The organism is Acetobacter sacchari (assembly GCF_017377715.1).
Classification (GTDB): domain Bacteria; phylum Pseudomonadota; class Alphaproteobacteria; order Acetobacterales; family Acetobacteraceae; genus Acetobacter; species Acetobacter sacchari.
Genome location: NZ_JAFVMF010000007.1, coordinates 57,672 through 173,014, shown reverse-complemented (window position 1 = coordinate 173,014; position 115,343 = coordinate 57,672). Strand labels below are relative to the sequence as shown.

General features: G+C 60.7%; 98 protein-coding genes, 1 tRNA gene and 2 pseudogenes (2 of these 101 cut by a window edge). 57 read left to right on the top strand and 44 right to left on the bottom strand.

What is annotated here, in order from left to right; genetic code table 11:
- From J2D73_RS08125 to J2D73_RS08105, 5 genes are all read left to right on the top strand, one after another.
- Positions 1–276 carry the 3' end of a class I SAM-dependent methyltransferase gene (locus J2D73_RS08125; protein WP_207881143.1) on the top strand. Its footprint begins 543 nt before the window's first position, so the window shows 276 of its 819 coding nt (coding positions 544–819); its start codon lies off the left edge, out of view; its stop codon occupies positions 274–276.
- A gap of 51 nt (positions 277–327) precedes the next feature.
- A complete protein-coding gene (coaBC, locus tag J2D73_RS08120) occupies positions 328–1,602 on the top strand; it encodes a bifunctional phosphopantothenoylcysteine decarboxylase/phosphopantothenate--cysteine ligase CoaBC (protein WP_243429768.1) in 1,275 nt (424 codons plus the stop codon).
- A 64-nt stretch (positions 1,603–1,666) separates the two neighbouring features.
- Positions 1,667–2,122, top strand: coding sequence for a dUTP diphosphatase (dut, locus tag J2D73_RS08115; protein WP_207881090.1), 456 nt, complete (start codon positions 1,667–1,669; stop codon positions 2,120–2,122).
- A gap of 17 nt (positions 2,123–2,139) precedes the next feature.
- Positions 2,140–3,897, top strand: a complete 1,758-nt coding sequence (locus J2D73_RS08110; protein ID WP_207881089.1) for an ABC transporter permease subunit — start codon at positions 2,140–2,142, stop codon at positions 3,895–3,897.
- A 130-nt stretch (positions 3,898–4,027) separates the two neighbouring features.
- Positions 4,028–4,207: a CsbD family protein gene (locus J2D73_RS08105; protein ID WP_207881088.1), complete on the top strand. Its 180-nt coding sequence runs from the start codon at positions 4,028–4,030 to the stop codon at positions 4,205–4,207.
- Positions 4,208–4,688: 481 nt separating this feature from the next.
- On the opposite strand, the gene J2D73_RS08100 is transcribed toward J2D73_RS08105, so the two are convergent.
- The gene (locus tag J2D73_RS08100) at positions 4,689–6,080 is read right to left on the bottom strand and encodes a M20/M25/M40 family metallo-hydrolase (RefSeq protein ID WP_207881087.1); all 1,392 of its coding nucleotides are present in this window, start codon (positions 6,078–6,080) and stop codon (positions 4,689–4,691) included.
- A gap of 351 nt (positions 6,081–6,431) precedes the next feature.
- On the opposite strand from J2D73_RS08100, the gene J2D73_RS08095 reads away from it, so the two are divergent.
- Together J2D73_RS08095 and J2D73_RS08090 are read left to right on the top strand one after the other, a co-directional pair.
- Positions 6,432–7,814 carry an ABC transporter ATP-binding protein gene (locus J2D73_RS08095; RefSeq protein WP_207881086.1) on the top strand — a complete coding sequence of 461 codons (1,383 nt, stop codon included), beginning with the start codon at positions 6,432–6,434 and terminating at the stop codon, positions 7,812–7,814.
- A gap of 158 nt (positions 7,815–7,972) precedes the next feature.
- Positions 7,973–9,136 (top strand): MFS transporter, encoded by a 1,164-nt coding sequence (locus J2D73_RS08090; protein WP_243429787.1) that lies wholly within the window; start codon positions 7,973–7,975, stop codon positions 9,134–9,136.
- A 371-nt stretch (positions 9,137–9,507) separates the two neighbouring features.
- Here J2D73_RS08090 and J2D73_RS08085 read toward each other — a convergent pair whose 3' ends face one another.
- The 3 genes from J2D73_RS08085 to J2D73_RS08075 form a co-directional block, all read right to left on the bottom strand.
- A complete protein-coding gene (locus J2D73_RS08085; protein ID WP_207881085.1) occupies positions 9,508–9,879 on the bottom strand; it encodes a hypothetical protein in 372 nt (123 codons plus the stop codon).
- Positions 9,876–10,817 (bottom strand): VOC family protein, encoded by a 942-nt coding sequence (locus tag J2D73_RS08080; RefSeq protein WP_341535052.1) that lies wholly within the window; start codon positions 10,815–10,817, stop codon positions 9,876–9,878. Before J2D73_RS08080 ends, J2D73_RS08085 begins: the two co-directional genes overlap by 4 nt.
- Positions 10,818–11,062: 245 nt before the next feature.
- Positions 11,063–11,569 carry a hypothetical protein gene (locus J2D73_RS08075; protein ID WP_207881084.1) on the bottom strand — a complete coding sequence of 169 codons (507 nt, stop codon included), beginning with the start codon at positions 11,567–11,569 and terminating at the stop codon, positions 11,063–11,065.
- A gap of 185 nt (positions 11,570–11,754) precedes the next feature.
- Between J2D73_RS08075 and J2D73_RS08070 the strand changes: the two are divergent.
- Positions 11,755–12,173 (top strand): annotated as a pseudogene (locus J2D73_RS08070) (IS5 family transposase); the annotation flags it as partial.
- 231 nt (positions 12,174–12,404) lie between these two features.
- Here the strand turns inward: J2D73_RS08070 and J2D73_RS08065 are convergent.
- The 4 genes from J2D73_RS08065 to J2D73_RS08050 all read right to left on the bottom strand — a co-directional run bounded on the left by J2D73_RS08065 (position 12,405) and on the right by J2D73_RS08050 (position 18,839).
- Positions 12,405–12,626 carry a hypothetical protein gene (locus J2D73_RS08065; RefSeq protein WP_207881083.1) on the bottom strand — a complete coding sequence of 74 codons (222 nt, stop codon included), beginning with the start codon at positions 12,624–12,626 and terminating at the stop codon, positions 12,405–12,407.
- Positions 12,627–12,701: 75 nt separating this feature from the next.
- Positions 12,702–15,326, bottom strand: coding sequence for a M16 family metallopeptidase (locus J2D73_RS08060; protein ID WP_243429785.1), 2,625 nt, complete (start codon positions 15,324–15,326; stop codon positions 12,702–12,704).
- 171 nt (positions 15,327–15,497) lie between these two features.
- Positions 15,498–16,319, bottom strand: coding sequence for an SDR family NAD(P)-dependent oxidoreductase (locus J2D73_RS08055; RefSeq protein WP_207881081.1), 822 nt, complete (start codon positions 16,317–16,319; stop codon positions 15,498–15,500).
- 123 nt (positions 16,320–16,442) lie between these two features.
- Positions 16,443–18,839 (bottom strand): mechanosensitive ion channel family protein, encoded by a 2,397-nt coding sequence (locus J2D73_RS08050; RefSeq protein ID WP_207881080.1) that lies wholly within the window; start codon positions 18,837–18,839, stop codon positions 16,443–16,445.
- 461 nt (positions 18,840–19,300) lie between these two features.
- Here J2D73_RS08050 and J2D73_RS08045 point away from each other — a divergent pair, with 461 nt between their 5' ends.
- Positions 19,301–21,259 (top strand): OPT family oligopeptide transporter, encoded by a 1,959-nt coding sequence (locus tag J2D73_RS08045; protein ID WP_207881079.1) that lies wholly within the window; start codon positions 19,301–19,303, stop codon positions 21,257–21,259.
- Between the two features lie 67 nt (positions 21,260–21,326).
- Here the strand turns inward: J2D73_RS08045 and J2D73_RS08040 are convergent, their stop codons facing one another.
- The 3 genes from J2D73_RS08040 to J2D73_RS08030 all read right to left on the bottom strand — a co-directional run bounded on the left by J2D73_RS08040 (position 21,327) and on the right by J2D73_RS08030 (position 23,080).
- On the bottom strand, positions 21,327–21,806 hold the full coding sequence (locus tag J2D73_RS08040; protein ID WP_207881078.1) for a GNAT family N-acetyltransferase: 480 nt from the start codon (positions 21,804–21,806) through the stop codon (positions 21,327–21,329).
- A 144-nt stretch (positions 21,807–21,950) separates the two neighbouring features.
- Complete coding sequence (locus tag J2D73_RS08035; RefSeq protein WP_207881077.1) at positions 21,951–22,487, bottom strand: TadE/TadG family type IV pilus assembly protein; 537 nt, start codon at positions 22,485–22,487, stop codon at positions 21,951–21,953.
- Positions 22,484–23,080, bottom strand: a complete 597-nt coding sequence (locus tag J2D73_RS08030) for a TadE/TadG family type IV pilus assembly protein (protein WP_207881076.1) — start codon at positions 23,078–23,080, stop codon at positions 22,484–22,486. The genes J2D73_RS08035 and J2D73_RS08030 overlap by 4 nt, the downstream gene beginning before the upstream one ends.
- 292 nt (positions 23,081–23,372) lie before the next feature.
- Here J2D73_RS08030 and J2D73_RS08025 point away from each other — a divergent pair, with 292 nt between their 5' ends.
- The 3 genes from J2D73_RS08025 (at position 23,373) to J2D73_RS08015 (ending at position 26,531) form a co-directional block, all read left to right on the top strand.
- Positions 23,373–25,748, top strand: a complete 2,376-nt coding sequence (locus J2D73_RS08025) for a heavy metal translocating P-type ATPase (protein ID WP_207881075.1) — start codon at positions 23,373–23,375, stop codon at positions 25,746–25,748.
- Positions 25,749–25,886: 138 nt separating this feature from the next.
- The gene (locus J2D73_RS08020; RefSeq protein ID WP_026396628.1) at positions 25,887–26,093 is read left to right on the top strand and encodes a heavy-metal-associated domain-containing protein; all 207 of its coding nucleotides are present in this window, start codon (positions 25,887–25,889) and stop codon (positions 26,091–26,093) included.
- Between the two features lie 216 nt (positions 26,094–26,309).
- Entirely contained in the window at positions 26,310–26,531 is a 222-nt protein-coding gene (locus tag J2D73_RS08015) for a hypothetical protein (RefSeq protein WP_233140310.1), read from the top strand.
- Positions 26,532–26,802: 271 nt separating this feature from the next.
- Here the strand turns inward: J2D73_RS08015 and J2D73_RS08010 are convergent, their stop codons facing one another.
- Positions 26,803–27,363, bottom strand: a complete 561-nt coding sequence (locus J2D73_RS08010) for an HNH endonuclease (protein WP_207881074.1) — start codon at positions 27,361–27,363, stop codon at positions 26,803–26,805.
- A gap of 159 nt (positions 27,364–27,522) precedes the next feature.
- Here J2D73_RS08010 and gluQRS point away from each other — a divergent pair, with 159 nt between their 5' ends.
- Positions 27,523–28,422 (top strand): tRNA glutamyl-Q(34) synthetase GluQRS, encoded by a 900-nt coding sequence (gene gluQRS / locus J2D73_RS08005; RefSeq protein WP_207881073.1) that lies wholly within the window; start codon positions 27,523–27,525, stop codon positions 28,420–28,422.
- Between the two features lie 51 nt (positions 28,423–28,473).
- On the opposite strand, the gene J2D73_RS08000 is transcribed toward gluQRS, so the two are convergent.
- The gene (locus J2D73_RS08000; RefSeq protein ID WP_207881072.1) at positions 28,474–29,745 is read right to left on the bottom strand and encodes a cation:proton antiporter; all 1,272 of its coding nucleotides are present in this window, start codon (positions 29,743–29,745) and stop codon (positions 28,474–28,476) included.
- 1,055 nt (positions 29,746–30,800) lie between these two features.
- Complete coding sequence (locus J2D73_RS07995; protein ID WP_207881071.1) at positions 30,801–31,514, bottom strand: SDR family oxidoreductase; 714 nt, start codon at positions 31,512–31,514, stop codon at positions 30,801–30,803.
- 127 nt (positions 31,515–31,641) lie between these two features.
- On the opposite strand from J2D73_RS07995, the gene J2D73_RS07990 reads away from it, so the two are divergent.
- Together J2D73_RS07990 and J2D73_RS07985 are read left to right on the top strand one after the other, a co-directional pair.
- Complete coding sequence (locus J2D73_RS07990) at positions 31,642–32,541, top strand: LysR family transcriptional regulator (RefSeq protein ID WP_207881070.1); 900 nt, start codon at positions 31,642–31,644, stop codon at positions 32,539–32,541.
- Between the two features lie 384 nt (positions 32,542–32,925).
- Positions 32,926–33,771: a 2OG-Fe(II) oxygenase gene (locus tag J2D73_RS07985; RefSeq protein ID WP_207881069.1), complete on the top strand. Its 846-nt coding sequence runs from the start codon at positions 32,926–32,928 to the stop codon at positions 33,769–33,771.
- A gap of 173 nt (positions 33,772–33,944) precedes the next feature.
- Here J2D73_RS07985 and J2D73_RS07980 read toward each other — a convergent pair whose 3' ends face one another.
- Positions 33,945–34,541 (bottom strand): TetR/AcrR family transcriptional regulator, encoded by a 597-nt coding sequence (locus tag J2D73_RS07980; protein WP_207881068.1) that lies wholly within the window; start codon positions 34,539–34,541, stop codon positions 33,945–33,947.
- A gap of 50 nt (positions 34,542–34,591) precedes the next feature.
- On the opposite strand from J2D73_RS07980, the gene J2D73_RS07975 reads away from it, so the two are divergent.
- Entirely contained in the window at positions 34,592–35,437 is an 846-nt protein-coding gene (locus tag J2D73_RS07975) for an oxidoreductase (RefSeq protein WP_207881067.1), read from the top strand.
- Between the two features lie 556 nt (positions 35,438–35,993).
- Here J2D73_RS07975 and J2D73_RS07970 read toward each other — a convergent pair.
- Both J2D73_RS07970 and J2D73_RS07965 read right to left on the bottom strand, forming a co-directional pair.
- On the bottom strand, positions 35,994–37,241 hold the full coding sequence (locus tag J2D73_RS07970; protein ID WP_279380908.1) for a 2-hydroxycarboxylate transporter family protein: 1,248 nt from the start codon (positions 37,239–37,241) through the stop codon (positions 35,994–35,996).
- Between the two features lie 133 nt (positions 37,242–37,374).
- Complete coding sequence (locus J2D73_RS07965; RefSeq protein WP_207881065.1) at positions 37,375–38,085, bottom strand: RraA family protein; 711 nt, start codon at positions 38,083–38,085, stop codon at positions 37,375–37,377.
- Positions 38,086–38,190: 105 nt separating this feature from the next.
- Here J2D73_RS07965 and J2D73_RS07960 point away from each other — a divergent pair, with 105 nt between their 5' ends.
- Positions 38,191–39,099, top strand: coding sequence for a LysR family transcriptional regulator (locus J2D73_RS07960; RefSeq protein ID WP_207881064.1), 909 nt, complete (start codon positions 38,191–38,193; stop codon positions 39,097–39,099).
- 99 nt (positions 39,100–39,198) lie between these two features.
- Here the strand turns inward: J2D73_RS07960 and J2D73_RS07955 are convergent.
- Positions 39,199–39,287 (bottom strand) — tRNA-Ser (locus J2D73_RS07955).
- A gap of 237 nt (positions 39,288–39,524) precedes the next feature.
- On the opposite strand from J2D73_RS07955, the gene rplU reads away from it, so the two are divergent.
- From rplU to proB, 4 genes are all read left to right on the top strand, one after another.
- Positions 39,525–39,839 (top strand): 50S ribosomal protein L21, encoded by a 315-nt coding sequence (gene rplU, locus J2D73_RS07950; RefSeq protein WP_026396639.1) that lies wholly within the window; start codon positions 39,525–39,527, stop codon positions 39,837–39,839.
- Between the two features lie 52 nt (positions 39,840–39,891).
- Complete coding sequence (gene rpmA, locus J2D73_RS07945) at positions 39,892–40,161, top strand: 50S ribosomal protein L27 (protein ID WP_026396640.1); 270 nt, start codon at positions 39,892–39,894, stop codon at positions 40,159–40,161.
- A 122-nt stretch (positions 40,162–40,283) separates the two neighbouring features.
- A complete protein-coding gene (gene obgE / locus J2D73_RS07940; RefSeq protein WP_086644449.1) occupies positions 40,284–41,306 on the top strand; it encodes a GTPase ObgE in 1,023 nt (340 codons plus the stop codon).
- Entirely contained in the window at positions 41,303–42,445 is a 1,143-nt protein-coding gene (proB, locus tag J2D73_RS07935) for a glutamate 5-kinase (RefSeq protein WP_207881063.1), read from the top strand. The genes obgE and proB overlap by 4 nt, the downstream gene beginning before the upstream one ends.
- Positions 42,446–42,495: 50 nt before the next feature.
- Here proB and J2D73_RS07930 read toward each other — a convergent pair whose 3' ends face one another.
- From J2D73_RS07930 to J2D73_RS07920, 3 genes are all read right to left on the bottom strand, one after another.
- Complete coding sequence (locus tag J2D73_RS07930) at positions 42,496–43,686, bottom strand: acyltransferase family protein (RefSeq protein WP_207881062.1); 1,191 nt, start codon at positions 43,684–43,686, stop codon at positions 42,496–42,498.
- A 349-nt stretch (positions 43,687–44,035) separates the two neighbouring features.
- Positions 44,036–44,902 (bottom strand): hypothetical protein, encoded by an 867-nt coding sequence (locus J2D73_RS07925; protein ID WP_207881061.1) that lies wholly within the window; start codon positions 44,900–44,902, stop codon positions 44,036–44,038.
- Positions 44,903–45,097: 195 nt separating this feature from the next.
- Complete coding sequence (locus tag J2D73_RS07920; RefSeq protein ID WP_026396645.1) at positions 45,098–45,370, bottom strand: DUF2312 domain-containing protein; 273 nt, start codon at positions 45,368–45,370, stop codon at positions 45,098–45,100.
- A 463-nt stretch (positions 45,371–45,833) separates the two neighbouring features.
- Between J2D73_RS07920 and zwf the strand changes: the two genes are divergently transcribed.
- The 7 genes from zwf to J2D73_RS07885 all read left to right on the top strand — a co-directional run bounded on the left by zwf (position 45,834) and on the right by J2D73_RS07885 (position 51,444).
- Positions 45,834–47,291 carry a glucose-6-phosphate dehydrogenase gene (gene zwf, locus J2D73_RS07915; RefSeq protein ID WP_207881139.1) on the top strand — a complete coding sequence of 486 codons (1,458 nt, stop codon included), beginning with the start codon at positions 45,834–45,836 and terminating at the stop codon, positions 47,289–47,291.
- A complete protein-coding gene (locus tag J2D73_RS07910) occupies positions 47,291–47,782 on the top strand; it encodes a hypothetical protein (RefSeq protein ID WP_243429767.1) in 492 nt (163 codons plus the stop codon). Before zwf ends, J2D73_RS07910 begins: the two co-directional genes overlap by 1 nt.
- A gap of 51 nt (positions 47,783–47,833) precedes the next feature.
- Positions 47,834–48,472, top strand: a complete 639-nt coding sequence (gene petA, locus J2D73_RS07905) for a ubiquinol-cytochrome c reductase iron-sulfur subunit (RefSeq protein ID WP_207881060.1) — start codon at positions 47,834–47,836, stop codon at positions 48,470–48,472.
- A gap of 90 nt (positions 48,473–48,562) precedes the next feature.
- Complete coding sequence (locus J2D73_RS07900) at positions 48,563–48,955, top strand: hypothetical protein (RefSeq protein ID WP_207881059.1); 393 nt, start codon at positions 48,563–48,565, stop codon at positions 48,953–48,955.
- Positions 48,956–49,168: 213 nt separating this feature from the next.
- Entirely contained in the window at positions 49,169–49,375 is a 207-nt protein-coding gene (locus J2D73_RS07895; protein ID WP_207881058.1) for a hypothetical protein, read from the top strand.
- Positions 49,376–49,429: 54 nt separating this feature from the next.
- Positions 49,430–51,028, top strand: coding sequence for a flavin monoamine oxidase family protein (locus tag J2D73_RS07890; protein ID WP_243429766.1), 1,599 nt, complete (start codon positions 49,430–49,432; stop codon positions 51,026–51,028).
- Entirely contained in the window at positions 51,028–51,444 is a 417-nt protein-coding gene (locus J2D73_RS07885; RefSeq protein WP_207881057.1) for a c-type cytochrome, read from the top strand. The genes J2D73_RS07890 and J2D73_RS07885 overlap by 1 nt, the downstream gene beginning before the upstream one ends.
- A 229-nt stretch (positions 51,445–51,673) precedes the next feature.
- Here the strand turns inward: J2D73_RS07885 and J2D73_RS07880 are convergent, their stop codons facing one another.
- The 6 genes from J2D73_RS07880 to aspS form a co-directional block, all read right to left on the bottom strand.
- Positions 51,674–52,927 carry a sensor histidine kinase gene (locus J2D73_RS07880; protein WP_243429781.1) on the bottom strand — a complete coding sequence of 418 codons (1,254 nt, stop codon included), beginning with the start codon at positions 52,925–52,927 and terminating at the stop codon, positions 51,674–51,676.
- A gap of 88 nt (positions 52,928–53,015) precedes the next feature.
- On the bottom strand, positions 53,016–53,372 hold the full coding sequence (locus tag J2D73_RS07875) for a chaperone modulator CbpM (RefSeq protein WP_207881055.1): 357 nt from the start codon (positions 53,370–53,372) through the stop codon (positions 53,016–53,018).
- The gene (locus J2D73_RS07870; RefSeq protein WP_207881054.1) at positions 53,369–54,310 is read right to left on the bottom strand and encodes a DnaJ C-terminal domain-containing protein; all 942 of its coding nucleotides are present in this window, start codon (positions 54,308–54,310) and stop codon (positions 53,369–53,371) included. Before J2D73_RS07870 ends, J2D73_RS07875 begins: the two co-directional genes overlap by 4 nt.
- Positions 54,307–54,471: a hypothetical protein gene (locus tag J2D73_RS07865; RefSeq protein WP_207881053.1), complete on the bottom strand. Its 165-nt coding sequence runs from the start codon at positions 54,469–54,471 to the stop codon at positions 54,307–54,309. The genes J2D73_RS07870 and J2D73_RS07865 overlap by 4 nt, the downstream gene beginning before the upstream one ends.
- 133 nt (positions 54,472–54,604) lie before the next feature.
- Positions 54,605–55,531: an EipB family protein gene (locus J2D73_RS07860; protein ID WP_207881052.1), complete on the bottom strand. Its 927-nt coding sequence runs from the start codon at positions 55,529–55,531 to the stop codon at positions 54,605–54,607.
- Between the two features lie 122 nt (positions 55,532–55,653).
- On the bottom strand, positions 55,654–57,465 hold the full coding sequence (gene aspS, locus J2D73_RS07855; RefSeq protein WP_207881051.1) for an aspartate--tRNA ligase: 1,812 nt from the start codon (positions 57,463–57,465) through the stop codon (positions 55,654–55,656).
- A 195-nt stretch (positions 57,466–57,660) separates the two neighbouring features.
- On the opposite strand from aspS, the gene J2D73_RS07850 reads away from it, so the two are divergent.
- The 4 genes from J2D73_RS07850 (at position 57,661) to J2D73_RS07835 (ending at position 64,115) form a co-directional block, all read left to right on the top strand.
- Positions 57,661–59,064, top strand: coding sequence for an efflux RND transporter periplasmic adaptor subunit (locus J2D73_RS07850; RefSeq protein WP_207881050.1), 1,404 nt, complete (start codon positions 57,661–57,663; stop codon positions 59,062–59,064).
- 4 nt (positions 59,065–59,068) lie between these two features.
- The gene (locus J2D73_RS07845) at positions 59,069–62,161 is read left to right on the top strand and encodes an efflux RND transporter permease subunit (protein ID WP_207881136.1); all 3,093 of its coding nucleotides are present in this window, start codon (positions 59,069–59,071) and stop codon (positions 62,159–62,161) included.
- A 147-nt stretch (positions 62,162–62,308) separates the two neighbouring features.
- Entirely contained in the window at positions 62,309–62,533 is a 225-nt protein-coding gene (locus tag J2D73_RS07840; RefSeq protein WP_207881049.1) for a hypothetical protein, read from the top strand.
- A 139-nt stretch (positions 62,534–62,672) separates the two neighbouring features.
- Entirely contained in the window at positions 62,673–64,115 is a 1,443-nt protein-coding gene (locus J2D73_RS07835; RefSeq protein WP_207881048.1) for an FAD-binding oxidoreductase, read from the top strand.
- Here the strand turns inward: J2D73_RS07835 and J2D73_RS07830 are convergent.
- Positions 64,110–65,630 (bottom strand): FAD-binding protein, encoded by a 1,521-nt coding sequence (locus J2D73_RS07830; protein WP_207881047.1) that lies wholly within the window; start codon positions 65,628–65,630, stop codon positions 64,110–64,112. The genes J2D73_RS07835 and J2D73_RS07830 overlap by 6 nt on opposite strands.
- 169 nt (positions 65,631–65,799) lie before the next feature.
- A complete protein-coding gene (locus tag J2D73_RS07825) occupies positions 65,800–66,768 on the bottom strand; it encodes an NrtR DNA-binding winged helix domain-containing protein (protein WP_207881046.1) in 969 nt (322 codons plus the stop codon).
- A 387-nt stretch (positions 66,769–67,155) separates the two neighbouring features.
- Here J2D73_RS07825 and J2D73_RS07820 point away from each other — a divergent pair, with 387 nt between their 5' ends.
- Together J2D73_RS07820 and J2D73_RS07815 are read left to right on the top strand one after the other, a co-directional pair.
- Entirely contained in the window at positions 67,156–67,839 is a 684-nt protein-coding gene (locus J2D73_RS07820; RefSeq protein ID WP_207881045.1) for a carbonic anhydrase, read from the top strand.
- 205 nt (positions 67,840–68,044) lie between these two features.
- Complete coding sequence (locus J2D73_RS07815) at positions 68,045–68,953, top strand: endonuclease/exonuclease/phosphatase family protein (RefSeq protein ID WP_207881044.1); 909 nt, start codon at positions 68,045–68,047, stop codon at positions 68,951–68,953.
- Between the two features lie 138 nt (positions 68,954–69,091).
- Here J2D73_RS07815 and J2D73_RS07810 read toward each other — a convergent pair whose 3' ends face one another.
- The 5 genes from J2D73_RS07810 to J2D73_RS07790 form a co-directional block, all read right to left on the bottom strand.
- Positions 69,092–70,018 (bottom strand): transglutaminase family protein, encoded by a 927-nt coding sequence (locus J2D73_RS07810; protein ID WP_207881043.1) that lies wholly within the window; start codon positions 70,016–70,018, stop codon positions 69,092–69,094.
- The gene (locus J2D73_RS07805; RefSeq protein ID WP_207881042.1) at positions 70,015–72,660 is read right to left on the bottom strand and encodes a circularly permuted type 2 ATP-grasp protein; all 2,646 of its coding nucleotides are present in this window, start codon (positions 72,658–72,660) and stop codon (positions 70,015–70,017) included. The genes J2D73_RS07810 and J2D73_RS07805 overlap by 4 nt, the downstream gene beginning before the upstream one ends.
- Before the next feature lie 429 nt (positions 72,661–73,089).
- Positions 73,090–73,617, bottom strand: coding sequence for a hypothetical protein (locus J2D73_RS07800; RefSeq protein ID WP_207881041.1), 528 nt, complete (start codon positions 73,615–73,617; stop codon positions 73,090–73,092).
- Positions 73,618–73,697: 80 nt separating this feature from the next.
- Complete coding sequence (locus J2D73_RS07795; protein WP_207881040.1) at positions 73,698–74,837, bottom strand: zinc-binding metallopeptidase family protein; 1,140 nt, start codon at positions 74,835–74,837, stop codon at positions 73,698–73,700.
- Between the two features lie 101 nt (positions 74,838–74,938).
- Positions 74,939–78,355 (bottom strand): transglutaminase family protein, encoded by a 3,417-nt coding sequence (locus J2D73_RS07790; RefSeq protein WP_207881039.1) that lies wholly within the window; start codon positions 78,353–78,355, stop codon positions 74,939–74,941.
- Between the two features lie 189 nt (positions 78,356–78,544).
- Here J2D73_RS07790 and J2D73_RS07785 point away from each other — a divergent pair, with 189 nt between their 5' ends.
- The gene (locus J2D73_RS07785) at positions 78,545–79,297 is read left to right on the top strand and encodes a phosphohydrolase (protein ID WP_207881038.1); all 753 of its coding nucleotides are present in this window, start codon (positions 78,545–78,547) and stop codon (positions 79,295–79,297) included.
- A 388-nt stretch (positions 79,298–79,685) separates the two neighbouring features.
- Here J2D73_RS07785 and J2D73_RS07780 read toward each other — a convergent pair whose 3' ends face one another.
- Positions 79,686–79,889, bottom strand: a complete 204-nt coding sequence (locus J2D73_RS07780) for a hypothetical protein (protein ID WP_207881037.1) — start codon at positions 79,887–79,889, stop codon at positions 79,686–79,688.
- Positions 79,890–80,078: 189 nt separating this feature from the next.
- On the opposite strand from J2D73_RS07780, the gene murJ reads away from it, so the two are divergent.
- On the top strand, positions 80,079–81,644 hold the full coding sequence (murJ, locus tag J2D73_RS07775; protein ID WP_207881036.1) for a murein biosynthesis integral membrane protein MurJ: 1,566 nt from the start codon (positions 80,079–80,081) through the stop codon (positions 81,642–81,644).
- Positions 81,641–82,876: an MFS transporter gene (locus J2D73_RS07770; protein ID WP_207881035.1), complete on the top strand. Its 1,236-nt coding sequence runs from the start codon at positions 81,641–81,643 to the stop codon at positions 82,874–82,876. The genes murJ and J2D73_RS07770 overlap by 4 nt, the downstream gene beginning before the upstream one ends.
- A 280-nt stretch (positions 82,877–83,156) precedes the next feature.
- Here the strand turns inward: J2D73_RS07770 and J2D73_RS07765 are convergent, their stop codons facing one another.
- The gene (locus tag J2D73_RS07765) at positions 83,157–84,794 is read right to left on the bottom strand and encodes a dihydroxyacetone kinase subunit DhaK (protein WP_207881034.1); all 1,638 of its coding nucleotides are present in this window, start codon (positions 84,792–84,794) and stop codon (positions 83,157–83,159) included.
- 170 nt (positions 84,795–84,964) lie between these two features.
- The gene (locus tag J2D73_RS07760) at positions 84,965–85,315 is read right to left on the bottom strand and encodes a hypothetical protein (protein ID WP_207881033.1); all 351 of its coding nucleotides are present in this window, start codon (positions 85,313–85,315) and stop codon (positions 84,965–84,967) included.
- Positions 85,316–85,543: 228 nt separating this feature from the next.
- Here J2D73_RS07760 and J2D73_RS07755 point away from each other — a divergent pair, with 228 nt between their 5' ends.
- The 4 genes from J2D73_RS07755 (at position 85,544) to nadC (ending at position 90,497) form a co-directional block, all read left to right on the top strand.
- Positions 85,544–87,169 (top strand): inorganic phosphate transporter, encoded by a 1,626-nt coding sequence (locus J2D73_RS07755; protein ID WP_207881032.1) that lies wholly within the window; start codon positions 85,544–85,546, stop codon positions 87,167–87,169.
- Positions 87,170–87,281: 112 nt separating this feature from the next.
- On the top strand, positions 87,282–88,223 hold the full coding sequence (locus J2D73_RS07750; RefSeq protein ID WP_207881031.1) for an NUDIX hydrolase: 942 nt from the start codon (positions 87,282–87,284) through the stop codon (positions 88,221–88,223).
- A 405-nt stretch (positions 88,224–88,628) separates the two neighbouring features.
- Positions 88,629–89,621 (top strand): quinolinate synthase NadA, encoded by a 993-nt coding sequence (gene nadA / locus J2D73_RS07745; protein WP_086644417.1) that lies wholly within the window; start codon positions 88,629–88,631, stop codon positions 89,619–89,621.
- A gap of 24 nt (positions 89,622–89,645) precedes the next feature.
- Positions 89,646–90,497: a carboxylating nicotinate-nucleotide diphosphorylase gene (nadC, locus tag J2D73_RS07740; protein ID WP_207881030.1), complete on the top strand. Its 852-nt coding sequence runs from the start codon at positions 89,646–89,648 to the stop codon at positions 90,495–90,497.
- Between the two features lie 65 nt (positions 90,498–90,562).
- Here nadC and J2D73_RS07735 read toward each other — a convergent pair whose 3' ends face one another.
- Both J2D73_RS07735 and J2D73_RS07730 read right to left on the bottom strand, forming a co-directional pair.
- Positions 90,563–91,675 (bottom strand): glycerophosphodiester phosphodiesterase family protein, encoded by a 1,113-nt coding sequence (locus tag J2D73_RS07735; RefSeq protein ID WP_207881029.1) that lies wholly within the window; start codon positions 91,673–91,675, stop codon positions 90,563–90,565.
- Between the two features lie 111 nt (positions 91,676–91,786).
- Positions 91,787–94,054, bottom strand: coding sequence for a TonB-dependent receptor (locus J2D73_RS07730; protein WP_341535051.1), 2,268 nt, complete (start codon positions 94,052–94,054; stop codon positions 91,787–91,789).
- Between J2D73_RS07730 and J2D73_RS21160 the strand changes: the two genes are divergently transcribed.
- The 4 genes from J2D73_RS21160 (at position 94,041) to J2D73_RS07715 (ending at position 96,788) form a co-directional block, all read left to right on the top strand.
- Positions 94,041–94,325 (top strand): hypothetical protein, encoded by a 285-nt coding sequence (locus J2D73_RS21160; RefSeq protein ID WP_341535050.1) that lies wholly within the window; start codon positions 94,041–94,043, stop codon positions 94,323–94,325. The two genes, J2D73_RS07730 and J2D73_RS21160, sit on opposite strands and share 14 nt — an antisense overlap.
- Positions 94,326–94,504: 179 nt before the next feature.
- A complete protein-coding gene (locus tag J2D73_RS07725; protein WP_051291823.1) occupies positions 94,505–94,813 on the top strand; it encodes a hypothetical protein in 309 nt (102 codons plus the stop codon).
- Positions 94,810–96,492, top strand: a complete 1,683-nt coding sequence (locus J2D73_RS07720; protein ID WP_207881027.1) for a PepSY-associated TM helix domain-containing protein — start codon at positions 94,810–94,812, stop codon at positions 96,490–96,492. The genes J2D73_RS07725 and J2D73_RS07720 overlap by 4 nt, the downstream gene beginning before the upstream one ends.
- Entirely contained in the window at positions 96,489–96,788 is a 300-nt protein-coding gene (locus tag J2D73_RS07715; protein ID WP_207881026.1) for a hypothetical protein, read from the top strand. Before J2D73_RS07720 ends, J2D73_RS07715 begins: the two co-directional genes overlap by 4 nt.
- A 171-nt stretch (positions 96,789–96,959) precedes the next feature.
- Here the strand turns inward: J2D73_RS07715 and yajC are convergent, their stop codons facing one another.
- Entirely contained in the window at positions 96,960–97,334 is a 375-nt protein-coding gene (yajC, locus tag J2D73_RS07710) for a preprotein translocase subunit YajC (protein ID WP_207881025.1), read from the bottom strand.
- Between the two features lie 168 nt (positions 97,335–97,502).
- Between yajC and J2D73_RS07705 the strand changes: the two genes are divergently transcribed.
- The 7 genes and pseudogenes from J2D73_RS07705 to J2D73_RS07675 all read left to right on the top strand — a co-directional run bounded on the left by J2D73_RS07705 (position 97,503) and on the right by J2D73_RS07675 (position 104,765).
- Positions 97,503–98,369: an ATP-binding protein gene (locus J2D73_RS07705; protein ID WP_207881024.1), complete on the top strand. Its 867-nt coding sequence runs from the start codon at positions 97,503–97,505 to the stop codon at positions 98,367–98,369.
- A gap of 316 nt (positions 98,370–98,685) precedes the next feature.
- Positions 98,686–100,287 (top strand): flavin monoamine oxidase family protein, encoded by a 1,602-nt coding sequence (locus tag J2D73_RS07700; RefSeq protein WP_026396677.1) that lies wholly within the window; start codon positions 98,686–98,688, stop codon positions 100,285–100,287.
- Positions 100,287–100,715: a c-type cytochrome gene (locus J2D73_RS07695; protein ID WP_207881023.1), complete on the top strand. Its 429-nt coding sequence runs from the start codon at positions 100,287–100,289 to the stop codon at positions 100,713–100,715. The genes J2D73_RS07700 and J2D73_RS07695 overlap by 1 nt, the downstream gene beginning before the upstream one ends.
- 3 nt (positions 100,716–100,718) lie before the next feature.
- Positions 100,719–101,234, top strand: coding sequence for a RidA family protein (locus tag J2D73_RS07690; RefSeq protein ID WP_207881022.1), 516 nt, complete (start codon positions 100,719–100,721; stop codon positions 101,232–101,234).
- A gap of 203 nt (positions 101,235–101,437) precedes the next feature.
- Positions 101,438–102,556: pseudogene (locus J2D73_RS07685) on the top strand (Rieske 2Fe-2S domain-containing protein); the annotation flags it as partial.
- Positions 102,557–102,778: 222 nt separating this feature from the next.
- The gene (locus J2D73_RS21020; RefSeq protein ID WP_341535049.1) at positions 102,779–103,783 is read left to right on the top strand and encodes a bifunctional GNAT family N-acetyltransferase/(deoxy)nucleoside triphosphate pyrophosphohydrolase; all 1,005 of its coding nucleotides are present in this window, start codon (positions 102,779–102,781) and stop codon (positions 103,781–103,783) included.
- A 226-nt stretch (positions 103,784–104,009) separates the two neighbouring features.
- Entirely contained in the window at positions 104,010–104,765 is a 756-nt protein-coding gene (locus tag J2D73_RS07675; RefSeq protein ID WP_207881020.1) for a competence/damage-inducible protein A, read from the top strand.
- Positions 104,766–104,902: 137 nt separating this feature from the next.
- Here J2D73_RS07675 and J2D73_RS07670 read toward each other — a convergent pair whose 3' ends face one another.
- From J2D73_RS07670 to J2D73_RS07660, 3 genes are all read right to left on the bottom strand, one after another.
- Positions 104,903–105,874, bottom strand: coding sequence for an acetyl-CoA carboxylase carboxyltransferase subunit alpha (locus tag J2D73_RS07670; protein WP_207881019.1), 972 nt, complete (start codon positions 105,872–105,874; stop codon positions 104,903–104,905).
- Between the two features lie 239 nt (positions 105,875–106,113).
- On the bottom strand, positions 106,114–107,061 hold the full coding sequence (locus J2D73_RS07665) for a tyrosine recombinase (RefSeq protein WP_207881018.1): 948 nt from the start codon (positions 107,059–107,061) through the stop codon (positions 106,114–106,116).
- Between the two features lie 82 nt (positions 107,062–107,143).
- Entirely contained in the window at positions 107,144–107,422 is a 279-nt protein-coding gene (locus J2D73_RS07660) for a hypothetical protein (protein WP_207881017.1), read from the bottom strand.
- Between the two features lie 89 nt (positions 107,423–107,511).
- On the opposite strand from J2D73_RS07660, the gene aroB reads away from it, so the two are divergent.
- From aroB to J2D73_RS07635, 5 genes are all read left to right on the top strand, one after another.
- Entirely contained in the window at positions 107,512–109,305 is a 1,794-nt protein-coding gene (aroB, locus tag J2D73_RS07655) for a 3-dehydroquinate synthase (RefSeq protein ID WP_207881016.1), read from the top strand.
- Between the two features lie 325 nt (positions 109,306–109,630).
- Positions 109,631–110,770 carry an OmpA family protein gene (locus J2D73_RS07650; RefSeq protein WP_207881015.1) on the top strand — a complete coding sequence of 380 codons (1,140 nt, stop codon included), beginning with the start codon at positions 109,631–109,633 and terminating at the stop codon, positions 110,768–110,770.
- 141 nt (positions 110,771–110,911) lie between these two features.
- Positions 110,912–111,427: a GtrA family protein gene (locus tag J2D73_RS07645; protein ID WP_207881014.1), complete on the top strand. Its 516-nt coding sequence runs from the start codon at positions 110,912–110,914 to the stop codon at positions 111,425–111,427.
- Positions 111,428–111,581: 154 nt separating this feature from the next.
- Positions 111,582–114,227, top strand: coding sequence for an alanine--tRNA ligase (alaS, locus tag J2D73_RS07640; protein WP_207881013.1), 2,646 nt, complete (start codon positions 111,582–111,584; stop codon positions 114,225–114,227).
- A gap of 220 nt (positions 114,228–114,447) precedes the next feature.
- The gene (locus J2D73_RS07635) at positions 114,448–115,029 is read left to right on the top strand and encodes a hypothetical protein (protein ID WP_207881012.1); all 582 of its coding nucleotides are present in this window, start codon (positions 114,448–114,450) and stop codon (positions 115,027–115,029) included.
- 233 nt (positions 115,030–115,262) lie between these two features.
- Here J2D73_RS07635 and J2D73_RS07630 read toward each other — a convergent pair whose 3' ends face one another.
- Positions 115,263–115,343: the final stretch of an 8-oxoguanine deaminase gene (locus J2D73_RS07630; protein ID WP_207881011.1), read on the bottom strand. 1,278 nt of this gene lie beyond the right edge of the window; 81 of the gene's 1,359 nt are visible here — the last part of the coding sequence; the start codon falls outside the window, past its right edge — the gene reads right to left on this strand; the stop codon is at positions 115,263–115,265.

The following is a 115,343-nucleotide window of genomic DNA, read 5'->3' as shown; positions in this document are numbered from 1 at the left end:
CGGCCGGGTGGCCGCTTCCTCTGTCTGGAGTTTTCTCACGTGCAGGTCGCGGCTCTGGCGCCGATCTACGACGCGTGGTCATTCAAGGTGCTGCCGCTGCTTGGAGAAAAGATCGCCAAAGACCGCGACAGCTACCAGTATCTGGCCGAGAGCATCCGCACCTTCCCTGATCAGGAGACGCTGGCCGACATGTTCCGTGACGCCGGATTCAGCCATGTCCGTTATCAGTCCCTGTCGGGCGGCATCGCGGCGATCCATTCGGGCTGGAGAGTCTGACAGGCCGCGACCTGTCGGCGGTCGAATTCTGAGCCACGGGGTGATCCGCCCATGACGCATGAAATGAACAAACCCTCGGTCCTTCTGATCGTGAGCGGCGGCGTCGCCGCTTACAAGGCGCTCGAACTGATCAGATTACTGACGACTGCTGGCGTCAGAACGCGCTGCGTCCTGACCCACGCCGCCGAACAGTTCGTAACGCCTCTGGCCGTTCAGGCCCTAAGCGGCGAGCCTGTTTATCGCGATCTGTTTTCTCTCACCGACGAACAGGAAATGGGCCACATCGTCCTTTCCCGTTCCGCCGACCTTGTCGTCGTCGCCCCCGCAACCGCGCACATCCTCGCTCGAATGGCTCATGGGCTGGCCGACGATCTGGCGACAACACTGCTACTCGCGACAGACACACCCGTCATGGCGGCTCCAGCAATGAACGTACGCATGTGGGATCACCCGGCGACTCGCGCGAATATTGAGACGTTGCGGGTCAGAGGCGTGCAAATTGTTGGACCGGACGATGGGGAAATGGCTTGCGGTGAATACGGGCCAGGACGCCTCGCAGAACCAGCGACGATTCGCGACGCGATTCTGACGAGTCTGCGCGCCACACCGAAAAAGACGCAGCTCCTCTCGCCTGCCCCTCTCCCCTTGATCGGACGCAAAGCGGTCGTCACGGCCGGACCGACCCATGAGCCTATCGACCCGGTGCGCTTCCTTGGAAACCGTTCATCGGGCTTGCAGGGATATGCCATCGCCGGGGCGCTCTCCCGACTTGGCGCTGATGTCACGTTGGTCAGCGGCCCGACGTCTCTGGAGTTCCCACAGGGCGTCCACGGCGCCCGGGTGGAGACCGGTGAGGAAATGCGCTCGGCGACATATGCCGCCCTGCCGGCAGATATCGTCGTCTGCGCAGCGGCTGTCGCGGACTGGCGCGTCGAGCATCCAACGAACTCCAAGATCAAGAAGCAGGCGGGGCAGTCGCCCCCGGTTCTGACCCTCGTTCCAAATCCCGACATTCTTGCTGAAATCTCAGTGGTTGGACCAAAGCGGCCTCGCCTCGTGATCGGCTTCGCAGCGGAGACGGACGACGTCGAGGCGAACGCCATCGCAAAGCGGGCGCGCAAGGGGTGCGACTGGATTGTTGCAAATGACGTGTCGACAGGCACGAATGTCATGGGCGGCCCGGAGAACCGTGCTATTCTGATCTCGGACGCGGGCGTCGAACGCTGGCCGCTGATGCTCAAGGACGATCTCGCATCCCGCCTCGCGGAGCGGATCGCGAAGCAGTTTAGCGACGATGCGCCCAGTGTCGCAAAGACGACGCCATGATCGGGAGTTCCATGTTTCTTTCACATCCAGCCTCCGCCCGCAGGGCCGCTTTCAGGAGCGTTCGATGACCGCGCCGTCGATCCGCGTGGATGTAAAGCGCCTTCCCCACGCCGAAGACCTTCCACTCCCCTCATACGCCACCGATGGCGCTGCGGGGATGGACCTTCTGGCCGCCGTCAGCGAGCCCCTCGTCGTGCCTCCCGGCGGGCGGGCGCTGGCGCCAACCGGGCTGCGCATCGCCCTCCCCCCCGGTTACGAATTGCAGCTTCGTCCCCGCTCGGGCCTCGCGCTGAAGCACGGCGTGACGCTGCCGAACTCGCCAGGTACGATCGACGAAGACTACCGCGGCGAAATCGGCGTCATCATCCTCAACACCGGTTCTGAGCCGTTCACCGTGGAGCGCGGAATGCGTATCGCCCAGGCCGTCGTCGCGCCTGTGCTTCGCGTAACGTGGAACGAGGTCGCAGAGCTTGACGCGACCGCGCGCGGCGTCGGAGGCTTTGGCAGCACCGGTCACTGATCATCTCCGGGGAGACCATGACGTCAGGCGAGCCTGCTTTTCATCCCGGGCGGATCGCAGTTTTCCCGCGTTCCGCACGTGCGCTTGTTAAATCTCTTCTGGTCGACCTCTCCGCACCAGTCTTTTTGGCGGGAATGGCCATCCTGGCGGCAGTTTTCGCCACACGCTGGCTTCCCGTTCCCTCACAACCTCCACGAGCGCTTAACCTCACGGCGTGGGCCGCTCCGTTATCTGCCGCACTCACTGTGTCACGCATGGCTATTGCGCTACTTCTGGCGCTGGTCGTCACCGGAGTGTGCGCTCCGTTGGCCGCTTCGGGCGGCTGGAGCGGCGCGATGCTTACGCGACTGACGCGCGCCGCCCGATCAGTTCCCACACTTGGCCGTGCAGCGTTTCTAACCCCGCTATTCCTTGCACTGTCTTCTCGGAATGGCGCCGGCGCCGAGTTCGCCGCCATCATCGCCACCGCCGGTTCCGTTGCGCCCGACGCGGCGTTCGCAATGATTCTGGCGCTCCGTGGCGTGCCAGCCGAATTGGACCTCGCGGCGCGTGGAATCGGATTGACCGCGTGGCAACGCTTCTGGCGCCTCGAAGCTCCATGCTCGATTCCACCTGTCTGCGACAGCCTTGCCTCGTCCTTACCCGGCGCATGGTTCACACTACTCTTCACGGAGAATCTGACGTGGGCTCAGGGGGGAGAGTCCTTGCCCGGCATAGGCTCCTACGTCGCCGCCGCAGCGACACAAGCCGCGATCCAGCCGATCATTCTTGGCGGCGGGGCCATGCTTGTTATCGCGCTCGCGTGCAATAAGCTCGGTCTGAGGCTCTTGAGGGGCTGGGCGACGCGGTATCGTCTTGGCGACGTTGAGCGCAGCGACCCAATGCGTGATTCGGCGCTTTTCCGAACGCTTCGATTATCGCCGTTCCTCCGGCCTGCGGCGCGCGCAACGACAAGTATCGTGGAGTTCGTCGCCCGACTTCGGATCGGTGGACGCCCCCGAGCGCAACATTTGAGCGAGCCGCCGGCCATGGAAAACCGCGCCGTGCCCGCGATATTGCTTACTGGAGGTGCAGTCGCAGCACTGTGCGGCGACGTTCTGATCCCAGATCACCATCTCTTCTGTGACTTTCTGCATATATTCTTTTTTGGATTGTTAACGACGATACGTGTCGTCGCTTTGATTGCACTGATCTCGCTCTTCTGGACGCCTGTCGGCGTATGGCTGGCGCGGCGCTCCGTATCGACACAGATTGTCGGCGTCTGCGCCATGTTTCCAGCCAACCTCCTGTATCCGCTCATCGTCGGCGCAGCGATCTACGCACATGTACATGCCGGGTTCTGGCTGGCGGCGTTGCCCGCTCTTGGGGCGCAGTGGCTGTTTCTGGCGCATATTTTACGCGGCATAGAAACTTTTCCCGAAGACCTCTTGCGGGCTGCATGCGCGTTCAACGTTCGGGGCGGTCTATGGTGGCGCAAGGTGATGTTGCCAGGCCTTGCCCCGGCATGGCTCGGGGGCGTCGTTGCCGCCGCTAACGCAGCCTGGAACGCCTCTATCGCCGCCGAACTCGTCAGGTGGGGCGGCCACGATTTCGAGCTTCTCGGAGTAGGCGGCTACATCACACATGCCAGCATGAACGGCGATATGACAAACGTAGCGCTGGGCATCGCCGCAATGACATTCTTCGCCAGCAGTTCGCGCCGCCTGATCTGGGCTCCACTGACAAGTGCTCTGAGGCGCCGCCATACTTCAGGCGCATACGCTCATGTCGCATGATGCATTTCAGCCTGATTAGCAGTCTTCCCGTTTACGAAACCGGATAGGTCATCGCACGTTGGTATCTGCATCAGCCAGTGCGGCTGAGACGACCTTTCGGTCCGTATTACTTCATATAAGGATAGATACGATGGGCGAACTTACTGACAAAGTCAAAGGAACCCTCAATAAAGCTGTGGGCTCCATTAAAGAAGAAGTTGGCAAGGCGACCAACAACCCGGAGCTTGAGGCAGAAGGCTCCGCCCAGAAGATCGAGGGCCATGTCGACACACTCAAGGGGACGGTGAAAGGAAAAATAAACGATCTGTGAGGCACGTTTCTCCACCAAGTGGACATTCCTGAGACAGTCCGAGACCGTCTCGGGAATGTGTGCCTTAAGTAGAAAAAGGCGATTAATGCGCCTACTTAAATCACCTTGCCCCTCCTGTAATCCAGGTTTGGACGATGGGTGAGCCTTCGTGGACTCGCCTCTCATTTCCGATGCATTCTGGGCGGCCATGGAACCGCTCCTGCATGTTGTTTTTGCGTGGCCGAGAGGTGGGCGCGCCTTTTAAAGCCCCTTGCAGACAAGAGCCGTAATTATCAGCCCTGTCGGATGGGGCGCCCCTCATGGCATCAAAAGCAGCCCCCACGGAAAAAAGCATCGCCGGGTCGTCGGTGCGAACCTCAGTATAGATATCCCATTTCTGACATCTCACCGTGCGCTAGACAAGGAAGGCAGATTCCACTTCGCCTTCACACTGATCGCGGGCTGCTTCGGCAGCCCTTACGGCATGGTTTTGAAACACGCTCTAATGCGAAAGCGCGGGGATTACGGACAGATAGTAATCCACCGCTGGAGCGATGCTCGCCACTGGCGTCCGTTCGTTCAGGCCGTGGCTGAAATCCTCTGACGGCTTCAGGAACACGGGACTGGCGCTATAGCTCGGCACACCGTTCTTGCGAAACCACATGCTGTCGCTGGCTCCTGCAGTCATGCTTGGGAAAACCGGTGTTCCAGGGTAAATTTTCTGAATACCTGTAGTCACCGCATCGACAAAATCAGGACGCATGGGCGACGCCGCCGTTTCGACAGATCCCGCGCTCACGTCTTCGAAGTGAACTTGCGGATCCGCCGCGACCTGCTCCAGTTCGCGCATGATGGCAACGCGCGCGTGGCCGGGGAAAATTCGACAGTTAATGTTTGCCGAGGCATGTTGCGGCAGCGCGTTTAGCGCATGGCCACCGTCGATCATCGTCACCACGCAGGTTGTGCCGATCTTGCCGATCAGAGCCGGATCAGCGCTTAGCGCCGCAATGGCTTTTGCATTAGCCGGGTCCTTCGCGAACGCGAGCATAGCCGCGCCAGTGGCGCCGGGACGCAGCTTCGCCGCATTTTCGAAATAGCTGCGCGTCAAGTCGTTGAGTTCCGGCTTGAACTGGTATTTCTGGATGCGCAGCAAGGCTGCCGCAAGTCGATCAATCGCGTTATCAGCACGAGGCTCCGACGAATGGCCGCCGGGGTTCGAGACCGACATACGGAAATCCGCATAGGTCTTCTCTGCACCCTGCCAGCTGAAATACTGCGGCTTGCCTGTCTTCTCGTCGAGAACCCCTGAACCGACGTCGATATTCAACACAAGATCGGCGTTGCGAAGGGCATCGGCGACCATCTCGCTGGTCTTCATCGCCGTTTCCTCATCCCCGGAAAATGCGAGAATGATCGTGCGACGCGGCTTATACCCCTCGCGGCGCAACTCGATCACCGACGAGATCGCCAGCGCGCCGTCGAGCTTCATATCCGTCGCGCCGCGCCCGAACAGATAACCGCTCTCCACGACCGGCTTGAACGGGTCGCGTTTCCAGTCCGAGGGTTTCGCTTCGACCACGTCCATATGCCCGGAAATGACCAACGGTTTCAGGGCCGGGTCGGAGCCCGGCCAGCGCGCGATCAGATAAGCCGTGTTATCCACTGGCGTGATGACGACGTCGTCAGGCGTAAATCCGCCTTCGATCAGAGTTTTCTTATAAAGCTCGGCCACCTGCGGCGTCTGGTTTCCAGGCCCGGACACTGAACGCAGCGCTATCGACGCCTTTGCGAGGTCGAGCGACTGTTGCTCCGCCTGTGGGTGATGCGCAATTTCGGCTCGAGCCGCCTGAGGCGCCAGAACAGCCAACGTAAGCGCGAATGGAAGCACCCGCATGGATCGTTTCTCCCCGGTTCAAATCGAACCCGGATCGTATGCGTTCGCCCGCCCGAGGGAAACCCAGCTTGTTCTCACCCCAACCTTCATTAGGACACGTCCGGTCTGCGGCAGCGCGTGAGCCAAGACGGCCGGACGCAGCAACGGGACGCCATCGTGTCGTCGGACGACATAACGTGTATGAGGACGCGCCATTCGGACGCAATTCCGACAAGGATGCAGCAAGTAGTCGTTACGCAGCTTCCCTGATCGGGCGTCACGCAGTAGGTTCTGCTTACGCTCTTGTGTTCCCCGCGCTCCCTGGCGTCGTGGAGTGCGGGGCGTTTCTGTGGAGACCGGACGAAGCCAGCGATGCCGAACGCGCCGAAACGCCCCCTCCTCTCCGTCGCACCCGAAACATCCTCCGCCGCCTCCAAGCGCGGGGAAGAAACGTTGATCCGGGTGACGGGCGTCAAGCAGTCTTTCCATCAGGACGCCAGCGCCGATTTCCTTGTCCTTGACGACGTCAGCATGACCATCCGGTCGGGAGAGGTCGTCGGCTTGCTGGGAAGGTCGGGCTCCGGAAAATCCACGCTGTTACGGATCATGGCGGGGCTTGTCGCCCCCACAGCAGGAAGCGTTTTCTGGCACGATCAACCTTTGCTCGGCCCTGTGCCCGGCATCGGCATTGTCTTTCAGTCCTACGCACTGTTTCCATGGCTGACCGTACAGGAGAATGTGGAGCTTGGGCTTGCAGCCCATGCCCTTCCCCGCGCCGAGAAGACTGCCCGCACAAGCGAGGTCATCGACCTGATGGGGCTTTCCGGTAACGAGAACGCATGGCCACGCGAACTGTCTGGCGACATGCTGCAACGCACGGGCCTCGCCCGCGCTCTGGCGGGACACCCAGATCTTTTGGTGATGGACGAGCCGTTTGCAGCGCTCGACGTGCTGACGGCGGAAAATCTGCGCACCGATCTGATGGAATTGTGGGACGAGCGCAAACTGCCGCTCAAGGCAATGATGATTGTCACCCACAGCATCGAAGAAGCGGTGCTGATGTGTGATCGCATCCTTGTTTTCGCCGCCAATCCGGGGCGGATCGAGCATGAATTGCTGATCGATCTTCCTCACCCGCGTAACCGCGATGACCCGACGTTCCGCGAACTCGTTGATCATATCTACTCTTTGATGACCCGCCGCACGCCTGTCGTGTCCGAAGCTGACCTGAGTGAAGCGCGTCCCGCGTCGCAAGGACCAACGCATATGCCCCTGCCTGCCGTTACGGTCGGTAGCATGCTCGGGTTGATTGAGGCTCTGGCTGCACCTCCGCTAGGCGGCCACGCCGACCTGCCGCTTCTTGCGTCACGCGCGCAACTGGAACTGGACGACCTCTTCCCACTGGTCGAGACGCTGCAACTGCTCGGCCTTGCGGAGCTTGAGGATGGCGACATTCTCCTGACCCAGGAGGGCCAGCATTTCGCCGGAAGCGACGCCGACGAGCGCAAGGCGATCTTGCGTCACGCCTTCCTCAACGAAGCGCCCTTGATGAAATCAATTTGCGCGGCTCTGGACGAACGCCCCAACCATACCGTCAGCGTCACACGGTTTCGCGACGAATTGCAGGAAAGCATGTCCCCCGCATATGCCGCCCAGACGTTGCAAACCATCGTTCAATGGGCGCGATATGCGGAGCTTTTTGATTTTGATGAGGAAAGAAATGAATTTTTACTGACGGAGAATACTTTCGGGTGAGGTCCGCTCTATCCGACTGAGCAGATTGTCTTAGACTAGCAGCGAATTCTTGTACACAGATTTCCCAGCTAACCCAATCGAACTTCAATTACACGAACACAATACGCCCGACACTGCGCAGAAAAACACACAATGAAGGAATTCCATTTTTGAATCCAATGACGAACCCCGCACCCAATTCGAATTTGGCGCGACGCTCCACACGTCTGGCCTTTCTTATCGCCGGTTTTGCCGGAGCGGCGTGGGCGCCGATTATTCCCTACGTAAAATTTCGATGCGGCTTAAATGACGCCCATCTCGGGCTATTACTTCTGTGCCTTGGAATCGGTTCGATTATATCCATGCCAGTTGCTGGTAGCGTGGTAGGTCGTTACGGCTGTCGACGAATCATCGCTGGCGCGACTTTGGCGATATGTTGCGCTCTTCCCGCGTTAGCGTCTTCTGGCTCAATACCAGTTCTTGCTATTGCCTTGGTCGTATTCGGAGCCGGCGTCGGTTGCATCGATTGCGTAGTCAATGTGCAGGCCGTCATTGTTGAGCGCGCATCCAAGCGAACAATGATGTCAGGCTTCCACGGCCTGTTCAGCGTGGGTGGTCTGCTGGGAGCCATCGGGGTCAGCGGCATGTTGAGTTTTGGACTTTCCGCTACAAATGCTTCGCTTTGCGTCGTTTCCTTATTGCTTCTGAGTGGAATCCTGGCTCTGCCGGGACTTCTGACAGGGCACACCAATGCTGAAGAAGAGGCATCGTTTGCGCTACCGCATGGCGTTGTGCTCACCATTGGCGTCATGTGCTTCGTCGTTTTCCTCACCGAAGGCGCAGCTATCGATTGGAGTGCTGTTTTTCTGGCGACAGAGCGCCAAGTTGATGTGCGCTATACAGGATTGGGTTACGTTGCTTTTGCCTGCACAATGACTGCGGGGAGACTGCTTGGCGATCGACTTGTACGTCGCGCGTCCGGGCGCTTGCTAATCATTGGCGGCAGCCTGTTCGCTGCGGCGGGAATGTTGCTCGTTGCGACAGTTCCCGCATGGCAAACCACGTTATTGGGTTACGCCTTTGTCGGCGCGGGATGCGCCAACGTTGTGCCCGTGCTTTATTCCGCCGTTGGCCGCCAAAACTATATGCCAAAACATCTGGCTGTTTCAGCAATAACGACACTTGGTTACTCCGGTATTCTGACAGGTCCCGCTGCTCTCGGATTTATCGCCCATGCGACCAGCCTTTCGCTCTCCCTCGGAATTGTTGGTGGCTTACTGGCAGTCGTAGCTATCATGGGAATGCTGCTGCCGCGTGTCCTGCTGAATGGCGCCGCAGTTTAATATCGATGTTTTAAAAAGCATCATCAGAAACATAAGAACTCAAAACAATCTCGATCTGAGAGAATATTCGCCGGAAGTAAGCATGTCAGACACCGCTGGCCCAAGCAGACCGTTTTACAAAATCGGAGCCGCCAGGTTCCTCATGATCTTCGCGCCAGCGCCAGCGCGACAGGTCGTCCTTTCCACATTCAGCCAGACCTTCCAGACACTCTGCATCGCCAACTTGCGAGTCACCGACGATTGGCAATAAATGCTCGTGGTGAGATCGACCATTTTGAGCGACGACCGCCAGCAGGCAGCCGAAAACATCTAACGCAGTTCGTAATTGGCAGCGAGACGTAGGTTAAAACCAAACGTCCCGCTGTGGCGCGTCAGCGCCTGCCGCCGCCGCCATGTCCACCACCACCTGGACTGCCTCCGTGGCCACCGCCACCGCCCGGACCACCGCCATGCCCGCCCCCGCCGGGGCCGCCACCATGTCCGCCACCGCCAAACCCACCGCCCGGCCCGCCTCGGCCACCACCACCACCGGGGTGGCCACCAAACCCACGAGGGCCGCCACCCCGATATGGACCGACGCCGTAGCCCGGTCCCCAACCGCCTCCCCAGCCGCCGCCTCCCCAGCCGCCGCCATAATATCCGCCACCGAAATCATCGTAACCGACCCCGACGCATCCAGAGAGCATCCCAACCAGTCCGAGCGCGGCGACCAATTTGATCTTTCTACTCGTCAACACGCTCATTTCGCTTCTCCGTCGACAGAGGCCTGGGCTTCCATAACGCCGAACACAGCGCCTGCGGGATCGGCCAGAATGGCGATCATGCTGTTATTATGATCAAGATGCGGCTCACTGATCACACTGCCGCCAAGCTCCGCAGCTTTTTTCGCACTCTCAGCCACATTGTCGACATTGATGAAGCTGATCCAGCGCGCTGGCGCATCCGCGCTCAGACGAGGCGGCAGCGGGTTCACCGTAGCGCGCGTCGAGGCTTGTGAGGAAAGTATGTAACGCAGAGGACCTTGCGACTCATCCTGCGTCCGAACTTCGTATGAAAAAAGCTTCTGATAGAAGCCGGTGGCGTCTCTGGGCGCGCGCGTCAGCAACGCATTCCATATCCACTGCCCCTGAACGGCGGGGGCGTCAGAATCTTCCGGATCGCCGCTGCTGGATTGCACGGCTGCGAACAACCCTCCCTGCGCGTCGGAGATAATCGCTTCGCGACCAATGCCGGGAATGTCATGAGGAGAGAACATGATCGATCCACCCCAGGTTTTCGCGGTTACAACCAACTGATCGACGCTTGCAGTCGAAATGAAGGGAAGCCACAGCGGGGTGTGCCGCCCATCAAGGGGACGCTCGACCAGTCCAGCAACGCTTTTACCGTTCACCGTCGCCTGCACGTAACGCCCGACCGAAACCGACGATTCCTTGAACGTCCACCCCAGAAGCTGCCCGTAAAAGTGCTCGGCCTGCGCAATGTCAGGCGTGGTCAACTGTGCATATACGAACTTTCCGGGCATCGTCTTGTTCGTCGCAGGGACCGCCAGCGGCAGGAAACTGTCTGCCGCGTGTGCGCCGTTAGCCAGACATAACGTTATCCCGACAGGCAGAGACAATACCAACCGCCGCCAGTCAAACGTCTTCAACGCGCTGGTGGTTTTCCGCGAAAAAACTGGCACAGCAAACGCTCCTGTTTAGCGAACGGTTTAGACAGCGTAGACGATACGCCGACCTTACCCAGTCGTCAGATAAACTCAAATTCTCTAGTGATCGCAATCCACACGGCTTTGATTTTGCGGTTTGCGAGCGACAGTCTGATCTGGTTACTGTCACAGCCCTGATCGCAACTACCCCCTCCTACCTCGCCAGAGAAGGTCTACCAGGCGAACATCAATCCCCTTGAAATCACCAGCGTCTCCAGCGGTTAAATACTGACGGATCGATCGCCCGTGCCTGCCACACTCGGCAGTAGTTTTTGAAGTATAAACATGTTGGAAACAGAAAAATTTTCTCGGTCAAAAAAAATTGTAAAGGTCATATTTTCACCGTCGATCTCATAAATACTTTCCGCAAAACGAGATAAAAAGTTCGGATGAAAAACTCCGTTATCTAAATGAAAAAAAGCACACAATTCTTCCAGCTTTATTTTTCCAAACCCTCTATTCAAAGACACCATAATCGTCGAAACAGTTTTATTTTGACTCTTTTTCACCTTATACATGATGGCAAAATTCAAATTCCCACTCTGAATCGGCTCAAACGCCACGCTTTTTGTGTTATATTCAATGTTTTCAATTTCATCGAAATGTTTTCTAACTGAACCCGCACAAACCCTCCCTCCAAAATCTTCAATTACGCTTACTTCGTCTGATATATTTTTTTCTTTGAGGCGTTTTTTTACCGCACATAGAGGTGCGTGAACGTCAAGCATTTCGTCAAATCCCTTCCCCGAAGGAAACGTGCCCGCAAAAACCTAACATTTCATAATCATCAACATAAGACGTATCGAAAAGCCTTACCCTAAAAAATTTATGATCGCGGGTTAGGTGCTGTCTGCATTCAGGGATTCCCTTGGAGCTGAAGTTCTGATTTAAGGCTTTCGATGGAGGGCAGGCCTTGAGCAGACGGACACTGACGGACGAGCAATGGATCCGGATCGAAGGCCATCTTCCCGACCGGATCGGAACGCCCGGGCGGAGTGGCGCCAACAATTGGCTGTTCGTGGACGCGATCTTGTGGATGGCTAGCAATGCGGCGCGCTGGCGTGACCTGCCGGACGTGTTCGGCAAATGGAGTGCGGTCCACGCTCGTTTTCGACGTTGGTCACACGCGGGTGTCTGGGAAAGACTTTTCCATGCCCTGGCCGACACGCCGGAGTTCGAATATGTCCTGATCGACAGCACCATCTCAAAGGTTCATGCCGATGCCACGGGCGCAAAAGGAGGGCTGAAGTTGCCGCCATCGGTCGTTCGCGCGGCGGGCTGACAACCAAGCTGCACGCTGTCGTCGATGCGATCGGCCTGCCGCTGCGGATCCATCTGCTCGCCCGTCAGCCAATACAGGCCACTCATCTTCAGTTTCCTCAAGGAGCCTGAATCACATCCTGCTGCCCACATCAATGGATCCTGAGCCTAAAGCAAATATCTTAACAATCCGATCCTCTTAAAATGTCAAAAAAATTACCAAAAAAAACTCCCACTACAGATATTTATATATATCGCCCCCAAGGTCATTACTATCACCGCGAATTTCTCGGCCCGTTTTTTTTAAAAGTCGATTATACGCAACCCCACCTGCACCCTCTCATTCATAATATCTACACCTACCTGTAACTGTTCATCCGATTCATCATCGGGATTGTAGCTTTCTCCTGATTTTTTGAACTTGATCACCAAATCCCTGTGCTCTTTCCACAAATAAACAGAGATTATTTCTCCCTCATCTTTGGGCATGTTTGTGTACAGGTTTTTTACCGTTGGCTTTTGCATTTTCTACCCATCTCAGGATCCTTTAAAGGTGTCATTATTGACTAATAAAGAAAACCGTCACTAAACTAAGCCTCCTCACCAATGCGGCGAGGGGCCCTTAACAATCTCCGCCAGATCAGCCGGACGCACCCACTTCCTGAACGCCGCCTGCACGTCCGCCGCGGTCGCATCGTAATACTTACGCGCGGCAATATCAGGCGTGTTCAGCGGTAGACCGAGTTGCGTCAGATGCAAATATTCCCCGGCGATAGCGCCGAGGCTGGCACGCGCAAGAGGCAGGCTGCGCAGCAACGCCGATTTCGCCAGAACCAGTTCATCGTCCGTCACAGGCGCCGTCTGCATCGCCTTGATGTCGCGCATCGCGGCCTCACGGGCCGGGCCGACCTTGTCCGGGTCGGCGCCATAGGACACAGAGTACGCGCCGCGCGTGCGCCCCCATTCGAAACTGCTGCTCACCGAATAGACATATCCGGTTTTCACGCGCAGATCACGATACAGGCGCGACGAGAACCCGCCGCCCAGAACCTCGTTCCCAAGCGTCAGGAAGAAATGATCGGGGTTCGCGGCGGTAAGCCCCAGGCTCTCCGGCAGGATCACCGTATCCTGCACATTGCTCTTGTCCGGCACGTTGGCGCGGGAAGTCTTGCTGTCGGGGCGCGTCGGCAGATCGACCTTCGGCTTCGGCCCTTCCGCTGTCCAGACGCCGAACGTCTTCTCCACGACTTCGCGCGCCTGCTCCGGCGTCACGTCGCCGGTGACAACGATGGTCGTCAGGTCCGGACGCCACGCGGCTTTATAATACGCACGCACGTCATCAAGTTTTAGCGCCATAATCGTCTGCGGCGTAGCCTGTCGCAGGGTCGGATCATGCGGAGGCGAGATCGCGGCTTCCACGGCGCGATCAAACAGATATCCCGGCGACTGAAGCTGCCCTTCCTGCTCCTGCGCGGTCTGCTGGCGCACAATCTGGAAGTATTGTTCCGGGAACGCCGGGTGCAGTTCGTTTTCGGCGAGCAGCGCCATACCTTCCCCGAACTTTGAAGACGGCACGCGCAGGGAGAATCCTGCGCCCGCGCTTTCCCACGCAGGCACTTCGTCGAGCGCCTTGCGGAAGGCCAGACGGTCATGGCTTGTGGTGCCATAGCTGAACAACGCTTCAGTGATATCCGCGACGCCTTCCTTGCCCTTCGGCTCCTGAAGGTCAGAGTTGCCGCGCACCATCCCGTTGACTTCAACCGTCTGGCTGACATGCGCCGGATGTACGATCAGGGTCAGACCATTCGGCAACGTGGACACGACCGGGGCGAGCGCGGGCGGCGGCACATCGAGTTTTTTCAGCGCGGCTTCCGCCCAGTCGGGCAGCTTCACCGGCTTGTCGGGAGCGGAGGCGAAGGATTCCGCCCCGCCGAACCCGCCGCCTGCGACCGGCTTGCCGGAGTTTTCGGGCGTTAGGATCGCCGTCACGGCCCGCGCGGGGTCGAGAAGCTTCTGCGCCAGTGCGTTGACCGCCTCTGGCGTCACCGCGTTATAGGCGGCGATCATGTCATCCGGCGCGGACAGCCCCTTGAAGGCCAGCGCCTGAGACCAGCTTTCGGCCAGACCGCTGACAGAGTTCGCGGTAAAGCCAAGCTGCGCAATCTCCTTGCGCTTGGCGGCCTCGACCAGATCGGCGGGAACGCCGTGCTGCCGGATGTCCGCCAGAACGTCGCGCATATAACCGAGCGCCTTGCTGGAATCTCCGCCTTTCGGGAATCCTGCGAGCGCCAGTCCGAAACCTGCCTGTTTTTTCGGAGCGAATTCAAAACTGGCGAACAATGCCTTTCCGGTCGGGCCAAGCTGATAAAGCGCGCCACGCTGGCTCGCCAGCACATCGGACAGGATATCGGCGGCGGCGAATTCCTGCGCCGTCAGGCCCGGCATCGGAAACGCTATGGTGGCGAAGCCGATCGGATAATCCGTAGGAAAAGACAGGGTGCGGGCGGGCGCGGGCGCGGGAGAAACCGGTTTGCGCTCCGGCAGCGTTTTGCGCGGAATAGCGCCGAAGATCGATTTGACCTTCTCCAGAGTAGCCTGCGGATCGACATCGCCCGCGATCACAAGGATCGCGTTGTTCGGCGCATACCATTTCTCGTAGAAATCACGCAGAAGCTTCGCGTCGGTCTTGTCGAAGGACGGCCGCGTTCCCAGCGCATCGTGCGCATAGGGCGTGTCCTGGAAGAGAATGGACTGAAGCTGCGAGATATAGCGGTAAGCCGGACTAGAAAGATCCCGCGAAACCTCCTGCTCGATCGCGCCGCGCTCCTTGTCCCAGTCCGCCTGCGAGAGAGTCAGACCGTTCATACGCAACGCCTCGATGCGCAGCGTGACGTCCAGATCCTCGGCGGGGGCCGTGTAGAAATACTGGGTCACGTCCTCGGTCGTGTCAGCGTTGTAGCTGCCGCCGAGACGCGCGCCCAGCGCCGCGAGCTGATCCTTGTCGAGCCCGTCGGAGCCGCGGAACATCATGTGCTCAAGGGCGTGCGCCGTGCCGGGAAAACCGTCCGGCGCTTCGGCAGAGCCGACCAGATAGTTCAGCTCCGTCGTGACGACGGGGGCCAGACGATCCGGCACGATAACGACGCGCAATCCATTGGGCAGCGTAGCCTGCAACGCGCGATCCACGCTGGTGGCGAGAGGCGCCGCCATCGCTGTGCCCGCCATAAGAGGGCTGGTCGCCACGGCGCAAACGGCGCCCTGACCGACAAGGGCGGCGCCAGACAGCAGCGCAGCGCGCAACAAGGGACGAACCGCGTGCGGAAAGCGAAAGGTCATGACGTGAGCTAATCCCTCTACCTGTAGCGGTGGGGATCATGCAGCCTCACGGCCACGCTGTCACCTTGGCGCGCGGGCGGTCGGGCAGCTGCGGCGTACGCCGCGTCCCCCCAGATAGGTCAACAACGGCAGGGAAAGGCGTAGCAGGCCCGGCGCGAGCATGCAGAGCTTTCCGAACAGCCCGTCGAGCGCGGGCCTGAACCGTTCTCCCCCGGGTCGCCTCAGCGTTTCCATGACGGTGGCGGCGATTTCTTCAGGACGAGCCGGCGCGCTGACATAATTCAGCACCGACCCTCCACCCGCCATTTCGTCCCGCAGCATGGTCGTATCGACAGCGCCGGGGAAGATCGACGACACGGCAATTTTTCTACGTCGCGCTTCCAAAGACAGGGAGAGCGCGAAGCTGCGCAGACCCGCCTTGGTCGCGGCGTACACGGCGCTTCCGGCGAGCGGCATGACCGCCGCCATCGAATTGATGAACACGACATGGCCGCCACACGGAATCGACGCCATCAGCCGCGAGGTGAGTAATATAGGGGCCACAAGATTGACCGATATCTGCCGTTCGACGTCATCCTGCCGCAGTGCATCGACTGTGGCTGGCGTAATGACCCCGGCACAATGGATCAGGACGTGGACGTTCTTGCCCACAGCGGCCAGTTGCTCCGCGACAGACGTAATCTGCGCCGTGTCCGTGAGATCGCACGGCATATGCGAAACGCCATCACGGACAAACGCAGGTGGTGAACGGCGGGACACGACGACGACGTCATAGCCCTCATCCGTCAGACGCGAAGCGATTACGGCGCCGATTCCGCCAGACCCGCCCGTCACAACGGCCAATGGCCTTTCGCTTGTTCCGTCCCCCCGGGCCGTGGCCATATCCGTATCCCTGCTCGCGCCATGCGGTCATTCGACGCCGCAAACCCGCCTTACCCCGGAGTGTTTACGACCAAGAAGGTCATCGCGGTATCGTGCAACGCGATACAGCCCCATGAAATTTCGTCAACCTTCCGAAGCGGAGGAAGGAATGGAGGCGACGACCCCGTTTGCGTGCAGTTCTTTCCACATCGCCAGACGAGCGTCATTTGAAACCGCGCTGACGTTTCTTGGCGACTGCGTCCGGCCGGACGCGCTCAATGTCACGGTTTTGCCCGAGATGCTGGAAACCGAAACTGTGGGAGCGGGCGTTTTCAACAGATCGGGCACCCCAGCCAGAGCGGAAGACATGACGCCGATCGCCTTGACGAGGTCCGTACCCAAAGGAAGGTCCACAGCCACCGAAAGGGAGCCTGTCGGGTGGCCGAGCGTGGCGTTCCGCACGGCAGAGGTGATGAACTGCGAATTAGGCACGATCATCGTCGAGCCGTCCGCAAGCCCGATATCCGTCGAACGCACGCTGATCCGCTTGATGTCGCCCACCGTTCCTCCGATCTCGACCAGATCGCCGATCGTCACCGGGCGTTCGGCCAGAAGAATTATGCCGGACACAAAGTTTTGCACGATCGATTGCAAACCAAAGCCAATGCCCACCGAGAGCGCGCTGACCACCCATGTCATGCTCTTCACCGTGATCCCGATGGACGACAGCACCGACAGCCCGACGAGAATCCAGGCAGTGTAGGTAAAGATACTGACGATGGACGTTTGCGCGCCCATATCGAGGCGCGTTCTCGGGAAGAGCTTCGTCCGCAGCCACACCTGAAACGCCTTGATGATGTAGTGCCCGGCCACCGGCGCTACGAGACAGATCAGCACCGTATCGAAGGAGAATGTAACGCCGCCGATATTCGGCCCGATCACAAGCTTCCCTACGTTCACTGTGGTCTGCTGGAGATCGAAGTTTCCGTCGGACTGCGCCACCGCGACTGCGACGAACGCAAGAAAGACGCTGATCAGGCCGGTCGCCAACACACTTCCCAGATCAATGACCCGATGCGGGACGCCCAGCCGCGTCAGCCTCCACCCGAAGGATGAAGACGAAACGAACACCGTCTCGCCAAGATTCTGCGTCAACATGAAAGTCAGCCCAAGAACGGTCAGGGCCGCGGCCATTGAGCACAACCAGGACACCGTCGTGTACGCAAGCGGGATGTAGCCGCAAGCAACAGCCAGAAAACAGAAAGCCGCCACGACAGTAGCCAACGTTCGAGCAAGCCGCCCGATGCTGGCGGTCCTCAACTCGATCAACGTTCCCGACCCTTCATCCGGGTCCTGACCGTCCTCGCCGGGCAGACTGCGGACAATCGCACGAGGAATCATGATGAGCAGCGGCGCTGCGACGAAGACGAAGATGGCGTCCAGAACCTGCACGCCCAGAGAACCAAGCCCGCTGGCCAAGTCGACATACCGCAAGACGCCTTTCAGCACGGGCAACGTTGCGAACCAGATCGCCAGCGGCACGAGAGCCCGCGCAGCCTCGTCATTCAGCGGCGCAATCCGCCATTCTGTCTGTCGCGGAGAGAGGATGGCGGCCGCGACCCCAAGCAACGCCGCCGCCATAGGCAATTGGGCGCCGACCATATCCGCGAAAGAATCGAGGTCCGTGCCCTCGAGGTCGTCTCCCCCCGTCAGCCCGAGCCAGAAGACGCCGGACGCCGCCATGGCGCAGGCAAGCGACACGACCATCAGCATCAACGCCGAGGCCAAACGTCTGTCCTTTCCGTCGCGCAAGATACGGGCCGCAGCTCGTCGTATCTGCCGCGCGAGCGCGAACGGAGCGCCAAGCAAACATGCAGCGGCTACGATCCCCACGAGAAAAAACGTCAGGCGGCCTCTTTTCGTGGCGTCCACAACGCTTTCGCCAATTTCGTTGGACAATTGCAGCGCCCGTCCGGTGTCAGCAGAAAACTCGCCCCGCAGCCGCCCCCAGAAACCCGCGCCAAGAGGAGATTGAAAGCGTTGCGTCAGCAACGCCTGCTGCACGGCATCGGTACGCTGCCCTAAAGCGACTACAAGTTGATGCGCCTCGAGCGCATACAGTCGTGCGCGCATCAAGCGACCTGAAAGATCGCTCTTCCCTTTCAGGAGCCTGTCCCTTTGGGCGGTGATCGCCGGAGAGGCGTCGGTCTCTCCCTTGCCCGGCGCAGGGCCGAGAAGCGCCAGAAAACTCTGGTAGATCTTCTCGTAAGGCTCCAGCCGCGCGACCATGGCGTTCGCGCTGGTTTCAGCCTTGTCAGCGCGGCGCTCCAGATCCGCGACCTCCGCCGCCCCGCGCATTGCGTGGGAGTCCACCCGCGTCCTGAAAATCTGCTCGATCGAGGCCTCAAGAGCGTTCAGATCGGCGTCGGAAACGACCGCAGATGGCGCTGCAATCAGCGAATCCGCGCCCGGCGTCAGACGGCCGGTCGCCGGGCCGGGCTCACTCGAAGCGGCCTCCGCCGCCGAGGCAGACGCACCCATATTCTGCTGTGCCCGCGCCATCGGAGGGCAAACAGCGAAAGCCACGGTCAGAAGCGCCGCCGGGACGAATCGCCTGCGCAAGAAGAATTTTTCTTTCAATAACATAGGCTTTCCTGAAAAACCTCCTTCGGTCGTCAAAGGCTGCCGGGCGGACGACCGCCCGGTCTTTGGGAGCCGCCTCCTCCGGCAGAATTCTGTCGAGGCAACGCAGAGGCCCCCATCCGACACGATCAGCCCAACATGGCTATTTCCGGGTCGATCCGGAGCGCAAGCCACTTCTAAACAGAAGCGGGTCATTTTCATGGCCTCCGACATCGGCCATCATAGCTGCATCCCTGCGCATCCCGCGCGCATAACGCGACCGGATCGACTTCGGCGCACAATATACAGTCTGGCGTGACAGCCCGACCCAACCCCGTGGCCCATCCGCATGGAGGCAGGGCCGCCTGCAGGACGACTTTATGGATCGATCTTCCCCGGCCCGCGAGATGACGTTTCGCGGCCTTGTCATCGGCGCCCTGATCACCGTTGTTTTCACGGCGTCGAACACCTATCTGGGGCTTCGGATCGGGCTCACCTTTTCCTCGTCGATCCCGGCGGCCGTCATATCGATGGCTGTGCTCCGTGTGCTCGGCGGCGGAACGATCCTCGAAAACAATATGGTGCAGAGTCAGGCGTCGGCGGCTGTGGCCATAGCCACCGTTTTCGCCTCCTTCCCGGCTCTTATCCTGCTCGGTTTCTGGGCCCATTTTCCATATTTTGAAACATTCGGATTGACTGCCGCTGGCGGCATGACCGGAGTGCTCTTCACCATTCCCCTTCGCCGAGCCCTGGTGAACGAAAGCCCGCTTCCCTACCCGGAAGGCGTCGCCGCCGCCGAAATCCTGCGCGTCGGCTCCGCCGCCGATGGAGCGCGCGCCAACGCACGAAGCCTGTCCATGTTGATCAGCGGCGCCGTGGCGTCCGGCGTCTTCTCCTTCGCCAGCGGTGGGCTGAGGCTTATCTCCGATGGAGCAACGGCTGTTTTCAGTCTGGGGTCGTCTGTCTTTAAACTTTCCACCGGTTTTTCTCTGGCGCTGCTCGGCGCCGGGTATCTCGTCGGCATCGCCGGCGGCGTCGCCATGCTGGTCGGATATGTATTGTCATGGCTGGTCGCAACGCCGCTCCTGACCGCATACACGCCCAATCTCGATCATCTCGCTCCAGCGGCGTTCGCCACCTCCGTGTGGGTCCATAAGGTGCGCTTCATCGGCGCCGGCGCAATCGCACTGGCGTCAGTCTGCACACTTGCGGAACTCGCCGGGCCGGTCCTGCGTGGCGTGCGGGACGCCCTGGCGTCAAAGGTCGGCGCGCACCCGGACGAACGCGACCTTTCCCCTCGCGCCATCGCCATTATCGGCGTCGGAATCACCATTGTTCTCGCCGCGTCGCTGACTGCGTTTCTTACGCCATCGACGCATTCCGTCGTGTTGCCGGTCATCGTCGGCACCGGATTCATGATCATCTTCGGCTTTCTGACCGCCGCGACCTGCGGTTACATGGCCGGACTGGTGGGGTCGTCGTCGTCTCCTATCTCCGGCATCGTGATCATCGCCACCGTGCTGATTTCCTCCATATTTCTCCTTCTTGAGGCCATGGGCCTGACGCCCGCAGTTTTTTCGCAAAACCACCACCACGTCGCTATCGCATTCGCCATCGCCGTGCTTTCGGCGATCGTAGCGTCGGCGGCGATCTCCAACGACAACCTTCAGGATCTCAAGACCGGGCAACTGGTCGGCGCGTCTCCCTGGAAGCAGGAAGCGGCGCTCCTCATTGGGTGCGTGATCGGGGCGTTGGTCATCCCGCCCATCCTCAACCTTCTCTATCAGGCCTACGGTTTCGCTGGTGCGATGCCGCGTCCCGGCATGGATCCGTCCCGCGCTCTGGCGGCGCCGCAGCCGGCGATCATCGCGATGATCTCGTCCGGCATTTTCGAGCGCGATCTGGACTGGAGCATGATCCTGACGGGGCTTGTCGTCGGCGCCGTGCTGGTGATTATCGACCGTCTTCTGCGTCGCAAAAAACTGTCCCTGCCCCCGCTTGCCGTCGGCATCGGGCTCTACCTGCCGCCTTCAGTCTCCACGACACTCGCTGTCGGAGCCTTTCTGGGATGGTTGCTGAAGCGACGTGGCGCAAGCGCGGACAAGGAAGCTGGAGCCGGGACGATGCTCGCCTCAGGCCTGATCGTCGGTGAAAGTCTGGTAGGCGTAGCTATGGCCGCTGTCTCCGGCGCCACGGGTCGAGACGACGTGCTGGCGATCGTCGGGCCGGGCTTCGCCCCGTGGGGCACGATTATCGGCGTCGTCGCGTTCTTGGGCGTCTGCATCTGGTTTGTTCGCCGGGTGCAAAAGGAAGACTCCATTTCGCAGAACGCCGCCTGAACGCCCGCGTTGGGGATGACGCTCGCCGGGTGAACGGCGCACAAAAAGCTCTGATCTGAATAACCAATCAGTCTTGATTGACCTTTGACATTCCCAATCGCTGATACAGTTGGACAGCTCCCGAAAGGTTGCTGTCCTCAACTTTCAGAGCGAACTCTGCGGCGCCTCGATCATGAAAAACGTTGCAAGCGTGAAGAAAGAGCGCTCGGCCAAGACCTCTTCGGCGCCACTCGCCCACCACCACCAGGTCTTTTAAAAACGAAGATGTCCAGCACTGGGCGACCCCGATAATCTCTCCTCGCGCATCCGCAGCCAGAAAGAAAACGGTTGGGTCATACTCGGGATCATTGCGTAAAGCAGTCCACCAGCAATCAAAGTCTCCGACACTGCCTCCACCGTTTTTGTAGGCTTCCACCAAAAGAGCATGTGCGGACCCACTGTGCTTCTCCGCCTCGAACGGTTGTAACCGTGTTCCATGAGGCCAGACCGGGACGGGCAACTGCCCAAGGAGACTTTTCTTGAGGTGGGTATAAGGCAGGTCATTCATCACTGCACGATAGCAAGGCGCTGTTCCCTATTTCAAAACTGAAACGGTCTTCTCTTAAGCGAACGCCAGTATCTGTTTTCCCCGATTACGGTCATCGATTCATAAAAAGCCTGGCCCTTCCAGATTCTTTGCGCCACGATGGCGTCAATCGGACAGCGGAATCGTCGATGACTGACGCGGAGCCATATACAGGCTTTGATACATAGTCAGAGCCGGTATGACCGAATTCGCGAGCGGCGGCGTGTAGGTGTAGGTCACTTCACCCAAAATGACAGCGCTTGTCGTCGTCGACGTTCCGCTTGGCAAAGTCACCGAAGATCCGGTCGCACGCGGCGTGGCGTTCAGTCCCTTGCTCCATACGATCGTCGCATCGCCGGATGCGCTGACGTTGACCTCAGATACAACCAGTTGCGCCGTCGCCACCGGGTAGGGCTGCAACACAAGTTCTGACGCCTGTAGAACCAGATTGGCGTCGCTGTCGCTCATCGACGTGTATTGAGTCGCAAGATTCGCGATCGTGTGCGCGACGGTCGTGACCTTGCGAGAGACGGTCAGCGCGTCTTCAAGCTCGTAAGCACCTACCATAAGGAGAATGAGCACGGGCGCAGCCAGCGCAAACTCGATCGCTGCAACACCTTCGCGCCCAGAGCCAAACGCAACGAGAAGCTGACGCCACGTCACGACGACGGCTCCACCTTGATCACTACAGTGGAAACGAGAAGCTTTGTCCCGTTGGGCATATTCGCAGGTGAAAACCCGTCCATGCCGCTGATCACCGGCAGCATATACATGAGCTGAAGCACGACGATTCCGCCTGGCGCGCCGGGATCATAGGCCCAGGAGTTCGACACCTGCCCAGATGCGCTGAACGTAATGCTTGGCGCTGCGGCGTCGATATCAGAGTAGTTTGCGACGGCCTGCACATTCACCAGAAGATTGCCGCAGGTCATGTAGGAAGGCAGCATCCCGCAAGCGAGACTTTTGAACGCCGAGCCCTGCCCGGAGGCTGGCGCCTGCCCGGTCAGGATAAGCCGCGAAGCCCCTTCCGCCACGGCGTCGAGGGACGCCTGCGCAAGATAGATGAAGCTGACGACGACCGTGGCTACAATCAAGGTCAGAAACGGCAGGGCGACCATAGCGAACTCTACCGCCGCGGCCCCGCTGCGATCAGCCAGAAACGCCGGAGGCCTGACGGCATCGAACCCAGGTCGCCTTGGAACCCGCAGCGTCAGCGCGCCAACTAACGACCGGAAATATCTGACGGTGTTGATCACAGGCTCCAACTATGGCGGCGCCGAGGAAGAAACGTCATGGCGAAACGGACGCCTGACCTCGGCTCATGCGTCGTAGCGTTCAACGCCTGTCAGCCAACGGACGGCGTCTGGTTTCAAGACCCTGACAGCCCTGTATTAACGCTGTGTTATCGCCCTCCGCGTCTTGCATCGCGCCGCCGCGATAACCTTATGTTGGGCGCACGCCATACCCGGGCGTCCAATATCGCCCGCTTTTCCGGCTGTCCCCCGCCCGCCCATGCGCCGCGACGCCAGCGCCTCTTCGGAGATCGTCATGTCCGAATCCTTGTCCGTTCCGATTGAGGGCATGACCTGCGCTGCTTGCGCCGCCAGAATCGAAAAAGTGCTCAACCGACTTCCCGGCGTGACTGCCCGCGTCAACTTCGCCTCAGCTCGCGCGTCCGTGGATCTCGCGGCGCAACATGCTCCTGTCACAGATATTGTTGGCGCCATCGAAAAGGCCGGGTTCGTGGCGCCGAAGGAACACGCGTCGCTCGCCATAGAAGGCATGACATGCGCCGCCTGCGCGACCCGCGTCACGAAAGTGCTGGACCGACTTCCTGGCGTCGTCGCCTCCGTCAATTTCGCGGCCAACAAGGCCGAGGTCGACTTCACCCCCGGCCTCGCCACGCCCGATGCCCTGATTGCCGCCATCACGCAGGCGGGCTTCAGCGCGACCCTCGCGGGCGCCGATGATTCCGCACGAGAAGAGCGGCGGATGCGCGCACGGCGCAGGCTCTGGACCGAACTGGCGGTCGGCGTTGCGACGACTCTGCCGCTGCTGGTCGGCATGATCCCTGCGCTCGGCGTGATGCCTTCGAGGTGGCTTTCCCTGCTTCTCGCCACGATCGCGCAGGGCGTGCTCGGCCTCAAATTCTACCGTGGCGCATGGGCCGCCTTGCGTGGCGGCGGCGCGAACATGGACGTTTTGGTCGCTCTCGGCACGACCATCGCATGGTTCGCCAGCGCGGTTGTCACCGTGTTCGGGCTGGACGCGCCGGTGTGGTTCGAATCCGGAGCCACAGTGCTCACGCTGGTGACAGCCGGTCGATTGATGGAGGCGAGCGCGCGGGATCACGCCGCATCCGGCGTCGCTCGCCTCGCACGTCTTCAGCCCGCAACCGCACATGTCGAAACCGGGCGCGGCGTGCAGGATCGTCCTGCGGCGTCGCTGACCGTGGGCGACGTGTTCGTCGTGCGTCCTGGCGAGGCGTTTCCGACCGACGGAGATATTATCTCCGGTGAATCCGGCGTCGATGAATCGATGCTGACCGGCGAAAGCATCCCCGTGATGCGCGGTCCCGGAGAGCCGGTTCGCGGCGGATCCGTGAACGGCGACGGCGTGCTTCGGGTCCGGGCCACAGCCGTTGGAGCGAACACGGCGCTGGCCCGCATCACCCGCATGGTCGATCAGGCCGAAGGTTCGAAAGCGCCGATCGAGAGACTGGTCGATCGCGTGGCGGCCATCTTCGTGCCGACCATACTGGTCATTGCGGCTCTTACGCTCGGCGGCGGCTGGGCCGTCACGGGGTCGTTCCAGACCGCTCTGGTCAACGCTGTCGCCGTGCTTGTGATTGCCTGTCCCTGCGCGCTGGGCCTCGCCACGCCGACCGCCATCATGGTCGGCGCAGGGCGTGGCGCCGCCGCCGGCCTGCTGTTCCGCTCGGCCGAGGCGCTTGAGCGGGCCGGGCGCATCTCCGTGCTGCTGCTGGACAAGACCGGCACACTGACCGAAGGCCATCCCGGCGTGACCGGCCTGTACCCCGCGCCGGGCGTCGATGAAGCCGCCCTGCTTGCTCTCGCCGCCGGGCTGGAGGCCGATTCAGCCCACCCTTTGGCCAAGGCTGTCCGGGAAGCCGCCGAGAGGCGCAATGTAACGCCCGCCGCCATTTCATCCGGCAAGGCTGTCGCCGGACATGGCGTCAGTGGTCAAATCGACGGCGTGACGGCGCGCCTTGGATCGGCGCGCTTTCTTGACATGAAGCTGGAGGGCGCAGCGGCGCAGGCCGAGTCCTCTGGCGAGACGTTGATTGGTGTCGAGCGAGACGGGCGTTTACTGGGTTGGATCGCGGTCGCCGACGCAATACGCCCCGAGGCCGCAAGCGCCATCGCGCTGCTGCGCGATCTCGGCGTCAGGCCGGTGATGGTGACGGGCGACTCGCCAACCGCCGCACGACGCGTCGCCGAGAGCGTCGGGCTTGCCGACATCGCCGCAGGCGTTCTTCCAGAGGGCAAGGTTGCTGAGGTGGAGAAAGCGCGCTCCGAGATCGAACGCGCAGGCGGCAAAAGTCTCGTCGGCATGGTCGGCGACGGCATCAACGACGCCCCCGCCCTCGCCTCCGCCGACATCGGCGTCGCGATGGGGACCGGGACCGACGTCGCGCTGGAAACGGCTGCGATCGTGCTGATGCGTTCGCGTCTTACAGCCATTGCCGACGCAATCACTCTCTCGCGCGCCACCTCTCGCAAAATCCGGCAAAATCTGTTTTTCGCTTGCATCTACAATGGGCTGGGCGTGCCTCTGGCCGCATTCGGCGTGCTGCACCCGATCGTTTCGGGTGCAGCGATGGCCCTCAGTTCCGTATCGGTCGTGGGCAACGCATTGTTGCTAAACCGGTGGCGTCCAGCGCGGATCACAGACGCGCGCTGACGCCCGCCCGGACTGGACATCCTGCCCATGGGGCGCGAAGTTCGGGCCGAACCGCTATGGAGGCGCGCCCGCGCCGTCCGGTCCATGGCCACGCGCCCGGCCCGGTCCCCGGCCAATGACGCTTGAGGAGAACTACTCATGAAAACAGATACGCTTCTTGTTCAGGGCATGACATGCGACGGATGCGTGTCCTCGGTAAAGCGCGCGCTTTCCGCGATCGAAGGCGTCACCGAAGCCACTCCCTCCCTTGAGCAAGGACAGGTCACGGTCGTTTACGATCCCTCACTGACCTCTCCCGATGCGTTCCGCGCCGCCATCGAAGGCGCTGGGTTCGAGGTCAACTAGGACGCCGTCCCGCCATGCGGGGCGCACGCAGCCGCCCTGCCGCCCACCCTGTTCAGGGACGACCCCGGGCGTGGCACAAACAACATCCAGCAAGCGTCTTTGAGGAGCCCGCGGACCATGCCCCATTCGAAACAGTCCGCGCGCCGCGGGACCACGTGCCTGCGCTTGCTGCCCCTCGCGGCGCTGGCGCTGTTATCCACGGGTTGCTCCAAGGAGATGGGCCGCCGCATCAACGATACCGACGTGTCGTGCCTGCGGGCGCAGATGAGCGGGGAATCCCGTGTGTCGTTCCCCATCGCTGCAAACACCTGTCAGCGTATGAGCAACGGGAACCTGATTTTCGGCGCGAAGAACGCCAAGCCGATTCCGCTTAACCTGAAGGACGCGCCAGACCTGCAAGCTCAGGCTGCCGAATATGGGTACACCTATACGCGTTAGAGACCTCACTCGAGGTAAAGCCGGATATACGTGAGACAAGGAAGCGAAACGCGCTATGGCTTGGCTTGACCACCAGGCAAACCTGGCAGTTTCACAGAACGTGGCAGCCTGCCGCGTACCCTGTTGTTAAGGCGAGCCTGAAGCGCCTTCCGCAACGTCCGCTGAAGGCGCACAGGGAGTAAACCTGACGCAAGCCGATCTCTTTTTGAAGAGGGATGTTTTCTCGTCCCTTACAATCTCTCAGCGGCCCGTCGCTCTTTTCCGAGGACCGTCAACTTTCCAGTTCGACATCCCAATAAAGGTAATCCCGCCAGCTCTGATGCAGGTAATTCGGCGGGAACGCCCGGCCATTGTCCTGCAACTCCCACGTGCTCGGCTGGGACGGACGCCTGCGCGGAAACATCCGAATTTCGGCGGGCATATGCGAACTCTTGAGAAGATTGCAGGTGCCGCAAGCCGTAACCACGTTCTCCCACGTCGTTCGGCCGCCACGGCATCTGGGAATGACATGATCAAACGTCAGCTCGTGGGTCGGGAATCTCTCGTGACAGTACTGACACGAAAAATTGTCGCGCAGGAACACGTTGAAGCGCGTAAAGGCCGGGCGTCGCGCCGTCGGCACATATTCCTTCAGGGCGATTACGCTCGGGAGCCGAAAGCTTCGGCTTGGAGAGCGAACTTCCATGTCATACTCGCTGAGAACAGCGACGCGATCCAGACAGACCGCCTTGATCGTATCCTGCCAGGACCACAAGGACAGAGGAAAGTAGGACAACGGCCTGAAATCTGCGTTCAGGACGAGAGACGGAAAGTGCATACTGCCATCGGGCAAGGCGCGCGTCCTTTTCTCGGAGACGGCTCATGCAACACCAGGGCGGGACTCGGAACTGAACGCCTTGGGTGATGCGTCGTCGAGGTCTTCGCAAGAACTATAGGCGCATGTTTTCGCAAACGGCAAGAAAGCCGGGCATTTCCGGGTTATGACGATTTCATGGCAAGCGTTTTTCCCTTCTTAACCGCACCGGCAGGCGGCTGGATCACCCGTTTCGCGCCAAGCCCCACCGGATTACTGCATCTTGGGCATGTCGCGGCCGCGCTGTTCGCTCGGGAACACGCCGAACCGGGCGGGCGCCTCCTGTTACGGATCGAGGACATCGACACTCAACGTTGCCAGGAACGGTTTATCGCCGCGACCTTGGAAGACCTTGGCTGGCTCGGGTTGCGCTGGCGGGACGCGCCGAGGCGCCAGTCACAGCGCATGGACCAGTATCGTGCGACATTGGACACCCTGCAGGAACGAGATCTGCTCTATCCCTGCTTTTGCACCCGCACCGACATCGCGCGGGAGGCCCAGAGCTCCGCTTCCGCGCCCCATACTGCGCCAGACGGGGGACTGCTCTACGCCGGAACATGCCGGAACCTGTCCGCAACCGAACGCGCCGCGCGGATTGGCGCGGGCCAACCCTACGCCCTGCGTCTGGACATGCGTCGCTCCTGCGCCCTCGCCTACGGCGCGGAACGCCGCCGCCTCACCTTTCGCGATCTGAAGCGCGGCGTCTGCGCGTGCGAGCCGGAAGCTTTTGGCGACATCATTCTGGCCCGCAGGGACACACCCGCATCTTACCATCTTTGCGTCACGCACGACGACGCTGCGCAGGGCGTGACGCTGGTGACGCGCGGGGAGGACCTGCGCTCCGCCACTGACGTGCACCGCCTCCTGCAAACACTGATGGGATGGCCTGAGCCGGTCTACGCGTTCCACCCGCTGCTATGCGACCAGAACGGAAAGCGGCTCGCGAAGCGTGACGGCGCTCTTTCGATCCGGGCCATGCGTGAAAGCGGCATGGCTCCGGAAGCCGTCATGGAGATGGCGAGGCGCGCCAAGCCTTAGGAGGTCCGGCCCTGTAACAACTTCCCCCTTGGCGTGAGAAGCGCGGCGAGTTCAGCGCGTCGTCTGCGTGGATGGCGCCAACATCCCCTCGCCCGCCGAGCCAGAAGAACGCGCCGTCCGTTCGCCGGGCGCGAACAGGCGAAACAGCGGTCCGGTCAGCGTCGTCGAAATAACGGCAAGCACCATCAGAGAGGCGAAGGCGAACTCCGACAGCATGCCCTGCCCGTGCAGAATGGTGGCCGCCACAATCTCCATCAGTCCCTTGCACTGCAGCAGCGCTCCAACACTCAATGCCTGACGTCGGCTGAGGCCAGCTGCCGGCGGATACGCATAAACCGCCACAATTTTTGTGACGATCGACACGGCGACCAACATCAGGGAGGCGATGACCGACGGCCAGGTCAGAGCGTCCCCGTCGATATGTAGACCGCTATGTCCGAAGAACATCGGCGCCAGCCAGAACAGCGAGAATGTGCCGACCCACTCGACCGGCAGACGACGCACCCAGCTGGGCGGCATGATCGCTCCGGCAAAATACGCGCCGATCAGCTCATGCAGGCCAAGCTGCATCCCCGCCCACGACCCTGCCGCCAGATAGAGAGGCACGGTCGTCCAGATAACCCACGATGGCGGGTTGCTGTAATGCCGGGACGCCCAGTTCCCGGCGGCCGCGAGACCCACGAGCAGCCCGATGGCCACGAATTCAAGCCCTGTCCATCCGTGAAGCGCCGCCGTCCCTTTTGCGGCGAATTGCAGGGCGGCAAGACCGATCCACAGGGCGGCGTCGTCAACTACCGCGAGTTTCAAGGCCAGTTGTCCCAACGGGCGCTGCGCAGGCTCTAGCTCCCGCACGACGCCGATGAGAACTGGTAAGGCGCTCACCGCGATACACAGGCCGATCGCCGCTGCCGCGACCATCGGCGTCGCATGAGGCGCGTGCCATCCGCGCAGAGGGAGGAAAAACTCGTACGCCAGAATCGAGCCGATCAGAAACGGACCGCCCAGCGCGACAGCCGCCCCACCCAGCAGACGCTTGAGCGATGGCGAAGGAATAGCATGGCTCGCGTCACCCTCTCCTGGGTGCTGCCACATCTCGAGCCCAGCCGTGAACGCAAGCACGAGGACGGCCACCCAACCGATGTCGTTACCGTAAAGTGACGGCACGCCATATTTCTGCACAGGGACGTGCCAGACCGCCAGCAGGATTCCTACAAGGATCGGTAGTACTGCTATGGGCAACGCCTTCTGCAGCAAACGCCAGAGCGCCCACGGCAACAGCACAAAGAGCGCAGCGTCGCTGATAAGCGCAGTAATGTTGGTCATTGCGCATCCTTTCTCGCCTATCGGCCGGACAACGTAGTGACAAGAAGTTTGTTATGCAAATTGAGCATAACACGATACGGTGTTTTGACGAGGTGGAAGCGTCGTCAAGACGAGAGCGCGCTCGGTATTTTTGCAAACATCGTCTCCGAGTAAATCTGGTCGTTCAAGGAACCGTCACATACTTTCTCATACCCGCGCATACAGATGACGACGTCTCAAGCATCAATCGAATTTAATGAGAGACATAATTCCACCCATCCTAACGGACCATCTGGCGTTACAGACGCTCACGGTCGAAGATCTTTCCGCTTATCTGGCCTACCTTAACGAGCCTTCTGCGCTTACCGCGCAAATGATGGAAAATACGAGCGAAGTCCCCGCCCGAGACTTTCTTCACTCCCAGCGGCAACTCACTCCCGACGTTTTCGGCTGGGGGATGTTCGCCATTGACCCACGGTACAATCCAACGTCATCGGCGCAGTCGGCGCCGTTATTTCGAAGGAAAATACAGAAACAAGCGGCATAGGCCTGGTGGATGAGCCCTTCATGCCAGAGGCAAGGCTACGCCACGGAAGCCGCGAAAACGCTGGTCGCATGGTGTTTCGTCGCGCAAAAAAAATGCATCGACTTGCCACGCAATGTCTCGCAGTCAACGCCGCCTCTTGCAAAGTAATAAGAAAGCGCGGCGTGCGGCTTGAAAACCAAACCGTCGAAAGCCGATTTATCGTAGGACGATGGTATGACGAAGTCGGATACGCCATCCTGCGACGGGATTGGATAAAAACCGTCGATTGCAAGGAGGTAAATCAATAGGCAGTTCTCTGAGACTTAATTCTCACCAGTCACTTTCATCGCCATATCGAACAGACTGCGGAATCGCTCACGCTTTTCTTGCAGAATATGTTCAGAGACGATCTTCTGATCGTCATTTTCGGGTAGCAATGATTCACAAACTCGCCTTTGAATATAATTTCAAATTATCTTGAAATTGAAATTGTACTTTAAAAGTATTTCGCTTCATATTACATCATGTTTGCACAAACCACAACACGCGCTCACCACGGCACGCCCTTTCCATTACGATCAATGAAGCGCAAACCCGGCTTACCCTGCTGTCCGATTAACGTATCAACCAATTTTGGAACAGTTTCCTCGATACCAAAAGGCGCTTCCGGACCTCCAAGTTCGGTGCGTATCCAACCTGGCGCCATCAGCACAAGTGCGCGCCGGCCGGAAGCATGCCGGGCGGCGTAACTGCGCATACACTGATTTAACGCTGCTTTGCTTCCTCGATAAATCTCTCGACCTCCTTTTATATTATTAGCAATACTTCCCTGCCCCGACGACATGACCCCAATCAATCCAGCGGGACGCACCAGATCCTGAAGCCCCTCGATCACGCGCAGGACGCCAAGCGTGTTGGTGAGCATGACGCGCACGAATTCGTCCGTCGAGACTTCTGCGATCGTCTCAGCCTGATTGCGGTTGGATGTGCCAGAATTGACAAACAGCATGTCGAAGACCCGCCCCGAAAGCCTGTGGCTTAAGTTTGATATCTGGGCGGCGTCGGTAATATCGATGTCTTCTATCGTCACCTGAGCGGGGTACCGGTCGGCGAGGTCGTGCAAGCCTGTAATTCCGTCTCCGCGCACAGTTCCGACGACACGCCAGCCTTTAGCAACGAATTCGGACGCCATAGCCAACCCAAGACCGCGTGAGGCGCCGACCAGGAGAAGAGTTCCGGGCCGATCGCCGAGTGCCGTTGTCATGTCGAGCTTCCTTCTGTCCTGCCACTCCAATGTGAACCTCTCCACAGCAAGCGCCAGACGCACGATATGCAAACTATGATTGCATAGAACGCTATACCGATCCGGCTGGCGCGCTTATCCTTCACCCATGACAAAGACCATTGATCTGAACCTGCTTCACGCCCTCGACGTTCTGTTGACCGAACGCAGCGTCACGGCTGCGGCCAGACGCCTCGGCCTGAGTCCATCAGCGACAAGTCGGACGCTGGCGCGCCTGCGCGTCGCCACGGGCGACGCCCTGCTGGTGCAGGCAGGGCGTTCGCTCGTGACGACACCCTATGCGGAGCAATTGGCGGAACGCGTCCACATTCTCGCGCAGGAAACGCGCACAGTGCTTACGCCCGCTCTGGGCCAGGTGGAGCCAGCGTTACTGGACCGCACGTTCAAAATCCGCGCCAACGACGGGTTCGTCACATTGTTCGCCCCCGCGCTCGTCGCGGAAATCGCCAAAGCCGCCCCGCTTGTTCGCCTCTGTTTCGTTCCCAAGCCCGACAAGGACGCAACGCCCTTGCGCGACGGAACGATTGATCTCGAAATCGGAACGACGGGCGCGTCCGCTCCGGAAATGAAGAGTCAACTTATCTTCCGCGATCGCTTCATTGGCGTTGCACGCAAGAATCACCCACTGCTCGGAAAACCGGTTACGCCGCAGCTATACGCCGCATGCAGGCACGTCGTCGCTTCACGCCGAGGCGCATCGAAAGGACCGGTGGACGACGCCCTTCGGGATTTAGGCCTCCGCCGCGAGGTCGTAGCGATCGTGCCAAGCTTTCTCGATGCGCTGAACATCGCGCGCAACTCCGACCTGATCGCGCTCGTGCCGAACTCAAGTCTCGACAAACAGGCTCACAGCCTGCAGCGGTTCGAACTCCCCGTATCAACGCCGGAACTCGCGATTAGCGCCATGTGGCATCCGCGCCTCGACAGCGACCCGGGCCATCGCTGGTTGCGCCAGAAACTCATGGCGGCATGCAAAACGTCTTCATAGACGACGCTGGCAGTTACCGGCTTCAGGCGGCATTCCATCATTTGATTTTATTTTGAAACAAGGAATAATCGCGATTCATTGCGTACTTATTCCTTGCTCAAATACCTATTTTTCAATTCATCTTGCTCTTAACATGATATCAAGAGGCAACGTGACAGCGCGTATTATGCAAACGATAGCGTCACGCTCAGGGAGGCGTTCGGTCGGATGAGCACTTTGCAAAAGGGAGATCCCCTGCCCTGGCTCGCTCCGTTATGCGCACACACAGGAGCGCCATTTCGTATAGAAGCCGCAGGCGGTCGCTTTTCATTTTTCTGTTTTCCTAGATTGCAAGGACACGCGACAGCAGCAGACGACAGCGCCTTGGTAGACGCCGTCAGGACATTGTCTGCGCAGTTAGACGGCGTCGCCCGCCTGCTCTTCGTTGTGTTGCCCAGCGGAAACGACACACTCAACGCTGAACTTCGCGCCTTAGGGGACGCCGTGCGCGTCCTGCTGGATGACGATCTTACCCTGCACCATGCTTTCGGCGTTTCGGAAAAACGGTCAGACAGCCTGTGGTTCGTCGCTAACCCGCGCCTGAAGTTGCTCTACGCCCAGTCATTTCCGGACGATATGGTCGGCGCGCGCACGATGGTGGAACTGGCTCGATACCTGCCGCCGGATCTCGCGCATTACAACCGCCAGACGCCGCCTCCGGCATTGCTTATGGAAAGCGTGATTGAACCCTCCCTGTGCCAGGAGTTGATCGAAACTCATCTTCTGGGCGATCGCTACGCCTCCCCCGCACAAACAGAAATAGGCGGACAAGCGGCGCAGGACCATGACAACACCCGCAAGAGCCGCACTGATTCAGAGATTCCCGAACGCCTTCGCAACCTGGTCATCAAACGTCTGGCCGCGCGCGTGGCGCCAGAACTGAAGCGCGCCTATCAGTTCGATATGCACGGAATCGAACGGCTGGTCGTCGCCTGCTACGACGCCGCCACGGGTGGTCGCTTCGATCCGCATCGAGACAACACGCTGACACACACGCGTGACAGGAAATTTGCGATCTCTATCAATTTAAACGATGAGTATGATGGTGGATATATCGGATTTCCGGAATACACGGGCACGCTGTACCGCCCACCCGCAACAGGAGCGATCGCATTTTCCTGCTCGCTCATGCACGTCGTGACGCCTATCACGAAAGGTCGCCGCTTCGCTCTTCTCCTGTTTTTAACATGAAGGTTTTTTCCAATAATAAATAAATTCGACTCTCTCAAGCACAACCATACTCAGGTAGGTCGCCACGCTCTGCAGAGCGCTACGCTGAGATACGCAATAGAGACGCCACAGCTGCATGTAATCGTGTTACCCACGTTGCAGGTATCACAAATCTCACGTTCAGCGCAGAACGATCAATGCAAGCCTTTCAACAAGGCTTCGGCTGTCTCCCGCGCATGCAACCTCAGCATGCCGTCAGACATTTCTCCGGCAGTCCAGAAGGACAACACGCCGCGAAACCCGAAAGCAAGATGACCAGCAAGCCGACTCAACGCCTCTGGCTGACCTGTTATCGACAGTCCTGCGCCGGCGCCAAGCGCCTGCTTCCAGAGCGTCGCTGACTGTACCCACACATCTCCGGCCACCGGCCCGGCCGCACCGAGCCATCCCATGACGGTCCGATTGACGGCAGGGGACTCCAGCATGACAGCAACCGCCGTGTCGACGGCCAGCAAAACGCGCTCATCCGCGCTCATATCTACGGGCGCTTCGGCGAGCAGCGTCCGCATCGCGGCGATCCTTCTCGCGGAAAGAGCATGCATAATCGCCGCCTTACTGCCGAATTGGTTGAACGGCGTGGCGAAACTGACCTCAGCGCGGGACGCAAGGTCACGCATCGAGAAATCAGCCTTGCCGTCCCGAAGCAGATCTTCAGCTGCGTCAAGCACGTGTTGCCGTTTCGCGTCCGCCCGTTTGCTGCCGGACACGCTTTGGGTCTTGCTAACTGCCATGGTTCATATTTATATCATGATATAGTTTTGTCTCCATATGGAGTTAGATCATGACAGCAACCACCGCCAGAACTTTTCTCATCACGGGCGTCAGTTCCGGTCTTGGCAGAGCGTTCGCTGAAGCGGCTTTTCAGGCCGGACATCAGGTTATAGGGACCGTGCGCAAGGACACGGACGCCGAGGCGTTTTCCGCTCTCGCCCCCGATCGCGCCTATCCTCTTGTGCTGGACGTGACGCGCTTCGACGCCATTCCGCAGGCTGTGGCTGATGCGGAACGTAAGGCGGGTCCAATCGATGTGCTTGTTAACAACGCCGGGTATGGACAGGAAGGCGCTCTGGAAGAATCGTCGATGGACGACGCACAACGTCAGTTCGCCGCAAACGTGTTTGGGCCGATCGCGATGATCAAGGCGGTGCTGCCCCGCATGCGCGCCCGACGCAAGGGGCACATCGTCAACGTGACCTCAATGGGCGGCTTCATCACCATGCCGGGGCTGAGTCTTTACTGCGGCAGTAAGTTCGCTCTTGAAGGCGTTTCCGAAGCGTTGAGCAAGGAAGTCGCGGGTCTGGGCATAAAAGTGACAGCGCTGGCGCCCGGTCAGTTCCGCACCGATTGGGCAGGACGCTCCATGGATCGGGCCGCCCGAAGCATCGCGGATTATGACGACGTCATGAACCCCCTGCGCTCCGTACGTATTGCCAAAAGCGGACGCCAGCCCGGAGACCCGGCGAAGGCGGCAGAGGCTTTGTTGACGTTAGTAGAAGTGCCTAACCCGCCAACGCGTCTCTTCCTTGGAGAAGACGCCCTGTCGCTTGTGGAAAGAAAACTCGAAAACATGAAAGATGAGATGGCCGAGTGGGACGCACTCTCACGGTCCACCAACTTTACGTCATAAGCGCGCTTGTAAAAGCGAGGTCGCGAATGTGTGGAAACAGACGATCAGGCGTCGGGCTACGATGAAACTAACTAAGTGTGTTCTCTGCTCGGTTATCCTCGGCGATATGCCGATGTATCGTCATCGAATATCCAACCTCATGACACAACGAGATCCAATGAAAATCCCGCTTCTCGGCGATTGGTCGTGAAAAAACGAGCGAGCTGAACTCCTGCGACTAGCTGGCAGCATCAAACAAGAGAGATAGGACAGCACAAAGCTCGTTCGCCCAGATCGCAGACACCCCAATCGGATACGTTCAACCTACTAAATGGTGTACACACACCGCGAGATCACCTGACCTCCACCGTGAATCGTGGATATATGCGCCTGCCCTGCCGCGAGTTCTTCAACGTTTTTCCGCTTAGATTACGGTGGATAAAAAAGTCCCGGAAGATTATTGAAGCCGCGCTCGCGCATGCGCTCCGCCACTTACCACAACTGTCTTCGAAACCATCATACCGAAGCACAGCTCACAGCGGTGAGCCGCGCTTCGCATAAAGCATTGTAAAGAAGGTCAATTTAACCAGGAAAAAGCCAAAAGCGCCGCGGTAACGGTAACAAATCCGCCAATTTTTGTGGACACCTGTGCGCTAGCCATCAGGGACAGCCTTTGCCCTGCGCTCAGAATGGCGACGTCGCCCGCCCCGCCAGAACTTGCGTGACATGTCATGATCATGGAGGCTTCAACCGGATACATCCGAAAATACCGTGCCATCGCAAAACCCGCTCCCGCCAAAGTAACAACGGTGCATGCGACCGTGGTGCAGATGGCCGGCGAAACTGCCGCCACAAGCGGTTTCCAAGGCGTCAGCACTACGCCGATGCAAAACATCAACGGATAAGTGCAGGCGGTTGCAAAAAAACGATAAACCCAGTGGGCACCTTGCTCCATGCCATTGGGTATCAGCTTCGCAACTTTAAGAACGACCGCAAGAAAGAGCATGATCAAAGGCGCAGGGAACTTGAGAACGTGATCAAGAGCGGATGAAACCGCATACAGAGTGACAAGGGCCAAACCAGACGTCGCGACGCGCGCCGGATCAGAGAGCAACACAGCGCGATGATCCGGATCCAGCGTCTGACTTTCAAAACTTGCGACAAGGAGTTGCCCATTTCCCGAAAGAGCGGGTCTTTTTTCACCGATCGAATTCAACAGCCCGGCTATTACGACTGCGCAGATATTGGCCATGGCGACGATTGGAAGCAGGCCTCCTATTATGTCGCTTTCAGACCCATGCGTTACAGCCGCATATCCGATGGCAAGCGGCACTGCCCCTTCGCCAACGCCCCCAGCCATGGTTGGCACAAGGATAAAAAACAACACGTGCCGTGCGTCCATCCCGAACGCCAGCCCCACGATCATGCCAACCACGCCAGCCGCGACAGAGGCAATGGCTAACGGGGTCAATATCTTCAACATGTTCGCCAGCAGAGTCTTTCGGTCCATCGCGAAGATGCTGCCAACGACCACCGCCGTAACGAAAAGATAAAGAAAATTGCTCTGTTTGTAGAAAACGCCGATCGCCTTTTCGAGCGCGTGCGGGAGGAGACCGTAAAACACCATCGCGGACGGAAGGAACGTGTTCAGGATCACCGCTCCCCCGATAGATCGCAAGCCGGGAACACGATGCCCGATCTCCGCGAGGGGATAGGAGCACACGGCCAGTACAACCGCCATAATACACAGATCGCTGGATATTGCGCCTCTGATGATAAAAACAATCATGCATACAGCGGCGATTAAAAAAACTGGCAGCGGCATGATGACGACCCGAAAGTTCGCCACGCGCCGCCAGAACGGTATCGCTTCAAGTGATGACTCTTCGATATGCACTTTGTTTTTTAGCATTTTTTATCTTTTATTTTTTATTTATGACGATTAGTTTACGCAACTATCATATAGTCAGGCCCTTACTACGTAGCAGCGCATTGATGCGATCGGCATTTCCGCCTTCTCGCGCATTTGTCTCACGAATGGCGGCCTCCCTCTCAAGGTGTTCCTGCACCCTGGGCATCAGGCCCGACAGTTCATTCGCCGGGATCGCGAGAATTCCGTCAGCGTCGCCCAGAATCAGATCACCCGGCTGCACCACCAGTCCCCCACAACTGATCGGGATGTTGACCGCGCCCGGGCCATCCTTGCTGGGCCCGCGATGGGTATGACCGCGCGCGAAACACGGCATGCCTCCTTCGTGCCACTCGAGAAGATCACGAACTGCGCCATCCACGATGAACCCGCCAAGTTTACGCGCGATCGCGGTAGTACGCATTAGGCCACCAACAATCGCCTGCTCTACTGATCCGCCTGCATCGATCACGATGACGTCGCCCGGGCTCGCCATAAGCATGGCTTTATGAATCACGAGATTATCGCCGGGACGAGTGCGGACAGTGACAGCACGCCCACACATCACCGTTGCAAGATCAGGATGGTACTGTCGCAGCTCGGTCGCGCCTATGCTCCGTCCCATGCAATCTCCCGCCACCGCGACCGGGATTGTACGCCACGCATCGATAACCTCGTCCGCAATCGGCGCCCCATTAGGGAGGATGCGCCAGCCGGGCGGCCAGCCAGCTTGCTGGTCAAGAGATGGTAAAATGTCCATGGGCTCCTGCACTGCTTTTCATCGAAAAACTGGCGCAGGATAGGCGCCACGTTTACAAAACATCTATTCAATAATTTTCCGCAATCAATTACCCAGAGCTATCAGATGAACGTCGACTCCCGAGACTTGCGCTACTTTGAGGTAATCGCGGAGCTGGGGCATCTGCGCCTTGCAGCCGAGCAATTGCACCTCAGCCAGCCGGCGCTTAGCAAATGCGTCAGGCGGCTCGAGAGCGCCGTCGGAGCGCGGCTCTTCGAGCGCGAAGGACGGGGCATAAGACTGACCGCCGTTGGGGACGCGCTTCTACAGCAAGCGCGTCGGCTCAACCTGATGACCACCAACGCTTTGCGCGAAATTCAAGAATTCGCGGCAGGCGGCGCAGGCGTTCTCAGGATTGGTTGTGGTCCCGTCATGTCGGAATTAATGCTGCCTGCAGTTTGCGAAATTCTGACTCGCAATATGCCAAACGTAAAAGTGACGATTACGGTCGGCATGAACTACATCCTGCGTGATGAGCTGCGGCACGGGAACATCGATGCTATCCTCGGACTCGTAACAGACGCAGACGAAGAATTCAGCAGCCACCCGCTGCTTACAGACACGGTCGTAATCGCCGCCACCCAGACGCACCGCCTTTTTCGACGCAAAAATGTCAGCATTGCAGATCTCGCAGACGAGCAATGGGTATTGCCGGTGCAGCAGGTGGCCAGCCGCGTGTGGCTGGATGAACGATTCAAGGCTTACGGACTGCCGCCCCCGAAAGCGCGCATGGAGGTCAACGCGACGCCATTACTGTTGCCAATGATCGCTCACAGCGGATTGGTCTGCTTTGTCTCCCGCCATATTCTGGCCCGGCAGCTACAGGCGCCCTATCTGAAAGAACTGCCGATCGAAACGCTTACCATGCAAAGGAAGCTTGGCCTCACAACTGGACGGACAGCGCTGCCTCCCGCCGTGTTGAGGTTTGTCAGTTTAATGGAGAGCGAGGCGTCGGATTTTGTCCACTCGCAGTAGGCGCACAGGACGACTTGTCGCCACGAAGCCGCGACTGAACGTCCGGCATCGACCCGAAGGAGCGATATACACGCTCTATGTCAGCGATTTAGGTAAATTTGGCGGAGAAGGTGGGATTCGAACCCACGGTACCCATAAGGCACAACGGTTTTCGAGACCGCCCCAATCGACCACTCTGGCACCTCTCCGTCGCTTCCGGCGACGCGGTTGCGCTTACATATGCGTCTGCGTGATTGGAGACAAGACCCTTTTTTCAGCCTCGTGATTCCGGTTGACGAAACCGACCTCCAGCGCTTAAAAGCCCACTCCGCTCAAAGAAGGCGGAGCCAGCCGTGACGCACGGCCAACGAGAAAAAGCGACTGGACCGATCGCCTGCGCCAACACGCCGCGAGACGTCGATTGATCGAGAAGAGACGAGTTTATTATGTTCGCAGTCATCCGCACAGGCGGCAAACAGTATCGCGTAACGCCGAACGCCGTGCTCAAGGTCGAGAAGCTTGAGGTTGAGGCTGGCGCCACCGTGACGTTCGAAGACGTCCTCGCTGTCGGCGGCGAAGCCGGCACGACGATTGGCGCTCCCCTTGTCCCCGGCGCCAAGGTGACGGCCACAGTCATCGCTCAGGACCGCCTCGCGAAGATCATCATCTTCAAGAAGCGCCGCCGCCAGAACAGCCGCCGCAAGAACGGACACCGCCAGCCGGTCACCGTCCTGCGCATCAGCGAGATCGTCGCGGCCTGATCTCCTCCCAGAGAGGATCGAGCAGAGCCAGCATCAGTAAGGAGCAAAGTTCATGGCACAAAAGAAAGCAGGCGGTTCGTCACGTAACGGGCGCGATAGCGCCGGCCGCCGCCTCGGCGTCAAGAAGTTCGGCGGAGAGGCCGTTATCGCCGGAAACATCATCGTCCGCCAGCGTGGCACGAAGATGAAGCCGGGCACCAACGTTGGCGTCGGCCGTGATCACACCCTGTTCGCCCTCGTCGACGGCGCAGTGCGCTTCTCGCGTCGCGGCGACGATCGCGTTCATGTGTCGGTCGAGGCTCTTCCGCTCGCCGCAGAGTGATTGGTCCTATGCGGGCATAAAACCCGCATACGGATCAGCGACCAGACTAGTGACAGGGGTCGATCCGCATGGGTCGGCCCCTTTTGCATCCGCCATTTGCAGCGAGATGCCGGAAGACGGTGATGAAGTTTCTCGATCAAGCCAAGATTTACGTTCGGTCCGGTGACGGCGGCGACGGCGTCACCGCGTTCAGACGCGAGAAATACATCGAATTCGGCGGCCCTGACGGCGGCAACGGCGGACGTGGCGGCGACATCATTTTCGAAGCCGTCGCCAATCTCAACACGCTGATCGACTTTCGCTACACACAGCATTTCCGTGCGAAAAAGGGCGGCAATGGAGCCGGATCAGACCGCACCGGCGCAGCAGCCCCCGCCGTCGTCATCCAGGTCCCCGTCGGCACCCAGATCATGGACGACGACCGGGAGACCTTGCTTGCCGACCTTGACAAGCCCGGCAAGCGCGTAACGCTCTGCACCGGCGGCGACGGCGGTTTTGGAAACGCGAATTACAAGACCAGCACCAACCGCGCCCCGAGACGATCCGACAAAGGATGGCCTGGCGAGGAACGCTGGGTGTGGCTGCGACTCAAGCTGATCGCTGACGTTGGCCTTGTCGGCCTCCCGAACGCCGGCAAATCGACTTTCCTTGCGGCGACCTCAGCCGCTCGGCCCAAAATCGCGGACTACCCGTTCACCACGCTGCACCCCCAACTCGGCGTGGTGCGCCTGTCGATGACCGAGGAGTTCGTCATCGCCGACATTCCCGGCCTGATCGAAGGCGCGCATGAAGGAACCGGTTTGGGCGATCGCTTCCTGGGGCATGTGGAACGCTGCGCGGCGCTCCTGCACCTGATCGATGGCGCGGCGGGTGACGTGGTGGACGCGTGGCGCACCATTCGCAACGAGCTCGAGGCTTATGGTGGCGGCCTGGCCGAGAAACCTGAAGTCATCGCGCTAAACAAGTGCGACGCCATGACGCCGCAGCAGATTTCCGGGCGCAAACGGGCGCTGGAGCGCGCGAGCGGTGCAAAGGTGATGGTGATTTCAGGTGTTTCGCGGCAGGGTGTGCCCGAGCTCCTGCGTGATCTGTTTACAAACGTTCAGAATGCGCGCGCGGAACGCGACGCCGAAGAGGCGGAATGAGTGACGCTGGGGCGCATGATGCGCAACGTCCTGGCCTCAGCGCCGCGAAGCGCGTCGTCGTAAAGATCGGCAGCGCCCTCGTCGTCGATCCTGACCGCGCCGCGCCGCGCACAGATTGGCTCGCCAGCGTCGCTGACGATGTCGCCGCTCTGCGCGCGGCTGGAACCGAAGTCGTTCTCGTCTCGTCCGGAGCCATCGCCCTCGCCCGTCATTCGTTGGGGCTAACTCGACCCGCGTTACGATTGCAGGAAAAACAGGCCGCCGCAGCCGTTGGCCAGATCCGTCTGGCACAGGCATGGAGCGCCGTACTCTCTGAGCGCGGCCTCACCGCCGCACAGTTGTTGCTCACCCCCGACGATACCGAAGATCGCCGCCGCTATCTCAACGCGCGCGCGACGCTGGACACCTTGCTCGGTCTGGGCTGCGTACCTGTCATCAACGAAAACGACACAATAGCGACGGCGGAAATCAGATTCGGCGACAACGACCGGCTGGCCGCGCGCGTCGCACAAATGATCAACGCAGATCAACTCATCCTGCTGTCTGACATTGACGGCCTCTACACGGCGGATCCTCGCGTCAATCCGAACGCTCGTCATTTGCCAACCATCGACGCCATCACCCCCGAGATCGACGCCATGGGCGGCGCGCCCCCGCCCGGTTATTCCTCAGGCGGTATGCGGACCAAGCTGTTAGCTGCACGAATTGCCACCAACTCCGGCTGCGCTATGGCGATCGCTCTGGGCAAGCGTCAACACCCGTTGGCCGCGTTACGGGACGGCGCACGCTGCACATGGTTCCTTCCCGGCGCGGACAGCCGCTCCGCCCGAAAGCGTTGGATCGCGGGAGGACTGACGCCGTCCGGTCAACTGATGATCGACAAAGGCGCAATCCGCGCGCTGAACGAAGGCGGATCGCTGTTGCCAGTTGGCGTCAAAACCGTTCAGGGCGAATTCAACCGAGGCGATCTCGTGCGCGTTCTAAGCCCGGACGGTTCAGAAATCGGCCGCGGCCTATGCTCGTATTCGGCGGAGGACGCACGAAGAATCGCCGGGAAACGGTCTGATGAATTTGAATCAATTCTGGGCTGGCAAGGCCGCGACGAACTCATCCACCGCGATGACCTGATCCTCGACTGAGGCCGATCCTGATGAGCTGAAAGGGCCGTGCGGAGCTGCGTGCTCCGCTGCTACGCCTCAACGTCCTGACGACTGAGCGAGGGTATCGACGCATCCCTGCGCTTGTGGTCGAACTTTTTGTTCACCCATGCAGATATCGGAATATCGTAATATTTCATCGTCAGGAATGCGACTGTCACCGATAGAGCGACCGCGACGCCAACTGTGGCGCAATTGTTTGTGTCAGGGATAACAAGAGCAATTACGTATAAGACCAGCCAGTGCGTTACGTAATTCGAATATGACAAACGGCCAAACCATTTGTCGCCATACACGATATGCTGGCCACGAGCGGAAACTCCGCATATGAGCGCCAACGGCGGCATCACATAAAAAGTAAATATTTTCCACAAAACCGACGAAAACGGTGGGAATATGATAACGATAATCACGAAAAACGAGAAGAAAGGTATGACCTTCGATGTCGGAATATACCTACGTAGCCTGTATATAAGCACTCCGGCGAAGAAATCGTAAAACGTCCTCAGATAACCCCATATCGCGTGAGGTCCACCCCAACCAACGTTCAACTCTTTAGTAAAATATGCGGAAATCGCGAACAGCACGCCGGAAATCATCACGATAGCAGCGACGTTGCGGGTGCGACACCCGACAAACCACCGAGCCCAGATGAAGGTAATCGTTGTCTGATATATAATCGTAGATAGCGGCGGATTCGAAATAACCGTGTTGTCTTCCTTTATGTAATAATCCCCAAAAAATCTTGGTATCAGAAGAAGATTGAGCACTGCATACGCGAAGACAAGAGCGATCAATGGAAGACGAAAATCATGGTGCGTCAGGATAAAAAATACTGACCCCAAGAAAACACCCACCGACATCAACGGAAACAATCGCAGGAATCGGCGTCGGACAAAATCTCGAAACGTTATCCGCCCACTTTCGAGTTTCGGTTCGTCGGCATTGGTCGCCACAAACCCACCCAGCATGATAAAAAAATCGACTACGACATGCGTGTGATTGAGATATGGATATGTGGTGAGATATTGAAAGCTGTGATGCAATATCACGCACAGAGAACATACAAATCTCATAAAATCGAGATAGTAGTAGTACTCTCTTTTTACTTTTGGCTCATAACAACCCAATCGAATCGGATTTCGACTGTAATCGACCAGAGCTTTTGTATCAAAAAAAATTACCGTTAATATTAATGATTCATCGTGTCTTTTTATTTCCATTTAACCTAAATGTGCATTTAATCCGTTGCGTTTATTCCGAAATTATATTCAAAATTCATTCGGAAGCATTTTTTAGTATTTCATAATATAAAATTTTACAATCAAGTAATTATATATTATATAACAAAATATAGATAATTATATTATAATAATCGTCAATTATATAAATAAAACTCGAATTCCAAAACACATATCAGGAATCGCCGCAATCCATCATCCCCACGAGTAGAGTCGACTGTGCTCCACTGCTATGCAGACACAAGCGCAGGACCGCGACAATCCCACCGGGGCGCCGAATACCCCAAACGGAACACAGCAGAACGTCACCACGGCTGCCTCTACGCGCGACCTATCTAGGTGCAGGCTCGTCGTTACGACGCGACGGCCAACGCAGAACAGGTTCCGAACGTCCACCTGGGGCAGAACGCTTGATCTCATCCCCTCCTTCGCCGAGCGGCGACCCGCTGGACAAACCACGCTGCGGTCCGCCCGGCGGTTGTTCCTCATGCCAGGGCATGCGCCTGTCTCCGCTGGAGACACGTTGCGGGTCAGCAGCGGCCGCGCCTCGAAATTCACCTCGAATTTCGCTCCGCAACTGCGGCTCAGGCGGAAGCGTCACCCGCGCTTCGTAAGCATCGGTGGCGCGAACGACCTGAGACCCATCGGCGCCGTCGCCCTGACTATCACGAGGAAGGGCATTCCCCAGATCGTCCGCCCGATTGGTTGGAAAGAAATTTACGTCGCGGCGTACATCCGAGGCGTCAACAACCTTCCCCACATCATGCGCGGCAGCACGCTGAGCAGCGGCGAGTGCATTGACCGACGTCGCAGGATCGGGTCGCGGCGAAGGCGCCGCTTGCCTGGCGTCGGAAGGAGCCTCCGGCAGAGAACCGCCTGCTGGCGACGCAGGTCGAAATTCCGGCTGACGGAATTCCGGCTCAGGCTTTCCTCCAACATGAGCAGGCGGCGTCCATTCAACCGCACCGCCAACCGCGCCCGCGCGATCACGGGGGACCTCTCCCCCCGACAAGCGAGCCGCGATCACGCGAAGATCGCTCCGTACGTCCTCAAGCTGAAGCTCAATCTCGGCCAACCGCCCCTTCAGTCCGAAAACGGCGAACGGCATCAGCAGAAACGCGAGCACGAACACTGCGCCCACGACCAGAATGAGCAGTTGCGCCCAGAGAGGCAGCCATTCGGGAAGAACTGGAGACATCGAGGGGGAAAAGCTCCGACAAAACGCTTGATTGAGGAAAAGCTTCACGCGACGACGCTGGTCGATGGGAATGGCAGCCAATACTGGCAACCGCTGAACCGTCCAGCGCCGACGTCCGGCTAACCAATATCACATGCGCGCCGGTTTCACAGACAAGGGCTTGTCGCGCGTCAGAAGTCCTGACGGCGGTAGCACTCACATACCCAGAGCGCGACGGTAGATGTCGAGCAGTGTCTCCTGCTCCTCGATCTCCGAGGGCTCCTGTCGACGAAGGCGAATGATCTGACGAATCACCTTCACATCGAAACCGGCCGACTTGGCTTCGGTGAAAATGTCCTTGATGTCTCCCGCAAGCGCCTTGCGCTCCTCTTCAAGGCGCTCCACCCGCTCGATGATGCTGCGAAGGCGATCTACTGCAATTCCGCCAACTGCGGCGTCTTCGCCGCCCGAACCCATATCGGTGTCCATCTCCGCATCACTCCATCTCTGTTGCTCGACGCCGAAGATGACGCCCTTACGCCGAAAGGCGGTCGCGCCATGACAGCGGCTTGTCCGAACGCCGCAAAACGACGAACGCGCGGCATTATCCCGGCGACCGTCCCGTGGTCAATCGACGAATTGCCCCACTCCGCCGGAGCAGACACTCTTTCCCCGCTGCCATGATGGGCTGGCGCCAGACGAATGATCGGATTATAGGGGGGCGCTCGCTCGCGCATCGCTTCCGATCGGAACGCGACGACGCGTACGGCGTTGAAAATCGACGTCCAACGTTCAGTCAAACAGCGGCAAGCCTATCGCCACCGGCGCCAACGCCCGGTCGCCGGCCGTTTTTCACCCAGAACGGAGTCCCCTGATGGTTGCATCTGCGCGCAATGGCCAGCCGTCCGAAATCGATCAGCCAACCGATGAGCCCCGCAATGCGCAGGCCGTCATGACACAGACCGATCCCTTCGACTTCGTCATCGTCGGCGCCACGGGCGACCTGACGATGCGGAAACTGCTTCCCGCATTCTATCAACGCTTCCGCCTGGGACAGGCTCCGGAAGGCACCCAGATCATCGGCGTCGCGCGCTCGAAATTGTCGTCCGAGGAATACCGTGAACGCGGCGCCAAGGCGCTGAAGGAATTCGTCCCGAGCGATTCATATGATGCAGCGCAGGCTGAAGCGTTCTTGGAGCTCGTGCAGTACGCGTCGCTGGACGCTGCGGACAAGGAAGCCGACTGGAGCACGCTGAAATCCCTTCTTGACGGCCATGAAGACCGCCCAAGGGTGTTCTACATCGCCACAGCTCCGAATCTCTATGTATCGACGGCCGCTGCGTTCGCGGACAAGGAACTGATCTCTCCCCACACCCGGATCGTTCTGGAAAAGCCAATCGGCGTCGATCTCGCTTCGGCCGAAGAGATCAACACCGGCGTGGGCAAGTACTTCTCAGAAGAGCAGATTTTCCGTATCGATCACTACCTCGGAAAAACGACCGTTCAGAACGTTTTGGCTCTCCGTTTCGCCAACCCCATGCTCGAACGGTCATGGAACTCCGGCACGATTCTGAGTGTGCAGATAACCGCTGCTGAGACGGTCGGGGTCGGCGCGCGCGGCCCGTATTACGACACGTCCGGAGCCTTGCGCGACATGGTGCAGAACCACCTGTTGCAGGTTCTCAGCCTCGTCGCGATGGAGCCTCCCGCATCGCTGACAGCGGCGGACCTCCGCGATGAAAAACTCAAGGTTTTGCGCGCCCTGAAGCCGATGAGCCCGGAGGCCGTGGCCAATGACACCGTACGTGCGCAATACGTCGCCGGTAAGATCGACGGGAAAGCCGTGGACGGATACCTCACCGACCTTGGCGACGATAAAAGCACCACCGAGACTTTCCTCGCCATTCGGACCGAGGTACGGACGCCGCGCTGGTTCGGAGTTCCTTTTTATCTGCGAACCGGCAAGCGCCTCGCCGAGAAGGCTACCGAGATCGTCATCACCTTCCGTCCCCAGCCCTGGCCAATCTTTCAGGACGCGCCGCAACCGGGCCGTTTGGTGCTTCGCGTGCAGCCCCATGAAGGCGTTTCGCTGACACTTTCCAGCAAGGACCCATCGAAGGACGAATTCCGTCTGCGCGAGGCGACGCTCGACGTTTCCTACCCCGAGCAATTCCACACACGTTACCCAGATTCATACGAAGAACTGCTGATGGACGCGGTTCAGGGCGATCCCGTCCTGTTCATCCGTCGTGACGAAGTGCAAGCCTCCTGGCGCTGGGTCGAACCGATCCTGGCTGGCTGGAAAGAAGACGCACGTGCTCTGGAAACATACAAGGCCGGGACCTGGGGACCTGATTCATCGAAGGACCTGCTCGCACGCGACGGGTCAAAATGGCTGGAAGATTTTTAATGGCGTTTCGCAAGACCTCCCCTCGCCCGGGCGACAAATCCACGAGCGGCCGCCCCGGCGTCGGTTTCGGTAAAAAACCGCGCACCCTGCGCCAGCATATCATCCGCAGGCTGATCATGGTTGTGCCCCTCAGTTTGGGCGCGATCTTTCTGGCGCGAAGCGGCATCCTCGACCGCATGGTCGACAGCTATACATTCCAGCCTACAAGCTGGTTCGACGATTCTGCTCTGGTCAGACATTTACGCAACGTCGTCACGCATAACGGCATGACCGGGGACCGCCCGGACTGCCTGCTGTTTATCGTCGACGGCAATAGCCCGCCCGACGGCACGAAGATCGACGTGATGGAGAAACATTCCGGATCATGCCCAAATCCAGACAAGTCGCTACCGAAGCTGTTCACCCTCAAGGTTGACCGCGTCGACCGGCAGGTCTTCTCCGATCAGGGCTCTCCGGGGACATTCCACCTCATCCCCAACGGCGCGAACTGAGGCGCGTTCCTCGCTTGCGCCCGTTAAGGGCAACCGGATAACAAGGCGCACATGACCGGCTCTGCTCCCGGCGCCGCGGCGCCCTCCCCTCCGGAAAGCCCACCGCGCAGAGATCTTCTGACGCTCGTGACGGCCTCCACCATCGCGGTCGGCGCAGGCGCACTGTGCTGGCCGTTTTTGGAAAGCCTCGTCCCTGCTGACTCCAACGTCGCCAATGTCCCGATCGACGTGGATCTGTCCACGCTCGCCGTAGGGCAGCAGGTGACAGTGCTCTGGCGATCAAACCCGATCTTCATCACACGACGCTCGCCACAGGCGCTGGAGAAACTGAAAACGCCCGAACTGCGGACTCGCCTTCGCGATCCTGACTCAAAAACGCTGCAACAGCCGCCCTACGCCGTGAATTGGCACCGCTCTCTCTCTCCCGAATATGGCGTGCTCGTAGGCGTCTGCACCCATCTGGGCTGCGTCCCCGCTTATGCGTCGGGTGCTACGGACCCGACACGACGCGGTTACGCATGCCCATGCCACGGTTCGAAATTCGATCTCGCGGGCCGCGTTTTTACCGGCGTTCCCGCACCCTATAACTTGCCCGTTCCGCCGCACCGGATGCTTTCGCCCAACCGCCTTCGGATCGGAGAGAACCCGCCCGGCGTCACGTTCGATTTCTCCGATATCGTGCAAATCTGATCACACACACTGGACGAATTTTCCGACGTGGGGCAGAGCTGCAACAAAATGCGGATGTTCATACCGCTCATTTTCCGAGGAACGCTTTTCATGCGCCGCTCTCTCATCCTTCCCGCCCTCGCTCTCGGACTGGCCGTGAACGTAACCCACTCTCACGCCGCAGCGCCGAAACAGGAGACCAGCGTCGTCTACACGGCTCCGCAAACGGCAGGATCATGGGCGTCGATGGGCCTGCCCGCGATCACCGTCAGCGCAAATCGGGCGGCCGGGCCTGCAAGCCGTCTGCTTGTTCATCTGCCGGACTTCCTGCGGAAGGGAGGCAAAGCTGACTACGCCCTCGCTCCTGATGGCGCCAACGCATGGAAAACCAGCGAGGATGGACGCGTCGTGTCTTTCACGTTGCAGTCCGAAAATTCCGCCGTCTTCAAAATGGACGGCGCAACATCCAGCCAGCATATCGAACTGCCAGTGTTTCGCTTCTAAAACGAGTGTCACCTGGAGTGCATCGTGCGACCGAATAACCACCCACCGTAAATATCGCCCCAAAAGCTTGGCGCAAGAGGCGACGCGCCGTGTGCCAAGCAATCTCACGACACCAGTTATCAGCAATAAACCGCGTGCGCCCGCACGAACCCGCCGAGCAAATTTCCACTCGTCATCCTTAGTGGATCGCGCGACACGATCTCGGCATTTTACGTGACCAAAAGCAGCTCCATTGCCCCGGCGGGGCGCCGCGAAATGCTCCGCAGCATCGAAACTTCCAAGCGACGCAAGCCACACGTCGTCGTTCCCGAACTGGCCACTCGCCTTGATATCTGGCTCAAGCCGAGGCGATGGATCTTCGATGCTTTGAAGAAGTTTCGACGTCAGATTGGCTATATGAACATTGAGTCGGTTGATTGACTGTTGCGCGCAAATAATATTTTTTGTCAGCATATTTCGGGGAGATGACTTTTCATGCCAGAGCACGAGACGGCCGCCACGCGGCGACAACTCCTGTCGCGAATAGGAGCGGTTGCTGGGGCCGGAGCCCTTTATCAGGCGATGACGAGCCTCGGTCATGCTGCGCCAAGTGATTTCGTCAACCCGCCCAAATTGTCTGGCGCTCGGCCGGGAACAAGCGTTCTGATCCTCGGGTCTGGTCTGGCAGGCATGGTCGCTGCCTATGAATTACAAAAAGTTGGCTACAAAGTTCAAATTCTTGAATATCAAAACCGGGCCGGCGGGCGAAACTTCTCCCTTCGCGGCGGAGACACCTTTGAAGAACTGGGCGGCGCTGTCCAGCGTGTAGGGTTTGCCCAAGGCAATTACTTTAATCCTGGTCCTTGGCGGATACCCTATCATCACCAGGCCGTCCTGCATTACTGCCGCACGCTGGGCGTCGAACTGGAACCTTTTGTTCAGGTCAACCACAACGCCTATGTGCATTCGAGCACGGCCTTCAGTGGCGCACCACAAAGGTATCGCGTAGTGGACGCCGACTACTCTGGTTATGTTTCAGAGCTTTTGGCAAAATCTGTAAATCAGCACGCTCTGGACAATGAAATCAGCGCCGATGAGCGAGAGCATATTCTACAGTCTCTAAAAAGTTGCGGCATGCTTGACGCCTCCTATGCTTACAAGAAAAGCGATCTGACTTCGATGCGTCGAGGTTACGAAAAGCCGCCCGGCGGCGGTCTGGACGGCCCGTCCGTCACATCGACGCCGCTTTCCAGAGGAGATATTTTCAGCTCCGGGTTATGGCAGGCGATTTCCGTAAACTCGCTTCTCAATCATCAGACAAGCATGTTCCAGCCTGTTGGCGGCATGGATCAGATCGGAAAGGCGTTTCAAAAACAGCTGCAAAACGTCATTAATCTCCGATGCAAGGTCACCGCAATTCATCAGGATGATTCAGGCGTATCCGTTACGTACACGGATGACGCGCATGGAAGCGCCACTCGTGTAGCAAAGGCCGACTACTGTATTTGCACCATCCCACTGTCCATTTTGTCTCAACTTGACATTCAGGTGAGCGGCTCGATGCGCGCAGCAATCGCCGCCGTGCCTTATGCTCCAGCCATAAAAGTCGGGTTGGAATTTAACCGCAGATTCTGGGAGGAAGATGAGCAAATATATGGAGGAATTTCGTTCACTGATCTTCCAATTACGCAAATATCTTACCCAAGCACGAAATACTTCTCCAATGGCAAGGCCGTTCTTCTGGGAGCCTATCTGTGGGAAGACGTGCAGGCGTTTCGCTTTGCCGGAATGACGCCCGCCGAGCGGATCGAAGCATCGATAGCTTCGGGCGAAAAAATTCATAGGCAATACCGTAAGGAATACTCCTCCGGCGTCGCTGTCGCCTGGAGCCGCGTCCCTTGGGCTATGGGATGCTCTTCAATCTGGAGCGAGCAGCGCCGCAAAGATCATTATAAGAACCTGTGCACTATGGACAATCGTATTGTTCTTGCGGGTGAACACGCTTCGTACATTGGCGGATGGCAGGAGGGATCCGTGCTTTCCTCCATCAACGCAATTGAGCAGTTGCACAAGCGCGCTTCGGGAGTCGGCTAATGCACAAACTTGCTTTAATGTTGATAGCATTGGCCTGCCTTCCCAACGTCGCATGGGCGGACAGCGCAGATGCGATTACAACGAACAAACTGACAACCACTGACGGTCGCGTCCTGTATCAGACGCTATGCCAGGCATGCCATATGGCGGACGCAAAAGGAGCAGAGGGAGCAGCTCACTTTCCTGCATTGAGTGGAAACCCAAAACTTGCGTCGAGCAGTTATCCCGCTTACGTCGTCGCAAACGGGTTCGGCGGAATGCCTTGGTTCGCAGACAAACTTTCCGATAGTCAAATCGCAGCTATCGTGAATTACGTGCGCACACATTTCGGCAATCACTACACTGACGCCTTGAAGCCATCAGATGTGACGAAGGTTCGACCGTCGGAGGAGTCGATTAAACCGATTTTTGACTAAACGCGTCGACGTGACGAACGCTGGCATCCTTCTGATCGATCAGGCGCTCCTTACGGGCGCCTTACAGCGACATCGTTACAAAAAAGAAGATTTGAATTCGGAATTCCATAGTCTATGTAATGAGCGAGGCGTCGTGCCGCTTTTCATATGATCTATCAGGCAGGTCTGCCATTTAAAAAGCGTACGTATTCTTTTGCCAACTCACCACCGCTCGACACAGATACTGCGCTTATGCCCGCGATCCGTTATCCTCTATCCCAAGCGTTGAGCCTGAGGCCTGGCGCCCCGGTCCGGCATTTGTCCCGATGCGAAAGATCAACCGCGTCGCCTCCCCCTCGCGAACCGCCACAATCGCTCCTCCATGCAGGCGCGCGATTATAGCGGCGACATAAAACCCAAGGTCGAGCGAACGATCGTTTCTGCTTCCACCATCAAACGGATCCTGAATATGTGAGGATATATCCCGCACCTCAGCAGCCGGGTTCGCAAGCACATCCAATTCAAACCCCTGCGGCCCGGACACAGCTGTCACTGCGATAGTCTGCTCAGCTAACTCCAGCGCCCGCCCAGAGGAAAGAAGAGAAGCCAAAAGCTGAGCCATCCGATCATTGTCGCAGTAAACCGGCGCCAGAAGGTTGAAATCGGTCGTGACGATGACCTCTGGCTGGGCCGCCCTGAACTCCTCAACGACCTCGCGCAACACAAGAATCAGACTTTCGGGCGTCCTCACCCGCAAATCTCCGAGTTTTGCAACCGAAACACTGTCGGCACGGTCAGCGTCGACGCAGCTTGCTCCCGGTTCATCCATACCATCGGCCGTCCCGTCAGAGGACGTCACCCCGGTCAGTTGCAGGTCGACGAGATCAAATGCCCGGTCAATCAATCTGTTCATCCTGCCGACAGACTGCCTCATCTGCGGAACGAAATCGTTCCATCGGTCGGGCTTGCGTTCCAGCAACCGCAAACCGGCCAATACCGCAGCAAGAGGATTTCGCAGATCGTGTGTCAGCGCGGCGATGAACCGCTCGCGCCGCATCGCTTCATCCTCAACTACAGCCAGACGGCTCGCAGTTTCCAAAAATCGCCCCAAAAGTCTCGCATGCAGCATCAGCGCTTGCTTGCCGATCACAAGGGTGTCGCCGTCAGGCTCCTCATCCCACAGACAGCACAGCAATCCAAGAAATACACCCCTCGAATCAACTACCCGCGCAGCCGCACAGTGGCCGCCCCCACAGGCTTCCACAGCCGAGATCATACTGTCGTCCGAAGTGTCGCCCGTGCTCACTGCAGTACGTATGGCCGCAGCCACTTGCTCCATCACAGCAATCAAATTTGCGGAACAAGCAGTATCGCACAACAACATGCTGGCGGCGTCCACGAACAGCGTGTTCGTGGCGCGAGCGCCATCACGCAGCTCAGCGAGAAACGCCTTCACGGTCGGATCGGCGGCTTTGGTTTCGCGCTGTCGCAGATTTGCATCCATCACGCCATCGCCTCTCCCGCCAGCCTCAGTATGGGACGCGCCAGCCCCTGTTAAGTTCCGCCCAGCGACGTCGGACACCGGTCGGCTATTATTCGTGCGAAGACGGCAGACGCCGGAGCATGGCTTCACGCAGCAGCGGAACGAGGCTCCCATCCGGATCGAGATCGCTCGCCGTCCCGTTCAGAGCGGCTGCGACAAGCCGCATTTCCCGACGCGTTGCATAAAGCTGGTCCAGCAACGAGAGCACTAGGGACAGAGCGTCGTCACCGACGCCCAGATCCTCGCGGAGTTCGACGATCAATCCGGCTCGCGCAACGTCGATTTCGCTGAACACATAATGGCCGGGATCACCTTCCGCCCGAATCCAGTCGTGGCTGATCCATGCCTCGATCTCGTCAACGCTCGCCCGGCCAATGCGGCTGGCGAGGACTTCGATCGTAATCATGCCGCCTCCCCTCCGACGGCGCCTCCTTCCGGCTTCCAATCCTTCAGGAAGGCCTGCAAGGCATCGTCAGGTTTGCCTACGTGAATCTCCAGAACGACGTAGAGATTACCCGCTTCGCGCCCGCCATGCTCTTTGACGCCGCGTCCGCGCAGACGCATGACCGACCCGGTGTCGGAGCCTTCGGGCACATTCATGCGCACCGTGCCGGACGGCGTCGGAACCATGATCGGCCCGCCGAGCACGGCGGTCTTAAGATCAACCGGCAGCCGTTGACGCAGATCGCGTCCTTCCCGTGTGTAACGGGCGTCCGGCGTCACCGTAACGGTGATCAGCGCGTCTCCGTCAGGTCCACCCTGCTGGCCGGGCGCGCCTTTACCACGCAGACGAAGCACCTGCCCGTCCTCAATCCCCGGCGGAATGCGAACGTCAAGCTCCGCGCCGCCCGGCAGGTTGATGCGTGAGGTCGCCCCAAGCACTGCGTCCACAAACGGTACGGTCAGGGAATAAGACCGGTCGGCGCCGCGTTCGGGTCCTCCCGACCTGCGGCCAAAGCCGCCCCGGCCGCCGCCGAACATACCGCCAAGAATGTCACCCAGATCTTCCTGAGAGAATCCCCCGCCGCCTCCCCCATATCGGAAGCCGCCCGCCCCGTCCGCAAAATCGCGATATCCGCCATGAGCGCCAGCGCCGTAGCCGGGCGGCGCGCGCTCCTGTCCAGACCCGTCGATCTCGCCACGGTCGAAACGACTGCGCTGGTTTTCGTCGGACAGCAGATCATTCGCGCGGCTGATCGACTTGAACTTCTCCTCCGCCGCCTTGTCGCCGGGATTCAGGTCGGGGTGATATTTCTTCGCAAGCGCGCGATAGGCCTTGCGGATATCGTCCTGGCTCGCCATGCGGGCGACGCCCAGAATTTCATAAGGGTCGGCCGTGCTCACGCGTCCTCCTCAGGCGGCGTGGGGACGCCGAAATCTTCCGTCTCCAGCAGGTTAAGCAACAGGGCGATCGTCACGTCCGGCGCGATCCCATCCGATTCAGCCTGCGCGATCAGCGCCTTAAGGCGCGGCCGCAGCACATCCTGTGCGGTTTGTCCGCTCATACGCTACACACTCCTCTCACGCCCCGAAAACCGGCGGCGTCGCGACCGCCTTGCAAGGCCGGCCGAACAGTGAACTTTACTTCATAAAATAATGGGAATGCATTCCCCGCCGGTCAATGGTCGGGAACAAGACTTAACGAAGTCCTGCACCGCAACGTTTCGGCTTTGGCTTCAGTTGAAAGCTTCGCAAAGCGCCCTTCATGCGAAAATCGCCGAAATCCATATCCAGCCTGTCGGATACGCCGTTGGCGTAATACCGCATGCCCATCTCGAAATCCGGCAGCATCGCCCCCGGATCGACGGCGTAGAACGCGACCCGGACCCGCGCCGTCATCAAGCCAGACAACGCAGGGAACGGCGCCTGGCCTTCCAAAGGAGTCCAGCCAAGAATAGACACGTAGCTTAGCTGCGCGCCGTCCGCTCCGGTGCCGTCAAACAGCGGACGCGCGAGATCGTGCGCGCCATCTTTCGCCGCGTGGAGAATGGCCAGCGTATGGGCCATTGGAAGAAGCGTCCCCTTCGGCAGGGTCACGGTTTTCTTTTTCGGAGCGGAGTAATGCACGACGCCTGAGCCGTCGGCGTCGAGCGTCGCGTCGCCACGTATGACCATCACAGTCTGGTCGCCGGATTTCTGCGTCGTAGCGAACTGGAACTGCCGTCCGTCCTTGCTTTCCAGCGCAGAGTATTCCGAGGTTTGCTCCGACGCCGCACCGGATCTGGATACGGTCTGAACCTTCAGCATCTGTTCGGTGGACCAGAAGCCGCACGAATCGGACACCGCATAAGTCATCGACCCGTTCGCCGCGACGACGTCCCCTCCACCGACGGCTGAGAGAGTCAGATCATAGACCGCACGATGCGGCGCGGCGCTAATTTCCGCATCATTGACGCCGGGGGGCGTGACGGCGGTAGCCGCAATTGCAGCGGCAGGCGCGGCATTCCCGCCGCCTGTCGTTGGCGCCTGCGCAAGCTCCGAGGAGGAAGAGGCGGCGAAAGCCGACGCAGGGCCGCACATGATTGCCAACGCCGCTACGGCCGCGACTCCCCGACCTCCTGACATGGGTCTGAATCGTTCCATGATCATACGCCCGGAGCTTTATGCGAAATCATGCGCTCAGAAGAGGGCAAACCGCGTCCGAGCGCAATCGCCGCCCGTAACGATCCGCCTCCGTGAACCAGGTGTCAGCCGACGTTTGTAGGCTCGGTCTTCGCCGTCGGCTTGGGCTTGGGCAGATCGAGCGCCAACGACAGCTCCTTCAGACGCGCGGGCTCGACGGGCGCAGGCGCACCCATCATCAGATCCTCGCCCTGCTGGTTCAGCGGGAAGAGAATCACCTCGCGGATGTTCGGCTCGTCGGCCAGCAGCATGACCATGCGATCCACGCCCGGAGCCGAACCGCCATGCGGCGGTGCGCCGTAACGGAACGCGTTGAGCATGCCGCCGAAACGCGCCTCGACCTCGCTTTCTGGATAACCGGCAATCTCGAACGCGCGGATCATGACTTCCGGCAGATGGTTACGAATGGCGCCGGACGACAGTTCGATGCCGTTGCAGACGATATCATACTGATACGCCTTGATCTTCAGCGGATCCTGCGTGTTCAGCGCATCAAGCCCGCCCTGCGGCATCGAGAACGGGTTGTGCGAGAAGTCGATCTGCTTCGTCTCCTCGTTCAGTTCGTACATCGGGAAATCGACGATCCAGCAGAAGCGGAACGCGTCTTTCTCGATCAGGTCCAGCTCTGTCGCGATGCGCGTGCGCACCAGACCGGAGAACTTCGCGACATCGTCGCCCTTGCCCGCAGCAAAGAATACGGCGTCGCCAGCCTTAAGACCAGTCTTCTCGCGGATCGCCTCCACGCGCTCGGCTTCAAGGTTCTTGGCGATCGGACCTTTGCCGCCATCGGCTTCGAACACGATATAGCCAAGACCGCCAGCGCCGTTCTCACGCGCCCAGTTATTCAGCTTGTCGAAGAAGCCGCGCGGCCTGTCGCCTGCGCCCGGCGCCGGGATGGCGCGGATCTCGCCGCCATCCGCCGCAATCCTGGAGAACAGGCCGAAGCCCGAACCCGCGAACGCTTCGGTCACGTCGCTGATCTTCAACGGATTGCGAAGGTCCGGCTTGTCGGAACCATAGACGGCCATCGCCTCCGCATAAGGAATACGCACGAAGGGCGCGGCGCTGACTTCGCGACCGCCGCCAAATTCCCGGAACACGCCTTCCATGACGGGTTCCAGCGTCGCGAACACCTCTTCCTGCGTCGCGAACGCCATCTCGAAGTCGAGTTGGTAGAACTCGCCGGGGCTGCGGTCGGCGCGGGCGGCTTCGTCGCGGAAGCACGGCGCAATCTGGAAATAGCGGTCCAGTCCGGCCACCATCGCCAGTTGCTTGAACTGCTGCGGCGCCTGCGGCAGCGCGTAGAACTTGCCCGGGTGCATGCGTGCGGGAACAAGAAAATCGCGCGCGCCTTCCGGCGAGGACGCCGTCAGGATCGGCGTCTGAAACTCGGTGAAGCCCTGCTCAACCATCCGGCGACGAAGGCTCGCGATCACCTGCGCGCGCAGCATCATGTTGCGGCGCACCTTGTCGCGACGAAGGTCGAGATACCGGTATTTCAGACGCAGGTCTTCCGGGTAGTGCTCCTGTCCAGCGACCTGGAAAGGCAGCACGGCGGCGGCGGACTGCACGACGAATTCCTTGGCGCGCACCTCGATATCGCCCGTCGGCAGGTTTGGGTTGCGCGTCGCCCCGTCGCGCAGCACGACTTCGCCCGTCACAGTGACCACGCTCTCGACGCGGACGGCCTCGGCGGCATCCATCACCACAGACCCGGCGGGGATGACGATCTGGGTGATGCCCGCATGGTCGCGGAGGTCGATGAACAACAGGCCGCCATGATCGCGCTTGCTGTGCACCCAGCCCGAGAGACGCGCGGTCGCGCCGGCGTCTTCTGCCCGAAGGGCGGCGCAGCTATGGGTGCGATACGGATGCATTGCTGAAGTCCTGTCTGAGGTGAGCCGCGCCGGAACCGCGCGTAAAATGAGGCGTCGGAGGAAGCCGCTCACGGCCCGATCTGTCAACCCTGAGAACGCGCGCCTCATGGCCGTAACGGCGTCCTGCGTCATTCAGCGCGCCGTCAGGTTCGTATGATATGCATCCGCGTGGACATCGCAGGCCCCCCAACCTCCATGCAGCACCTCGCGCTTCAAAAACCGCTCAACGCCAGGCTCCCGCTCCGCGCGCGCCCGAAGGCCGTCACCGCAGCCGTCGCCGCAATGCTCCTGACGTTCCTACCCGCCGCGACCATGGCCACAACCTCCACATCCACAGGTTCGGGCGTGGCGGCCATAACCGTGGCCTCCGCACCCAAAATTTCACCCGCCAAGAGCGTTACGACGGCGCCCACGGCGGCAAAACCCGTTGCAGCCAGCGCCTCCACAACCGCTCAGGACGTCGCCAGCACATCCTCCGCCGCGAGCATGGTGACGATGAGTCTGGCCGCCCAGAAAACAGAGAGCGTCGTCACTGGTCACCCTTCCCGCGAAACGCTGGAACGCACGTTGCCCGCCATGGCCCAGATTCAGCCGGACACCCGGCTGGTCGTCCATGTGCGCCCGGCAGGCTCAGGCAAGGTTCTGGCCGTGAGCGTCATCCCCGGACAGAAGGTGAAGCGCGGCGAAGGGCTTATCGACTACACCGACCACGCGCTGCATGTGGCGCAGTTGCAACGCGCGCAGGCGCAGGCAGCCCTCGCCGCCGCCCGCGCCGAGCAGACCGACGCGCGGCTGGCTTACGACCGGGGACGCGCGCTGGTGGGCGCTACGGTGTCGCAAGGCGAACTCCAGCGCAGGACAGCAATGCTGCAGCAGGCGGACGCCAATCTGGCGGCGCGCGAAGCCGACGTCGGCACGATCAGCCATCGGTTTCAGGAAGAATACACCTCGGTCACAGAACGCATCGACGAGGACGAACGCTCGACGCTGCTGTCGCCCGTCGACGGCGTGGTGCAGTCCATTTCCGCAGCCCCCGGCGCTGATATCGAAACGGGAACGGAGGTAGCGACCGTCGCAGACCTGTCACGTGTCTGGTTCGTCGCCTGGATCGCCCCCGAAAACGCCGCCCAACTCTCGCCGGGAGGACGCTTTGACGCGCGCCCCGCCGGACAGGGAACGAACAACGGAGACGACGCTCAGACCGAAGGCGACGGCGCGTGGCCATGGAGCGGAAAGATCGCCAGCATCGATCAGGCGGCCGACCCGACGAACGGCCTGGTTCGGGTCATCGCCGAGGTCGCCAATCCAGACGGCGCCTTGCGGCCGGGCGCCATGCTGGACGCACGACTGCACACGACGGCGCAGCAGACCGGTGTGACCGTCCCCTCTGACGCCGTGCAGCGGATCGACGGGCGGGATTTTGTCTTCGTGCAGGAAACGCCGGAGCGTTTTCGCCCAACCCCCGTCGTCACCGGCCTCGAAGACGGCGGCCGCGTGATCGTCCGCTCCGGTCTTCGCGGCGACGAAACAATCGTGACGCAAGGCGCCTTCGCCCTGAAATCCATTGGCGCCGTTGCGCAACTCGGTGACGACGACTGACGCGATGCGCCTCCTCTACGCCCTTCAGAAAAGCAGGTTTCTGCTGTTCGGCGTCCTGGCCGCGATCATCGCCGTCGGCGTCGCCTCGCTTGCCGGGCTGCCTGTAGAGCCTGTCCCTGATATTTCCCCGCGGCAGGTTCTGGTGTCGGTCGTAGCGCCCGGCCTCGCCACGGAGGAAGTCGAAAAACTCATCACCTTCCCGGTCGAAAGCGCGATGACCGGCCTGCCGGACCTCGTGGACCTGCGCTCAATTTCACGTTCGGGCGTATCCGTCGTCTATGTGCAGTTCGCCGACAGCACCGACATAGATCTCGATCGAACGCGGGTGAGCGAGCGGATCGGACAACTGCGCGGCTCCCTTACCGTTCCAAACCTGTCCATCAACATGGGGCCCCGCTCGACTGGCATGGGCGAGATCATGCAGTTCCGCGTGGAGGGTAAGGATCGCTCCCTGATGGAGCTGAACCGCTTCGCCGCCTGGACGATCGCGCCGCAGTTTCGACTGATTCCGGGCGTCGCGGACGTCAACATCAACGGCGGCGGGGAGGAAACCTGGCAAGTCAGCCTGAGCGACGCACGGCTCGTCGCGTATGGCGTCTCCGTCAGCGACGTCTTTCGCGCGGTCGAGGCCAATAACGCCGCCAGCGGCGGAGGCTGGATCGAGCGCCACGCTGAACAGCAGATTGTCGTGGGACGCGGCCTGATCCGCGACCTTGCGGATTTTGGCGCCATACCGGCGCGCGTCACCCCGGACGGGACGGTCATCCGCCTGCGCGACCTTGGACAGATCTCGCGCGCGCCCCGCACCCGGCTGGGCGCGGTGACGCATGACGGCATGGGTGAAGCTGTCGTGGGCGTCGTGATGATGCAGCAGGGCGCGAGTTCGAACGCCACGCTGGACGAAATCCGACGGCGGCTTCCCGCGATCCAGCGCAGTCTGCCGCCGGGCGTGCGCATCGCGCCGTACTACGCACGCGACGGACTGACGGAAAAAACCATCGCGACCGTAAAGGAGAACCTCGCGCTGGGCGCGGCGCTGGTGATCGTTGTGCTGATCGTGGTGATCGGCGACTGGCGCGCCTCTCTGGTGATCGCCTCCAGCATCCCGTTCGCGCTGATCTGCGCCATGGCCGGCATGCGGCTGTTCGGCGTGTCGGCCAACCTGCTCAGCCTCGGCGCGATCGATTTCGGCATGATTGTCGACAGTTCTCTGGTCGTCGTCGAACACGTTCTTTCACGCAGGGCGCGCGAACGTGACGTGGCGTTGCCAACGCTGGTGGTCAGTTCGCTTGCGCAGGTGATACGTCCTGTCAGCTTCGCAATTCTCGTGATCGTCATGGTCTACCTGCCGGTGCTCACGCTGCAGGGCGTCGAAGGCAAGATGTTCCGCCCGATGGCCCAGACCGTGATCATGGCTCTGCTCGCCTCGCTCCTGTGGTGCGTCGTGTTCATCCCTGCCATCGCGTCGCTCGCCCTGCGGCGCAGCCCGATACACGCCGCCGACGAAGGAATGAACGAGAACGCAGGCGACACGAAGCTGGTCGCGATTCTGCGTCGGGGCTACGGCCCTGTGGTCGCGTGGGGAGAAGTCCACCCAAAAACCATGTTCGGCTCCGCCATCGGCGTTTTTCTGCTCTCCGTGTTTCTCGCCACCCGGCTGGGCGGCGAGTTCATTCCAACGCTGGAGGAAGGCGCCCTGACCGTCACAACGACGCGCCTGCCCAGCGCATCGCTCCCCACCGTGCTGGCGGGCGTGACGCAGCAGGAACGGATTCTCCGCTCCTTTCCCGAAGTCACATCAGTAATCAGCACGACCGGCTCTTCCGCCATTCCCACCGACCCGATGGGCGTGAACGAAACGGACAGCTTCATCTTCCTGAAAGACCCGTCGCAGTGGACGACGGCCCGCACTCAGCAGGGGCTGGTCGACGCGATGAGCCGCAGGCTCCATGACGAATTGCCAGATACGCTGCAGAACTGGAGCCAGCCGATCGAAATGCGCATGGACGACCTGCTGTCCGGCGTGCGAAGCCAGATCGCCGTATCGATCTACGGCGACGATCTGAGCGTTCTCTCACGCCTCGCCCGGCAGGTCGCGGCGACTATGGCGACGATTCCCGGCGCCGCCGACGTGGCGCCGCAGGACGATGGAACCGTACCCTTCGTGCATATCGACATCGATCGCGACCGCGCCGCACGGCTGGATGTGACCGCGTCCGACATCCTCGATACGATCTCGGCAGTCGGCGGCCTCGTCGCCCGGCCAGTCATCGTGGGCGACGCCATCATTCCGACCCAGATTCGCTTCGCCGCTTCCGATACGGCATCGGTCGACCAGATTGGGCTGCTGCGCGTACGACGCGCCGACGGACGGGCCTCCACGCCCCTCTCCTCCGTGACGCATATCTCCGTGCAGGACGGGCCACCTCGCATCAGCCGTGACGGCATCCGCCGCCGTATCATCGTGCAGGCCAACGTGCGCGGCCGCGACCTTGGCTCTTTCGTGGCCGAAGCGCAGGCGCGGGTGAGCAAGGCAGTGTTTCTGCCCCCCGGATATCGCATGGAGTGGGCCGGGCAATTCCGCAACCTGCAATCCGCGATGCGCAGGCTGGAGATCGTCGTGCCGATCGCGCTTGCGCTGATATACGTCCTTCTGGTCGCCGCCCTTGGCTCGGCGCGCGCCGCCCTGCTGGTGTTCCTCAACCTGCCGATAGCGGCCACCGGCGGGATTTTCCTTCTATGGATCAGGGAAATTCCCTTCAGCATTTCTGCGGGCATCGGCTTTATCGCCCTGTTCGGCGTGGCGATCCTGAACGGCGTCGTGCTGCTATCCGCCATCGGCACGTTACGGAGAGAACTGGCGCTGGACGCCGCACAGGCAGCGTTCCGAGCGGCCGAGGAGCGGTTTCGCCCGGTCATGGCGACGGCGCTGGTCGCAAGCCTCGGCTTCTTCCCGATGGCGTTTTCGACAAGCGCAGGGGCGGAGGTCGAACGGCCGCTGGCGACGGTCGTGATCGGCGGCCTCGTGTCCTCCACGCTGCTGACCCTTCTGGTGCTGCCGTCTCTCTACGCCCGCGTCATGCGGGGTCGAGCCTGATCCAGCGGCGCTCGTCCAGAAAAGCAGAGTCTCCAGAAAACGTGAAACAATAGAGTTGCTCCACCGAACCCGTTGACGCCCATTCGGTTGAGGCCCTGATGGCGATCCGACTCTCGCATTCCAGCCCCAACGTGAGCATGACGCTTGATGCCCGCGTTCCCTCGCGTTGCATCGTCGGGGGCTACGGCGACAACAAGCGATCCCGCCGAAATACGCGCATCTCAGAAACAGATGAACCTGGTCGTAACGCCAGAGCCTTTGGGCGAACTGGCCGCGCCGACCGTTTCTCAAGGCGAACGCAACCTGAACGCGCTGCACCGAGACCTGAATTTCGACCGACCGCAGCGCGATCGTCAGAGGGCAGCCGCTTGAGTCGATCTTTCTGTCTGCGCGGGCGCACGCCAGAGCCGCGCGACGCGGCCTTTTCCAAAGGAGCGTTTTCCGCTCACATACGGCCAACGCGTCTACCCGGCGCCCAGAGCCTCCAGTCGATCACAGGACCCAACTCTCCATGACCGCTCTCGCCGCTACAGATACGCAAGCCCACCGTGTCCGCACCGCCATCGAGACGTTACGGACACGGTTCGGCGATCGGGTCTGCACGACACACTCAGTTCGCGAAGAACACAGCCATGGCGAAGCCCTGGACATCTCCCGCCTGCCTGAAGCAGTCATTTACGCAGAAAGCACCGAAGACGTGTCGGAAACGTTGCGCGTATGCCATCAGCACCGTGTCCCGGTCGTCGCATTCGGAGCTGGGACCTCGCTGGAAGGCCATGTGACGCCGCCAGAGCACGCCATCAGCCTGGACCTGTCGCGGATGACGAAGATCATCGCCGTGAACACGGACGATCTCGACTGCCGCGTGCAAGCGGGCTTGACCCGACAGTCCCTGAACGCGAACATCCGCGATCAGGGACTGTTTTTTCCGGTCGATCCTGGCGGAGAAGCTACGTTGGGCGGCATGTGCGCCACGCGCGCATCCGGCACGGCCGCCGTACGTTACGGCACAATGAAGGAAAATGTCCTCGGCCTTACGGTCGTTCTCGCTACAGGCGAGGTGATTCGAACCGGCGGTCGGGTGCGCAAATCCTCAACGGGCTACGATCTGACGGCCCTGTTTATCGGATCTGAGGGGACGCTCGGCGTCATCACGGAAATACAGCTCCGGCTCTACGGGCTCCCCGAAACCGTATCCGCTGCGATCTGTCAGTTTCCCAATCTGAACGACGCCGTAGCCACGACGATGCAACTCGTGCAGATCGGTTTGCCGATCAGCCGCGTGGAATTGCTGGACGAAGTCCAGATGGGCGCCTCGATCCGCTACTCCAGACTGGAAGACCTGAAGCCTTTACCAACACTCTTCTTCGAATTCGCCGGAGCCCCGGAAGCCGTGCGTGAACAGGTGCAAACGACGGAAGCCATCGCGCTCGACAACAACGCGTCAGGCTTCACATGGGCCGATACGGCCGAAGAGCGGTCACGCCTATGGAAGGCGCGGCATAACGCATTCTGGGCGGCGAAATCGCTCGCTCCGGGAGCATTGGTGATTTCTACAGACTGCATCGTACCGATTTCGAAACTCGGCGTTCTCATCGCAGGCGTCCGCAAGGACATCGACGCGTCAGGCTTGCAGGCGGCGCTTCTCGGACATGTCGGAGACGGGAATTTCCACGCATTGTTGATCGCAGAAAACAGTGATGAGGGACGCCGTCGGATCCTCGAACTCGACCGCCTTATCGTTGGACGTGCGCAAAGCCTTGGCGGTTCATGCAGCGGCGAACACGGCGTGGGTCTGGGCAAACAGGAATTTCTGGAAGCCGAACACGGAGACGGCGCCCTTAGCCTGATGCGGGCGCTGAAACACACCCTCGACCCCGATGGAATTCTCAACCCCGGAAAACTTCTGCCACCTGGAAGGGTTTATGGCCACGAGGCGCCACTCAATTTATAAACGCGAGGCGAAATCGACGTCCCTTGCAAGAACTCCGCCCAACATCTGCGCGTCCCCGGACGTCGGGCCAAAATGATTGCGCCCGATAGTCCTTACGATTGAGCGCATATCCGCTTCCGTGAGAACGCTGTGGCGCGCAACAGCGTCTCTTTGCTGAAAATCGCTCCGATAATGTGCGCCACGACTCTCCTGACGCATCAACGCCGAAATCATCGTCAGACAGCCCATCAGCGCCGCATCGTCATAGCCGGAACAACGAGCGAGCGCATCCAGTTCACGTAGCACTCCAGCACGGTTTCTTATCGGACCGAGCGCGTTTCGGAACGCCTTTCGCACCGCTGACAATTGTCGGTGCAACGGCGCGCGGTCCGGGCGTACGCCGGATACGTCGCATAATGGAGAGGACGGCGCGCTTAGGACGCTCTCCACTACAAACCCGCTGCAAACCACGGCCTCCAGCAGGGGGTTACCCGCACTGATCGACGCGCCATGGAACCCGGTGCATGCAATCTCTCCACACGCCCAAAGCCCAGGAATGGAGGAGCGCCCCGCGGTATCTACCTTAACCCCACCGATCTGGAATGCAGCCGCCGGACGAACCGGCAACGCCTGCTTCTTTGGGTCGAAGCCCCGTGCGAGGCATCGTTGGACCATCGCGTTCAACGCAGGATCGCGCTTGGGACCGTCAGTGGCCAAAATTCTCGTTATGTCGAAAAAAACTGTACGCCCCTGAGCCCGCCGCACGGCGATATCCCGCGCAAGCAACCCCGGATCGAGTTGATCGACATTCAGCCTGCACCCGGCGTCGTCAAACAGCACGCCATAATTGCAGAACTCAACAGGCGCGTAGACTCCGGTCGACCACGCGTCGCCCTCGTCGAGCGTCAACGGATGAAAATAAATCAGCTCCAGATCTGAAAAATCCACCCCTGCGCGCGCAGCGACCGCCATGCCCGCCCCAATCCCGGAGCCCTGCGTCAGGGCGTCGGGAAAGAGACCGCAGGCGCCGCCACACGCAAGAATGACAATGTTCGTGTCTATCGCAAGTAATCTCTCGCCAACGTCAAGGCTCACCCCCCTGACGTGTCCGTCGATAATTGTAAGCCGCCTGAGCATGGCCGGCGCCACGATGGTCACGTTTGGACGATCACGAAGCTTCGCCAGCAACGCTGCATGAAGTGCGGCGCCCGAATCATGAGTGTCCAGCGCCACGCCGACGCGCGCCAGACTCTCAAACGCATGCGGCATTGCGTTCGTAATTCGCTGAACGACTTCCGGAGACGCCAATCCCGCGCCACTGATGAGCGTCTTCGCGGCACGATCCGCAATCGTTTCATCGCGCCCCAAAGCCTTTCCAACGCCGGAGGCGAGCATGCCCGCGCCTGGCTTCTCGGCAGCCGAGACAATGACGCACGGTCTGTCGCCGAGACGCAACGCCGTGAGCAGCCCCGCCACTCCTGCGCCCACGATCACAGGCTGCCCCCTCAACGCGTGCGTGTCCAGGGAGTACATCATCGAATAGCCGCACTTTGGCTCGCCAGACATTCCAACCAAAGAACGCAACAAGAAACGCCTGTCATGTCGTGCTCCCTCTATAACCAGAGGCCTTCGACCCCTCGACAGGGTTATCCGACAAGCGTGATCATCTGGTTACCGACGCTTCACGTTTTCGCGTTGAACCTTCTCATGCCCCCCCGGCTTCGTCCTGAGGAGCAAACACCGCATCCAACGTCTCAGACTGCAGTTGCTCGATCACCACCGGAGGGGTGAGTGTCATCGTCTGCAGTTCACGCAGCGTTTCCATTTCAATTCTAAATCGGAACAAACGCGATGGACGACCAAGCGCATCAGAAACCAACCCGCCCGCAGCCGCCACAAGCTTTGCCCGTGTGATCTCGCGCCGAAACATCTGGCTATCGCGATGCTCGCCCATCACGCCTTCCACGCCGGCCTGCAACTGCCGCAAGGTGAAACGGCGCGGCATCAACTCGGTCGGAACCGATAACGAGCGAAAGGCATTACGCACCACGCCAAGCGCCCGCGCGAGATGTCGCTCCCGATCGCCCAACTCACCCACGCCCAACGTATGCAAGGCGTCTTCGTCGAGGCGACCTTCGACCACCGCCTCCCTCAGCGCCATGAAACGTTCGTACGCCAGTTCGGGTCGCCATGGCCATCCGCCGGTCCCGAACAGGGCGTTGATCCGGCGTCGATAAAGCTGCCCCACCGAATAAGACGTCGTATCGATCGTCTCCATCAGCATCGCCGCCAGAATTTCAGGATTCACCCATTTCTGACCTGGCTCGTTTCCGCGCTCTCGCGCCTGATCACCCTGCGACCGCCGATCTTCCCACGGCAGGTAATGATAACAAGGGGACCAGTTGGCTGCGTCGCCCTCTATCGTGGTCGTCACTACATACAGGCTTCTGGCTGGGGAGCGTCCGTCCGAGCTCTCCTCCAGCGCTAACTGCTCCGCACGCACCACTCCTGAACTGCGACGGCGCGCCATCATGTCGCGAAGCGCCTCTGGAACGGAGCCGTGACGCAACTCCACACTGGGCATAAACCCGTCGCTTCCAGTCATTACATAAGGAACGTCGCCCTTGAGAGCGATGGGCACGGCTACGAGGACGATCCGTGTCCCTTCCCTCATGACCGCGGATCACCCCAACGACGTGCTCGGTTACGACGCTCAACTGCACAGCGTCAGTCTTCCGTCGGCAAGGACGCCAAATCCGACGCACTTTCGCCCGTAACCGGTCTACCGCCCCTCCCTCCTGATTTTCCGACAGCTCCCCACGCTTAATTCACAAGCGCTGCGAACATCCTCCTGAGACGGAGCAACGGGCTTCTGACTCTCAAAAGCGTTCCATCCCGACCTGAAGGCGCCCCTGAGATCGGCCGCCCGCGCATTTCATCAGGGTGTCGTCCGCATGACAATTCCTTTCAGGAGGCAACCAACACCGCTCAGGGACATTCTCCGTGCTGGCGCCACATGTTAGGGTCCGCTGAAACAGCGGGTTCATTTAGGAGAAACGGTATGGCGAAGAATGACGCCAAAGAAAGCTTGATTGCGCTCCTGCACGGCGTGGAGCATTTCAACACACAGATATTCCCCCAGAAGCGCGAACTGTTCGCTGAACTGGCCGACGGCCAGTCTCCGACGACGCTTTTCATCGCCTGCGCCGACAGCCGTGTGAACCCGACCCTAATCACTCAGAGCGACCCGGGCGAACTTTTCGTTTTGCGCAATATCGGCAACATCGTGCCCGCCTACGGCGAGATGCTCGGCGGCGTGTCGTCGGCGATCGAATACGCCGTACTTGCGCTGAAGGTATCCAGCATCATCGTCTGCGGCCACTCCAACTGCGGCGCCATGATGGCTCTTCTGGACCCGGATCCGAGCAAACTGGCGAAAATGCCGACCGTGCAATCCTGGCTCCGCAACGCCGAAGCCGCACGCGCGGTCGCTCTGGCAGCGACCGATGGCGGACCGGCGACGGTACGCAGCATGGCGGAGCAGAACGTGCTGCTGCAGATCGCCCATCTGCGGACTCATCCCTCCGTCGCGGCTGCTCTCGCCAGACAGGAGCTGATCCTGCAGGGCTGGTTCTACGATATCGGCAGCGGCGAAGTTATGGTTCTGGACGAGAACGCCCGCCGCACGATCAGCATCGAGCAGGCCGTCGCCAGTCTTGAGGCTTCGGAGAACGCGGCAGCCTGAAACCGCGCCTTTCTCACTGCGTACCGGTCTCGCGATCATCGAAAGTATCCGATTCGCGAGAGCGGTCCTAATGGCATCCGAACGAACCTATCGCGACGACTGATCTCCCGGGATCGACGACGCGCTGGACGGATGCTAGCCGCCTAGTCATAACCATCGTGAAGCGCGGCCCGAACACGGCCGCAAAACGCGCTGCACGGACGTTATGACTGGTCGTAAAAATCGAAAACCGCCAAACGGTTTCTTACGAGTAGCCGCCATTTCCGCCGTGGCGGCCACGCTGCTGGTCACGGCCTTACCCGGCATATGCCATGCATATCCGATCAAGATCGCGACATGGAATCTCGACTGGCTGACCAGCGATCCCGAAGGGCAGAAAAGCATTCCTGCTGACGTCTACCGGCGACAACCCGCGGATTTTGATCGGCTCGCAGCTTACGCGCAAAAGCTGGACGCCGATGTCATAGGATTTCAGGAAGTCGATCAACCGCGTACGGCTGCGATGGTCTTCCCCCCATCACGTTATGCGATTGTCATGTCAGACGACAGGATCGAACAGCGCGTGGGCATCGCGGTGAAACGCACGCTGCATGTGACGCGTAATCCCGACCTCACTGCTCTTAATGTATACCCGCCCACCGCGCCGCATGCACTGCGGCGCGGTCTGGACGTGACGATCGGAGACGGCGCCTCCGCATTGCGGGTCCTCGTGGTGCATCTCAAGACCGGGTGCTGGGACAACCCGTGGAATGAGCACGGCCATTCCTGCCCCACTCTGGAGAACCAGTTCGCAATACTTGAAGACTGGGCTCTCGAAAGGACAGACGAAGGGCAGCCCTTCGCGATCATAGGCGATTTCAACCGGCGCCTGACGCCACATGATCCATTTTATATGGCTCTGACCCATGACACGCCTCTTACGCTCACCACTTCCGGGCGCGCCAGTCCATGCTGGGGCGGGGAATATTTCATCGATCACCTGCTGCTTGGCGGCGGCGCAGAGCACTGGATGACGCCGGGCAGCCTCCGGGTGGCTACCTTCAAAAATACGGACGTCCCCCCTGACCACCTGTCAGATCATTGCCCCGTGTCGATCAAACTGTCTCCGCCCTGACCGAGCAGCCTCCTTGCCGGTCGTGCTCTGACATCTGACAAAAAAGCGCCGCAACTCAGCTTCGGGACGGTGAGATAAATTTCAGCCCTGCCGCGCCGCGCCCGACGAACCACAGCAGTCGCAGACGTCTGTGAAATGTCAGCCCGCGTCTACGGACTGACGCGGCGCCGTCAACGCCCTCAGGGTCGGGTCCTCATCCCACTCCTCGACGGGAACGAGATCGACCCCAACGCGCAGCGCATCGCCGCCACCGCCCAAGATCAGACCGCGAACCGGACTGATATCCGCGTAATCCCTGCCCCACCCCAACACCACATGCTCGTCCTGCACCACGATCCCGTTCGTTGGATCCAGGCCAAGCCACCCGAACTCTGGCCCCAACCAGACTCCGACCCATGCATGCGAAACATCAGCGCCCAGACGACGCTTTTGCCCCTGCGGCGGGCGCGTGCGAATGTAACCCGACATATATCGGGCCGGCAGACCGAGCCAACGCAATCCACTGAGCATCAGGTGCGTAAAGTCCTGACAAACCCCTTCCCGCCGCGCCAGCACCTCGTCCGCCGTTGTCCGCAACGACGTGACGCCGGAGCGGAAACGAAACTCCTTGAAAACGCGCATATTGAAATCGAGAACGCCTTCGAGCAGCGACCGACCCGTCGGAAAAGATTGCGCTGCATAGGCGCCAACTTTTTCGGAGGCGCGACACATCGATCCGTCAAACAGAAACTGAGAAACATCAGCATCAAATCTTGAACAGTCTCGAATAAACTCCCATGGAGATATCTCCTCCGTCGGGGGCGGAGGCGCAAACGCCACATCAACTTCCGATACAGCCACGATTTCGAACCGCGTATGCGGTTCTTCATGGAAGAGCCAAAAGACCGAATTTCCGAAATGATCGACGCCACCATGACGTTTCACCGGTGTCGGCTCACAATCGAGGCGCGTCCACAGCACCCGCTGCCCCGGCAGATCTCGCGGCGTTACATGCAACACGTGCGCAGCAAGATCGACCGGATTTCCGTAGCTGTACACGGTCGAATGACGAACGCGATAGATCATGCCAGCGCCTCGTCATGGCTGTCCGCCACCAGATCGTCGCCGATGATGCCAACCAGTCGTGGCGACGTTAGAACGGAGAAATAGCAGCGGCCGATCTGGTCGGACAACGAAAGAACCGAAGCGCAGGCGCTGCGCAGCGCCTCCGGTGCGTCGGCTGCGGCGCGGTCCTGATTCTGGCTCTCCAGCACCGACGCCACAACCATCGTCAACGAATCCAGAACCTGCGCTGCGGAGGCTGACAATTCGCCCGACGCCGCACGTTGCGCCGCCGGCGCTGTCCCCCCAGCGTTGGCCAGTTCGCCAAGAGAATCCCGCAACGCCGCCAACTGGAAACCGGCGCCGCGCGGGTTGTCCGCATCAAGCAACAGCAAATCGAGCACTGGCGCAGGCTGCACGACGCCAAAATAACGGGAGCGGTAGGTTATGACGCTGTCGCATATTTCCAGCATCAACCGAAGCGCCGCCTCCATCCGTCCACGCTGATAAACACCGGGTTGCTCCAGAACGCCCGCGCAGCACGACAGAACCAGCGACGCGCGTTCGATTCTACGGCCAAGATCAAGGAATTGCCGCCCGCCGGAACGCACCATGTTTTCCGCCGTAAGGCCCGAAAGCGTCGCCCCATACACCAGCAACGCGTCGGTGATTGCCGTCACGCGCGCGATGGACCGCGACACTTCGCTGCGGCCCGGCGCAGCCGCCAGCTTGTCCAGTAGGGCGTTGGAGTTGTGGATAATGAAATCACGCATCTCACGCGTCAGGCGATCGGAAAGCTCTGGCACAAGTCGCAGAGTTTTTCGTAAAATACGCCCGAACAAGCCCTGCTCTCCCATCGCCCGGGAGAGCGTGTGGGTCAGTGCGGAGAGCCCATAACCGAAGGCCGGGATTTCATTGATAAGGCCAACCGCACGCAGTTCCCGCACGAGCGTCTCGAGATCGACCCGCTCTCTTGGCGATGGCTCACCACCCGCCATATGCGCAAGCACAACGCGTAAAAGTCGCGCAGCGCTGTCGATCTGTTCGAGATACCGGCCCAGCCAGAAAAAATCGTCCGCAGCGCGGCTGGGGAGATCGCCAAGGGAGCGCCGAATCGGCAACGGGGTGGCGAGATGGACCGGATGTTCCCGAGGCGCGATCTGATCGTTCACGAGAACCCAGACGTCCTTGACGACGTGCTCGCGACCGTCCCCATTCGTGGGGACGGCGTCTTCATACACGCTTGCCAGACCGCCCGGCATCACCGTCCAGTCCTCACCATCGTGGACCGCGAACAGCCTCATCGTCACCGGTCTGGGCACGAACTCCGCCACGCCGACGGTCGGCGCGACCGACGGGGCCAGAACCGGGCGAGCCACGTAACGCCATGGAGCGCGTCGAACCCGATCCACCGCCTCAACGCGCTCGACGGCGCTCAGCTCCGAAATCCGCAGATACGGCTCGGCCGGGTCCAACGCGGACCCTATCTTCCACGCAACGGACCGTCTCGCAGGAGTTTCCAAGTCAGAGCGGAGAATCTCGTCCAGACACCTCTCCCCCGCTTCGTCTCCCAACCAGACGGAAGCCGCGTTTTCCAGTAGAAGATTTTCACCAAGAAGCCGATTGGCCAGCGGCGCGAGGAAGGGCGCGAGCCCCGGCGCCTCGACGAATCCGCTACGCGGATCATTCACCAGCCGGACCGTGCCTGCACGAGCGGCGTCCAGCAAACCGGTGACCCCACCCGCGCCGGTCCCGTCTGGCTCCAGCGGATCAAGGGCTCGCCCGTCCTGACGGGCGAGCAGAACATCCACACGCCGAAGACCTCTTACGGTCTTCAGCCACAACTCGCCTTCGCGAACCGCCAGATCTCCAGCCTCGACCAGAACACAGCCCAGTTCGCGCGCGAGAATCACATGCTCGCCCCAATCCCGGCAATGCGGCCCCGGCGTCAGCAGTGCCAGACCGGGATTCGTCAATCCTTCGGGCGCCGCCCGCTGCAGCGATTCCTGCCAGATATCGAGAAATGGTCCCAGGCGGCGTAAATCCTGTCCGGAAAAAAATTCCGGCGCGACACGCACCATCTGGCGGCGCGCCTCCATCGCAACGCCCGCTCCGTCCGGCCTGACGCTCTGTTCCGCCAGAACCCGCCAGACGCCGTCCTGCTCGCGCACTACATCCACGGCGAAAGACGACAGAAAACGCCGGGAATGGCCGTGCTGGCCCTCCAACTCTCCTCCGCGCATAAACCCGGCATTCGCCCACAGGAGGGCCGGAGGCAACAGGCCCAGAGCCAACGTCTCGCGCTTGCCGTAGACATCGTGCAACAGGCTTTCCGCCAATCGCGCGCGCTGAATGACCCCGGCCTCCAGCGCCGCGAATTCCTCGGCGCGCAGGATTATCGGCAGGGGATCGCAGATCACGGGCTTGCTCTGACCCGTCACGATGTCCGAACGGCGGGGTTTGACGCGCCCCTCGATCGTCTCGCTCAATGCCTCTATCGGCAGCGGCGAGCCGGTCTGATCGGACAGCGCCACCGCGATCTGGCGCTTCCGAGCCGCCAGTTCACGGTGGCCAAGATCGGAAAACACGGCGAGCAGCCGCCGCCAGTGCTGGCGAACGCCGCCACGACCGTCCACCATCTCGTCGAGGGGAATCGTCTCGTTCATAAGGAGTCGTTTTAAGGGGTGGCCCGTTCTGTGCGCAATGCTCTCGACAAGCCCGCCTCACAGGAACCTGCTCCGATGCTTCAATAGCATACGAAACAGACGCTGGACGACATTTCCGGAGCTACAGCTTCTTGGGCGGACTTACAAAGCGGCTGCCGATCTCGATTTCTGTTTCGCTCAGCCCTCCATCGAAACATACGCACGCTGAAATTGTATCAGCGTCTCCCCCATACGACGCCAGACTATATTTGAGCATGCATGCGACGACGCCACGTCCGTCAGGACTGGAGGCAATTAATCGCAACTCATCGCCCCCGGTTAAAGTGTCCTTAAGAAATCTGCCCCCAGCTCAAGAGCCGGGAGCCTCTTTTCTCAGGAAGCAAAAAATACGAATCCACGGCCACAGAATCCATATGAACTAGAAACAAATTAATTAATTCCCTCAGCATTCTCCAGATGATTTACTGTCGCAACTCCAGAACGTAGAACCCCACCGATCTGAACTCGGACTCCCCCCGCGCTATAAGATCCGTCCATAAGATACCCGTCCATTTTATATTGGATTAAAGTTGCAGACTTCAGGTCGACCGCAATCATAAATTTATCGCCATTTATTTTTGAAATAGAAATTTCCTTGGATATAGAATTTTCAAACTCTTTAACTCCACCAGCATCTTTAAAAACCAAAGTCGTACTCGGAGTTTTCTTGCCAATTGGCGTCAAGCCGGTATTAGCGTAGGGCCCAAGCTGAACGCCATGTTTGTTTTTCTTTAGCAAAAACTTGTTGTGCCTCGCGTAATTCACCTCCTCCGCGCGGCGGCTATGGTTGATGGATTGCGCCGCCGCAGGATCGTTTTCCAATAGGTAGGGCTCTACCTCGTTGGAATCCCGCATATAAGCAGGAAGCCTGTTTTGGTGATTTTGTATTACATCAAAGCGAGGATTTCCAATGGACATATGACGAGATCTAAATCCCTCAGAAAAATGAACCTCAACCATACATCCCCCAAATTACTTCTAGGTATATATAAAACTCTTCAAGACATCGTATCAGACCGTTCTTGCGAAACAACCTCCGTCAAAGCTCCAGGAAGCACCAGGCCATGCACAAGCTGATGGATAAAGCGGAGCTTCTCCGCAATCTCTGGCGTGATCACAAACGGATAGAGATCCGCCTGCCCCATGGACCGATTGAGCGCATTGACAACGACAGTCAGCGGCAACCACGCCTTAAGGATTTCGTCAAAAGATCCTGCCGAATACGGATCGAAATTGAAATGACGCTCCACGCCATCGCCTTCGGGCGTGCTCGTGTCGACTACAAGACCAAAAGCCATCGCGGTCTGCAATGTATCGACAATGTGTATGTAATGCGCCCATGTTTCCGCGAAATCTTCCCACGGGTGCGTCGTGGCGTAGGAACTGACATACGTCGCCTGCCACCCGGCTGGCGGTCCGTTTTCGTAATGGACGGTCAGAGCGGCGCCGTAATCCTGGGAATCGTCGCCAAACACTGCGCGGCACGCGTCAAGCTGTCCTGCGTCCCGCACGAGGACGTTCCAATAGTAATGGCCGATTTCATGACGGAAATGGCCGAGCACCGTGCGGTAATACTCGCCCATTTCCAGACGCATTTTTTCACGTTCAGCATCATTTGCTTCTCGTAGCGCGACGGTAATGACGCCCTCGTCATGGCCCGTCATCACTTTCTGGGTTTCGTCCCCGTCAGGCGGGTCGTCCATGAAATCGAAAATCAAACCACCGTCTGCAGCTTCGACAGATTTTTTGATCGGCAGTTTCAGCAGAAGAAGGCTGTAGATCAGATAATGCTTGGCCGCTTCAAGCTTGCGCCACAACTCAAGATTTCCCTCGATCGCCAGATCGGGAATAACCCTGTTGAAGGCGCAGGCCACGCAAAACTGGTCTTCGGTTCCAGCAGGCACCAGCCAGTTGCACGCATCCTGCTCTGCATTGACGCAGAACATGCGCGGCGCCGAAGCGTCCCCGCCGGCCGGCAACCAGCCTCCCTCGCCGATCCCACCCTCGCCATCAGCGGGGTCAAGCGCGAGAAGCGTCGCTCCTTCGCTGCAATAACCGACGCGCCGCGAACACCGTTCGCACCGGACATTCTCAAAGAACAACATCTGCCCGCACGCCTGGCAGGAAAACAACTTCATGACCGTCTGGCTCCGGATCCCGCTAAGGCCCTAACAACGTGACAGTCAGTGCGGTCGTTTCCTATCAGCGGTTATTTTTCGCGGTTCCGTTGAGACGTCGTTCAGAAACGACGCAAATCCAGTGTGCGCGGCTGCTCCAGAGATTGTTCCTGACGTGGCGGCGCCATCGGCCCGACTGTGTGTCCGATCGGGAAGAACCGCGTACGGCGCCGCGCTTCCGCCTCGTTCGCATTCACCGGACGGGTATCGTAGCTGCGACCACCCGGATGAACGACGTGATAGGTCAGGCCACCGACGCTCCTCCCCGTCCATGTGTCGTAGATGTCGAACACAAGGGGCGTTTCAACCCCGATCGTCGGGTGCAAGGAACTGGGGGGATTCCACGCCTTGAAACGAACGGCGCCCACATACTCACCCTGCCTTTCCGTAGCGCTCACCGGTACGGTCACCCCGTTGCAGGCAAGAACATAGCGTTCACTGACCCAGCCGCTGACCCGCGCCTGCACGCGCTCAACGGAACTGTCGACATACCGCGCCGTACCGCCCGCTGCAGGTTCTTCCGCAAGTGTATTCCAGGGCTCCAGCGCATGGCGAAGCTCAAGCGTGATCCCAAGTTCGCTGATATTTCCGATCTCTGGGAACCGGAACTCGAAATGCGGCGCGAACCAGTCGGCGTCGAGCGGCGCGCCCAGCTGCGCCAGTTCTGCGATCGCGTCACGAAAATCCTGCTCGACGTAATGCGGCAGCATGAAATCGTCGTGCAGGCGCGTTCCCCAGCGAACCAGACGGCGCTCGTATGGCGTCTTCCAGAAGGCTGCGACGCAGGCGCGCATCAGCAGGCTCTGCGCCGCCGCCATCCGGTGATGCGGCGGCATCTCGAAGGCCCGGTATTCTACAAGCCCCAGCCGACCCGACGAGCTTTCCGGCGCATACAGCTTGTCGATACAGAACTCGGTCCGGTGCGTGTTGCCGGTCATATCGGCGAACAGGTTGCGGAACAGCCGATCGGTCAGCCAAGGCGGCGTGAACGTCTGCCGGTTCACCTGCCGGAACGCGATCTCAAGCTCATACAACGCATCCTGTCGCGCCTCGTCGATGCGCGGATGCTGCGAGCTTGGTCCGATGAACAGGCCACTGAACAGGTAGGACAGCGACGGGTGATTGTGCCAGAAGCCGACCAGCGACCGCAGCAGGTCTGGACGGCGCAGGAAGGGGCTGTCCTCCGGTCTCGTCGCGCCCATCACCACATGGTTGCCGCCGCCCGTTCCGACATGACGGCCGTCGAGCAGGAATTTTTCAGCGATCAGGCCGACGCCGCGCGCCTCGTCATAAAGCTGGCGGCTGCGCTCCTCATGCTCCGCCCAACTCGCAGCTGGATGCACGTTGACCTCAATGACGCCAGGGTCCGGCGTGATCGAGAACGATTTGACGCGCGGATCGCGCGGCGGCGCGTAGCCCTCCAGCACAACCTTGCGACCGAATTCGTTCGCCGTCGCTTCAACCTGCGCGCACAGATCCAGCCAGTCCTCGATCGCATACAGCGGAGGGAAGAACACATGGAGGATACCCCCCCGCGCCTCGACGGTCAGCGCGGTGCGGACAACGTCCGGCTCTTCCCGATTGATCTCCAGAAGGTGCTCGCCCAGCGCCGTCGCCGTACTGATGCGCCAGGGCTTGCCAACGGGATAGGGCGGTAACGCCGGAAGATCCGACAATATAGGCTCGGGACGTTGCAGTCGCTCATGGAAAGCGCCCTGCGAGCCAATACGATCCGGCGCGCTCGCCCTGTATGCGGTCGGCGTGTAACGAACGGCTGCCGGATGCGGCGGGAGAGGAGATTTCGCTGCGAATGGGTCAGGCTCGAACTGCTGCTCGATGCTCTCTGCGTCGGCCCAGGGCAGGCTGTGCAGCGGCAGGCGGAAACCGATCGATGAGTCGCCCGGGATCAGGAAAATGGTGTCGTCGCGCAGGAACCAGCGCCCCGACCTCCAACGCCGTACGCCGTCGCGCACCTCAACCCGCAGCGGCAACACCGAACCCGATTCCCGCGACAATCCGCGCCCGAACACCCGCGCAAGACGCTCACGCTCCAGAGGGTCGTTCAGCTTCGAACTCTCGGCGAGCACGTTCGCGGGCAGCCGGTGCTCTTTCCACAGATAATAATGAACGTCCTCGTACGCAGGCGTCACGAGTTCTTCGTCAACGCCAAGACGTTGCGCGAGCGAGCGGGCGAAACGCCGTGCGTCATGTTCCGTCGCGTCGTCCGTATCGTCGTCGGACGCAAGGAGCGCACGGTCAAGCCACACCGGCTCCCCGTCCACGCGCCAGTAGCAGGTCAGCGCCCATCGGGGCAGTTGTTCGCCCGGATAATGCTTACCGAACAACGTCATATAGGTCGCGCCGGGCGACCAGAGCGGCATCAGTTTATGCAGAAGTCGCTGCGCGTAAGCCCGTTTGGTCGGGCCCAGCGCCTCGATGTTCCACTCCGGCGCGTCCATGTCGGCGGCGGCGATGAACGTCGGCTCCCCGCCCATCGTCAGACGAACGTCGCCAGCCTCCAGCTGCGCGTCGACCGCTTCGCCGGCAGCAAGGATGTCGCGCCACGTTCCGTCGGCGTAAGGCATCGTCGTGCGCGGCGTTTCGGCCACGCGCGTCACGAACATCTCGAACCCGAATTCGGTCTCGCACTTCTCCACACCGCCGGAAATCGGTGCAGCAGAACTCGGCTCCGGCGTCGCGGCGAGCGGAATATGCCCCTCGCCCGCCAACATTCCCGAGGTTGCATCAAGTCCGACCCAACCGGCGCCGGGCAGATATACCTCCGCCCACGCATGAAGGTCGGTGAAGTCCGCCTCAGGGCCGCTCGGGCCTTCCACAGGCTTTTCGTCGGCGGCGAGCTGTATCAGATACCCCGACACAAACCGGGCCGCGTAACCAAGGTGACGCAGCAACTGCACCAGCAGCCACGCGCTGTCGCGGCACGAACCGCGCCCTTCACCAAGCGTCTCCTCCGGCGTCCAGACGCCGGGCTCCATACGCACGACATACGAGATACGTCGCTGAATCGCCTGGTTCAGCTCGACCAGCATGTCCACTGTCCGACGCGGCTCGCGCGACACGCCGTCAAGCCAGGCGCTCAACAGCGGGCCGAGAGGCTCGGTCCTGCGATACGGCGCAAGTTCCTGATCCAGCACGTGGTCGTATGTGAACGGCCACTGCTCCGCATCCGGTTCAAGGAAGAAGTCGAACGGATTGACCGTCGCCATGTCGGCGACAAGGTCGACGCTGACATGGAAATGGTCGACGCGCTCCGGGAACACGACGCGGGCCTGCCAGTTGCCGGACGGGTCCTGCATCCAGTTGATAAAATGCGGTTCCGGCTCGATCTTGAGCGTGTAGGACACGACGTTCGTGCGGGCGTGCGCCGCAGGACGCAGACGGATGACCTGCGGGCCGAGCGTCACCGGCCGGTCGTAATCGTAGGTGGTCTTGTGCGTCAGCGCGACGTGTAGCGTCATAGTCATCTTTCCAGAGCTTGGCTTTCCAGAGTTAAGCCCAGCGCGGCGAGGACCGACAGACCCATTTTTATTACGCAATGAGAAAAATTTGACGCAGTCTCCCGCGTCGACGCGCAACGCCCGATCTTGGGAACGCTGCCGCCAAAGGATACGCCCCGTGATTTTCTCCCTTCATCTCTCCCGTTCGTCATGATCCCACCGGAGGCGTCCGCCACAAATCACGACTTTTCAGCATGGACCTGCATACGGCTCTCACCGCGCCTCACTATCCACGCAAACGGGAAGCAACCAGTCCTGCCGTCGGAGACGGAAGCCTGCGTCACGGGCATATGGGACGACGCCCGTCGCATACGCCCCACGCTGTTCAACGGGCGCATCTTCTGCGCCGACGCAATCTCCACCGACCGAATAGACGGGCACTGGACGGAATATCGTCGTGCATTCGCCCAGATCCGACGCCCCGGCCTTTTTGGGCCGCGCCCACTTCGGCAACTTGCCGTCTGCGGCGTTCTGTTCTGCCCCGAAGGACTGGTGTTGGCGCGACGTCAACGCGACGCGGCGTATCTCGGCGGGTTCTGGCAATCCCCGCCCGCAGGAACGGTCGAAGCCCGAGCGAGCGCTGCTGGGGACTCATCCACCGATATCAACCTCGCTGCACAAATTCTGGCGGAAGCCGAGGAAGAGCTCGGGTTGGGGGCGGAGAATCTGACGGTCGGCCCGCCTGTCATCGCGGTGACTCACGCCCATACCGAAATCGTCGATATCTGCGTCTCCCTCACCACCGCCCTGCCCTTCGCCGAAATCGAATCGCTATGGCGACGGTCCGGCGACAGGGAGTACGAACAAATCACTGTCGTCGCCGAGGCAGAGCGCTCTGATTGGCTCAGCCGGCCTGATTTGATCGCCACGACCCGCCTCGCCGTTGAAATGATGACGCAATAAAAATTCGGCCACCGCGACACAAACATTACATTTCAGCGACGAAAATTCCGCGCGGAAAATCCATCGACGACGGCCGCAAAACCGCGCTCAGCCTACTCGGCAGGCGCTCAGCAACATGCGTCCACCGCATGACAGGGGCGCGTTTTTTAATTTACTTAAGATGAACATTGAGTCACATTCGCACCACATGATCTTCCGGGGAAAACATCATGATCGCCTGGGTCGCTCGTCAATTTTCCAATGGTCTGGTCGCTGTTTTGCTGGCGGCGCACACACATTCGCAGGAATCGACAGGTACCGGCTCCCCGCGTCTCTGATTACCCGCCGTCACCCCCGAAATTCCTGTGCCGTCCTGTCTGGGGCACGCGGTTGCTGATCTTCGCCCCAACTAAAGCCCTACCCAGATCGCGCCGAGCAGCAGCAACGCGCCCACCACGACAAGCACGACCATCCCCATCGCCTCTCCCGGCATAACGTCGGGCGCGGCGATAGCGAACCGGGCCGCAAGTCCCATAGTGACCAGCCCAATAACGATGACGATCACCCGCATCGTTATTCGTTGCGCCAGAGCAGTTCGCCAGTTGTCGCGCATCCAAATCCCCCACTCCGCGCCATCAGCGCCCTTAGTTCGTGTTTTCGCAATAACAAAATCACCGGGCGCGGCAAGGACCGACGGCGCCCTTACGGCTTTCGACGATCAGCGCCTTCCGTTTCACGCATAATCGAAACACCTGTCCGAACCTGTCTTTCCGTAGCCCCGTTCGCATCTCTATAAGCGCTTATGCTCAAGGGTTTTCTTACTGTCGGCGGCTGGACGATGCTCAGCCGTATTCTCGGCCTCGTACGCGACCAGCTTCTCGCCGCCTTCATGGGCGCAGGTCCCATGCAGGACGCGTATCAGGTGGCGTTCAGACTGCCGAACATGTTCCGCCGCTTGTTTGGAGAAGGTGCGTTCAACGCGGCGTTCGTCCCCCTGTTTTCCTCGGCGCTCGCGACCGAAGGCGACGGCGCGGCCCGAACGCTCGCACGGCAGGCGTTCGGCGTGCTGCTGACCTGGCTGATCTTCCTTTGCATCCTCGGCGAGATTTTCATGCCGCAGGTGCTGCGGGTCATCGCCCCCGGCTTCACCGAGACCGGCTCGCGATACGATATGGCCGTAACGCTCAGCCGCATCACCTTCCCTTATCTGGTCCTGATCTGCGCGGCGGCGCTGGTTTCGGGCGTGCTGAACGGCCTGCACCGCTTCAGCGCCGCCGCTGCGGCCTACCTCGCCTTCAACGTGGTCGGCATCGCCGCCGTGCTGTTCGCCACACCCTTCCTGCCCAGCGTCGCGCACGCGGCGGCATGGGGCGTCACCGTCTCCGGCGTGGCGCAGCTCGGACTGCTGATGATCGCCGCGAGGCGAGCAGGTTTCGATCTGACGCCGCTGCCGCCGCGCATCACGCCGCAACTGCGCCTTCTGGGACGGCGTATGGCCCCCGGCCTCATCGGCAGCGGCGTCACTCAGATCAATCTGACGATCGACACCATTATCGGCACCCTCCTGCCTGCAGGCAGCGTCTCGCTGATGTATTTCGCTGACCGTCTCAACCAGTTGCCGCTGGGCGTGCTGGGCGCCGCCGCCGGAACCACGCTGCTGCCGGTGCTGACCCGGCACCTCGCCGCTGGCGAGGAAGACACGGCCCACGCCGTCCAGAACAGCGCCATCGATTACGTACTGTTGTTGACGCTGCCCGCCACCGCCGGGCTTCTCGCCCTGGCCACGCCGATCATGCAGTTTCTCTTCGCCCACGGGTCGTTCAGCCTCTCCGACGCTGCGCTGTCCGCGCAGTCCCTGCGCGCCTACGCGCTTGGCCTGCCCGCTTTCGTGATGGCGAAGGTTCTGGCCCCGGCGTTCTTTGCGCGCGGCGATACGTCCACGCCGGTCAAGATCGGGTTCTTCACCCTGATGATCAACCTGATGCTCAACCTTCTGCTGATGCGCCCACTCGCGCATGTCGGGCCGCCTCTGGCCAGTTCGCTCGCCGCCATCGTGAATGTCGCCGCGCTGACATTGCTGCTGCTGAAGCGCGATGCGTTGCGCTTCGATCGCAAGCTGACGAAGCGGGTCGTGCTGATGGCGGGCGCATCGCTCGCCATGGCGGCGGCGCTCTGCGCGGCGCAGGCCATGCTCACCATGCCTGCGTCGCATCGGACGCTGTGGCTGGGGGTCACGCTCGGGATCGAGGTTCCTCTGGGCGCGGTGTTCTACCTTGGCGTGCTACACGCGCTCGGGGTGCTAAACCTCGCCAGCGCGCTGGACGGCGTCCGACGCCGTCTTTCCCGCCGGACCAGCCGCCAGAAATGACCCGTTCCGCCGAAAGCGCTCCACCGAGCACGTGGGCGCTGGCGACGATCTCTTTCGTCACCATGCTCGGCATGGGGGCGATGGGCATGTCGTTGCCCATCCTGCCGCCTCAGCTCCATCTCGGATTCGGGTACGACCTGACGACGGTCGGCTGGGTCATCGGCCTAGAATCGATCGCCACGCTGGTCAGCCGCCCATGGAGCGGCCGCGTCGCCGACAAGCGCGGCGGCAAGAGCGCGACGCTGCTCGGTCTCGGCGTCATGATTCTCTGCGGCCTCGCCTACGCCTTGTCCGACTTCACCAATCCCGGGACAGACGCCGGGCGGTCGCTGGCGCTGCTCGCGATCATCGTCGGTCGTGTGTTGATGGGGGTGGGCGAAGGCCTGCTCATCGCCGGGTCGGGCCTGTGGGGGATCGACCGCGCAGGACCCCGCCGCACCGGACGCGCCGTTTCATGGGTGGGCCTTGGCATGTTCGCCGGACTCGCCATCGGTTCCGCCGCCGGCGCAGCGATCGATTACGGTCAGCCCCATGGATTTGCGCTGGCCGCGCTGGCGTCCATGCTTGTGCCCGCGCTGGCGATGGCGGTCTGCGCGCCGATTGGCGCAGGCGCGCTCTACCACGATCATGAACCTGTCTCATTGCGGAGCATGATGTCGGCCGTTCTGCTGCCAGGGTTTGCGTTACTCGCCAACGCCTGTGGTTTTGCAGCCGTCACTTCCTTTCTCGCACTCGATTATACCACGCAAGGCTGGACGGCGCTTCCACTCGGAGGGACAGGAACCGGGGTTTTCGGCTTCGGCGCCGGACATGTCTGTGCGCGCGTGCTGTTTTCCGACGTGACCGATCGCATTCGCGGCCCGTGGCTCGCTGTCGCGTGCCTGCTGATGCAGGCGGTCGGGCTGGCGACGATCTGGCAGGCCGAAACACCGCTGATGGCGCTGGTCGGCGCTATCGTCACCGGTTTCGGCTTCTCCATGGTCTATCCACTGCTCACCGTCCCGGTTTTCTCCGCCGTGCCTGCACAGAAACGCGGGACCGCGCTGGGCCTGTTCGACGGTTTCTTCGATGCTGGAGCGGGCGTCGCAGCACTGGCGTCCGGAGTGGTGGCCCACTACCTCGCACTCCCTCAAGTTTTTCTGGTCGTAAGCGCGATGGCGCTTGCTGGTGTCGCTCCGGTCCTTCTCGTGCGGCATGAGAGGTGGCGTCCGGCGGCGCAGGACGCCTCGTAATGCGCGTTATCCGTGAACGCATTGTCCGTCGCCAAGGGAAATTACCCGAGCGTCGTTGCTGTAACGCAGAGCTAATGGCGCTTCGCGAAGCAAGCGCGGCGAGCCCCCCGCCTGCTTCGTCTTCTACGGAAGCCGTGACTGCACAGAAACGGTCAAAACCTCACCCCACCGGATGAATTCATCCGGTCGAGCGCAGCAATTCGCCGGAACCGATACCTGAAGTCATAATCTGTGAAGCAATGGGAAGAGATATGGTTTCAGCGGGCCGACGCTAGACGCGTCAGCCCCCCCGCAACGCCTCGAACAGCCGCGCAATGGCCTCCGCTCCCGGATCTGGCGTGTCGTCCAGCCGTCCCTCGGGAATGTAAGACGCGCGCCCCGCGCCTGCCTTCTTCATTTTAGCAGTCGCGTCCGCCCCGCTCCTTGCAGCACTGACGACACTGTCCCAGGGTCCGTCTTTCTCCAGAACTTCGATCGCCGGGATCAGCGCGTCCAGCATCGTCCGGTCGCCCGCCCCGGCGCCCCCGAGATGCTGCATGGCGGCAAGACCTTCAGCCAGCGCCGCCTGCCAACGTTCCTGCTCACTACGTCCTGCCGCTGCGAACATGATCGACAGCAGCACCCCACTCGACCCTCCCGCGTGTCGGGACAGCAGCCGACCGAGCGTCTGCATCAGGGCGAAAGGATCGTTCAGCGGCAGGCGGTCCAGCGCCCCGTCGATGACGCGCGCAGTCTCAGCGAAGGTCGATCCAGCGTCGCCGTCACCAACCTTGGCGTCCAGTCCGTTGAGATAATCCTCATTTTCCAGCAACGCCTTGACCCCGCGCGTCACCGTCTCCCTGACTGCCGCATTGTCTGAGGGCGCCGCCGCGAAGACTTCGGGCAGGGTCGGCAACGGCGTCACGGAAGGCTCGCGCCACGACGCGACCCCGGTCCAGGCTTCCGGCCCGACCTCGCTTTCCAGCGCAGCCTCAATCTCGGTGCTCAACTCAAGAACGGACAGCGAAAATCCGTTCATGTCGAGAGCCGTCATGAACGGCGCAGGACCAGCCACGAGAGCGACTTTCTTCGCCAGCGCAGTGCGCGAAAACGCGTCGAGCAACAAGGACATTTCGACCACCGGCGTCGCCCCCAGGTTGTTCAGCATCAGGGCGTAGCGTGCATCGCCTTCGGGCAAAGACGAGACCAATTCGTCCGCCGCCAATCGCATCAACCCATCCGCGCCCGTCAGTCCGATGCGCTGTGCGCCGGGCTCGCCATGAATACCCAGACCGAGTTCCGCTTCATCCACCTTCAGGCGGCTTTCATGCGCCTCGTCGTACGCGTCCACGTCGCTCAGAGACAATCCGATAGAGCGCGTGCGCGCCGCGACATCTTTCGCCATGGCCGTCACCTCGGCCAATGACCCACCGGCCTCCGCTACGCCGCCCGCCGCCTTATGAACGAAGATCGTGCCCGCAACGCCACGCGCGTGGCGATGTCCCGGCAAGGAGATATCGTCGCCGACCACCACCATCTCGACATTCAGCCCCATGGCGCGCGCCTGCTCCGCCGCAAGCCCGAAGTTAAGACGATCGCCAGTGTAATTCTTAACGACCAGCAGGCACCCGGCGGGTCCCGTCACCGCGATGACGCCTGCGAGAATCGCGTCGACGCCTGGCGAGGCGAACAGCGATCCGCAAACAGCGGCGGTGAGCATGCCGCGCCCGACGAAACCGGCGTGCGCCGGTTCGTGGCCGGAGCCGCCGCCGGAAATCACGGCGACCTTGCCATCCTCTTTTTTCCAGTCACGTCGCAGAACGACTTTTATGTCCGGATAACCGTCCAGCCGTGTCAAGTTACGACCCGCAGGCGATCGCAGCAGGCCGTCCAAAGCCTCGGTGACAAGCTTCTCGCGGCTGTTGATGAAGCGCTTCATGCCGGAATGTCCTTTCGCGGGAGGCGGTCCCTGATGCTGGCTGCGTCACCCGCCCGAGACCATAAACGCGCTACCGTCCCGCCGTTTCGATCGCCCGTCCACCCCTGCGACCACCGCGCTCCGGAACTCCGACTCCGGGAACTGGCCCCTCGCGCCTCGGCTGAACGCGCTCAATCATCGGCAGGCGAGTAGAGCTGTCTTCGCAGAAATTCAAAGCTCTCAACAGGAAAAGACTCCGCGTGAGCGACAGACCGCCGCAACTGCCACAGGCGCTCATGGGCGAACACAAGATTTTCAATGACGCGCCGACGACCGAGTTCCCAACTCATGCCCCTCCGCGCGCTGACATCCTCCGCAAGCGCCAGAAGGCCGCGCGCAGTATCCAGCTCACCAAGATCGCAGGCCTGATGGACCGCAGCCAGCAACGTTTCCGCCAGCCGTCGCCGACGCCCGCCATGGTTGCCGCGCCCGTCCGCAGGACCCGGCGACGCGCCGTCGTCCGACCTTCGCCGATAGTCCATACCCCTAGCCCCTCGTCGAAATCCGGCGAGGCCCCCGGCAAATCCGACCAAAGCTCGGATGGTCGAAGAAAGGCTAACGCACGATAAAGTGACAGTTGATCGCGTTCGTTTATCTCAAAAATGGTTCCGACGCCGCAAGATGGTTGTCACAAATTCATCATTTTACTGTCGTCGCTTTTAAAATCCGATTCTCGTATTCAGACCCTCGTCTTGGCGCGGGGAGCAAGAATGTCAGACGCAACGATCGACTATCAGAACGCCGCCGGTCCACTGCATCGTCCCGACCTCAACGGGGGCAGAAAACCGCTCGGCGCCGCGATCTTCTTCGGCGCGCTCATCGGCGCGCTCGGCTTCGCCGCATGGAGCGTCCTGCACGACATGAGCGCTGCGGGCGACACCAGCCATCTCGCTGTCGGCACGTTCGTCCTGCTTGGCGTGGCTTTGATCATCGCGCTGGCGTTCGAATTCGTGAACGGATTTCACGACACGGCCAACGCCGTCGCCACGGTGATCTACACCAACAGCCTGCCGCCCATGGTCGCGGTCGTCTGGTCGGGCTTGTGGAATTTCCTTGGCGTCGTCACCTCCGCCGGCACAGTCGCCTACAGCATCGTAACCCTGCTGCCTGTCGAACTGATCCTGCAATCGGGCAGCAGCGCCGGTTATGCGATGATCTTCGCGCTGCTGATCGCCGCTATCGTGTGGAACCTCGTCACCTGGGCGTTCGGCATTCCCAACAGTTCCTCCCACGCCCTCGTCGGCTCGATCATGGGCGTCGGCCTTGCCAACCAGTTCGTCTCTCCCGCTGGCGCCGCGACGCAGGGCGTGGACTGGGGACAGGTTCAGAAAGTATTCTCCGCGCTTCTGTTCAGTCCGCTCTGTGGCTTCGTGATGGCGGCGCTTCTGCTGCTCGTCATGAAGATTTGCATCAAAAACAGGGCTCTCTACGATGCGCCCAAGGGCGACCAGCCGCCCCCGACATGGATCCGCGCCCTGCTGATCGGCACCTGCACGGGCGTTTCGTTCTTCCATGGCGGAAATGACGGCCAGAAAGGGATGGGCCTGATCATGCTGATCCTGATCGGCGCTGCGCCAACGGCTTACGCGCTCAACCGCGCGATGCCGGACAGCAGCATGCCCGCCTTCATCCAGACTGCCGATCAGGCCGAAAACGTGTTTCACCTGCATGCCGGAGACGCGCCCGCCGTGGACAGCGCCGCCGCGCGTGATCGGGTCGGCGCCGCCTTGCGGGCGAAATCCGTCTCGTCCCCCGACGTCTTCGCCGCCCTGACCACTCTGAGCGGAGATATCTCTCACTCCGTGAAGACTTACGGCTCGATCAAATCCGTGCCTGCGGCCAGCGTGTCGAACGTCCGCACGGATATGTACCTGGTCTCCGACGCAATCCGCGTGATGAAAGACCCAGCTGACTTTTCCGCCGACCAGAAGAAAATCCTGAAATCCTTCATGGGCGAATTGAACGCCGGCACCCGTTTCATTCCCCTCTGGGTCAAGATCTCCGTCGCCATTGCGCTGGGCCTCGGCACGATGGTCGGCTGGAAGCGCATCGTCGTGACGGTGGGCGAGAAGATCGGCAAAACGCATCTGACCTACGCTCAGGGCGCGGCCGCCGAACTGGTCGCCATGGGCACCATCGGCCTTGCTGAAGGATACGGCCTACCGGTTTCGACCACGCATATCCTCTCCAGCGGCGTCGCGGGTTCCATGGCGGCGAACGGCTCCGGCCTGCAATGGTCCACCCTGCGCGCAATGGCGATGGCGTGGGTCACCACCCTGCCCGCCGCCATGGCGATCTCCGGCTGCCTCTACATCCTGTTCCGACAGGTCTTCTGAGCCTGCTTTGGTCGGCTTGCCCCGGGCGAGCCGACCAAAGCATCTCCGCACCCCGTTTCAACACGATCCCGGGTGCACAAGCGTCGCGCCGACACTATAATCGGTGCGCAACATGTCTCTCGTTCAGACCGAACTCGTCGCCGTCCTCGTCGTCTTTAACGGCGACACGCCCCGCGTGCTCACGTTGGAAGACGGGCGCAGCCTGCCCAACGGCCCTCTGAGAACAGACGACCGCTCCTTGCAGGCCAGTCTGCGCGCCGCCGTGGAGCGACAGACCGGCGTCGCGGTCGGGCATCTGGAGCAGCTCTACACCTTCGCCGACCACCCCCCGGCTGACGGCGAGCCACGGCGCGTCGCGATTTCCTATCTCGCCCTCACCCGAGTCGGCGCCGAACGTCGCGCCGAACACGCCAACCCCTTCGACGACGCCGGGTCCCCTGCCGCCTGGAGGGATTGGTACGATTACTTCCCATGGGAAGATCAGGCGTGTCCGCACGCCGCACCCGCTATCGGCGTCCTTCTTCAGCGCCTCGACGACTGGATTACATGGCAGTCGCCCGAAAGGTGGGAAGAACTGCGCCAGCGACGCGATCAGGTCTTTGGCCTGAATGGGGAATCCTGGAACGACGAACTGGTCCTCCAGCGTTATGAACTGCTTTACGAGGCAGGACTTGTCCCTGAAGCGCAGATGGCGGACATCGGCGGCGACGCCTGCGTGACCGGGCTCGCCATGCGCCATGACCATCGCCGCATCCTTGCGACCGCCATGGCGCGGCTTCGCGCGAAAATCCGCTACCGACCGGTCATCTACGAACTGATGCCGGATCAATTCACGCTGTTTGCACTGCAGCAGGCCGTCGAACGCGTGGCCGGTCGCCACGTCCATAAGCAGAATTTCCGCCGTCAGGTCGCTCATCAGGGGCTGATTGAAGAGACTGGCGAAGAAAGCCGGGAGGCTGGCGGACGACCGGCACGGCTCTACAGATTTCGCCGTTCGGTGGTCATGGAACGCGCCGTAGCCGGATCGAAGCTGCCGATCGTCCGCGCGCGTTGACGAACAGGCAGCAAGCGTGACGCCAAACGAGCGAAAAGATCCCGGCGAGTGCTGCTATTGCGAACCACGGTAACGCACAGCGCCTGAAAACGCCCGGAGAATATCTGCGGAACATCCACGGCCAGACGGAGGACGCGCCAACACGAATATCAGCGATTAACGGCGAACCCGGGTGGAATCTCACACTGATGTGTGGTGCCGCCATTTCCGGCGGTCGACAGCCGTCAGCATGCCTTCACGGCCGTTACCCCCGCTGCATTAAAGTTTTTTTCTTTTGACTTTCGCCACGCGGGAAGCCCTCCTCACGCCGATCTCGTAGCTCAGGCCACACGAGGCAGGTCTTGCTTCCACCCGATTAATACTCATATTGAGCATTAATCTTTTTCGCCGCCCTTCGGAGGGCTCATGAACCATATACTCAAGCCTCGCCTGGAAGCGCCCTCTCTGGACGCCCTGTATGACCGCGTGAGCTCGCTGATTCCGCCAATGGAATGGGGCGCGTTCGCCGACGACATCGCAGCGATCCAGCGCCTGAAGGCGGAGAAAAACGCCGTCATCCTCGCCCATAATTACCAGACGCCGGAAATTTTCCATTGCGTTGCGGACGTCACGGGAGATTCACTCGCGCTCGCGCGTGAAGCGCAGAACGTCGAGGCCGACGTCATCGTCATGGCGGGCGTGGAATTCATGGCGGAAACGGCGAAGCTGCTGAACCCGTCCAAAACCGTGCTGATCCCCGACAGCAACGCGGGCTGCTCTCTCGCCGACTCCATCACCGGGCGCGACGTCCGGCTGATGCGCGAACGTTATCCTGGCCTGCCGGTGATCACCTACGTGAACACCTCCGCCGACGTTAAAGCCGAGAGCGACATATGCTGCACCTCCGGCAACGCCGCGCGCATCGTGAAGAGCCTCGGCGTCGACAGGGTCATCATGATCCCCGACGAATTCCTCGCCCGGAATATTGCGAAAGAAACCGGCGTCGACGTCGTTACGTGGAAGGGCCATTGCGAAGTCCACGAACGTTTCACACCCGAGGAAATTCGCCACTGGCGCGACGCCTACCCCGGCCTTGTGGTTCTGGCGCACCCGGAATGCCCACCGGAAGTCGTGGCCGAAGCCGATTTCTCTGGTTCTACAGCGGGAATGTCCGATTACGTCGCCACTGCGGATGGGCGTCGGGTGTTGCTGGTGACCGAGTGCTCGATGAGCGACAACCTCGCCATCCAGCACCCGAAAGTGGAGTTCGTGCGGCCATGCAATCTCTGCCCGCACATGAAGCTGATCACGCTGCCCGCCATCCGTCGCGCTCTTGAAACCATGACGACGGAAGTGACGATTGACCCCGCCGTGGCGGACCGCGCCCGCCTGTCCATCGAGCGTATGCTCGCGGCCTGACGCACGGTATTTCGGAAGAAGACAATGCACTATCCCCTGCCCGACCTGCTGCTTGAGCCCATCGTCCGCGCCGGACTTCTGGAGGACCTGGGCCGCGCGGGGGACATTACCACCGACGCCATCGTTCCCCCGGATGCGATCGCAGCCGCTGCGCTGCGCAGCAGACAGGACGGCGTCGTGGCCGGTCTGGACATGGTGCGGCTGTCTTTCAGACTGATTGACCCGACCGTGACCGTAACGATGCTGGCGCGCGACGGCGACAGGGTGGCGCCGGGCGACACGGTGGCGCGCATTGAGGGCTCGGCGCGTGGCGTTCTGACCGGAGAGCGCGTTGGCCTTAACCTGCTCTCTCATCTGAGCGGCATCGCCACGGCGACCGCGTCCATCGCCCAGGCGATCGCCGGAAGCAAAGCGAAGCTGTGCTGTACGCGCAAGACGACGCCCGGAATGCGTGCGCTACAGAAATATGCCGTAAGGGTCGGCGGCGGCTCCAACCATCGTTTCGGCCTCGACGACGCCGTGCTGATCAAGGACAATCACATCGCCATCGCTGGCGGCGTCGGCGCCGCGATTGAGCGCGTGCGTTCGAATGTCGGACATCTGGTGAAAGTCGAAGTCGAGGTCGACACCCTCGCCCAGCTCGCGGAGGCGCTCGCCACAGGCGGCGTCGACGCCGTTCTTCTGGACAATATGTCGTGCGATACGCTGCGCGAAGCCGTAGCCATGATCGACGGCCGGGCGATCGCCGAGGCTTCCGGCGGCATCACGCCCGAGACGGCGCCCGGCATCGCTGCGACCGGCGTAGACCTGATCTCGGTAGGCTGGTTGACGCACAGCGTGCGCGCCATGGATTTCGGGCTCGATTTCGACGCGTAGACGCCACGAGCCCTGATCAGCGAACTGAAACCATGCCGATGAGCGGCATGGTTACGAATCCGGCTTTAACCGCGCCCGTCCACAGCGAGACGACCCAAAGCCGGATCGTCCGTGAAGAACCCGTCCAGTCCGAGATCCAGATAGCGACGTAATTCGGCAATCATCCCTGCGGGATTACGCGCTGTCGGTCCGTCGCCGTTGCGGAGTTGCTTTGGCAAAAACATGTTTTCTGGTCGCGCCGTATAGGAATGCACCAGAAGCCCCGCTTCATGCGCGTCATGTACCAGAGTGCTGGGCGCCGTCCACGCGCCGTCAGCATCCCGAGGAATGAGATCGGTATTGGACGGCCCGATCACATCCGCAAATGTGCGGATATCCTTCAGCCCTTCCGGCGTCATCATATCCCCGAACGTCGTCTTCTTTCCTGCGGCGACCAGATCAGGAATCTGGTAATTACGTTCACCCATCAGGAACATAAGCCGCGCCTGCGGGTTGATCGCCAGAACTTTTTCGCGGATCGCACGCAGATTGCCCGTTTCGAACGACTGCACCTCCAGCGGCGCCTGTCGCGTATATTCGTGGGCGGCAATCACGCGCAGGAATGCGGCTTCAGGATCGAACCCTAGCGCATGAAAATGCGTGGAATTCTTGATTTCCGGTATCACACCGAAAACTTTTCCTCGTGCAGCGGATTCCGCCGACACGAAATCGATCATTTCCTCAAAAGTCAGAACGTCAAAACGTCCGTCGTAACGGGCGTTGCTTACACGAACCGTTCCCAGACGCTCCTTTGCGCGCAGCGTCTTGAGTTCGGCCAGCGTGAAATCCGTCGTGAACCATCCGGTCTGGTCCCGCCCGTCGATTTTCATCGTACGTTTGCGGTTGGCGAACTCCGGGTGAGTGGCTACGTCCGTCGTTTCCGCGATATTGCTTTCATGACGCACGACCAGCACGCCATCCTTGGTCATGACCAGATCAGGCTCGATGAAATCTGCCCCGTCCGCCATCGCCCGCGCGTAGGCCGCCAGCGTGTGCTCCGGAAACAGCGCAGACGCGCCACGGTGTGCGAAAATCAGGGGCTTGGGCGCAAGCATCGGCTCCGCCTTTGCGCTACGCCCGACAATGGAAACAGCAGCCGTCGTGGCGGCGAAAGCGAACGTCGATCTGCGCGTAAGCATGTGTATCCTCATCGTAATCCATCTACCGAAGCGCACATCCGCTTCGGCGCCGCCCCGCCAGGCAGTCTGGTGACGGGGCGGCAGGCGCGCAAGGCGCCTCCGGCGAGTATCTTACCACTCAGCGCTAAGCGTCAGGAAGAACATACGCGGCGCAATCGGATACGCCGTGAACTGCCCGGACGTTTGAGTGGCGTTCACTGTGGACCACGCCTTCACATTCGTAAGGTTCGTGATGTTTCCCTGCACTCTCAGAACTGGAATATGTGGAATGCCATGGATCGCATATCCCGCGTTCATGCTGAACATTGCGTAAGGCGAGGCCCACATGTCGTTCGTATAGGTGGTGAAGCGCTTGCCGATCACCTCCCCGATGAACTGCCCGCTGAAACCGCCCCAGTTCGTCGTGGCGATGAACTTTTCGCTCCAGTCCGGAGTGCCAACCACGTTCTTGTTCGCCGTATGAACAAGCGAGGTGCCGGTGGAGTAGTTATCGTTGTAAACGGACTTGTTATAGGACAGCGCGTTATACAGCGAGAAATGGTCGCCAAACTGCGCCGTGAACGAGAAGTCCATGCCGTCGGTGGACACCGATCCGACATTGGCGAGCGTCGTCGCCGAACCGACGATGGACGACAGTACCTGCGTCGTTGAAATCGCCACCAGACGGTTCGAGAAATGAACGTGGTAATACTCGGCCTGAGCCTGAATGCCGGTCAGAGGGCCCAGGTTGACGTTATGATGCGTCCGCAGGCCGGTCTCGTACGTCCACGATGTTTCCGGCTTTCCGTTACGCGCAAAGTTGTCGAACGCGGCCTGACTCGTCGCGCCCCACGCCGTTGCGTTTCCATAGCCCGTCGCCTGGAAAGAGCGCATGTTTTCCTGAATATTCGCGAACCACTGCTCGTTCGGCGTAATATTCCAGACTGCGCCGAACGACGGCAGGAACGGCTTCGCCGCCGCAACCGTGCCGCCCGGAACCGTGATCGCCGTGCTCGGCGACAGAGACCCCGCCTTGGCCGCGACTGGCAACGTGCCGTTCGTGTACACCAGCTCCGACTTGAAGCCCGCATTCAACGTGAAGTTTTTCGATACCTTCCACGTGTCCTGCAGATGCGTGACCCAGGTGTTCGTGTAAAAATTGTTTGTATATTGATCAATCAGCGCATTCTGCTGGCGCTGATAAGGCGTGGTCGGATCAGACCAGCTGAACGGATACCAGCGCCGCGCCTGGGTATTGTTATTGCGTTCGTACCAGCCGCCGACCTCGATCGTGTGCGCGCCCAGTTCATACCGCAACGACGACATGACGCCGCCGCGGTTGTCCCAATATTCGGTCGTGCGTGTCGCAAGACCCGACCCGCCGAAAACCTGATTCAGATTCTGACCCGGATAATATGCCGAGAAAAGAGTCGGAAGCCCGGCCGCTGAAATGGGGCCAGCGACGACGCCTTCTCCTGTGTTGTTGTGATAGTAGAATTTTGTATTCAGGTGCAGATGGCTGTTGAAATCGTGATTCCACGAGAGATACGTCAAAAAATCACGGCGCTGCGCTGCGCTGTAATAATTTCTGTAGTTCAAACCAGCCGAAGTATAGGCGCTCGAATTGAAATATTTTTTTGCGTAGGCGGCGTCAGGATAAATGAACGGCCGAACATATGTTCCGTAACCGTTAGGCAGGACGATGCCGTCCTCGTTCGGCTCAACCTTGTCGGACCAGTCGAAAAACCAGCTTATCTTGTCATGCAGGCCTTCATGCACGAACTTGGCGTTGACCTGATTGCCGCCCTGGTGGCCTGCAAAATCCCAAGCCCGCGCGTCCTGTCGCGCCCACGAAACATAGGCGTAGTTACCATTTCCGAATTCGCCCGTATCGATCCGCGCGAAGGTTCGGAACGTCGACCAACTGCCGAACGTCTGCGAAAGCTGCCCTCCGGCATGACGCTTTGGGTCGGACGACGTGAACTCCAGCGTGCCGCCAAGGTTGGACGTCGAGGCGGTGCCCAGCGAACCCGCGCCTGTGGCCACCGCCGCATTGGCGATGTTCTCGCTGATCACCGCGCGCTGCGGCGACAGGCCGTTATAGTTGCCATAAGACTGATCGCCCAACGGTATGCCGTCGAGTGTGAAGCCAAGCTGGTTCTGATTGAACCCGTGGATGTAGAGCGACGCATTCTGCTCGTTGTTGCCCCACGGATCAGCGTCTTCATAGATAACGCCGGGCAGCATGCTGAGCGCCTTGATCGGATTCACGCCCGGAAGGATGCGCTGGATCTGGGTGTGGCCAAGGCTCTGCTCGGAGCGCGAGCGCCGGGCCGTTGCGACAATGGACTCCACCCCGGACGCCGTCGTGGAGCCGGCCACCTGTTTGACTGGCTTCACGGACAGGCGTGGCGCGGTGGAGGCTGTCGTAGCGGCGGGAAGAGACGCCGCGGGCGACGTTGTGTTTTTTGCGCGCGTCGTGTGGCGCTTTGCCGAAGTGGATGACGAGGCCGCGTCGGCCGAAGTCAGCGAGGAAAGCAAGGCCAAAGGCGCGCAAAAAGCCGAAAGCATGGCGAGGCGCCGGGCGCGTGAAGTCATCAACTCTCTCATTTTACAATTCGTGACGTTATCCGGCGCGGAACCTACGTATCTGGCGGCTTCCCGTGCGTGACATTTGCGGGACAGTTACGTTTCAGTTGCGTGACAGCATGATGAAAAGCGGGGCGGAGCGCGCTGTTCGCCCCCTGCGGTCGATCACGCTTTACAACGGGTTCCGTTCGACGTATTCAGTTGCGAATGCGTCGCAATAAATTTCATCCCCGAATATCCGAGCACAGAAAGGCGGCGCCAGTGGCAGCCCAGCGTCGCCCCGGCCTCGGGCGCGCATTCTCCTGGCGCCTGCTGCTCGCCGCAGCGCCCGCTTACCCCGCCGGACTAGCGATCGTGACGCTCGTCCCCGCAATTCTTGCGACCCACGACCCTGACGCCCTTTTCGTTGCGCAGGCAGAGGCGGTCGCAGTCGTACCGCTGATCGTCCTGATCATTTTCGGCGCACGCTCGCTGCCTCGCGGTTTCGTCGCCGCTGCGGTCATGGTGCTCTGCGCGCTTGTCCTCGCCATTCCTTATCTCGCCTTCGGCGCAACGAACCCCGCGCAATGATCCGTAAACACCGTTCCCATCTCAGCGGCCCGAGCACATCCGCCAGCCCCGCTCCCCCTTCCCTGCGCGCCCGCATGGGCTGGCTGCACGCATGGGTTGGCTTCATCGCCGGGGCCGTGCTGGTCTGCATGTTCACGACCGGGACACTCGCGGTCTTCGACCGCGAAATCACGCGCTGGATGCAGCCGGAGATGACACTGGGCGCCGCCTACGCCCCCAGCGCCACTGCGCTCGACAAGGCCGCAGTCCTTCTGACCGAAGGAGAGCGGGCGGGCGGGCGGGCGTTTCTCTCCCTACCCTCCGAGCGCGAGCCGGGACTGAGCATCCTTCATCTGGAAAATGACGCCTTCGTCGGCCAGACGCTGGATCCGCGTGACGGCTCCGTCATTCCACTGCGCAACACCACCGGCGGAGATCTGTTCTTTCGATTTCATTACACGCTGCACCTCGGTCATCTGACCGGCGTCATCATCGCGCAGCTTCTCGCGGCAGGGTTTCTGGTCACGCTCATGTCCGGGCTGGTGATGCATTACCGCGCGATGCTGCCGAATCTTCTGACGTTCCGGCCAAACGCGCCGCGTCAACGCTCATGGCTGGACGCGCATCTGCTCGCCGCCGTGATGTTCCTGCCGTTTCTGATCATGGAGCCTTACACAGGCATCATGATCCACGCGAACCGGCTGTTTCCGACAGGTGGGGAACCGCGGGGGGACGCCCACCATGGCGAAGGGCGCCCGGATGGAAAGCGCGCGCCCGGCGAACATGGGCGGGGAATGAAGAGTGACGGAGACCATCACGGACGGAAAATGGATGCGTCCGCCAACGCGCCCGCGGAGCCACCCGCCAGCGCGACGCACCCCCCGCCACTTGGCGCGATGTACGAGCAGGCCGTCGGCGCGTTTGGTGCGGGGCACATCGGATTCGCACAACCCCGAGGCGATCGCATCACCTTTGTCCGGGGTGACGACGCCACGCTGCGCATGACCCGCGACCATATCGACTTCGACCGGCTGACGGGCCGCTCTCTCGGCCTCACTCATGAAGCTACCGCCGCCGCCATGACCCGGCAGGCGATGGCTGGTCTGCACATGGCCCGCTGGGCGCCATCGCCGGTGCGCTGGCTTTATTTCGCCTCCGGCGCGGCTGGAGCAACCATGATGTCGACAGGCCTGATCCTTTTCCTGATGAAACGCCGCAAGAACGCCGGAGAGCATCCCGTCGCCATGGCTCTGGGTGAAGCGCTCGCCATGACCGCCATCATCGGATTGCCTGTGGGATGCGCCGCCGTGTTCTGGGCGAACAGGCTTCTGCCTGCAACGATGGCGGCGCGCGCATCCTGGGAGACCAGCGCGCTGTTCGTCGTGTGGCTCGCATGCGCCGCACACGCGCTGCTGAGCGCGTTCAGGCGCAGGGTACACAGCGCCTGGCGCGAGGAAACGGCGATACTCGCGCTCGCGCTCGGGCTGCTGCCAGCACTCGACCTTGTGACCCGCTGGCCATGGATTCAGACGCAGTCATGGAGCGTGCAGAGCACCTACTGGGGCGTCGACGCGACTGCTCTCATGTTCGCAGCCATCAGCGGCGCTCTCTGGTGGCGGCTCGGACGCGCCCGCGAAACCACGAAACATGTGCGGCATCCTGCCTCGGCCAACACGATCGGGTTGGAGTATGGATCATGAGCGCTGCATCAATGGCCGTCGTGCAGGCGTTCGACCTCTGGTGCGTCGGTTTTATGGCGCACGCTCGCGCTCAGAAAAAAATTCGAATGGACGGACGAGCGGACGGCCTCTCATCCGCAGTGCGCGTCGTAGCGCCAGCCGCCGGATTCCTTGGCTGCCTGTTTTTGATGGGCGGCGTGGGAGCGCCAGTCTGGCTTGCCGCAGGCTCTATCGCAGGCGTCTTGTGCGCACTGATTCTGGCTTTTCGCAAATCGCGAGCCGTGCCGCAGCCAAGGCCGCGCAGGCGACACAGATGAATTCTCAGGCGGAAGGTCGTCCGTCAAATGACGGCAGGCCGGAGACGCTGAATCAGGCAGACGAGCAGATTGGCGCATCCACCTGCAGCCCTTGTTCAGGTCAATGGCTGAAACGGCTCAAGGACAAAGCGACAGACCGACGTCTCTGAACCCTGTTTGAGCGTAACGGCGTCAGGAAGCCGCCTTACCCGTCGCCCCCGTGTCGTTGGCAGGCTTCGAAGCGCTGCTCAGCACGGAACTGATGGTCTGGCGCGCAACGCGCACCACCACGTTCTGCGCGATCTCGACCTCGATCTCATCAGCGCCGTCTTCGGCCTTACGAACCACGCCGACAATTCCGCCAGCGGTCAGCACGCGATCGCCGCGGCGCAACTTGCCCAGTCCTTCACGAAGCTGCTTCTGCTTCTGCTGCTGCGGGCGGATCAGGACGAAATACATGATCGCAAATACAAGCAGGTAGGGAGCAAACTGCAACAGGCCGGACGTGCTGAACGCGCCGCCGCCAGCCGACTGCGCATAAGCGGGAGAAATCAGGAGGTCGAACATCGAGGCATCATTTCCAGAGGCAAACGTCAGACGAGCGCTGACAGACAGGGCGGGACCATAGAATTTGAGCCGCCCGCGTCAAGCCAGCCGCCAGTTTTCGCACCACCTTCAACGCGTGTATTGCGGATATGCCGCTCGCACAACAGAGCCGACACAGGAAAGACGCCCATGACGCAGCCCGACCTTCTGCCCACTCTCGAACGCATCGCAGCCGCGCTGGAGCGTATGTCCCCTCCCCCGCCTTCGCTGGATGGCCTCTCCACCGCCGACGCGTTCGTCTGGCGCCCCGAGAGCGGCAAGCTGGACCCGGTCGCGCACGTCGCCCATGTCGACATCGGTTTGCTCCGAGGCGTTGAATCTCAGCAAACAACCCTGCTGGAGAACACGCGCCACTTCGCGCGCGGCCTCTCGGCCAACAACGCGATGCTCTGGGGATCGCGCGGCATGGGCAAATCCTCGCTCGTGAAGGCCTGCCACGCGTCCGTAAACGCCGAATTTGGCGCCGCCCCGCCCGGCGAAGGCAAGCTCGCTCTGGTGGAGATCGAACGCGAGGATCTGTCCACACTGCCCGAATTGCTCGGACTGCTCCGCCGCGCGCCGCGTTCTTTCATCGTGTTTTGCGACGATCTCTCCTTCGAGCGCGAAGACCGCGATTACAAGGCGCTGAAATCTGTGCTCGACGGCGGCATCTCCGGCCGCCCCGCCAACGTGCTGTTCTACGCGACGTCCAACCGACGTCACCTCATGCCCCGCGAGATGATCGACAACGAACGCGCCACCGCCATCAACCCATCCGAAGCCACGGAGGAAAAGGTGTCGCTGTCGGACCGCTTCGGACTGTGGCTCGGCTTTCATCCCTGCTCACAGGACACATTCCTGGAGATGGTGCGCGGTTACGCCAGAGAACGGTCGCTCACGATCTCGGACGAGGATCTATGCATGCGCGCGAATGCGTGGTCGATCTCCCGCGGCGGCCGCTCAGGCCGTGTCGCGCAACAATTCATCGACGACCTCTCAGCCACGCTGAGCACATAAGTATTAGGAGAGGGCGGGCGGCGGGCGCCAATCGCCCAGACAAGTCATCGATCCCGTCGACCGATCCAGTCCCGTGTCCTGAACGCCCTCCGCCCATCGTCCTATTCGCCGAACGTTTTGTGCCGCCGCCCCAACACCTCTCGTCGCCTCTTATTAAACAATTATTTCATCAAATCGGGGCGCCCGTTGCAAAGCGGACACGTCCCGAAACCATAGCCATGCACAGGTTCGCGATCTGATTTGCAAGGGCGATCAATCCGTGTAGGGAATGTTCCCGACCGAGAAATATACACCAACCTACTACCAAGGACTTTGCATGACGGACGTTCATCAGCACGCCGCGCCAACGCGTCGGCAGATGCTGACCCGTATCGGGTTGCTCGCCGGAAGCGCCGGTCTCTATCAGGCAATGACCAGCATGGGTCACGCGATGGGCACCGACTTCAAGGGTTCACCCGACCTTAAAGGCGCCAAAAAAGGCACCCGCGTCGTCATCCTCGGCTCCGGACTGGCCGGAATGCTGGCCGCATATGAACTGCGTAAAGCCGGTTACGCCGTGCAGATCATCGAGTACCAGAACCGGGCGGGCGGGCGAAACATCACGCTCCGCGGCGGCGACGTCGTCAACGAACTCGGCGGTTACACCCAGAAAGTGGGCTTTGCTCCGGGCAACTACATCAACCCCGGTCCGTGGCGCATTCCCTACCACCATCAGGGTCTGCTGCATTACTGTCAGGAATTCGGCGTAGCGCTGGAGCCGTTCGTAGAACTTAACCACAACAGCTACCTGCATTCCTCCGCCATGTTCGGCGGCAAACCTGTGCGTTACCGTGACTATGCCTCCGACTTCACCGGCTACACGGCGGAATTGCTGGCCAAAGCTATCGACCAGCACAAGCTGGACGACGTCATGTCCAAGGACGAGCGCGAGCACGTCGGGGCCGCGATGCGCGGCTGGGCCGGTCTTGAGAATAACGGTGCTTGGGTGAAGGGCGTCCGCAGCTCCCTCCGCCGCGGCTTCGAGCGTCCCCAGGGTGGCGGCATCGACGGCGAACCCATTCCGTCCGACCTGCTGCCTCGCGACGAAATCATGAAGTCGGGTCTGTGGCAGTTCATGTCGTTCCATGAACGCCTCGACATGCAGACGACCATGTTCCAGCCGGTCGGCGGCATGGACAATATCGGCAAGGGCTTCATCAAGCAGGTTCACGACCTGATCACGCTGAACTGCAAGGTGACGGCGATCCATCAGGACGACCACGGCGTGAAAGTGTCCTACGCGGATATGGCTCACGGCGGCGCCATGCGTGAGGTGGAGGCCGATTACTGCGTCTGCACCATCCCGCTTCCGGTCCTGTCGCAGCTCGACGTGCAGGTCAGCGGTCCTTTGAAAGCCGCGATCTCGGCCGTTCCCTACGCGTCTTCCGTCAAGCTGGGTCTTGAGTTCAAGCGTCGCTTCTGGGAACAGGATGAACAGATCTACGGCGGCATCAGCTTCACCGACCAACCGATCAGCCAGATCTCCTACCCGTCCGGCGGCATCTTCTCCAAAGGCCCCGGCGTACTTCTCGGCGGCTACATGTTCGGCCCCGCCGCCTACGACTTCGCAGGTATGACGCCGGAACAGCGCGTTCAGGCGGGCATCGAACAAGGCCTCAAGATTCATCCTCAGTATCGCGAAGAGTTTTCCAACGGCGTCGGCTTCGCATGGAGCCGCATGCCATGGACGCTCGGCTGCTGCAGCATGTGGTCCGAGCAGGCGCGCAAGCAGCACTACAAAGCGCTGGTCACGATGGACAACCGCATCGTGCTCGCTGGCGAGCATGCGTCCTACGTGGGTTGCTGGCAGGAGGGCGCTATCCTGTCCTCGCTCGCGGCGATCACCTCCCTGCACAAACGCGCCATCGGAGCCGCCTGATGCGTTCTTATCTTCTCGCCGCACTCGCCGTCGCCGCGACGGCGGCTCCCGCGCTGACAGCCCGGCAGGCCCACGCGGACTCCGCCAGTTCTGTCGTTGGGCGCGTACAGCCGCTCAACACCGGCGCCGCCGTCTATGAGCATGTCTGTCAGGGTTGTCATATGCCCGGCGGCAAGGGCGCGGCCGGGGCTAGTTCGGGCTTCCCCGCATTCGCCGGCGACGGACGCCTGCAAAGCGCCGGATACCCTGTTTATATGGTATTGAACGGCCGTGCGGGCATGCCCTGGTTCGCAGGCATGCTTTCAGACAAGCAGATTGCGGATGTCGTCAATTATATTCGCACGAGCTTCGGCAACCATTTCGATGGAACCGTCAAGCCGGAGGATGTTGCGAAGATGCGGCAGCCCGTTCAGATGGAAGAGCAATAAGCAATGAACTCCACGATCCGTAACCTGACTTTCGCGATCGCCAGCGTCGCCGCCTTCGGCGCCGCCAGCGCGTCGGCCGCCGACAGCGTCGTCCGGCACACCGACCCGGCGGGTCATTTCCCGATCGCTCAGGCCATCGAAGTGCCGCCCGGCGCCTCGACGATCTATCTCAGCGGCATGGGTTCCCCACCGACGAACAAGTCGGCTGATCCGAAGACCCTCGCCGCCTACGGCGACACCGAGACGCAGACGCGTGGCGCACTGGAAAAAATTCAGGACGCTCTCGCCAAGCTGAACCTGACGATGGGCGACGTCGTGCAGATGCACATGTACATGGTCACGGATCCGAAGCTCGGCAAGCTCGATTTCGCAGGCATGATGAAGGCTTACACGCAGTTCTTCGGGACAGCAGCGCAGCCCAACCTGCCCGTCCGCTCCGCGTTCGAAGTGGCTCACCTCGCCAACCCCGGCTGGCTGATCGAAATCGAAGTCACCGCCGTTCGGGCGCCTCATTCATAATTCATACGTTATCCCTGATATTGATCCAGTTCACTTCGTCACCACGAACTGGGTGATATAAGCGAAGAGTTCGCCGAGATTCGCTCCGCCGCTTCATCGCGGCGGAGCGAGGGCGCAGGAGAGCGCGAAAAAGGGGTACGATGGGCCAGTTTCTTCCGACCGAAAGTCCCTCAGAATCCACCGAGGCATGCCTCGATCCCGTGATCGCGGGATCGGATTCTGAAACGTCGACTGACGCTACAGACACCGAAAATCGGTCCGCATCTCCAAAAAACGCCGCCGGACAGGATCTTCGCCGCATCCATTGCGATCCGGATTTCTGGTATCCCGTCGCCTGGAGCCGCGAACTGAAGCGTGGCAAGGTTATCGCCACACGTTACGCTGGACAGCCCATAGCGCTGGTCAGACCCGATGAAGGCCCCGTCTTCGCTCTCGAAGATCGTTGCGCCCATCGTCAGGTGCCGCTCAGCAAAGGGCGCGTGTGCGGGCAATCCGTTCAATGTTGCTACCACGGCTGGGCCTATGGCCGCTCCGGCCGCTGCATCGACGTGCCGTATCTTGGCAAAGGCAAACTGCCGAACGGCGTGCGCACCTATCCAGTGCGGGAACAGGACGGCCTGATCTTCGTCTTTCCGGGAGATCCCGAGAAAGCCGCCGCCAAGCCGCTGCGCCGCGAACTGGCTCAAAGCAACAATACAGCCTACAAAACCCGCCGCTTCGGGCGCCATGTCGCCTGCCACTACAGTTTCATGCACGAGAACCTGATGGATATGAACCATCAGTTCATGCACATGAAGCAGATGGGGCAAATGCGTCCCCGCTTTCTCGGCCAGAAGCGCGAGCCCGGTCTTGTTGAAGCGCGCTACAGTTTCGCGCGTACCAGCGGCAAGCAGCCCCTCGGCGAGGCACTAATTTTCGGAGAACGTCGCGACGCGTCGGCCAAATACGCAGACCGCGATGTCATGACGATCCGCACCGAATACCCGTTCCAGACTCTGCGAATCCAGACCGGCGACGAAGCACCCGTCATGGACCTGTGGATCGCCTACACGCCGCAGGACGCGGACCAACTCACCAACCGCACTTTCGGCCTGCTGTCGGTCAAGAAGCCCGGCGTCCCCGGCCTCCTCGACCTCGCCTGGCCGTTCCTCGTGGCGTTCACAGAGCGTATTTTCGCGGAGGACCGCGAAATCGTCGAACTGGAACAAAAGGCGTGGAACGAGCTGGGCGGCGATCACAATCAGGAAGTTTTTCCGGTCATCAACGCGCTTCGCAGCCTGCTCGCCGAATGCGGCGTTCAGCCAAATGCTTCAACGCCGGACAGTTCGCCACAAGAGACCTCTCCGCAATCCTCGTCGTCACAAGGCCAGGAAGACGCTGCCGCCGCTCCTGTCATTGAGCAGCCGTCACTCAGTGACGCTCCGGCGCCTGAAAACGTGACGGCGGCCCGCGCCAAATCTGATTCGCGGTCCGGCAAACGCACTTCGGGCGCGAGGAAGAAAGCCGGAGCCACGAAGCCAGACGGCAAGCCGACCTGATCACTCGTGGAAAGTCATCATACCACCCGGACGCCTGACCTTGAGGCAGGGCCCTATCGTCTCCGGGCCCTCGACGTCAGCGACGCCAGCGGGATGCACCGTCTGGTGAACGACTGGAACGTCATCCGGATGTTAAGCCGACTGCCGTTCCCCTACCCCCGCGAACTCGCCATGGAATGGATCGCCAGCACCCGCGAGCAGGCGGCGCGAGGCGAAAGCCACCATTTCGCGATTCTGGACGGCGACGAGGCCCTGATCGGGTGCGTAGGCCTCACGCTTGAAAAAAACCCGGCCATCAAGGTCGCCCGGCTGGGATACTGGATCGGCAAGCCCTTCTGGGGACGTGGCGTCGCAACCCTCGCCGCCGGGCGCGTCGCCCGCTGGGCTATGGCCAACCTGGACATTCAGGCGTTGCGCGCGACCGTGGCGCAGGACAATCCGGCCTCGGCCGCTGTGCTCCGGCGCGTCGGCTTTCGTCAAATCGGAGAAGGTTCGCAGCCCTTCATGGCGCGCGGCGGTGAAATCCCGATCCACTTGTTCGAGGCGTCGCGAGGCGACTTTGACGCCGGATCGAGCGACGCTATCGCAGCGCCGATCGCCACAGGCGTCGCACGAAAGCTGGTCCTCGTGGCCGCGGCCGCTCTGATTGACGTCGATTGCCGCATCCTTCTGGCCAGACGCCCCGAAGGCAAGCCGATGGCGGGCCTGTGGGAGTTTCCGGGCGGCAAGGTTGAACCCGGAGAAACGCCCGAGGCTGCGTTAATTCGCGAACTGAACGAGGAACTGGGACTCGACGTGACCAGCGCCTGCCTCGCCCCGTTTACCTTCGCGTCTCACGCTTACGAGACGTTTGACCTTCTGATGCCGCTATATGTCTGTCGCCGCTGGAAGGGCGCGCCCCAGCCGAAGGAGGGCCAGACCCTGAAATGGGTCGCTGCGGAACAACTCGCAGATTATCCGATGCCCGCCGCAGACCTGCCATTCATTCCGCTGCTACGCGACCTGCTTTGACGCCGAAACGGGCGCCGTCCGCTGGCTAAATCCGGACACACGGCGCACACTCCGTCGAACAGAGCGTTCAACCGCACATGGGCGCATTGCCCGGCACGGCGCGCTCGCTCAAAAAGAATCAACCGTCCTCCATCACCTCAACCGAGCGACGATTTCGGAAAATTGGCCCCCACACAGGGTCGCGAAAACACGCCCGGAAAACGGGCCAAGGACAGGATAGCTCCCGATGAACCCAACATCCGCGCTGATCGTCATCGGCAACGAAATTCTCTCGGGGCGAACACAGGACGCCAATATTCGTTTTCTGGCCCAGAGGCTGGGCGCACTCGGCGCGCCACTGCGCGAGGTCAGAATCATCCCGGATATCCGGGAGACTATCGTCACCACCGTGACAGAGATGAAGGCGCGCTTCGGGCAGGTGTTCACCACCGGAGGGATCGGTCCGACCCACGACGACATCACCGCCGCCTGCATCGCCGAAGCGTTCGGCACGACGCTCGAACTGCATCAGGAAACCGCCGCCCGGATGGAGGCGCACTACGGCGTCGACCAGTTCTCCGAGGCGCGGCGTCGAATGGCCATGCTGCCGAAAGGAGCGACGCCAATCGTCAACAAAGCCTCCGTCGCTCCCGGCTTCACGATCGGCAACGTCCATGTGATGGCTGGCGTGCCGTCCATCATGCAATCGATGTATGAGGCGGTGGAACCTGACCTCCTTCGCGGATCGCCGATCACGTCGCGCACCTGGCATACGACGACGCTGTTCGAGAGCATGATCGCCGCGCCGCTGGAAGCGGTGCAGAATCGTTTTCCGGATCTCGACATCGGCTCCTACCCCTTTATGCGCGGGGACGGACGACGGGGAGTCGCTCTGGTCGCCAAAGGCGCGAACGCCGACCATGTGGCGGCGGCGTCTGAGGAAATCCGCAACCTGATCGTTGCGGCGGGCGGCGATCCAATCGAGGGAGAATCGCCCATCTGAGGGGTGAACGACGAGTATCTGGCGGAAGAAGATGCCGCCTCGGCAACAGCCACTTTGAAGCTCTGTCGCTTCGAGAGCGTCGCGCTGTAGCCGGAAGCCCCCGAGCCTGTCGGGCGCGTGACCCGCGCCCGAAAACATCACGCCAGAGCGTCACGCCCCATAGCGACGAACTTGTCTCGCCGTTGCGCGACCAGAAGCGCAGGCTCCAACCCGACCAGTTGCGCGAGTTCTTCCGAAATCGCGTTCCTTACGCTCTCTATGGTCGACGCCGGATCCCGCTGTGCGCCGCCGACAGGCTCGGTCACGATTCTGTCGATCAGCCCAAGTTTCTGCAGGTCTTGCGCTGTCAGCTTGAGAGCCTCCGCCGCAGTCGTGGCCTGCTTCGGGTCTCTCCAGAGAATCGACGCGCACGCTTCCGGCGAAATGACGGAATAGATGGCGTTCTCCAGCATCAACACGCGGTCGCCTGACGCCAGCGCCACGGCGCCGCCTGATCCGCCCTCACCGATCACCGTTGCAACCAGCGGCACGGGAACTGTCAGGCAGGTCTCGATCGAACGGGCGATAGCCTCGGCCTGCCCGCGCGCTTCCGCATCGATGCCGGGCCACGCGCCCGACGTATCGACGAATGTCAGAATCGGCAGGCCGAAACGCCCAGCCAACTCCATCAGGCGCATGGCCTTGCGATAGCCTTCCGGGCGAGCCATGCCGAAGTTGTGGACAAGCCGCGTATCGAGATCCGACCCACGTTCCGTGCCGATCACCACCACGGACTGGCCATTGAACCGGCCCAGACCGCCGACAACGGCCTTGTCGTCGGCGAACTGCCTGTCGCCCGCCAGCGGCGTGAAATCGGAGATCGTCGCGCGGATGTAATCCAGCGCATGCGGACGCTGCGCATGACGCGCGACCTGCACTTTCTGCGAGGGAGTAAGCTTCGCATACAGCGTGCGAAGCTGCTTCTCCGCCTTGTCCGACAGACGCGAGATCTCGTCGGAAATATTGACACCATCAGGCGCGCCCTCGCTCGAGGCGGCCATATTTCGCAGGTCGTCGATCTTGGTCTCAAGCTCGGCGACCGGCTTCTCAAAGTCCAGAAACTGACGCATGGCGGATGGCGATAGCACAGTGGCGCGCAAAGCCAAGCTTCACAGCGCAACGACCGCACATCTTTTACTTCAGACCTGCGTCTTTGGCAGGTCCGTACCAGCAGGAAACGCGCAGCGAGTCGTGGCGATACGGGGGTTTTGTCGTCATCGGCGCGCCAGACAGCCCCGGCCACACACCTTCGGCATGCGGACGCTAAAGCCCAACCCTCGTCCCTCGTGGTCCTCAGATCGTCGGCGGATCAACCACCTTCTGAGGGCGACGCGTCGTCTTCTACCGAGTCGGCACTCTCTCCCAGTGGATGATGAGCGAGCACGATCTCGCGCAGCCTGTCGGCCTGCACATGCGTATATATTTGTGTTGTCGCTATGTCGGCGTGCCCAAGCAATGTCTGCAGCGTCCGTAAATCCGCACCGTGTGCGAGCATATGCGTCGCGAACGAATGCCTCAGCGTGTGCGGCGACAACCGCGCGACATCGAGATCCGCCCGAATAGCGATGTCCGCAAGGATCTTGTCAAAACCCTGCCGTGTGAGCGCGCGCAGCGGATTGCGCCCGGGAAAAACAAACGGGCTGTCCTTCATTTCGTCCGCACGCATCAACGCCGTTGCCGCCTCCCGTGCGGGGTCCGATAACGGAACCAATCGCTCCCGACCGCCTTTGCCTCTTACAAGAAGCATTCGCGCGCGATCCCGAAAGGCGACCCTGCGCAGCGCCAGCAACTCTGAAACACGAAGCCCGGTTGAATAGAGCAGCTCTATCGCCGCACGCCCGACCAACAGCCTACGCGCCAATTCCGGCGTCGCCCTCTCGTCAGGGCGACAAGCTCTGATGAGCGACAGAACCTCCGCCTCAGAGAGAAATTTCGGAAGCGAGTCATGCGGTGACGGCGCATCGAGTCTGGCCGCTGGATTGTCAGTCCGTCGACCGTCCCGGAGCAGGAAGAGAAAATATTGTCGGACGCAGGAAACACGGCGGCTGATCGTGCGGCGCGATAACCCTGCGGCGCCCATCTCCGCCACCCATGCCTGCAACCCCTCGCCAGAAGCGTCCGGCAAGGCTTCGCCCCGCGCGGCGAGGCTGTCGGAGCATTCAGAAAGATCGCGCGCGTACGCGGCCAACGTCGCCGGAGCGGTGCCGCGCTCCGCCGCAAGCATTTCGAGAAAAGCGTCCACCAGACCGCCGGTCACTGTTGGTTCCGCCTTTTATTGGCGACCATACAGCCGTAGCCGACGATGAACCGCACAAGCGCCCGCCCGGCCGCGCACGGCCTCAGCGCCCGGAAGCCGCCGATGTCGACGAAGGGACCGGAGAAGCCGCCGACGGGGCCGTAACGGCCGGGACGGATGCCGCGGGAGCCGTCATCGCACCCGGCGGAATGACGTTCGGAAGCGCTTCCGCAGGTGGCGCGCTGGAGGCGAATGCGCTGGACGGCAGGTTTTTATGAACGACCTGCTGGACGGGGGGCTGCGGCGAAGTTCCCAGCATCGCTATCCCTCCGACGAGAATTACGACGACCAGAGCGGCCACAATGATGACGAGTCGACGCATTCCTGTCTCTATGCTCCAAAACTGTCGGGCTCGCGCCCGGCCTCCACGCAATAGCGGGTCTTCTCCCGCTCTATGTTACGATGCCGCCCATGTCACGCACTCGCCAAGCCCATACCAACGCCGAAGCCGCCGACGTCTATTCGGAAAACGAAGACGCGGACGCCGTCACGACGCCGCTCGACCTGCCGCTCAATCTCGACGCGGTGCGCTCAGCCGCCGGATTCGGGCCTCTTTCCGGACGCAGCATCGTTTTGATCGGCCTTATGGGCGCCGGAAAAAGCACGATCGGCCGCAGGCTGGCCGAACGCCTGATGCTCGGCTTCGTTGACGCCGACGCCGAAATAGAGCGGGCCGCCGGTTGCTCTATCAGCGACGTATTCCGCCTTTATGGAGAGCAGGCGTTTCGTGAGGGCGAACGACGCGTGATCCGACGCCTGCTCGATGGGCCGCCATGCGTCCTGGCCACCGGAGGCGGCGCGTTCATGAACGCCGAAACCCGGGCGCTGATTAGGGAACGCGCGACGTCGGTGTGGTTGCGCTGCCCCCTGCCGATGCTGGTGAGGCGGGTCGCCGGACGCTCGCATCGCCCCCTGCTGAACGACGCACGTCCCAAAGAGGTGCTGGAAAGACTGATGACAGAACGCCACCCGATATACGCGGAAGCAGATGTCATCGTGCAATGTGGAGACGACAACGTGGATAACGGGACATCACGAGTCATCGAGGCGCTGGCGCAAAACAGACGGCCTCACCGCCTCGCGATCACGCTTGAAAGAGCGTCATACGAAGTTGTGATCGGCTCCAGCCTGCTGGCCCGCGCCGGCCTGCTGCTGGCGCCGCTGCTTCCCCAACCGCGAGTCGTCGTGATCACGGACGAAACAGTCGCCTCGCTTCATCTGCAAAGCCTGCTCGACTCCCTTTCTGATTCGGGAATCCATTCGCAAACCGTGATCGTTCCTCCCGGAGAGCGATCGAAATCTCTCGAAGAGTACAAACGTGTAACGGACGCCGTGCTGGAATCGGGCGTGGAACGCCGGACGACGATCATCGCCTTCGGCGGCGGAATCGTTGGGGACCTCGCCGGATTCGTAGCCGCGACAACGTTGCGCGGGCTGCCGTTCGCGCAGATCCCGACCACCCTGCTGTCTCAGGTCGATTCGTCGGTTGGCGGAAAGACCGGAATCAATACGAGTTGGGGCAAGAATCTTCTCGGCGCGTTTCATCAACCGATCGCAGTTCTCGCGGACGTTTCCACTCTACGCACCCTGCCTCAGCGGGAGTTGGTCGCTGGTTACGCCGAAATCCTCAAGGCCGGACTGATCAGCGATCCTGAGCTGTTTGCGTGGTGCGAAGCGAACGCCTCGGCCGTTCTCTCCCAGGACGCCGGGGCCCTGACGGAAGCAGTTGAGCGCGCCTGCGCATTCAAAGCGTCGGTGGTTGCAGACGATGAATTCGAACGCCGCTCCGACGGCGGTCGGGCGCTCCTGAATCTCGGCCACACGTTCGGGCACGCGCTGGAAGCGGAGATGGGTTACGACGGCAGCCTGCTGCACGGCGAAGCAGTCTCGATCGGCCTGCGTCTGGCCTTCCTGCTCTCAGTGCGGCTTGGCGTCTGCCCGCAGGAAGACCTCGACCGCGTGACCGCACATCTCGAGGCGCATGAGATGCCATCGCGCATCTCGTCGCTCGCCCGCGCCGTCACGGCGGATGCGCTTGTCGCCCACATGGCGCGTGACAAGAAGATGAGCGACGGAAAGCTGAGCTTCGTTCTGGTGAAGGGCATCGGACAGGCGTTCAGTTCTCGCGATGTGCCGATGTCTCTGGTGCGCCAGGTTCTGATCGAAGACGGCGCCGTGAACATTAGCGATGCACCTGGCGAATAGCTGAGAAGCAAAACTATTACGAAAACGAACACGTTATGGGCATGATTTTAATGCCAATCTGCGCGTCGGCGTATTAAAAGCGCCATAAGCAGGGATATGCTTGAAGGGCGGTCGTTTCGGCCGCCTTATTTTCTGCCTAAATTTTTGCCTACCGAAATGAAGTGTTGCATATAAAACACGCTTATGGCTTGTAATGTCTGATAGCGCTAAACAGCGGGTTCCATTGAAGGAACCGCTGGCCCTATAGGGCTTTCAGACATCTTGCGGGGGCTGACACGCCGATGGTAGGCGTCAGCCCCGACAGATGAGGGAAGAGGACGAAAAAATGCGTCTCCGCACGGCGTTACTCGCAACAACCTTGATGGCCGCGGCGCCTGTGGCTGCATCGGCCACGACGATCACTGGCCCCTATATCAATCTCGGTGGCGGCTATGATCTGACCCAGACCCAGCACGCTCACTTCTCCCCGACGACGCAGGCGGACGGATCTGAATCCAATTCCGGCACGTCCTCGAAGTTCCGTCACAAGGACGGCTTCACGGGCTTCGGCGCGTTCGGTTGGGGCTTCGGCAACGGCCTCCGCGCTGAACTCGAAGGCGTCTACAACTACTCGCAGATCAATCACCGCAACGCGACGCCTGTCGCGGGCTCGACCAGCGGCAGCGATCAGTCCTATGGCGGCTTCGTCAACGTCCTGTATGACATTGACCTGAAGCAGTTCGGCATCGATGCGCCGATCACGCCGTTTGTCGGTGTTGGCGCCGGTTACCTGTGGCAGCATTACAACCCGATCACCACCACCTACGCGAACGGCAACGTGAACCGCGTCGGCGGAACGAACGGTGGCTTCGCCTATCAGGGCATCGTCGGTGCGGCTTACGACATTCCGTCGGTTCCGGGCCTCGCGATCACGACCGAATACCGCATGATCGGCCAGACGTTCACGGACGGTTCCTATTCGTCGACCTCGTGGAACCCGTCCGGGATTCACAAGGGCAACGTGAACTTTGATCACCGCTTCAACCATCAGTTCATCCTGAGCCTGCGTTACGCGTTCGACACGGCTCCGCCGCCGCCGCCGCCGGCTCCGGTTGCTCCGCCGCCGGTCGTTGCTCCGGCTCGCACGTACCTCGTGTTCTTCGACTGGGATAAGTCGATCCTCACGGCGCGCGCTCGCCAGATCGTCGCCGAAGCTGCTCAGGCTTCGACGCACGTTCAGACGACCCGCATCGAAGTCAACGGCTACACCGACAACTCGTCGGCTCGTGGCGGCGCTTCGGGTGCGAAGTATAACATGGGCCTGTCCATCCGCCGCGCTGACAGCGTGAAGGCTGAACTGATCCGTGACGGCGTTCCGGCGACCGCCATCGACATTCACGGCTACGGCGAGCAGCACCCGCTGGTCCCGACGGGTCCGAACACCCGCGAGCCGCAGAACCGTCGCGTCGAGATCATCCTGCACTGATCGACTCGTCGATCCAGTCTGGATATCGGAGGAAAGGGCGCCATTCGGCGCCCTTTTTTCTTGCCTATCGTCCGCTGCGAAACACCTTGCTTTCAGTGCGCCTTGCCACGGCAGCTTCACGCGATCAGGATCTAAGGTGACATGGCCCCCGCCCTTCCGCCTCTCTCCGCCCAGCACCTCGCCCAGGTGCAGCGATTCCTGAAGTTCGGCGTAATCGGCAGCCTCGGTTTTCTCTGGGATACCGGCACGGTCTACGCGCTTCGCCCAGTTATCGGGCTAGGTCTGGCAACCCTTGCGGCCTATTTCGTCGCCGCCTCACTCAATTGGCTGGCCAATCGTCTCTGGACGTTCCGTGGCGTCGGGCTGGACGAACATCCAGTGCTGCAGTGGCTTCGGTTTCTGACAGCCAACAGCCTCGGCTTTCTCCTCAATCGCGGTGCGGTCTATCTGCTGTTTTATCTGGAGCCATTCTGCGTCCAGCACCCGGTCGTAGCCATCGCCGTCGGGTCGCTCACGGGAATGCTGGCGAATTTCAATCTCAGCCAACGTCTTGTTTTTCGCGAACGGCCACCCCAGTCCGCCCTTGATCTGGCCGAGATCGCGACGGGTCTGACCAGCGCAGAAAAACCCGATTCAGAAGACAGCGCCGCTGCATAAATCCGTTCTGGCGAGCAGAGCGTCGTCCCCGACACTTCCGGGGCGGCCTCGACTAGGTTAAATCTGCCTGAGAACCAGTTTCCGACCATCTTTCGGCCGCGCGGCTGTCCTCGGGCGCCACGCATCCATATCCCCGGGATATCCGTCCGCCGCCATGCCTACGACAAACGACATCCGCGCCGCGTTCCTCGATTATTTCGCGTCGCAGGGGCACCAGATCGTGCCGTCCTCCCCCCTCGTTCCCCGCAACGACCCGACGCTGTTGTTCACCAACGCCGGAATGGTGCAGTTCAAGAACGTTTTCACAGGGCAGGAAACGCGCCCCTACAACCGGGCCACGACAGCGCAGAAAGTCGTCCGCGCAGGCGGCAAGCACAACGACCTCGACAACGTCGGCTATACCGCGCGCCATCACACGTTCTTCGAGATGATGGGCAATTTCTCGTTCGGCGATTACTTCAAGCCGCTCGCCATCGAACTTGCGTGGAACCTGATCACGCGTGATTTCGCGCTGCCGAAAGACAAGCTGCTGGTCACCGTCTACTCGGAAGACGAAGACGCGGCGGCGCTCTGGCGCAAGATCGCCGGTCTTTCCGACGACCGCATCATCCGCATCCCCACCTCCGACAATTTCTGGCGCATGGGCGACGTCGGCCCCTGCGGCCCCTGTTCCGAGATCTTTTACGACCACGGCCCTGACGTTCCGGGCGGCCCGCCGGGCTCGCCTGATGAGGACGGAGACCGCTTCGTCGAGATCTGGAACCTCGTGTTCATGCAGTTCTTCGAAGACCCGCCAGGCACGCGCACGCCGCTGCCGCGTCCGTCGATCGACACCGGCATGGGCCTTGAACGCTTCGCCGCGATCATGCAGGGCAAGCGCGACAATTACGACACCGACACGCTGCGCGCCCTGATCCTCGCCTCCGCCGACGCGACCGGACAGGACCCGGACGGACAGTTCAAGTCCAGCCATCGCGTGATCGCCGATCACCTGCGCTCCACCGCCTTCCTGATCGCCGACGGCGTCCTGCCCGCAAAGGATGGACGCGGCTACGTGCTGCGCCGCATCATGCGCCGCGCCATGCGGCATCTGCACATGATGGGCACGACCGATCCGGTCTTCTACAAACTGCTGCCCGCGCTGATCCGTCAGATGGGCGCCGCCTACCCCGAACTGGGACAGGCCGAGGCGCTGATCCGTGAGACAATGCTCGGCGAGGAAGAGCGCTTCAAGGCGATGCTTGGACGCGGCCTCGGCCTGCTCGGCGAAGAAACCGACAAGCTGCCATCGGGCGGCGCCCTGCCCGGCGACGTGGCCTTCAAGCTGTATGACACATTCGGCTTCCCGCTCGACCTGACGCAGGACGCGCTGCGTTCCAGCGGCCACACGGTCGACGTCGAGGGTTTCGACGCCGCGATGAAGCAGCAGCGCGAGCGCGCCCGCGCGGCGTGGACCGGCTCCGGCGACACCGCGACGGAGACCGTCTGGTTCGAAGCGCGCGACCGTTTCGGCGCGAGCGAGTTCCTCGGCTACAGCACTGAAGTCGCGGACGGCGAGATTCAGGCGATCGCGCTCGGCGACCGTCTGGTCGAGAGCGCAGGTCCCGGCGAACAGGTCGCCATCCTGCTCAACCAGACTCCGTTCTACGGCGAAAGCGGCGGACAGGTCGGCGACACGGGCGAGATCACCGCGCCGGGCGTTCGCATCGCCGTCACCGACACGCAAAAGAAGCTCGGCGACCTGCTGGTGCATTACGGCACGATCACCGAAGGAACCGTGAAGCCCGGCCTCGCCATCCACGCCGTCGTCGATCATACGCGGCGCAGCGCGATTCGCGCCCACCACTCCGCGACGCATCTGCTGCACGAGGCGCTGCGTCGGCGTCTGGGCGAACACGTCACGCAGAAAGGCAGCCTGAACGCGCCGGACCGCCTGCGTTTCGACGTCAGCCAGCCGCGCCCGATCACGCGCGAGGAACTGGCCGAGGTCGAAGCCGAGGTGAACGCCCGCATCCGTGAAAACACCGCGGTGACGACGCGCATCATGACGCCGGAGCAGGCCGTCGCCGAAGGCGCCATGGCCCTGTTCGGCGAGAAATACGGCGACGAGGTCCGCGTCGTCTCCATGGGCGCCTCCGACGACAAGTCCGGCTGGTCCGTGGAACTGTGCGGCGGCACCCATGTCGCGCGCACCGGCGATATCGGCCTGTTTCGCATTTCCTCGGAAAGCGGCGTGTCGGCGGGCGTCCGTCGGATCGAAGCCCTCGCCGGTCCCGCCGCCGAAGCCGCCGCCAACCTGAATGACGAGCGGCTGTTCCAGATCGCCGCCATGCTGCGCGTTAACGCCGCGGAAGCGCCAGAGCGGCTGGCGACGATCCTCGAAGAGCGCAAGGCGATGGAAAAGCGCATCGCTGATCTGCAGCGCAAGCTCGCAGCCGGTGGAACCGAAGCCGCAGGCGTCGAGACCATCGCTGGCGTTCCGTTCGCAGGCCGCAACATCGGCGACACGCCCGCGCGTGAACTAAAGGGGCTGGCCGAGACCATCGGTAAGCAGATCGGCGTGGGCGTGGTGGCGCTTGTCTCCACCGCCGACGGCAAGGGAACCGTAGTGGTGTCCGTGAACCCGGAACTGCCGGAAGCCATCGACGCAGTGGCCCTCGTCCGCGCCGCAAGCGCCGCGCTGGGCGGCAAGGGCGGCGGCGGGCGGCGCGACATGGCGCAGGCTGGCGGACCGGACGTTGGGGCCGCCGATGCGGCGCTGGACGCGGTGCGTGCAGGTATTGTTGCAGCGCAGGGGTAGGTTGCCTGAGGGCCGCGGCAGAGTTGAAAACGGAAGAGCCCCTTGTTTGGACGAGGGGCTTTTTTGTGAACGATTACTTCATGGGCAAATACGTCAGCTTTCGCCTCTCATGCCGGCCGCAAACCTGTCACACTGACATTTTCGAAACAGAATCTGCCTCAATGACCACTGAAACAAGAGATTTAATCTGCTCTGAAACCTAAATAGTAAGTCTGGACTTATGAATTTAGAGAACAATGATGAACTCGAAAAATTTAAGAGTTATATGCTTGAAAGATTTTTAGAACTAGAAAGAGACAGTCGTGGTACCGTCTGGGATTTTGTGGGGCTGTCGGTATCCTTGGACTATCTTGCCTCCCTAACCAAGATTCAAGTCACAGATCAAAAAACAGGAAAATTAAAATACCAATCAGGGAATGAATATTTCACGTCTTTCATCAATCAGTTTTTTCCGAAAGCATATTCCCAATTCACCTATAGAAGTGGCTCCAATGACTTGCCGGAGCAGATGTATCGCACTCTCAGATGTGGTTTGGCACATGCCTTCAGCTTGTATGGCGAGCCCAGTGGGCGGGGTCGGACTGGATCAATTATGATCGGGCATGGGGTGGGTAACCTAATCCCCGCTCAAAAGGCCCCGCCTCGTGATGATACTGTAATCCTGAATTTTATTCCCTTTATTAATGACGTGCGGACGGCGCTTAACAACCTCATAGAGGTCGCCCGCTCTGATTCACAATTAAAGGAGCGCCTGTTAGAACGTATTCGAGCGCAACCCCCGCTCCAACTAATCCTCGAATAGTACCGCTGTTTAGCCGTGTGTAGAGATGAAAACTTTCTGGAGATCAGTTAAGTGTCAGTCTGACGACTTTCTCTCTTCATTACCGATGACCGGACCGTCCGCTTACCCCGAAGCAGTCAAAATGACGGCCTCAGTTTCCCGGCTATGAGAAAGACCCGACCGACACAACATCTATCAAAACAGAAAAGTCTTTTTGTTTCTTTCTCTTAAGAAAAAGAAGGCAACCCTGCGACTCACCCATTAAGCAGATCCCGAGCAAGCCGGTTATGGTCCGCCACCAACCCACGCTCATCCGCGACCAGTAAAACCCCGCC

Excerpts from the sequence above, each read along its gene's own strand:
- coaBC (WP_243429768.1), top strand. The coding sequence starts at position 328 with ATGACGCATGAAATGAACAAACCCTCGGTCCTTCTGATCGTGAGCGGC.
- dut (WP_207881090.1), top strand. The coding sequence starts at position 1,667 with ATGACCGCGCCGTCGATCCGCGTGGATGTAAAGCGCCTTCCCCACGCC.
- J2D73_RS08110 (WP_207881089.1), top strand. The coding sequence starts at position 2,140 with ATGACGTCAGGCGAGCCTGCTTTTCATCCCGGGCGGATCGCAGTTTTC.
- J2D73_RS08105 (WP_207881088.1), top strand. The coding sequence starts at position 4,028 with ATGGGCGAACTTACTGACAAAGTCAAAGGAACCCTCAATAAAGCTGTG.
- J2D73_RS08100 (WP_207881087.1), bottom strand. The coding sequence starts at position 6,080 with ATGCGGGTGCTTCCATTCGCGCTTACGTTGGCTGTTCTGGCGCCTCAG.
- J2D73_RS08095 (WP_207881086.1), top strand. The coding sequence starts at position 6,432 with ATGCCGAACGCGCCGAAACGCCCCCTCCTCTCCGTCGCACCCGAAACA.
- J2D73_RS08090 (WP_243429787.1), top strand. The coding sequence starts at position 7,973 with ATGACGAACCCCGCACCCAATTCGAATTTGGCGCGACGCTCCACACGT.
- J2D73_RS08085 (WP_207881085.1), bottom strand. The coding sequence starts at position 9,879 with ATGAGCGTGTTGACGAGTAGAAAGATCAAATTGGTCGCCGCGCTCGGA.
- J2D73_RS08075 (WP_207881084.1), bottom strand. The coding sequence starts at position 11,569 with ATGCTTGACGTTCACGCACCTCTATGTGCGGTAAAAAAACGCCTCAAA.
- J2D73_RS08065 (WP_207881083.1), bottom strand. The coding sequence starts at position 12,626 with ATGCAAAAGCCAACGGTAAAAAACCTGTACACAAACATGCCCAAAGAT.
- J2D73_RS08060 (WP_243429785.1), bottom strand. The coding sequence starts at position 15,326 with ATGGCGGGCACAGCGATGGCGGCGCCTCTCGCCACCAGCGTGGATCGC.
- J2D73_RS08055 (WP_207881081.1), bottom strand. The coding sequence starts at position 16,319 with ATGGCCACGGCCCGGGGGGACGGAACAAGCGAAAGGCCATTGGCCGTT.
- J2D73_RS08050 (WP_207881080.1), bottom strand. The coding sequence starts at position 18,839 with ATGGGTGCGTCTGCCTCGGCGGCGGAGGCCGCTTCGAGTGAGCCCGGC.
- J2D73_RS08045 (WP_207881079.1), top strand. The coding sequence starts at position 19,301 with ATGGATCGATCTTCCCCGGCCCGCGAGATGACGTTTCGCGGCCTTGTC.
- J2D73_RS08040 (WP_207881078.1), bottom strand. The coding sequence starts at position 21,806 with ATGAATGACCTGCCTTATACCCACCTCAAGAAAAGTCTCCTTGGGCAG.
- J2D73_RS08025 (WP_207881075.1), top strand. The coding sequence starts at position 23,373 with ATGTCCGAATCCTTGTCCGTTCCGATTGAGGGCATGACCTGCGCTGCT.
- J2D73_RS08020 (WP_026396628.1), top strand. The coding sequence starts at position 25,887 with ATGAAAACAGATACGCTTCTTGTTCAGGGCATGACATGCGACGGATGC.
- J2D73_RS08015 (WP_233140310.1), top strand. The coding sequence starts at position 26,310 with ATGGGCCGCCGCATCAACGATACCGACGTGTCGTGCCTGCGGGCGCAG.
- gluQRS (WP_207881073.1), top strand. The coding sequence starts at position 27,523 with ATGGCAAGCGTTTTTCCCTTCTTAACCGCACCGGCAGGCGGCTGGATC.
- J2D73_RS08000 (WP_207881072.1), bottom strand. The coding sequence starts at position 29,745 with ATGACCAACATTACTGCGCTTATCAGCGACGCTGCGCTCTTTGTGCTG.
- J2D73_RS07995 (WP_207881071.1), bottom strand. The coding sequence starts at position 31,514 with ATGACAACGGCACTCGGCGATCGGCCCGGAACTCTTCTCCTGGTCGGC.
- J2D73_RS07990 (WP_207881070.1), top strand. The coding sequence starts at position 31,642 with ATGACAAAGACCATTGATCTGAACCTGCTTCACGCCCTCGACGTTCTG.
- J2D73_RS07980 (WP_207881068.1), bottom strand. The coding sequence starts at position 34,541 with ATGGCAGTTAGCAAGACCCAAAGCGTGTCCGGCAGCAAACGGGCGGAC.
- J2D73_RS07975 (WP_207881067.1), top strand. The coding sequence starts at position 34,592 with ATGACAGCAACCACCGCCAGAACTTTTCTCATCACGGGCGTCAGTTCC.
- J2D73_RS07970 (WP_279380908.1), bottom strand. The coding sequence starts at position 37,241 with ATGCCGCTGCCAGTTTTTTTAATCGCCGCTGTATGCATGATTGTTTTT.
- J2D73_RS07965 (WP_207881065.1), bottom strand. The coding sequence starts at position 38,085 with ATGGACATTTTACCATCTCTTGACCAGCAAGCTGGCTGGCCGCCCGGC.
- J2D73_RS07960 (WP_207881064.1), top strand. The coding sequence starts at position 38,191 with ATGAACGTCGACTCCCGAGACTTGCGCTACTTTGAGGTAATCGCGGAG.
- rplU (WP_026396639.1), top strand. The coding sequence starts at position 39,525 with ATGTTCGCAGTCATCCGCACAGGCGGCAAACAGTATCGCGTAACGCCG.
- rpmA (WP_026396640.1), top strand. The coding sequence starts at position 39,892 with ATGGCACAAAAGAAAGCAGGCGGTTCGTCACGTAACGGGCGCGATAGC.
- obgE (WP_086644449.1), top strand. The coding sequence starts at position 40,284 with ATGAAGTTTCTCGATCAAGCCAAGATTTACGTTCGGTCCGGTGACGGC.
- proB (WP_207881063.1), top strand. The coding sequence starts at position 41,303 with ATGAGTGACGCTGGGGCGCATGATGCGCAACGTCCTGGCCTCAGCGCC.
- J2D73_RS07930 (WP_207881062.1), bottom strand. The coding sequence starts at position 43,686 with ATGGAAATAAAAAGACACGATGAATCATTAATATTAACGGTAATTTTT.
- J2D73_RS07925 (WP_207881061.1), bottom strand. The coding sequence starts at position 44,902 with ATGTCTCCAGTTCTTCCCGAATGGCTGCCTCTCTGGGCGCAACTGCTC.
- J2D73_RS07920 (WP_026396645.1), bottom strand. The coding sequence starts at position 45,370 with ATGGACACCGATATGGGTTCGGGCGGCGAAGACGCCGCAGTTGGCGGA.
- zwf (WP_207881139.1), top strand. The coding sequence starts at position 45,834 with ATGACACAGACCGATCCCTTCGACTTCGTCATCGTCGGCGCCACGGGC.
- J2D73_RS07910 (WP_243429767.1), top strand. The coding sequence starts at position 47,291 with ATGGCGTTTCGCAAGACCTCCCCTCGCCCGGGCGACAAATCCACGAGC.
- petA (WP_207881060.1), top strand. The coding sequence starts at position 47,834 with ATGACCGGCTCTGCTCCCGGCGCCGCGGCGCCCTCCCCTCCGGAAAGC.
- J2D73_RS07900 (WP_207881059.1), top strand. The coding sequence starts at position 48,563 with ATGCGCCGCTCTCTCATCCTTCCCGCCCTCGCTCTCGGACTGGCCGTG.
- J2D73_RS07890 (WP_243429766.1), top strand. The coding sequence starts at position 49,430 with ATGCCAGAGCACGAGACGGCCGCCACGCGGCGACAACTCCTGTCGCGA.
- J2D73_RS07885 (WP_207881057.1), top strand. The coding sequence starts at position 51,028 with ATGCACAAACTTGCTTTAATGTTGATAGCATTGGCCTGCCTTCCCAAC.
- J2D73_RS07880 (WP_243429781.1), bottom strand. The coding sequence starts at position 52,927 with ATGGATGCAAATCTGCGACAGCGCGAAACCAAAGCCGCCGATCCGACC.
- J2D73_RS07875 (WP_207881055.1), bottom strand. The coding sequence starts at position 53,372 with ATGATTACGATCGAAGTCCTCGCCAGCCGCATTGGCCGGGCGAGCGTT.
- J2D73_RS07865 (WP_207881053.1), bottom strand. The coding sequence starts at position 54,471 with ATGAGCGGACAAACCGCACAGGATGTGCTGCGGCCGCGCCTTAAGGCG.
- J2D73_RS07860 (WP_207881052.1), bottom strand. The coding sequence starts at position 55,531 with ATGTCAGGAGGTCGGGGAGTCGCGGCCGTAGCGGCGTTGGCAATCATG.
- aspS (WP_207881051.1), bottom strand. The coding sequence starts at position 57,465 with ATGCATCCGTATCGCACCCATAGCTGCGCCGCCCTTCGGGCAGAAGAC.
- J2D73_RS07850 (WP_207881050.1), top strand. The coding sequence starts at position 57,661 with ATGCAGCACCTCGCGCTTCAAAAACCGCTCAACGCCAGGCTCCCGCTC.
- J2D73_RS07845 (WP_207881136.1), top strand. The coding sequence starts at position 59,069 with ATGCGCCTCCTCTACGCCCTTCAGAAAAGCAGGTTTCTGCTGTTCGGC.
- J2D73_RS07840 (WP_207881049.1), top strand. The coding sequence starts at position 62,309 with ATGCCCGCGTTCCCTCGCGTTGCATCGTCGGGGGCTACGGCGACAACA.
- J2D73_RS07835 (WP_207881048.1), top strand. The coding sequence starts at position 62,673 with ATGACCGCTCTCGCCGCTACAGATACGCAAGCCCACCGTGTCCGCACC.
- J2D73_RS07830 (WP_207881047.1), bottom strand. The coding sequence starts at position 65,630 with ATGATGTACTCCCTGGACACGCACGCGTTGAGGGGGCAGCCTGTGATC.
- J2D73_RS07825 (WP_207881046.1), bottom strand. The coding sequence starts at position 66,768 with ATGAGGGAAGGGACACGGATCGTCCTCGTAGCCGTGCCCATCGCTCTC.
- J2D73_RS07820 (WP_207881045.1), top strand. The coding sequence starts at position 67,156 with ATGGCGAAGAATGACGCCAAAGAAAGCTTGATTGCGCTCCTGCACGGC.
- J2D73_RS07815 (WP_207881044.1), top strand. The coding sequence starts at position 68,045 with ATGACTGGTCGTAAAAATCGAAAACCGCCAAACGGTTTCTTACGAGTA.
- J2D73_RS07810 (WP_207881043.1), bottom strand. The coding sequence starts at position 70,018 with ATGATCTATCGCGTTCGTCATTCGACCGTGTACAGCTACGGAAATCCG.
- J2D73_RS07805 (WP_207881042.1), bottom strand. The coding sequence starts at position 72,660 with ATGAACGAGACGATTCCCCTCGACGAGATGGTGGACGGTCGTGGCGGC.
- J2D73_RS07800 (WP_207881041.1), bottom strand. The coding sequence starts at position 73,617 with ATGTCCATTGGAAATCCTCGCTTTGATGTAATACAAAATCACCAAAAC.
- J2D73_RS07795 (WP_207881040.1), bottom strand. The coding sequence starts at position 74,837 with ATGAAGTTGTTTTCCTGCCAGGCGTGCGGGCAGATGTTGTTCTTTGAG.
- J2D73_RS07790 (WP_207881039.1), bottom strand. The coding sequence starts at position 78,355 with ATGACGCTACACGTCGCGCTGACGCACAAGACCACCTACGATTACGAC.
- J2D73_RS07785 (WP_207881038.1), top strand. The coding sequence starts at position 78,545 with ATGATCCCACCGGAGGCGTCCGCCACAAATCACGACTTTTCAGCATGG.
- J2D73_RS07780 (WP_207881037.1), bottom strand. The coding sequence starts at position 79,889 with ATGCGCGACAACTGGCGAACTGCTCTGGCGCAACGAATAACGATGCGG.
- murJ (WP_207881036.1), top strand. The coding sequence starts at position 80,079 with ATGCTCAAGGGTTTTCTTACTGTCGGCGGCTGGACGATGCTCAGCCGT.
- J2D73_RS07770 (WP_207881035.1), top strand. The coding sequence starts at position 81,641 with ATGACCCGTTCCGCCGAAAGCGCTCCACCGAGCACGTGGGCGCTGGCG.
- J2D73_RS07765 (WP_207881034.1), bottom strand. The coding sequence starts at position 84,794 with ATGAAGCGCTTCATCAACAGCCGCGAGAAGCTTGTCACCGAGGCTTTG.
- J2D73_RS07760 (WP_207881033.1), bottom strand. The coding sequence starts at position 85,315 with ATGGACTATCGGCGAAGGTCGGACGACGGCGCGTCGCCGGGTCCTGCG.
- J2D73_RS07755 (WP_207881032.1), top strand. The coding sequence starts at position 85,544 with ATGTCAGACGCAACGATCGACTATCAGAACGCCGCCGGTCCACTGCAT.
- J2D73_RS07750 (WP_207881031.1), top strand. The coding sequence starts at position 87,282 with ATGTCTCTCGTTCAGACCGAACTCGTCGCCGTCCTCGTCGTCTTTAAC.
- nadA (WP_086644417.1), top strand. The coding sequence starts at position 88,629 with ATGAACCATATACTCAAGCCTCGCCTGGAAGCGCCCTCTCTGGACGCC.
- nadC (WP_207881030.1), top strand. The coding sequence starts at position 89,646 with ATGCACTATCCCCTGCCCGACCTGCTGCTTGAGCCCATCGTCCGCGCC.
- J2D73_RS07735 (WP_207881029.1), bottom strand. The coding sequence starts at position 91,675 with ATGCTTACGCGCAGATCGACGTTCGCTTTCGCCGCCACGACGGCTGCT.
- J2D73_RS07720 (WP_207881027.1), top strand. The coding sequence starts at position 94,810 with ATGATCCGTAAACACCGTTCCCATCTCAGCGGCCCGAGCACATCCGCC.
- J2D73_RS07715 (WP_207881026.1), top strand. The coding sequence starts at position 96,489 with ATGAGCGCTGCATCAATGGCCGTCGTGCAGGCGTTCGACCTCTGGTGC.
- yajC (WP_207881025.1), bottom strand. The coding sequence starts at position 97,334 with ATGTTCGACCTCCTGATTTCTCCCGCTTATGCGCAGTCGGCTGGCGGC.
- J2D73_RS07705 (WP_207881024.1), top strand. The coding sequence starts at position 97,503 with ATGACGCAGCCCGACCTTCTGCCCACTCTCGAACGCATCGCAGCCGCG.
- J2D73_RS07700 (WP_026396677.1), top strand. The coding sequence starts at position 98,686 with ATGACGGACGTTCATCAGCACGCCGCGCCAACGCGTCGGCAGATGCTG.
- J2D73_RS07695 (WP_207881023.1), top strand. The coding sequence starts at position 100,287 with ATGCGTTCTTATCTTCTCGCCGCACTCGCCGTCGCCGCGACGGCGGCT.
- J2D73_RS07690 (WP_207881022.1), top strand. The coding sequence starts at position 100,719 with ATGAACTCCACGATCCGTAACCTGACTTTCGCGATCGCCAGCGTCGCC.
- J2D73_RS07675 (WP_207881020.1), top strand. The coding sequence starts at position 104,010 with ATGAACCCAACATCCGCGCTGATCGTCATCGGCAACGAAATTCTCTCG.
- J2D73_RS07670 (WP_207881019.1), bottom strand. The coding sequence starts at position 105,874 with ATGCGTCAGTTTCTGGACTTTGAGAAGCCGGTCGCCGAGCTTGAGACC.
- J2D73_RS07660 (WP_207881017.1), bottom strand. The coding sequence starts at position 107,422 with ATGCGTCGACTCGTCATCATTGTGGCCGCTCTGGTCGTCGTAATTCTC.
- aroB (WP_207881016.1), top strand. The coding sequence starts at position 107,512 with ATGTCACGCACTCGCCAAGCCCATACCAACGCCGAAGCCGCCGACGTC.
- J2D73_RS07650 (WP_207881015.1), top strand. The coding sequence starts at position 109,631 with ATGCGTCTCCGCACGGCGTTACTCGCAACAACCTTGATGGCCGCGGCG.
- J2D73_RS07645 (WP_207881014.1), top strand. The coding sequence starts at position 110,912 with ATGGCCCCCGCCCTTCCGCCTCTCTCCGCCCAGCACCTCGCCCAGGTG.
- alaS (WP_207881013.1), top strand. The coding sequence starts at position 111,582 with ATGCCTACGACAAACGACATCCGCGCCGCGTTCCTCGATTATTTCGCG.
- J2D73_RS07635 (WP_207881012.1), top strand. The coding sequence starts at position 114,448 with ATGAATTTAGAGAACAATGATGAACTCGAAAAATTTAAGAGTTATATG.